At 37.9% G+C, this 115343-nt stretch carries 102 protein-coding genes and 2 pseudogenes (2 of these 104 cut by a window edge); 21 read left to right on the forward strand and 83 right to left on the reverse strand.

Features of this window, described 5'->3' with window-relative positions:
* The 12 genes from ACFSTA_RS07655 to ACFSTA_RS07710 all read right to left on the reverse strand — a co-directional run.
* On the reverse strand, nt 1-553 hold the 5' portion of the coding sequence (locus ACFSTA_RS07655) for a GNAT family N-acetyltransferase (protein ID WP_377556014.1). It extends 233 nt beyond the left edge of the window; the window shows 553 of its 786 coding nt (coding positions 1-553); it begins with the start codon at nt 551-553; the stop codon falls past the left edge of the window.
* Between the two features lie 17 nt (nt 554-570).
* A complete protein-coding gene (locus ACFSTA_RS07660) occupies nt 571-1698 on the reverse strand; it encodes a M20 peptidase aminoacylase family protein (protein WP_377556015.1) in 1128 nt (375 codons plus the stop codon).
* A 21-nt stretch (nt 1699-1719) separates the two neighbouring features.
* Nucleotides 1720-2556, reverse strand: a complete 837-nt coding sequence (locus ACFSTA_RS07665; protein ID WP_377556016.1) for a MurR/RpiR family transcriptional regulator — start codon at nt 2554-2556, stop codon at nt 1720-1722.
* A 287-nt stretch (nt 2557-2843) separates the two neighbouring features.
* Nucleotides 2844-3824, reverse strand: a complete 981-nt coding sequence (gene guaC, locus ACFSTA_RS07670) for a GMP reductase (RefSeq protein WP_377556017.1) — start codon at nt 3822-3824, stop codon at nt 2844-2846.
* A 237-nt stretch (nt 3825-4061) separates the two neighbouring features.
* Nucleotides 4062-4250: a hypothetical protein gene (locus tag ACFSTA_RS07675; protein WP_377556018.1), complete on the reverse strand. Its 189-nt coding sequence runs from the start codon at nt 4248-4250 to the stop codon at nt 4062-4064.
* A gap of 42 nt (nt 4251-4292) precedes the next feature.
* Nucleotides 4293-4880, reverse strand: coding sequence for a hypothetical protein (locus ACFSTA_RS07680; protein WP_377556019.1), 588 nt, complete (start codon nt 4878-4880; stop codon nt 4293-4295).
* A gap of 148 nt (nt 4881-5028) precedes the next feature.
* On the reverse strand, nt 5029-6570 hold the full coding sequence (locus ACFSTA_RS07685) for a methyl-accepting chemotaxis protein (RefSeq protein ID WP_377556020.1): 1542 nt from the start codon (nt 6568-6570) through the stop codon (nt 5029-5031).
* A 148-nt stretch (nt 6571-6718) separates the two neighbouring features.
* Nucleotides 6719-6880, reverse strand: a complete 162-nt coding sequence (locus ACFSTA_RS07690) for a hypothetical protein (protein WP_377556022.1) — start codon at nt 6878-6880, stop codon at nt 6719-6721.
* Entirely contained in the window at nt 6880-8061 is a 1182-nt protein-coding gene (locus ACFSTA_RS07695) for a Ger(x)C family spore germination protein (RefSeq protein WP_377556023.1), read from the reverse strand. Before ACFSTA_RS07695 ends, ACFSTA_RS07690 begins: the two co-directional genes overlap by 1 nt.
* Complete coding sequence (locus ACFSTA_RS07700) at nt 8051-9160, reverse strand: GerAB/ArcD/ProY family transporter (RefSeq protein WP_377556025.1); 1110 nt, start codon at nt 9158-9160, stop codon at nt 8051-8053. Before ACFSTA_RS07700 ends, ACFSTA_RS07695 begins: the two co-directional genes overlap by 11 nt.
* Nucleotides 9161-9175: 15 nt before the next feature.
* Nucleotides 9176-10729: a spore germination protein gene (locus tag ACFSTA_RS07705; RefSeq protein ID WP_377556026.1), complete on the reverse strand. Its 1554-nt coding sequence runs from the start codon at nt 10727-10729 to the stop codon at nt 9176-9178.
* Between the two features lie 114 nt (nt 10730-10843).
* Nucleotides 10844-11986: a glycosyltransferase family 4 protein gene (locus tag ACFSTA_RS07710; RefSeq protein ID WP_377556027.1), complete on the reverse strand. Its 1143-nt coding sequence runs from the start codon at nt 11984-11986 to the stop codon at nt 10844-10846.
* Between the two features lie 606 nt (nt 11987-12592).
* On the opposite strand from ACFSTA_RS07710, the gene ACFSTA_RS07715 reads away from it, so the two are divergent.
* Both ACFSTA_RS07715 and ACFSTA_RS07720 read left to right on the forward strand, forming a co-directional pair.
* On the forward strand, nt 12593-13033 hold the full coding sequence (locus ACFSTA_RS07715) for a DUF2663 family protein (protein WP_377556029.1): 441 nt from the start codon (nt 12593-12595) through the stop codon (nt 13031-13033).
* A 264-nt stretch (nt 13034-13297) separates the two neighbouring features.
* Complete coding sequence (locus ACFSTA_RS07720) at nt 13298-14953, forward strand: M4 family metallopeptidase (RefSeq protein ID WP_377556030.1); 1656 nt, start codon at nt 13298-13300, stop codon at nt 14951-14953.
* Between the two features lie 74 nt (nt 14954-15027).
* On the opposite strand, the gene ACFSTA_RS07725 is transcribed toward ACFSTA_RS07720, so the two are convergent.
* From ACFSTA_RS07725 to ACFSTA_RS07750, 6 genes are all read right to left on the reverse strand, one after another.
* On the reverse strand, nt 15028-15996 hold the full coding sequence (locus tag ACFSTA_RS07725) for an ABC transporter ATP-binding protein (protein ID WP_377556031.1): 969 nt from the start codon (nt 15994-15996) through the stop codon (nt 15028-15030).
* Entirely contained in the window at nt 15941-16969 is a 1029-nt protein-coding gene (locus tag ACFSTA_RS07730) for an ABC transporter ATP-binding protein (RefSeq protein WP_377556032.1), read from the reverse strand. Before ACFSTA_RS07730 ends, ACFSTA_RS07725 begins: the two co-directional genes overlap by 56 nt.
* Before the next feature lie 7 nt (nt 16970-16976).
* Nucleotides 16977-18512: a glutathione ABC transporter substrate-binding protein gene (locus ACFSTA_RS07735; RefSeq protein ID WP_377556033.1), complete on the reverse strand. Its 1536-nt coding sequence runs from the start codon at nt 18510-18512 to the stop codon at nt 16977-16979.
* A 19-nt stretch (nt 18513-18531) separates the two neighbouring features.
* Complete coding sequence (locus tag ACFSTA_RS07740) at nt 18532-19422, reverse strand: ABC transporter permease (protein WP_377556034.1); 891 nt, start codon at nt 19420-19422, stop codon at nt 18532-18534.
* Between the two features lie 22 nt (nt 19423-19444).
* Complete coding sequence (gene nikB, locus ACFSTA_RS07745) at nt 19445-20386, reverse strand: nickel ABC transporter permease (RefSeq protein WP_377556035.1); 942 nt, start codon at nt 20384-20386, stop codon at nt 19445-19447.
* Nucleotides 20387-20681: 295 nt separating this feature from the next.
* Nucleotides 20682-21131 (reverse strand): Lrp/AsnC family transcriptional regulator, encoded by a 450-nt coding sequence (locus ACFSTA_RS07750; protein ID WP_377556036.1) that lies wholly within the window; start codon nt 21129-21131, stop codon nt 20682-20684.
* Between the two features lie 248 nt (nt 21132-21379).
* Between ACFSTA_RS07750 and ACFSTA_RS07755 the strand changes: the two genes are divergently transcribed.
* The 3 genes from ACFSTA_RS07755 (at nt 21380) to ACFSTA_RS07765 (ending at nt 24196) form a co-directional block, all read left to right on the forward strand.
* A complete protein-coding gene (locus ACFSTA_RS07755) occupies nt 21380-22993 on the forward strand; it encodes a gamma-glutamyltransferase family protein (RefSeq protein WP_377556037.1) in 1614 nt (537 codons plus the stop codon).
* A 100-nt stretch (nt 22994-23093) separates the two neighbouring features.
* Entirely contained in the window at nt 23094-23669 is a 576-nt protein-coding gene (locus ACFSTA_RS07760; RefSeq protein ID WP_377556038.1) for a chromate transporter, read from the forward strand.
* Nucleotides 23666-24196: a chromate transporter gene (locus tag ACFSTA_RS07765; protein ID WP_377556039.1), complete on the forward strand. Its 531-nt coding sequence runs from the start codon at nt 23666-23668 to the stop codon at nt 24194-24196. Before ACFSTA_RS07760 ends, ACFSTA_RS07765 begins: the two co-directional genes overlap by 4 nt.
* Before the next feature lie 46 nt (nt 24197-24242).
* On the opposite strand, the gene ACFSTA_RS07770 is transcribed toward ACFSTA_RS07765, so the two are convergent.
* Nucleotides 24243-25499 (reverse strand): SulP family inorganic anion transporter, encoded by a 1257-nt coding sequence (locus ACFSTA_RS07770; RefSeq protein WP_377556040.1) that lies wholly within the window; start codon nt 25497-25499, stop codon nt 24243-24245.
* Between the two features lie 299 nt (nt 25500-25798).
* Between ACFSTA_RS07770 and ACFSTA_RS07775 the strand changes: the two genes are divergently transcribed.
* From ACFSTA_RS07775 to ACFSTA_RS07790, 4 genes are all read left to right on the forward strand, one after another.
* Entirely contained in the window at nt 25799-26764 is a 966-nt protein-coding gene (locus tag ACFSTA_RS07775; RefSeq protein ID WP_377556041.1) for a Bug family tripartite tricarboxylate transporter substrate binding protein, read from the forward strand.
* Nucleotides 26765-26835: 71 nt separating this feature from the next.
* Nucleotides 26836-27318 (forward strand): tripartite tricarboxylate transporter TctB family protein, encoded by a 483-nt coding sequence (locus ACFSTA_RS07780; RefSeq protein WP_377556042.1) that lies wholly within the window; start codon nt 26836-26838, stop codon nt 27316-27318.
* A gap of 22 nt (nt 27319-27340) precedes the next feature.
* Nucleotides 27341-28846, forward strand: coding sequence for a tripartite tricarboxylate transporter permease (locus ACFSTA_RS07785; RefSeq protein WP_377556043.1), 1506 nt, complete (start codon nt 27341-27343; stop codon nt 28844-28846).
* 166 nt (nt 28847-29012) lie between these two features.
* Entirely contained in the window at nt 29013-29402 is a 390-nt protein-coding gene (locus ACFSTA_RS07790; RefSeq protein ID WP_377556044.1) for an RNase H family protein, read from the forward strand.
* A 269-nt stretch (nt 29403-29671) separates the two neighbouring features.
* Here ACFSTA_RS07790 and ptsG read toward each other — a convergent pair.
* A pseudogene (gene ptsG / locus ACFSTA_RS07795) lies at nt 29672-31804 on the reverse strand (glucose-specific PTS transporter subunit IIBC).
* Between the two features lie 119 nt (nt 31805-31923).
* Nucleotides 31924-33249, reverse strand: a complete 1326-nt coding sequence (locus ACFSTA_RS07800; RefSeq protein WP_377556045.1) for a 6-phospho-alpha-glucosidase — start codon at nt 33247-33249, stop codon at nt 31924-31926.
* Between the two features lie 148 nt (nt 33250-33397).
* Here ACFSTA_RS07800 and ACFSTA_RS07805 point away from each other — a divergent pair, with 148 nt between their 5' ends.
* The 3 genes from ACFSTA_RS07805 to ACFSTA_RS07815 all read left to right on the forward strand — a co-directional run bounded on the left by ACFSTA_RS07805 (nt 33398) and on the right by ACFSTA_RS07815 (nt 36640).
* Nucleotides 33398-34192: a MurR/RpiR family transcriptional regulator gene (locus ACFSTA_RS07805; RefSeq protein ID WP_377556046.1), complete on the forward strand. Its 795-nt coding sequence runs from the start codon at nt 33398-33400 to the stop codon at nt 34190-34192.
* A gap of 15 nt (nt 34193-34207) precedes the next feature.
* Nucleotides 34208-35338: a glycerate kinase gene (locus ACFSTA_RS07810; RefSeq protein ID WP_377556047.1), complete on the forward strand. Its 1131-nt coding sequence runs from the start codon at nt 34208-34210 to the stop codon at nt 35336-35338.
* Nucleotides 35339-35809: 471 nt separating this feature from the next.
* Complete coding sequence (locus tag ACFSTA_RS07815; RefSeq protein ID WP_377556446.1) at nt 35810-36640, forward strand: N-acetylmuramoyl-L-alanine amidase; 831 nt, start codon at nt 35810-35812, stop codon at nt 36638-36640.
* A 58-nt stretch (nt 36641-36698) separates the two neighbouring features.
* Here ACFSTA_RS07815 and iadA read toward each other — a convergent pair whose 3' ends face one another.
* Together iadA and ACFSTA_RS07825 are read right to left on the reverse strand one after the other, a co-directional pair.
* Entirely contained in the window at nt 36699-37847 is a 1149-nt protein-coding gene (gene iadA / locus ACFSTA_RS07820) for a beta-aspartyl-peptidase (protein WP_377556048.1), read from the reverse strand.
* Between the two features lie 36 nt (nt 37848-37883).
* Entirely contained in the window at nt 37884-38603 is a 720-nt protein-coding gene (locus tag ACFSTA_RS07825) for a YecA family protein (protein ID WP_377556049.1), read from the reverse strand.
* 317 nt (nt 38604-38920) lie between these two features.
* Between ACFSTA_RS07825 and ACFSTA_RS07830 the strand changes: the two genes are divergently transcribed.
* The gene (locus ACFSTA_RS07830) at nt 38921-39895 is read left to right on the forward strand and encodes a proline dehydrogenase family protein (protein ID WP_377556447.1); all 975 of its coding nucleotides are present in this window, start codon (nt 38921-38923) and stop codon (nt 39893-39895) included.
* A 108-nt stretch (nt 39896-40003) separates the two neighbouring features.
* Here the strand turns inward: ACFSTA_RS07830 and ACFSTA_RS07835 are convergent, their stop codons facing one another.
* The 5 genes from ACFSTA_RS07835 to ACFSTA_RS07855 all read right to left on the reverse strand — a co-directional run bounded on the left by ACFSTA_RS07835 (nt 40004) and on the right by ACFSTA_RS07855 (nt 46659).
* Entirely contained in the window at nt 40004-41983 is a 1980-nt protein-coding gene (locus ACFSTA_RS07835) for an ABC transporter ATP-binding protein (RefSeq protein ID WP_377556050.1), read from the reverse strand.
* Nucleotides 41961-43022, reverse strand: coding sequence for an asparaginase (locus ACFSTA_RS07840; RefSeq protein ID WP_377556051.1), 1062 nt, complete (start codon nt 43020-43022; stop codon nt 41961-41963). The genes ACFSTA_RS07835 and ACFSTA_RS07840 overlap by 23 nt, the downstream gene beginning before the upstream one ends.
* 22 nt (nt 43023-43044) lie before the next feature.
* Entirely contained in the window at nt 43045-43941 is an 897-nt protein-coding gene (locus ACFSTA_RS07845) for an ABC transporter permease (protein ID WP_377556448.1), read from the reverse strand.
* 49 nt (nt 43942-43990) lie between these two features.
* On the reverse strand, nt 43991-44923 hold the full coding sequence (locus tag ACFSTA_RS07850) for an ABC transporter permease (RefSeq protein WP_377556052.1): 933 nt from the start codon (nt 44921-44923) through the stop codon (nt 43991-43993).
* A gap of 92 nt (nt 44924-45015) precedes the next feature.
* Nucleotides 45016-46659, reverse strand: coding sequence for a peptide ABC transporter substrate-binding protein (locus ACFSTA_RS07855; RefSeq protein WP_377556053.1), 1644 nt, complete (start codon nt 46657-46659; stop codon nt 45016-45018).
* 228 nt (nt 46660-46887) lie between these two features.
* Here ACFSTA_RS07855 and pepV point away from each other — a divergent pair, with 228 nt between their 5' ends.
* Nucleotides 46888-48282, forward strand: a complete 1395-nt coding sequence (gene pepV / locus ACFSTA_RS07860; RefSeq protein WP_377556055.1) for a dipeptidase PepV — start codon at nt 46888-46890, stop codon at nt 48280-48282.
* Nucleotides 48283-48314: 32 nt separating this feature from the next.
* Here pepV and ACFSTA_RS07865 read toward each other — a convergent pair whose 3' ends face one another.
* From ACFSTA_RS07865 to ACFSTA_RS07965, 21 genes and pseudogenes are all read right to left on the reverse strand, one after another.
* Entirely contained in the window at nt 48315-50396 is a 2082-nt protein-coding gene (locus ACFSTA_RS07865; protein ID WP_377556056.1) for a sigma-54 interaction domain-containing protein, read from the reverse strand.
* A 107-nt stretch (nt 50397-50503) separates the two neighbouring features.
* Nucleotides 50504-50719 (reverse strand): hypothetical protein, encoded by a 216-nt coding sequence (locus ACFSTA_RS07870; protein ID WP_377556057.1) that lies wholly within the window; start codon nt 50717-50719, stop codon nt 50504-50506.
* Between the two features lie 223 nt (nt 50720-50942).
* Entirely contained in the window at nt 50943-51266 is a 324-nt protein-coding gene (locus ACFSTA_RS07875) for a hypothetical protein (protein ID WP_377556058.1), read from the reverse strand.
* Between the two features lie 136 nt (nt 51267-51402).
* The gene (locus tag ACFSTA_RS07880; RefSeq protein WP_377556059.1) at nt 51403-51861 is read right to left on the reverse strand and encodes a hypothetical protein; all 459 of its coding nucleotides are present in this window, start codon (nt 51859-51861) and stop codon (nt 51403-51405) included.
* 66 nt (nt 51862-51927) lie between these two features.
* Nucleotides 51928-53631 (reverse strand): sodium:solute symporter family protein, encoded by a 1704-nt coding sequence (locus tag ACFSTA_RS07885; RefSeq protein ID WP_377556060.1) that lies wholly within the window; start codon nt 53629-53631, stop codon nt 51928-51930.
* A 16-nt stretch (nt 53632-53647) separates the two neighbouring features.
* Nucleotides 53648-53950, reverse strand: a complete 303-nt coding sequence (locus ACFSTA_RS07890; RefSeq protein ID WP_377556061.1) for a DUF4212 domain-containing protein — start codon at nt 53948-53950, stop codon at nt 53648-53650.
* Between the two features lie 352 nt (nt 53951-54302).
* Nucleotides 54303-55034, reverse strand: a complete 732-nt coding sequence (locus ACFSTA_RS07895) for a LytR/AlgR family response regulator transcription factor (protein WP_377556062.1) — start codon at nt 55032-55034, stop codon at nt 54303-54305.
* Nucleotides 55035-55102: 68 nt separating this feature from the next.
* Complete coding sequence (locus tag ACFSTA_RS07900) at nt 55103-56836, reverse strand: LytS/YhcK type 5TM receptor domain-containing protein (protein WP_377556063.1); 1734 nt, start codon at nt 56834-56836, stop codon at nt 55103-55105.
* A gap of 3 nt (nt 56837-56839) precedes the next feature.
* Entirely contained in the window at nt 56840-58336 is a 1497-nt protein-coding gene (locus ACFSTA_RS07905; RefSeq protein WP_377556065.1) for a solute symporter family protein, read from the reverse strand.
* Nucleotides 58337-59367: 1031 nt separating this feature from the next.
* Nucleotides 59368-62016 carry a DUF2309 domain-containing protein gene (locus ACFSTA_RS07910; RefSeq protein WP_377556066.1) on the reverse strand — a complete coding sequence of 883 codons (2649 nt, stop codon included), beginning with the start codon at nt 62014-62016 and terminating at the stop codon, nt 59368-59370.
* On the reverse strand, nt 62013-63527 hold the full coding sequence (locus ACFSTA_RS07915; RefSeq protein ID WP_377556067.1) for an NADH dehydrogenase subunit 5: 1515 nt from the start codon (nt 63525-63527) through the stop codon (nt 62013-62015). Before ACFSTA_RS07915 ends, ACFSTA_RS07910 begins: the two co-directional genes overlap by 4 nt.
* Before the next feature lie 152 nt (nt 63528-63679).
* Entirely contained in the window at nt 63680-64057 is a 378-nt protein-coding gene (locus ACFSTA_RS07920; protein ID WP_377556068.1) for a DUF2294 domain-containing protein, read from the reverse strand.
* A 277-nt stretch (nt 64058-64334) separates the two neighbouring features.
* Nucleotides 64335-65855: a polyamine aminopropyltransferase gene (locus ACFSTA_RS07925; protein WP_377556449.1), complete on the reverse strand. Its 1521-nt coding sequence runs from the start codon at nt 65853-65855 to the stop codon at nt 64335-64337.
* A gap of 92 nt (nt 65856-65947) precedes the next feature.
* Nucleotides 65948-66343 carry a DUF350 domain-containing protein gene (locus tag ACFSTA_RS07930; protein ID WP_377556069.1) on the reverse strand — a complete coding sequence of 132 codons (396 nt, stop codon included), beginning with the start codon at nt 66341-66343 and terminating at the stop codon, nt 65948-65950.
* A 15-nt stretch (nt 66344-66358) separates the two neighbouring features.
* The gene (locus ACFSTA_RS07935) at nt 66359-66976 is read right to left on the reverse strand and encodes a DUF4247 domain-containing protein (RefSeq protein WP_377556070.1); all 618 of its coding nucleotides are present in this window, start codon (nt 66974-66976) and stop codon (nt 66359-66361) included.
* Nucleotides 66977-67047: 71 nt separating this feature from the next.
* Complete coding sequence (locus ACFSTA_RS07940; protein WP_377556071.1) at nt 67048-67719, reverse strand: PspA/IM30 family protein; 672 nt, start codon at nt 67717-67719, stop codon at nt 67048-67050.
* Nucleotides 67720-67755: 36 nt separating this feature from the next.
* Nucleotides 67756-68268: a DUF4178 domain-containing protein gene (locus ACFSTA_RS07945; protein ID WP_377556072.1), complete on the reverse strand. Its 513-nt coding sequence runs from the start codon at nt 68266-68268 to the stop codon at nt 67756-67758.
* Nucleotides 68269-68436: 168 nt separating this feature from the next.
* Complete coding sequence (locus ACFSTA_RS07950) at nt 68437-69198, reverse strand: transposase (RefSeq protein ID WP_377556073.1); 762 nt, start codon at nt 69196-69198, stop codon at nt 68437-68439.
* A gap of 243 nt (nt 69199-69441) precedes the next feature.
* A complete protein-coding gene (locus ACFSTA_RS07955) occupies nt 69442-70338 on the reverse strand; it encodes a DMT family transporter (RefSeq protein ID WP_377556074.1) in 897 nt (298 codons plus the stop codon).
* 128 nt (nt 70339-70466) lie between these two features.
* Nucleotides 70467-70922, reverse strand: coding sequence for a GyrI-like domain-containing protein (locus ACFSTA_RS07960; protein WP_377556450.1), 456 nt, complete (start codon nt 70920-70922; stop codon nt 70467-70469).
* 42 nt (nt 70923-70964) lie between these two features.
* A pseudogene (locus ACFSTA_RS07965) lies at nt 70965-71156 on the reverse strand (helix-turn-helix transcriptional regulator); the annotation flags it as partial.
* A gap of 87 nt (nt 71157-71243) precedes the next feature.
* Between ACFSTA_RS07965 and ACFSTA_RS07970 the strand changes: the two are divergent.
* Nucleotides 71244-71738: a GyrI-like domain-containing protein gene (locus tag ACFSTA_RS07970; protein ID WP_377556075.1), complete on the forward strand. Its 495-nt coding sequence runs from the start codon at nt 71244-71246 to the stop codon at nt 71736-71738.
* Nucleotides 71739-71834: 96 nt separating this feature from the next.
* Here the strand turns inward: ACFSTA_RS07970 and ACFSTA_RS07975 are convergent, their stop codons facing one another.
* A complete protein-coding gene (locus ACFSTA_RS07975) occupies nt 71835-73187 on the reverse strand; it encodes a WD40/YVTN/BNR-like repeat-containing protein (protein WP_377556076.1) in 1353 nt (450 codons plus the stop codon).
* Between the two features lie 178 nt (nt 73188-73365).
* Between ACFSTA_RS07975 and ACFSTA_RS07980 the strand changes: the two genes are divergently transcribed.
* The gene (locus ACFSTA_RS07980) at nt 73366-74586 is read left to right on the forward strand and encodes a Bcr/CflA family efflux MFS transporter (protein WP_377556077.1); all 1221 of its coding nucleotides are present in this window, start codon (nt 73366-73368) and stop codon (nt 74584-74586) included.
* An 83-nt stretch (nt 74587-74669) separates the two neighbouring features.
* On the opposite strand, the gene ACFSTA_RS07985 is transcribed toward ACFSTA_RS07980, so the two are convergent.
* Complete coding sequence (locus tag ACFSTA_RS07985) at nt 74670-75512, reverse strand: aldo/keto reductase (RefSeq protein ID WP_377556078.1); 843 nt, start codon at nt 75510-75512, stop codon at nt 74670-74672.
* Between the two features lie 223 nt (nt 75513-75735).
* On the opposite strand from ACFSTA_RS07985, the gene ACFSTA_RS07990 reads away from it, so the two are divergent.
* Nucleotides 75736-76905 (forward strand): PQQ-dependent sugar dehydrogenase, encoded by a 1170-nt coding sequence (locus ACFSTA_RS07990; protein ID WP_377556079.1) that lies wholly within the window; start codon nt 75736-75738, stop codon nt 76903-76905.
* A 71-nt stretch (nt 76906-76976) separates the two neighbouring features.
* Here the strand turns inward: ACFSTA_RS07990 and ACFSTA_RS07995 are convergent, their stop codons facing one another.
* Nucleotides 76977-79250: an outer membrane protein assembly factor BamB family protein gene (locus ACFSTA_RS07995; protein WP_377556080.1), complete on the reverse strand. Its 2274-nt coding sequence runs from the start codon at nt 79248-79250 to the stop codon at nt 76977-76979.
* 207 nt (nt 79251-79457) lie between these two features.
* Here ACFSTA_RS07995 and ACFSTA_RS08000 point away from each other — a divergent pair, with 207 nt between their 5' ends.
* Nucleotides 79458-79931, forward strand: coding sequence for a YusW family protein (locus tag ACFSTA_RS08000; protein WP_377556081.1), 474 nt, complete (start codon nt 79458-79460; stop codon nt 79929-79931).
* A gap of 256 nt (nt 79932-80187) precedes the next feature.
* Nucleotides 80188-80724 (forward strand): ribonuclease H-like YkuK family protein, encoded by a 537-nt coding sequence (locus ACFSTA_RS08005; protein ID WP_377556451.1) that lies wholly within the window; start codon nt 80188-80190, stop codon nt 80722-80724.
* An 84-nt stretch (nt 80725-80808) separates the two neighbouring features.
* Here ACFSTA_RS08005 and sdaAA read toward each other — a convergent pair whose 3' ends face one another.
* The 19 genes from sdaAA to ACFSTA_RS08100 all read right to left on the reverse strand — a co-directional run bounded on the left by sdaAA (nt 80809) and on the right by ACFSTA_RS08100 (nt 102316).
* Nucleotides 80809-81681 carry an L-serine ammonia-lyase, iron-sulfur-dependent, subunit alpha gene (sdaAA, locus tag ACFSTA_RS08010; protein WP_377556082.1) on the reverse strand — a complete coding sequence of 291 codons (873 nt, stop codon included), beginning with the start codon at nt 81679-81681 and terminating at the stop codon, nt 80809-80811.
* A 20-nt stretch (nt 81682-81701) separates the two neighbouring features.
* Entirely contained in the window at nt 81702-82364 is a 663-nt protein-coding gene (sdaAB, locus tag ACFSTA_RS08015) for an L-serine ammonia-lyase, iron-sulfur-dependent subunit beta (protein ID WP_377556083.1), read from the reverse strand.
* Nucleotides 82365-82439: 75 nt separating this feature from the next.
* Nucleotides 82440-83471, reverse strand: coding sequence for a PTS sugar transporter subunit IIC (locus tag ACFSTA_RS08020; RefSeq protein ID WP_377556084.1), 1032 nt, complete (start codon nt 83469-83471; stop codon nt 82440-82442).
* A 58-nt stretch (nt 83472-83529) separates the two neighbouring features.
* Nucleotides 83530-84201 carry a helix-turn-helix transcriptional regulator gene (locus ACFSTA_RS08025; RefSeq protein ID WP_377556085.1) on the reverse strand — a complete coding sequence of 224 codons (672 nt, stop codon included), beginning with the start codon at nt 84199-84201 and terminating at the stop codon, nt 83530-83532.
* Between the two features lie 265 nt (nt 84202-84466).
* Complete coding sequence (gene dacB, locus ACFSTA_RS08030; protein ID WP_377556086.1) at nt 84467-85987, reverse strand: D-alanyl-D-alanine carboxypeptidase/D-alanyl-D-alanine endopeptidase; 1521 nt, start codon at nt 85985-85987, stop codon at nt 84467-84469.
* Between the two features lie 258 nt (nt 85988-86245).
* Nucleotides 86246-86950: a LutC/YkgG family protein gene (locus ACFSTA_RS08035; RefSeq protein ID WP_377556087.1), complete on the reverse strand. Its 705-nt coding sequence runs from the start codon at nt 86948-86950 to the stop codon at nt 86246-86248.
* The gene (locus tag ACFSTA_RS08040) at nt 86934-88373 is read right to left on the reverse strand and encodes a LutB/LldF family L-lactate oxidation iron-sulfur protein (protein WP_377556088.1); all 1440 of its coding nucleotides are present in this window, start codon (nt 88371-88373) and stop codon (nt 86934-86936) included. The genes ACFSTA_RS08035 and ACFSTA_RS08040 overlap by 17 nt, the downstream gene beginning before the upstream one ends.
* 15 nt (nt 88374-88388) lie before the next feature.
* Nucleotides 88389-89108: a (Fe-S)-binding protein gene (locus tag ACFSTA_RS08045; RefSeq protein ID WP_377556089.1), complete on the reverse strand. Its 720-nt coding sequence runs from the start codon at nt 89106-89108 to the stop codon at nt 88389-88391.
* 163 nt (nt 89109-89271) lie between these two features.
* Nucleotides 89272-90615 carry a GntP family permease gene (locus ACFSTA_RS08050; RefSeq protein ID WP_377556091.1) on the reverse strand — a complete coding sequence of 448 codons (1344 nt, stop codon included), beginning with the start codon at nt 90613-90615 and terminating at the stop codon, nt 89272-89274.
* Nucleotides 90616-90693: 78 nt separating this feature from the next.
* On the reverse strand, nt 90694-91881 hold the full coding sequence (gene rhmD / locus ACFSTA_RS08055; RefSeq protein ID WP_377556092.1) for an L-rhamnonate dehydratase: 1188 nt from the start codon (nt 91879-91881) through the stop codon (nt 90694-90696).
* 20 nt (nt 91882-91901) lie between these two features.
* Nucleotides 91902-92927: a zinc-dependent alcohol dehydrogenase gene (locus ACFSTA_RS08060; protein ID WP_377556093.1), complete on the reverse strand. Its 1026-nt coding sequence runs from the start codon at nt 92925-92927 to the stop codon at nt 91902-91904.
* A gap of 21 nt (nt 92928-92948) precedes the next feature.
* Nucleotides 92949-93854 carry a fumarylacetoacetate hydrolase family protein gene (locus tag ACFSTA_RS08065; protein WP_377556094.1) on the reverse strand — a complete coding sequence of 302 codons (906 nt, stop codon included), beginning with the start codon at nt 93852-93854 and terminating at the stop codon, nt 92949-92951.
* A 412-nt stretch (nt 93855-94266) separates the two neighbouring features.
* The gene (locus ACFSTA_RS08070) at nt 94267-95037 is read right to left on the reverse strand and encodes an IclR family transcriptional regulator (RefSeq protein WP_377556095.1); all 771 of its coding nucleotides are present in this window, start codon (nt 95035-95037) and stop codon (nt 94267-94269) included.
* Nucleotides 95038-95325: 288 nt separating this feature from the next.
* On the reverse strand, nt 95326-96390 hold the full coding sequence (locus ACFSTA_RS08075; protein ID WP_377556096.1) for an ABC transporter permease: 1065 nt from the start codon (nt 96388-96390) through the stop codon (nt 95326-95328).
* Nucleotides 96387-97910 (reverse strand): sugar ABC transporter ATP-binding protein, encoded by a 1524-nt coding sequence (locus ACFSTA_RS08080; protein WP_377556097.1) that lies wholly within the window; start codon nt 97908-97910, stop codon nt 96387-96389. Before ACFSTA_RS08080 ends, ACFSTA_RS08075 begins: the two co-directional genes overlap by 4 nt.
* A 94-nt stretch (nt 97911-98004) precedes the next feature.
* Nucleotides 98005-98967 carry an ABC transporter substrate-binding protein gene (locus ACFSTA_RS08085; protein ID WP_377556098.1) on the reverse strand — a complete coding sequence of 321 codons (963 nt, stop codon included), beginning with the start codon at nt 98965-98967 and terminating at the stop codon, nt 98005-98007.
* 113 nt (nt 98968-99080) lie between these two features.
* Nucleotides 99081-100073, reverse strand: coding sequence for a Gfo/Idh/MocA family protein (locus tag ACFSTA_RS08090; RefSeq protein WP_377556100.1), 993 nt, complete (start codon nt 100071-100073; stop codon nt 99081-99083).
* A gap of 168 nt (nt 100074-100241) precedes the next feature.
* The gene (locus ACFSTA_RS08095) at nt 100242-101252 is read right to left on the reverse strand and encodes a Gfo/Idh/MocA family protein (protein WP_377556101.1); all 1011 of its coding nucleotides are present in this window, start codon (nt 101250-101252) and stop codon (nt 100242-100244) included.
* Nucleotides 101253-101329: 77 nt separating this feature from the next.
* Complete coding sequence (locus tag ACFSTA_RS08100) at nt 101330-102316, reverse strand: LacI family DNA-binding transcriptional regulator (RefSeq protein WP_377556102.1); 987 nt, start codon at nt 102314-102316, stop codon at nt 101330-101332.
* 186 nt (nt 102317-102502) lie between these two features.
* On the opposite strand from ACFSTA_RS08100, the gene ACFSTA_RS08105 reads away from it, so the two are divergent.
* Together ACFSTA_RS08105 and ACFSTA_RS08110 are read left to right on the forward strand one after the other, a co-directional pair.
* Complete coding sequence (locus ACFSTA_RS08105; protein WP_377556103.1) at nt 102503-103471, forward strand: sugar phosphate isomerase/epimerase family protein; 969 nt, start codon at nt 102503-102505, stop codon at nt 103469-103471.
* Nucleotides 103472-103613: 142 nt separating this feature from the next.
* Nucleotides 103614-104576 carry a D-2-hydroxyacid dehydrogenase gene (locus ACFSTA_RS08110; RefSeq protein WP_377556104.1) on the forward strand — a complete coding sequence of 321 codons (963 nt, stop codon included), beginning with the start codon at nt 103614-103616 and terminating at the stop codon, nt 104574-104576.
* A 229-nt stretch (nt 104577-104805) separates the two neighbouring features.
* Here the strand turns inward: ACFSTA_RS08110 and ACFSTA_RS08115 are convergent, their stop codons facing one another.
* The 12 genes from ACFSTA_RS08115 to ACFSTA_RS08170 form a co-directional block, all read right to left on the reverse strand.
* Entirely contained in the window at nt 104806-105003 is a 198-nt protein-coding gene (locus tag ACFSTA_RS08115; RefSeq protein WP_377556105.1) for a hypothetical protein, read from the reverse strand.
* Between the two features lie 77 nt (nt 105004-105080).
* Nucleotides 105081-105242 carry a hypothetical protein gene (locus ACFSTA_RS08120; protein ID WP_377556107.1) on the reverse strand — a complete coding sequence of 54 codons (162 nt, stop codon included), beginning with the start codon at nt 105240-105242 and terminating at the stop codon, nt 105081-105083.
* Between the two features lies 1 nt (nt 105243).
* Nucleotides 105244-106245, reverse strand: coding sequence for a hypothetical protein (locus ACFSTA_RS08125; RefSeq protein WP_377556109.1), 1002 nt, complete (start codon nt 106243-106245; stop codon nt 105244-105246).
* Nucleotides 106246-106557: 312 nt separating this feature from the next.
* A complete protein-coding gene (locus ACFSTA_RS08130) occupies nt 106558-107817 on the reverse strand; it encodes a M20/M25/M40 family metallo-hydrolase (RefSeq protein ID WP_377556110.1) in 1260 nt (419 codons plus the stop codon).
* Nucleotides 107818-107878: 61 nt separating this feature from the next.
* Nucleotides 107879-108571 (reverse strand): copper homeostasis protein CutC, encoded by a 693-nt coding sequence (locus ACFSTA_RS08135; protein WP_377556111.1) that lies wholly within the window; start codon nt 108569-108571, stop codon nt 107879-107881.
* Nucleotides 108572-108828: 257 nt separating this feature from the next.
* Complete coding sequence (gene fba / locus ACFSTA_RS08140; protein ID WP_377556112.1) at nt 108829-109686, reverse strand: class II fructose-1,6-bisphosphate aldolase; 858 nt, start codon at nt 109684-109686, stop codon at nt 108829-108831.
* Between the two features lie 153 nt (nt 109687-109839).
* Nucleotides 109840-110349, reverse strand: a complete 510-nt coding sequence (locus ACFSTA_RS08145; RefSeq protein WP_377556113.1) for a type 1 glutamine amidotransferase domain-containing protein — start codon at nt 110347-110349, stop codon at nt 109840-109842.
* Nucleotides 110350-110428: 79 nt separating this feature from the next.
* Nucleotides 110429-111322 carry a 3-hydroxy-5-phosphonooxypentane-2,4-dione thiolase gene (lsrF, locus tag ACFSTA_RS08150; RefSeq protein WP_377556114.1) on the reverse strand — a complete coding sequence of 298 codons (894 nt, stop codon included), beginning with the start codon at nt 111320-111322 and terminating at the stop codon, nt 110429-110431.
* A 52-nt stretch (nt 111323-111374) separates the two neighbouring features.
* Nucleotides 111375-112433, reverse strand: coding sequence for an autoinducer 2 ABC transporter substrate-binding protein LsrB (gene lsrB / locus ACFSTA_RS08155; RefSeq protein ID WP_377556452.1), 1059 nt, complete (start codon nt 112431-112433; stop codon nt 111375-111377).
* Between the two features lie 17 nt (nt 112434-112450).
* Complete coding sequence (locus ACFSTA_RS08160) at nt 112451-113458, reverse strand: ABC transporter permease (protein ID WP_377556115.1); 1008 nt, start codon at nt 113456-113458, stop codon at nt 112451-112453.
* Entirely contained in the window at nt 113448-114458 is a 1011-nt protein-coding gene (locus ACFSTA_RS08165) for an ABC transporter permease (RefSeq protein WP_377556116.1), read from the reverse strand. The genes ACFSTA_RS08160 and ACFSTA_RS08165 overlap by 11 nt, the downstream gene beginning before the upstream one ends.
* Nucleotides 114445-115343, reverse strand: the 3' portion of a protein-coding gene (locus ACFSTA_RS08170) for a sugar ABC transporter ATP-binding protein (RefSeq protein ID WP_377556117.1). Its footprint extends 613 nt past the window's final position; the window shows 899 of its 1512 coding nt (coding positions 614-1512); its start codon lies off the right edge, out of view — the gene reads right to left on this strand; it ends in the stop codon at nt 114445-114447. Before ACFSTA_RS08170 ends, ACFSTA_RS08165 begins: the two co-directional genes overlap by 14 nt.

Here is a 115343-nt window from a genome sequence, read left to right on the forward strand (position 1 = left end):
TTTCATTCTTTTCAAGCAATACGTTGTTTAGATGGAATGACTCGGTACAGATCTTACTTTTCTTATTAAATCGCCATTCAATTTGGATCCGATCTGTTGGCAACCCTTTATTTAGCCCATCATCCATCATCCCATAATGATTCACTTTATATGATGCACCTACACTGCCAAGCTTGTGTAAATTCACATACGCATTCAAGCTTTCCAAAGGATCAAATGTCCACGTCATCATTTCATAGCCTAATTCTCGTGCAACTTCCGCCTGTTTGAATTTCATTTTTACACCCAATCCACCATTTCGATAAGCAGGCAAAATACCTAGCATATGTGAGCAGAGATAGGGATTTTCCCCATCAAATCCTGCAAAGCTATATTGGAACCCGATCATTTTTTCACCGATAAAAGCTCCCAGCATCAGCCCACCATTGTACGAAGCTGTATACGTTTGATGGACTGGAGTTGGTTCGGCTTGCCAAACAGCTGCCTCTACTTCCTGCATCTGGCGTAATTCTTCCATCGTTGTTAAGCGTCGGATTTCTACCGTTTCCTGCATGAAAAATCCTCCCTTTCCTAATAGTTATCAGCAGTTAGTACCAATACTTTCGCTAACACTTCAACAGCCTCGGGAATAACTTCATGCTTAAAAGTCATATTGGGATGATGTAGTCCCGGATGTAGATCACAGCCTATCGCAAGCATGGTAGCTTTTAAGTCTGGTCGTTTGATCGTATAAAAATGGAAATCATCTCCACCAGTTGTCGTTATCATTGATGCTAATTTATCCTGTCCTACTGATTGAACAATTGCTTCTTTCATATTCAAGCTCGCTTCCTCATTAATGACAGCTGCTGCAATATTAGCTCCAACTTCCAAGTCAATTTCAACTTCATGGTAATCAGAAAGCAATCTGATAACACGTTCAATTTTTCCGTGTAATGCATCCATCACTTCATTAGTTTGTGCACGGATATCAAGGGAAAGTGATGCATTTCCGGGAATAATATTCGAACTATCTCCACCAGCGTGGAATTTTGTCATTTTCACCGAATATGGAACCATTGGATCCAAATGAATATTATTTAAATGTTGGACAAGTTCACTACCAATCTGAATTGCATTGACATTTAAATGTGGCCTTGCTCCATGAGCATCCTCTCCACGGATTATTCCCTTTAAAAATCGTGCCGCTCCGTGCTGAATAGCTGGTGCATACTGTCCATACTGTAATTCTTGCATTGGTCGCAAATGCATCCCATATAAAAAGTCAACGTCATCTACTACACCTTTTTCTACGAATGCTAATGCACCAGTTCCCTTTTCTTCAGCAGGTTGAAAAATAAATCGAAACGTCCCCTGATTCGGAAGATCTTGATCAAGTAGTGTTAGTAATGTCCCTATTACAATTGTCATATGGGCATCATGACCACAAGAGTGATTTGCTTGGAATATACCGTCTACCTCCTGCCATAGCGCATCCATATCTGCTCGCAAGGCAACAACAGGTTTTCCCTGACCAATCTCAATAACGATACCTGGAGAATCCTCAAACGAAGTAATCCTACACTCCTCATAACCCTCAAAAATCCCCCTAATATAATCCGTTGTACCAAACTCATCCCAACTCACCTCCGGATTCGAATGTAAGTACTGAAATATGGTGCCTGTCACTCCCCGTATTTTGTCTAAATTTGTCGACATACAAATGCTCCTTTCTTTATTTTACTTAGCAAAAAAGTCTGTTGCTTCAATTGCGTCCAACATCTCCACTCGTTTTTGAAACGTTTCTGGATTTCTTAATGATATTGTAGAAACAATACTATTCATCAAAGAAAAAACAATTGGGGCTGCATCCAGCGTTGATTTCACATCTAAACGGATGGGCAATATGAGATCGGAAAAATCTGCAATAGGAGCAAATTTTGAATCAGAAATAGAAACCACAAAAGCACCTTGCTGTTTAGCTAGTTTAGCACTTTGAATAGTACTTACTGCATATCTATGAAAGGAAAAAGCAACAAATACACTGTTAGTTGTAACCTCACTAAGTCGCAATAAAACATCATCTATATTTGGTTGAAAAAAACGTGTCTTGCCAATCACTAAGTCAAGTGCAAAGGCAAACCAATTAGCTAATGCATGAGAAGACCGAACACCTGATACAAGAATACGATCTGCATTTGAGAGTTTGGTAACAACAGTATCTAAATCATCCTCCGATATTTGTTCAATTACCTTTTGGATATTATGTATATCATGTAACATTAGATTCTTAATAGAAGTTTTACCTTCGTCTTTATCCTCTACATAATCAGATAGACTACTTCTATTTAATAAACAACTCTGAACTTCTTGCTGAAGATCGCTATATCCTTTATAACCAAGTTTATGGCAAAACCGAATTATTGTCGTCTCACTAACCCCAACTTCTTTACTAGCCTGCATCGCAGAATTCAAAGCAAATACGTTCGGATTTCGATAAAAGTATGAAGCAACCTTCTGAAAGCTTTTGGAATAGGTAGAATGTTGCTCATCCATTCTATTGAAAATATGTTCCATTTAACCATTCCTTTATTCGAAGGGAATCCTTCATTAATTATAAATATAAAGTGAATCCTTCATAAGTTTACGAGTATATTAACAAACTTCATATGTTTTTTCAATATAAAATCTTAGGAATTTTTTAAAAATATCAAATAACTTCGTGAGCTTCGACAAAATTCGGGAGGTGACAGGCACTTGAAGTTTTAATGATTCATATATAATATTTAAAAAAGCTGCCAGTTAATGTGAGAAAATCACATCAATCTGACAGCTTTATGATCATAAATATAGTTATGCTCTCCTTAATTACGATCACCATTAAATATGGAGTTCTTCACTACAACATAATCCACTTCACGGATAGCATCTAATGTAGTGCCACCAGCATAAGATATAGAAGACTGGAGATCCTGCTCCATCTCCGTAAGTGTATCTTGTAATTGACCTTTATACTCCACAATCATTTTTTTACCTTCAACGTTCTTCTTTTCACCTTTTTGGAATTCAGATGCAGAACCAAAGTACTCTTTATACAGTACGCCATCCTTTTCAACCATTTCACCAGGTGACTCTTCATGTCCAGCAAACAATGATCCAACCATTACCATAGTCGCCCCAAATCGAATGGACTTGGCGATATCCCCGTTAGTTCGAATACCACCATCAGCAATAATCGGTTTGGTCGCTGCTTCAGCACAAGCTTTCACTGCTGCCAATTGCCAGCCTCCTGTACCGAATCCTGTTTTAATCTTCGTGATACATACTTTTCCTGGTCCAATTCCTACTTTTGTTGCATCCGCACCAGCCTCTTCTAAATCCTTCACTGCTTCAGGGGTTCCAACATTCCCAGCAATGACAAAAGTTTCAGGCAAGTGATTCTTTATATGTTGAATCATTTCGATCACCGCATCAGAATGACCATGTGCAATATCGATCGTAATATATTCTGGTACTAGCTGCTCTGCTACTAATTTTTCAACAAATTGATATTCTTCTGCTTTCACTCCTACACTGATCGAAGCGATCAAGTCACGTGATTTCATATCACGAATAAAATCTGCACGTTTCTCTGCTTCAAAACGATGCATGATATAAAAATACCCATTCTCAGCTAAAGTAATTGCAATTTTTTCATCAATAATAGTCTGCATGTTTGCAGGTACGACAGGTAACTTAAATGAATGCCCACCAAGTGTTGTTGTAGTATCACATTCAGATCTGCTATTCACCACGCATTTTCGTGGAATCAACTGGATATCTTCATAATCAAATATATTTTCCATCGTACACACTCCTAAATACGAATATTAATTATAAGTTGTTTTAAAACGTTCGCCTTTAGTAATGTAACTTATTTTCTGAAAGATGTCAAAGGTTTTTGAACAAATTCCAAGCCCTATCTCCCTAATGTCGAAATATGTAGGTGCCTGTCACTTGTCAAAAATTGACAAGTGACAGGCACCCCGATGGTTTATTTTTCTTCAAACTAAACTGTCTACTCTTACCTAAACGCTGCTTCCCTAGTTCAAAAAATTTAAAATGATTCCAATAAGGACGAATAACACAGAACCTCCTACCATAAAGTAGCCGATTAGCTTTATTGGTAGCGGAAGTCTTCCCTTTTTGCCTAAAGGAGTTCCTACTATATTTTGTTGATGTTCCATTGCATCGTTAAATGGTTTATGTGGTCCTTCGTTATAACTAGACATGATTTCCTCCTTTTTGGAAATGCCTGAACATAACTATTTGCTCTATTCCACTACTTTAAAATCAATTTGCGCTTCCATTCGGAAGTCCTTTTTACCTGCTGTATTTTCACTAGAATAAATAGTAAAATCTGCATATCCACTAACTACATAAAATCCACTCGGAAACCCATCGTTTTCCAGGAACCGTTTAATAAACGAGACATAATCATCTTCATCTATATCACTGTACCCAGCATTCTTGACATATACTTCTCGAAGAGGTTCTCCCTTTTTAAGCGTAGTACTAATCAACGGTTCATCCATTCCATAACCAATATCAAAACCTCGGACCTTTTCTTCTATTGGAAAATAAAACGGGGAAGCTGCATGATATATAGTAATTTCCTCGTTTTCACCAGTATACTCTAGTTCTGCATAGATTTTTACTGGTTGACCTACTTGATATTCTTCCTTTTCCACGACGAGACGATAAATAAATATTTCATCGTTCACCTCATCACTTGTTTGGGAAACATCATAATTATCTAACCCATCTAGTTTAAAACTTGCTTGGGTTGTCGAAGAGGAGTCACATCCTACAAGGCATATCATAAATAACCACAATCCACCGATCAAAACTATTTTTTTCATAACCCTCACCCCCAATTGGTAAACTTACGAAACTACACCCCAATATTAACATAATATTCTAACTCTATCGGTAAAAGTCTTAATAAAAAAATAACAGCTGAATCACACAACTGTTATCCTTTGGCACCTATAATACTACTTTCACTCACTAAACCTCGTTCCTTAACGTTCGAATAACTTCTTCCAACTCAGAGGTTAATTCATTTAATTTCTTCGAGACATCTACCGTTCCTTCAGTTAGTTCATGCTGCAGATCAGAAGAGCTCATTCCTTCTTTTGTTCCAGAAACTGATTGCTCTGCAGCTTCTGTGATCTGCTGCATTGAGGCATTCACTTTCTCAGAAGAAGAAGATAAGTTATCTGTCAATGAAGATACACTTTGTACTTGTAGAGCGATTTCATTTGTTTCTTTAGAAATATGATGAAATACTTTATTGGATTTTTCCGCCGTGTCTAGTCCTTCCGTTGTAGAAGCTTTTACGTTTTCCATCGACTTTACAGACTGATTGGTTTCTATTAATATTTGTTTAATAATCTTTGAAATATTTTGGGATGATTCTTGAGACTGTACTGCCAACTTTCTAACTTCATCCGCTACAACAGCAAATCCTTTTCCATACTCCCCTGCTCTTGCAGATTCAATAGATGCATTCAATGCTAAAAGGTTAGTTTGATCTGCGATATCAGAAATTACTTCCACGATCCCCTCAATGGATTGAGAACGGCGAAGCAGCTCTTTCACATTCGTATAAGACTCATCGACATCTACCGTTATTTCTTTCATTTGTAATAATAATTTTTCAATCAATTCACTTCCACGCTGTGCCTCTGTTGCTGAAGTAGTAGAATTCGCTGCAACTGTTTTGGCCGTTTGGTTAATACTTTTGATTCCTTCATCTATCTGTGTAATAACTTTCCTATTATCTTGGATTATTTCTAATTGTTGTTCGATACTAGCAGAAACCTCTTCCATTGATGCAGCTAGCTGCCCACTAGCTTGATATGATTCCTTCGTGTTACTTGAAAGTGTATCGGATACTGATAAAATCTGGCTAGATGTCGTAGACAAACGCTCAACGATGTCCTCAATAATAGTTTTTCTTTGTTCTTGCTGTTTTTCTTGATAATAGTTTTCTATTTTTTTGCCACTATACACTTGCCAACTAACTACCGATGAAGTAAGTACTAGGAAGATAGCATGCCATAAAAACATAGAAAACATATAATGTTCAACACCAAAGACGAGCTCTGGGAAAAATAATAACCCTACAATATGCTGTATCGCAAATAGAACTGTCATCATTAAAAGTAATTTGATCTTCTGATAATAACCGACAGCTGCAACTACCATAAATATACTAAAGTGAAATTCTACTCTTCCGCTTCCACCCGATATAATCGCAATACTAGCAAATGTTAATGCTAGTGTTAGTAGGTATGGAATATACCGATGATTGTTGTTCCTGCGATACAATAAAATACTTAATACAAAAAAGACAATTGGAAGAATGAACAAAACATGTTGTGCCATGCCAAACGAAGCTTCAATATCATACGATGTAACGAAGCTCCCACTACCATGGGAGAAATCGAATAGATGGAAATATCTCCCTAAAATATTCACTATGACCATCAGTAATATAACCGCACCAGCCATAAAGTGCATAAGTTTATTTCTTTCTTTTTTCAATATAATATCCCCCTAAATGCTAACTTTCTTGGTTTTTTCTGACAACTCCTATTTCTATTATCGACAGAAACCAAGTCAACTTTAACATTTAGGTGCCTGGCACCTGTTAAATATTGTAAACACATCTATCCTGTGGTCACTCTATCCATCACTCTTTCACACTACTTTTCTCCTCTCTCTTCCATGGCGGATCCGCTTCACGATGAAACTTCTGATTTACTTTATATATGACATATGGCACTAAAAAAGCCAATAACGTACAAAATATCCCTATCATCGAAGGTACTCTTTCCATAATCAACTGCCACATTATTCTTCTTCTCCTTTCTTCTTAACCCGAATGGAATTACCTGGCTCACGAACGGTAGTATTCACGTTAACTTTAATATCACTTTTAGAAAAGTAATTTTCTCCATAGTCCCAATCACCCTTTACTTCTTCCCATAGGCTATAATGATTCATTCGAAGATAGTTATCCAATCCTAATACATCAACTTGTAGTTCGTCTTTTACTTTTTCTACGGTTCCCTCAGTTAACGTTTTTATTTTTTCTTCCAATGCTTTTTCAAATTTCTCTTGATTATTCTTTTTGTAAAAATCCAATGTACCGAAATATTCGACAATACTTGCGGTAATATCCATATCCACTTCAAAAGACATATTCTCTTTATCACGATTTTTAAGCTTTATTTTACTACTACCATTCGAAATAATGTATGTAACCTGCTCCTCTTCAACATCTGCTGTTACACTACCTTCTTGACCATTACCTATAATGAAGTTCAATCCTTTTGCATCATCACCGTTTAGTGTATCAACCATCTGACTTGTATGCCCGTGAAAAACAGCAATTCCCTCGTAATTCACACTGTTTTTTGTAAAAGTAGCAACTTGCGGAATGATAAAACTTCTATTATTTAAAAGTGACTCCTGAATATCACCAATTCTTACAGGAATAATCGTCTCAGGAGTTTGTTTATTTTCAAGTAGTTCACTAATATATTGTCCAGGAATTTTTACATGCTCTGTCTCAACATGTAAAACATCCCCTGCTTTTCCATCCACAATCGCTATTAATATTCCTCTCCGCATAGTCTGTTGGCGAATAAACACATCCAAAACATCAGCAAATAACCCAGTTTTTTTTGCGACATTCTGTGAAACGACAACTATTTCAACATGGTCTGTATTTATTGTCCGGTTAGCTTGCTTGGAAATCCGAGCGTTTATTTCATACAGACTTTCTCCAGTTTGACTGAGATTTCGAAATGCCTTTCCCCCACCTGCTTCCGTTGCCGACCCAAGCCCTGCTGGAACAACAAACTGATTTGTTAGCTCAAATCGTAATTTTCCTCCTTGCTCTTCCGCTAAATCTACAGCAACCCCTGCAAGAAATGCTCGATCCTCTAATTCGATCCCATCCCAACATCCAGCAAGTAAAATAAAGAAGAGACTACTAATTAAAATTTGTACAAATATTTTAATTCCCACTTTTTCTCCTCCCTTTTACTTTGTAAAAAACCCATAGTAGGATCACGATACCCCCGGTTAACCCCCAGCTAGAATAACTCACATACTCTCCAAATCTTTCTATCTCGATTACATCCTTAGGCAACATAGAAATTAAAAATATTAACGGAGAAAGTAGAAAGACAATTTTCAACTTATTTACTTTGGGAAAAATAGTGCTTAATGCCATTAACGAAACATCAAAGGCTATCGCTGTTGTCGTAAAAATAGCCATAATCCATATGACAAAGAAGATGGATTCTAACCGTTCAAAAAAACCACCTGGAATTTCGATTGTTTTTGCTAATTCAATTAAAGGAAAACGAATATTTGCTGTTGTTACATCTCCAAAAACAGCAATTGTTGTTAAATAAATGAACAAGTAGATAAACACGACACCAGACATCCCGACAGCTGCCAATCGGGGTGCTTTTTTGGGGTTTTTCACCAATGATATGTAAAAAAATAGGATACCAATTCCTGAATAGGATAACGTGCTTTTAAATGTACCCTGTACGTACCCCTGCATATCCGTTTTAAATATTGGAAATAAATTTTTCCCTTCCATAAAGCCGATTGAAAAAAAGATTAATATGGCTGTAGTTAAATAGATAATTGGCAAAAACAAGGCATTTAACCTTAAAACTCCTGCTCGAGATCCAGATACAGCGTATACAACAACAAGTAAAAATGTTAAAGAAACTACCTCCATTGGTGTTCGATCAAACAAATATTGATGGGATATATCTGTGATTGATCTAACCTCTAACGCGGCTATCATGATTCCTTGGATCGCAAATAGAAAGGTTAGTACTACTGCCACCGGCCTTGAAACTAGAAATGAGGCATACGCTAAGAAGGATTGATTAGGGAAACTCGCAGCAATTTTTGCAACAGACCATGTTAGAACTATCGCTAAAATTCCCCCTAACACAATAGCAGCCCACCCATCAGAAGCCTTCGTTGACTCAGCAAGATGCCTCGGAAACGAAATAATACCTACTGCAATTAGCATAGAAGGAACAGCAATCATTATATCGCGACTTTTAATTTTTTCATCACCATACTTAAATGTACTCATGTGCTATTCCTTCCCTTATTCCGGTTTGATATCTTTTGATTTTTTATCCTTCGTTTTTAAATATAATGGGCGTCTCTTTAGCTCTGTAACAGGAGCACGGAAAACTAAATCTTTCCAGTCATTAACAAAAGACGGTGCAAAGGGAGTCGAATATGGGACCCCGATACTTTTCAAATTAACGATATGGATATTTATCATAATGTAAATTAGTACAATCCCATATAACCCTAAAAATGAGGCAGCAATCATAAAGGCAAATCGTAACATTCGGAAGGTGATTGCTACACTGTACGAAGGTACACCAAAGGACGATATCGCTGTTAGTGCTGTAACGATGACCATGATAGGACTCACGATCCCGGCACTAACTGCCGCTTCTCCAATAACTAACCCTCCAACAATACCTATCGTTTGACCAATAACCTTAGGTAGGCGAATACCTGCCTCATGTAAAATTTCAAACGTAATGGCCATGATTATTGATTCAATTGCTGCTGGGAAAGGAACCCCTTCTCGGGTAGCAGCAATCGAATACGCGAGCGTACTTGGAATCATCCCCGGATGATAAGAAACAAGTGCAATATAAAGGGAAGGTAAAAACAAAGCAAAAAAAGCAGAAAGATAACGTAATATTCTTAGCAAACTTGCCGGAAACCAACGTTGATTATAATCCTCCATAGAATGCAATGAATCTCCAATTGTAATTGGAGCTATTAATACAAACGGAGTACCATCCACTAAAATTGCTATTTTACCTTGCATTAAATCAGATGACACCTTATCTGGACGCTCTGTATCTAATAATTGGGGAAATGGCGATAAAAAACTATCCTCTATCCATTGCTCCACAAACGCAGAATCCGAAAGATAATCGATATCAATCGTTTCTAGTCTACGATTAACTTCATTAACAATATCTGGGTTTGCGATTCCTTCTACATAGCTAACAACTAACTTTTGCTTGGATCGCTTTCCTACTTCATGAGTCTTAAAACGCAGGTTTGGATCTTTAATATCTCGCCGAACAAGTGCCATGTTTGTCTGAATGTTTTCGACAAAACCATCTCTTGGTCCACGAATTAAGGTTTCAGAATCAGGCTGTTCAATAGCTCGGGATTCACCACCAGAAGTCCCCATTAACAAGACCGTTTCTCGCCCATCTAAATAAAATGCAGTACCACCATTTAGAATAGCAAAGGAAACCTCATCCATTGCTTCGGCCTTTTTTATGTCCGTCACCGCAATAACTTCTTGGTAAATCTTATCCAAAATATCTGATTCAAATTGCTTCATATTTAATTGAATCGTTTTTAAAATATTATTGTTAATTAAATTTTCATCGGTTAACCCACTTATGTAAATAAGTGCTGCTCGGGATTCAATCCCGCCAATAATTAACTCACGCACAACCAAATCACCAGGTTCACCTAGTAATTCCTTTACATTCTTTATATTTTCATCCAAATTCTTCGTAATTTTCGTTTTATCACGAACCTTATCAGGCTGCTTTTTATTCTTTTGATGCAATTTTCTCATCTTCAAACGCTTAACCAGAGAAGACCTCGCCATCTCATCCCCTCAATCAAATTAAAATAGTATCCCTCTTTTTTTTCCCAAAACAACCATTTTTATACAAAAGGTGCCTGTCACCGACAAAATTCGACGGGTGACAGGCACCTATATTTAAGCCATTCCTTCGAGGATGTTTCTTTTTAGGACTGCTTCATATTCTAATAATAAATCAGAGAATATGGCATTCCATGATTGGGTTATGGCATACCTTCTTCCCTGGACTCCCATTTCATCTCGTTTTTCCTTGTCATTCAGCAGGTTCGCAATAGTTCTTGCAAATTCAGTTGCATCTCCACCCTCACATAACATTCCCGTTACATTATTTTCGATTATGGTACGTACACCACCTGCATTTGCTCCAATAACAGGTGTTGCACTAGCTAAGGATTCGAGTACAACATTCCCAAAAGTTTCTGTAACTGAAGGGAATACAAATAAGTCTGCCGCTGCATACACATGTGCTAAGTCGGTCCCAGATAGAAATCCTGCTAATGTCAAATTGTTAGGACTCGCCATTTCTAGCTCTTTTTTCTGCGGTCCATCCCCAACAATAAGCCAATGTACATCCTTTCGAACCGATTCCGGAAGTAGTTCTGCAATCTGTGGCAGGACAAGGACATCCTTTTCTAGTGCAAGTCGTCCGACATAAAGTAGAATATATCTTTCATTTATATGGTATTTTTTTCGAATTACTTCAGGATCAAATTTCGGATGAAAATGTGAACAGTCAACACCTCGCGGCCAAATAGCTAAATTCATAAACCCATGTTTTTGTAGATGATCGAATGTGGCAATAGAAGGTACAAAAATTTTATGAAGAGGACGATGAAACCACCGCATATACTTCCAAAGAATTTTTTTCAATGAGGAGAAATCATAGTAATCTAAATATCTATCAAAGTCTGTATGATACGAACCAACGACTGGTATATCAAACTTTTTCGCATAATGCAGTCCACAAAGTCCCATATTAAACGGGGTTGCTACATGAATAATATCAGGTTGGAATTCTTGTATTTCCTCACGAACATGAATAATGTTAGGAAAAGCAATACGACATTCGGGATATAAGAAAAATGGTAAACTCGCAAAACGAAGGACATGACTAGTAAACAAATCCTCATTTGTACTTTTTGGTGCAAAAACTCGGTATTCGATAGCATGCTTTTCCAAATAATCCGTAAAACGTTTTAATGTTCTTGCTACTCCATTCACATCTGGGACAAACGTATCTGTAAAAATAGCAATTTTCATCATTAACCTCCAATCAGTCATATTAAGAATTTCATATGAAAGAAAAAATCCAGTTTAATCACCTACATATCCGAATATCCTGGCTCGGGCGATAATAGGAGAAAGCAAACGATAAAAGTAAAAGGAATAATCACTGAAAAAGATTGAAGTTGTATTGCTAGAAGAATAGAAAAGTGTTAGTGGGTTATCTGTTACGTGGCTATTATGATGAATGAAACAAGATCTATTGCGAAAAAAAGCTTTTTACTAGTATATACAGGATTATGCTAATGGTTAGTAAAAAATAACATTCCAGCACATACAAATAATCATTGCTGAAACACCGCTGGTGGAAACAACAACTAAACTAAATACAATACGGCAACAACAAGACAAACACAAATCTTAATCAAAAAGCGCATACACACACCTCCGATTAATATATCATCCAACCACTATCTCAATTATAAATCAACAATGTAAAGCCACCGCAAAACACACGTCAAATTAATGTAAATTGTAGTGGGATGAGGTGCCTGTCACCTGTCGAATTTTGTCGGTGCCAGGCACCTTAAAGTGGGTATTCTTTGGACAGACTATTCATATACATAATGCGAGGTGATAATCATGTCTTGGGAAGATCATGTAACGAATGACACTAGGAATAGGATAGATAAAGTCCGTAAGAAAAAAGAATATCTTGATAAATGGAAACGAAGGGAAAGTAATTATCTTTTACTTTTCGGGGTAACCTTAGTGTTATTTATTTATTACATTCTATATATGACTGAAATTACCGAGCAAAATATTTTTTATGCTATGGTTGACATAATTACCAACCTTGCATACGTACTCATTATCAGTGTCATATCATTATTTTATTACTTTTACTTAGAAGCCAGGAATAAAGTAAAGAAAGAAAAAGAGAAATATAAGGAAATGCGCGGGGAAATTATTAAGCATTTTCAAAAGGATTGGTATGTAAATGAGCATTCCTCCATTCGAGATGAGATTACAGAGATGATGGAGGATGAATATGATATCGATTTGCGATTGAAGAGCGATTAGCTAAAAAGTGCCTGTCACCTGTCGAATTTTGACGGTGCCAGGCACTTGTTATTTTATGGTAAATCTACTTACCCGTTTCAATAATGATATTTTCCTAATCCAATACCATATAGTCCAATGTTGCGAGTACAAAAGCACCACTTTACCCATTTACCTAAGTAAACTCTACTAATTTACATAATATTAATTCAGTTCAAAATAATCATGTAATTTTAACTCTATTAACGTATAATTAAAAACAATAAAATACTAGGAGGTATGATTATGAATAAGAAGAAAATTATTCCTGTCATTTTATCCTCAGCAATTGTGGCAGGTACGTTCTCAGTGGGTGAAGTGCTGGCTAAACCACACGACTCAGTAACCCCAATTAATGTACAAGCACAAAAAGAATGGAACGTAAATGTCAACGTACCTATCTTCATTAAGGAAAAACTATCGGAAAAATATGCATCTAGTAATACCAAAAATGCGATAGATTACTTGAAACGAAATGAAGCAAAAGTAGGAGTTAAGAATCCAGAGAAAAATTTAAAAGTAAAGGAAATACTAACAGATGAACTAGGAATGACACATATCCGCTTTCATCAAATGAACAATAATGTTCCCGTGGAAGGTGCAGAGATAGTCGTTCACTTTAATAGAGATAATGAAGTGGCTGGAGTAAATGGACACTTTAATCAAGAAGCTGACAACGATCAATTTCTGACACAAGCTTCCGTTCAGGCAGAAGATGCTCTTAAAGTAGCTAAATCATCTGTAAAAGCACCAGTTGAAATGGCTTACGATCCTTCATCCGAGCTAGTGGTTTATCCATTTGAAGGAAAAAATAGCCTAGCATATAAGATTAATCTAACCTTTTTAGGTGACGAGCCTGGAAATTGGTTTGTATTTGTCGATGCAAACACTGGTGATGTAATCGATAAGTATAATGCATTATTGCATACGGAAGATATGAAAAAGAAACACCATAAAGGAGTAGGAGAAGGTGTTCATGGCGATTTACGTCATATCCATACTACCCAAGAAGTGCGATCTGGTGAAGACACAGTGTTCAAATTATATGATGAATCTCATGAAAATTTAGAAGGTATTTACACGTTTGATCACAATACAGGAGAAATTTTCGAGAATGATAGTTCATCATGGAAGGACGAATATCAAAGCCCAGCCGTTGATGCACACTATAATTCAGAATCGGTTTATGAATATTATTTAGAAGAGCATGACCGTAATTCACTTGACGATAATGGAATGGCCATTATCTCTTATGTTCACTATGGTAACAACTACAATAACGCATTTTGGAATGGTCGTCACATGACATATGGGGATGGAGATGGCGAATTCATGGTACCACTTTCAGCGGGTCTGGATGTTGCTGCCCATGAGATGACACACGGTGTAATCTCTCATACAGCGAATTTACAATATCGTTTCCAATCTGGCGCACTTAACGAATCATTTGCCGATGTATTTGGTGCTCTTATCGATTCTGACGATTGGGAAATGGGAGAAGATATTATGGCCCCACCTTCTATTGAAGAAGGGCGAACAGCATTACGTAGCTTGAGTAACCCAAGTAAATTCCCGGTTTCCGAGGCACGAGCTCCATATGGTAATGGAATGTATCCTGAGCATATGGATGATTACTACGACATGCCAGGTTATGTTGATAATGGTGGTGTCCATGTTAACTCATCCATTACGAACCATGCCGCGTACCTAATCGGTGAACAAATCGGTAAAGAAAAACTTGGACAAATATACTATCGTGCACTAACTGTGTATTTAACTCCAACTTCTGATTTCAGCGATGCACGTAATGTAATTGTTCAATCAGCAGAAGACATATATGGTGAAGGTAGTGAAGAAGCACAAGCTGTAGCTGCTGGGTTTGATCAAGTAGGGATTTACTAAACAACAATAAGAAAGCTCCTGTAGTATTACCCAATACAGGAGCTTTCTATTATCCTTTATCGCTAACAAGTCCCCTACACTAGATGACAAGCTACAAAATGACCATCTTCCACTTCTCTCCAGATTGGTTTTTCACTTTTACACTGCTCTGTAGCAAGTGGACACCGAGTGTGGAAAGGGCAGCCAGATGGATAATTCGATGCACTAGGCAAGTCACCTTCTAGCTTAATTCTCTCTCTCCTTCTTCCTGGAACAGGACGTGGAATAGATGAGAGTAGTGCCTTCGTATAAGGATGCTGTGGGTTATTAAAGATTTGCTCTGTTGTACCTAATTCCACTGCTGTTCCAAGATACATGACTAAAACACGATCACTAATGTGACGCACTACTCCTAAATCATGGGATATAAATAGATAGGATAACTGATGTTTCGCTTGAAGCTCTTTTAATAGTTTAATAATTTGTGCCTGCACTGAAACGTCTAACGCCGAAACGGCCTCATCGCAGACAACTAATGAAGGATTTAACGCCATTGCTCTCGCTATCCCAATCCGCTGACGCTGACCTCCACTAAACTCATGTGGATGTCGATCATAGTGTTCCTTTTTTAATCCTACCTCCATTAATAGTTGAAGTACTCGCTCTTTTCGTTGTTCCCTTGACATATTCGTATGGATGACAAACACTTCTTCTAACGCCTTTCCTATTTTTTGCCTAGGATTCAACGACGCAAACGGATCTTGAAAAATCATTTGCATATCTTTTTTATACTTCTTTAAATTCCTTTCCGATAAAGTGCCAATATCTTCTCCCTTAAAGTAAATCGATCCATCAGTTTTAGATTCGAGGCCTAATATCGTTCGTCCTAAGGTTGACTTTCCACACCCAGATTCACCAACAACACTTAGTGTTTCTCCTTCGAAAACTTCCAAATTAACCTCATTTACTGCTTTAACATGTGATTTGGTTCGCTTAAAAATTCCACTCTTAATTGGATAATATGTTTTCAAATCCTCCACTTGAAGTAACGGTTGAACTGTCATCGGTGTCCACCTCCTGGAGCCAGCATCTTACTGCTGCATTTTCTGAACCACTACGAACTAATTGTGGTTTTTTTTCCTTACAAATATCCATCGCCATGGGACATCGCGGATGAAAACGACACCCAGGAATATCATCATCAACACTTGGCATGGACCCAGGAATAACTTTCATCTCCTGTGTTTCATCATCTACATTTGGAACCGCACCTAGTAATCCTTGTGTATAGGGGTGCTGAGGGTTTCTAAATAAACTCTCTACATCATTGACTTCCACAACTTCCCCGGCATACATAACCATAACTCGATCAGCAACTTCCGCAACGACTCCCATGTCATGCGTGACGAACACTACACCCATACCAAACTGTTCCTTTAAATCATCGATAATATCTAAAATTTGCGCTTGTATGGTAACATCCAATGCAGTTGTCGGCTCATCCGCAATCAATAGCGAAGGTTCACAAGCCAATGCCATAGCAATCATGACTCGTTGTCGCATTCCTCCACTCAATTCATGGGGGTACTGATTGATTTTTTCCTTAGGATTGGGAATTCCAACTTGTTCGAGTAAATCTATACTTTTTGTGATCGCCATTTGTTTAGACATTCCCTTATGGATCCGTAAGGGTTCTTGAATTTGATATCCGATTGTAAATACTGGATTGAGAGCAGTCATTGGCTCCTGAAAAATCATGGAGATTTTGTTACCTCGAATTTTTCGCAATTCCTCATCTGTTTTATTGACTAGTTCCTCTCCATTTAAACGGATCGAACCAGATGAAACTTCCCCATTATCTGGAAGAAGCCCCATTAAGGAGAGTGACGTAATACTTTTTCCTGATCCTGACTCACCAACAATACATAATATTTCTCCGTCATGTAGTGAAAACGAAACATCCCGAACAGCCGCGGAATTTCCTTTAGCTGTTCGAAAGTCAATCGTTAGATCTTTGACATCAAGTAACTTTTCCATATTCCCCCTACTCTCTTGTTACATTGTATAATGACCATTGCCCGGTTGGATCAACAGAAAGACCATTTACAGATTCATCGTAAGCTGCCGTTACGACTCCATGCTCCATTACAACCCATGGTACATCTTGAATTGCTAACACGTTTGCTTCATGAAGTTTTTCCTTACGTACGTCTTGATCTACTGTTATACGTGACTCTTCTACAAGCTTATTAAAATCTTCATTATTATAACGAGTATAGTTAGAACCACCAATATTATCTGTGTGTAGGTTTGGATATAATAATTCACTACCATCAGCAGTACTATTTGCCCAACCTAAGAAAGTCATTTCATACTCTCCAGCTCTTGCTGTATCTAAAAACGCTCCCCATTCCATTGTTTCAATTTGTACATTAAGTCCAACATCTGATAATTGAGCTTGTACGATTTCTGCCATTTTCATATAATTATCACGATTAGCTACTAGCATCGTAAACGTTTCGTCACCATAACCATTTGCTTCAATAATTTCAGCAGCTTTGTCTGGATCATAGTTATAACCAGTATCCTGTGCATCTTCATTGTAACCGAATACTTTCGGGCCGATGATACTCTCATTATATTCACCTAATCCGTTTAATTGATTAACATAAGACTCTTGATCTACCGCATAGGCAACTGCTTGTCTAAACTCTAAGTCATTAAAAGGTTCTTTTTCTACATTAAATGTTAAATAGGATACACGTGTACCTTCTTTTTTCTGTACTTCCACATTATTTAATGATTCCACACGAGAGATGTGGTCAGATGGAATGGCATCCAAGAATTGAACATCTCCAGTTTCTAACATAGAAATAGCTGTTGAAAATTCAGGAACAACTTTAAAAACTACTTTTTCTAATTGCGTAGGTTCCCTCCAGTAGTCTTCATTTTTTGTTAATACAACTTGATCCCCTTCTTCCCAATCTTCAAAGACAAATGGTCCAGTTCCTACTGGCTCTCTATTGATGTCTCCTTCTTGGTCTGCGGTTGGACTAACGATTGCTGCATTTGTGTGACTTAATGCTGCTAGCATCGGGCCATATGGTTCTTTTGTATTTAACACAACCGTATATTCATCTTCTACTTCGATTGATTCAATTGGTTCTAATAATGACGCTCTTGGTGCTGCACGCTCTGGGTCTTTCATTTGTTCAAATGAATATTTTACTGCCTCTGCATTAAATGGTGTGCCATCATGGAAAGTTATTCCTTCATTTAACTTAATAACCCATGTATTTTCATCTGGTGTTTCATAGGATTCCGCTAGTAACGGTTGAGGTTCCATTGTTTCAGGATCTAATGTAAATAATGTTTCATAGACTTGTACGATCACATTACTTGAAACAGAATCATTCGTATCAATGGGAGATAATCCTTTCGCATCGGAAGTTGAAGCATACGTTAATTCTTTTGGTACATCTTCTCCATCATTACCGCCGCTTGAACTTTCACTATCTCCACATGCGGCTATCATACATAGTAATAACAAAAACGCTGTTGCCATCCATAATTTTTTCATTTTCATTCCTCCTATTTATTTAAATATTCATATTTGGATCAAGAGCATCACGCAATCCATCCCCAACAACATTAAATGCAAATACGGTTAACATGATCGCTATTCCCGGGATAACAGCCATATGCGGTGCATCCCACATGAAATTTTGTCCTGCGGCAATCATGGCACCCCACTCTGGCATTGGAGGTTGCGCCCCTAGCCCTAAATAACTTAATGAAGCAGTTGATAAAATTGCTGTTGCCATTCGAGTAGTAGCAAACACAATGATAGGTGCGGTACAATTTGGCAAAATATGCATTAACAATATCCTTGTATTACCTGCACCTACAGATCGTAAAGCCATAATGTATTCTTGCTTCTTAACTGATAAAACACTACCACGTACAATTCGCGCACACCCTGGAATGGACCATATACTAATAGCAATCACCACATTCACGATACTTGTACCTAGCATTGCAATGATTAACATAGCAAGTAGTATGCCAGGAAAAGCAAATAACAAATCTACTATTCTCATAATAATCGAATCTAGTTTTTTAAAGTAACCTGCCAATAACCCTAAGGTGATTCCTCCTAGTAATCCTATTGCAACGGTAGAAACCCCAACAATAAGAGAAATTCTAGATCCATACACAATTCGGGACCACATATCTCTTCCGTAATTATCCGTTCCTAGAAAATGACCCTCCGATCCTACTCCTAAATAAGTCGCTGTTGAATCCTGTACATATGGCCCATAACTAACAAATAAAGGAGCGAATATGGCAAGGATTAGTTGGACAAAAATAATAACTAATCCAATTACAGCTAATTTGTTTTTCAGAAGTTTTTTCAAAGTCTCTAGGAAAAAGCCATCTTTTTTCTCTTCTTTTACTTTCTTCACATCGGTAACTAATTCTGCCGTCATATTCTCAACCTCCTCCCCACGATTATTCATAGCTGATTCTAGGGTCAACTTTCACATAAATAATATCGACGATTAAATTAATGATGACAAAAATAGCTGCCACTAATAGGACTGTTCCTTGAACCATTGGAAAATCTCTGGCAGAAATAGCATCGATCATTAATCTACCAATTCCATTAATCGCAAATACCTGCTCGGTTATGATCGTTCCTCCTAGTAAAGCACCAAAGTTAATACCAATAACCGTGATAACAGGAATTAACGCGTTTCGTAATGCATGGACCCAGATTACTGATTTTCGTTTTACCCCCTTTGCTTTAGCTGTACGAATGTAATCTGATTTAATTACTTCAAGCATTGACGAGCGAGACATCCTTGCAATTAACGCTGCAGAAGCAGTTCCCAACGTAATAGAAGGTAAAATCAATTGCTTTAAACCCTCTACCGAATAAAATGGTTCACTTAAACCATTTACTGGTAGCCATTGTAAATTAACTGCAAACAAGAGTATTAACATGGCACCTAGCCAAAAATTGGGTATCGAAACACCTACTAACGCAAAAGTTGTACTTGTTACATCAAGCCAGGAATTTTGTTTCATTGCGGAAATCATTCCTGCAATTAGCCCTATAATAACAGCAACGATCATACTCGCAACTGCTAATTTAATAGTATTCGGTAGTCGTGTAGCGATAGCTTCTCCTACCGGCTGACTATTTTGATAGGAATATCCGAAGTTTCCCTGCACTATTCCTTTCAGATAGTCAACATATTGAACTAGTAAAGGCTCATTCAGTCCCAAATCTTTCCTTATTGCCTCAAGGTCAGATTCTGTTGCAGTTGGTCCTCCAATTATAGTTGCTGGGTCTCCTGGTGCAATGTGCATACTCATGAAAACAATGAATGAAATTCCTAATAAAAGTAATAGTAATTGCCCTAACCTTCTAACTATAAAGCTGATCATGGCGCCCCTCCTTTATTCAGTTTTGGTGTAATTTTCTATATATTTAAAATAGACTATACTTCAATCATATGAAGGTGTCAATAGATTTAAGCAACAAAAATAAATCAAAATCAATAAATTCATTACATTAATCATACAAAATTACTACACGAACATCATTTTGTAATTTTTTATAACATAAGACCTACGCATAAATACAAGAATAAAATAATACTTATTCATCCTAAAAATAAAAAGATCCTTTCACTCTCTCTGAAGTGAAGGATCTTATCTAACTGCTATTTTTAAAATCAAGTTATAGTTTATACCCATTACGACTTTTAAATCGCTTTAAGATTACCGAGCTTTCAATACGATTAATTCCTTCAACTGAATAGAGCTCATCGTTAATGAAAGTTTCTAACATTTTCATATCCTCAACAAGAACATGCATGTGAAGTGTACTTGGACCAGTCATCTGATAAATGCTAGCAACATTTGGATTATCCGCCAAGTTTTGTGCTACTTGCTGCAATTGCATTGGATCAACTTCAACTTCAAAAAAAGCAGAAATTTGCTTCCCTGCCTTCTCTGAGTTTACTACTACTGTAAACTTTTCAATAATTCCTTTCTCCATTAAGTTATGAATTCTATCTTTTACTGCTACACGTGAAAGACCTACTTTCTCTGCTAAATTAACGTAGGATATTCTACCATCATCAGCTAGAATTTCAATTAATGCTTTATCTATTTTATCCAGTTTCACCCACAAAACTCCCTTAGAAATTAAAGATGTAGTTCAATTATAACTGATAGACTTATGAATAGAAAGAAGTTGTGTAAGTTTTCGAACAAAGATGCAATCTTCATATCGAAAGTTAAAATATATTATAGTCTATAAAAAGAAAGTTATAATTACGTTTTAGCTTATTTTTGATTAACTGTTATTGACAAATTTGCTTTCTTCTCATAATATGGCATTAATTCTAAAAATAATAATAAGGAGTGTGCTTCATGGATTTTTCTAAGTTTTCTAATGGATCAGATGCTATTTCTCGTAAGCCAGTCTACGCGAAAAACGGAATGGTAGCAACTTCACAACCACTTGCTGCACAAGCAGGACTTGATATATTAAAAAAAGGCGGAAATGCTATTGATGCAGCGATTGCAACTGCTGCAAGCTTAACCGTTGTTGAGCCAACTTCAAATGGGATTGGTGGAGATGCGTTTGCCTTAGTTTGGACAAAAGGAGAGCTTCATGGTTTAAACGGGAGTGGAAAATCTCCAAAGTCAATTTCCATAGATGCTTTAAAAGAAAGAAATTATACGGAAATTCCTACTCATGGTTGGGTTCCAGTAACAGTTCCAGGTATACCAGGAGCATGGGCTGAATTATCCAATCGATTTGGAAAGCTTTCATTAAAAGATACCTTAGAACCTGCTATTACATATGCTAGAGAAGGTTATCCGATCTCACCGACATTAGGTAAGTTTTGGGATAATGCGTATCGTAAATTTAAAACTAAGCTAACTGATAAAGAATTTGAAAATTGGTTCAAAACATTTGCACCAAATGGAAGAGCACCTAAAGTAGGAGAAATTTGGTCTTCAAAGGATCATGCAAATACGTTACAGGAAATAGCTGATACAAATGCAGAATCGTTCTACCGAGGAAGGTTAGCCGAAAAAATCGTCTCTTTCTCTAACGAAACAGAAGGGTTTTTAGCAGCAGATGATTTAGCAGAATATAAACCAGATTGGGTCGACCCTATCCGTGTTAATTATCGTGGATATGATGTTTGGGAAATCCCACCGAATGGCCAAGGAATTGTTGCATTGGAAGCACTAAATATACTCAAAGGATTTTCATTCCATACAAAAGAATCTGCTGATACGTATCACAAACAAATTGAAGCAATTAAGTTAGCTTTTGCTGATGCCCTCAAGCATGTAACGGAAGAAAAACATATGAAATATTCAAGTCATGACATTTTAAGTGATGCTTATACCGAAGAACGTCGATCATTAATTACAGATGAAGCATTAACACCAGATGCTGGTGAACCAAAAGCGGGCGGAACGGTATATTTAGCAACTGCCGATAATGAAGGAAATATGGTTTCCTTTATTCAAAGTAATTACATGGGATTCGGATCAGGAATTGTTGTACCAGGTACTGGTATTGCTTTACAAAATCGTGGGCATAATTTCTCCTTCGATCCGAATCACGTCAATGCATTAGAAGGTGGTAAACAGACATACCACACAATTATTCCAGGTTTCTTAACGAAAAATAATCAACCTGTTGGACCATTTGGAGTAATGGGCGGATTCATGCAACCACAGGGGCATGTACAAGTTGTTATGAATACCATTGACTTCGGTCTCCACCCTCAAGCAGCATTAGATGCCGCAAGATGGCAATGGATGAAGGATAAAACCGTAGAAGTAGAGGACCGCTTTTTCCATCATATTGCACAGGAATTAGCTGCTAAAGGTCATGATATTCGCATTCAGTTGGAGCCAAATAGCTTTGGAAGAGGCCAAATTATTTGGCGTGATCCTGAAACAGGTGTATTAGTAGGTGGATCCGAATCAAGAACGGACGGTAGTGTAGCATCCTGGTAAAGGAAGAGTTTAATTAATATAAAGGTAAACTAGAGGCTGTCAAATAGTAACATACACTATTTGAACAGCCTCATCAATATGCATAAAGGTATGTGACAATATGAAAACACATTGGGATCTTTTTATCGGATTTTTTCGAGTTGGAATGCTTGGATTCGGTGGTGGACCAGCATCTATACCGCTAATTCAAAAGGAAGTAGTTAACAAATATAAATGGCTAAATGATGACGAATTTGGTGACATACTTGCAATAGGAAACTCACTACCAGGACCCATTGCAACCAAATTAGCAGGGTACATAGGATACCGAGTATCCGGAGTCTTCGGAATGATTAATGCAATCCTAGCAAACATTATTCCAACGATTCTTCTTATGATTGCCCTACTTACCTCTTTATCATTTATAGAAGAGTTTAATTGGGTGCAGGGAATGACTGCAGGCGTAATTCCAGTCGTTGGAATGATGATGGCAACATTGACCTGGCAATTTATAAATAAATCAGGGAAAGGTTTTGGATGGAAAAAAGCTATCATAATTGTTGTTATATTGATTGTTCTTCTCCAAGTTATTCATATCCATCCAGGAATTATTATTGCCATTTTACTCGTTGTAGCTTTATCAATTAAAAATAAGGAGAACAACTCAGAGAAGAAAGAAGGGAAGCAAACAACATGATCTATTGGCAAATATTTTTAGCATTCTTCATCCCAGGAATACTTGGATATGGTGGAGGACCTGCTTCAATTCCACTTGTAGAGAATGAAGTAGTAAAACGCTATGAATGGATGACAGTCCAAGAATTCAGTGAAGTACTAGCACTAGGGAATTCCCTACCTGGACCAATTGCTACGAAAATGGCAGGGTATATCGGGTTTGAGGTTGGTGGTATGCCCGGCATGTTTATTGGTGTCTTTGCAACAGTAGCACCATCTCTTATACTCATGATTTTATTAGGTGGATTACTATTAAAATATAAAGATTCACCGAAGGTCAAACGATTAACATTATTCGTACAACCAGTAATCGCGATCCTTTTAGGTGTTATGACTTGGAACTTCTTTGCAGAATCTTATGTAGGGATTGGTTTATTACCGACAATATTGATCGCTGTCATTAGCTATTTGCTTATAGAACGACGAAAAGTTCATCCCGCATTCGTCGTAGCCGGAGCACTTCTATTTGGCGGATTCTTTCTAGGTTAATAAAAAATGCCTGTGACTTGTCGACATTCGATAAGTCACAGGCACTTCAAAAAACTCTTCTTACTACATTCACGCCTAACGTAAAAACTACTCCAACAACTAGTCCCATAAAAACATCTAGTACTAACGTAGCAATAAAAGTAATTAAAAAGATAATAGCTTCCATGATTTGGTTCGTTATAAAATACTTGAGTTTTTTTACATTAATTAGCTTCATTACAGCAAATATGATGATCGCAGCTAATGTTGTATTAGGAAGGTAATAAATGAACGGCGTCAAATAAGAAAATGCTAACAGCATTAATAATGCAGTAACGAACATGGACACATTTGTTTTTGCACCAGACTCATAATTGACTGCTGTTCGTGAGATAGCACCAGCAACCGGAATGGTTCCAACAAATGAACTTGTCATATTTGCAAAGCCTAATCCAACTAATTCTTGATTCGGATTCACTTGTTCATTTTCTTTGTCTCCCAAAGTTTTTGCCACTGAAAAAGACTCGAAAAATGATATAAATCCAATTATCATCGCGATCGGTAGTATAGATAATAGTAATTCTACAGTAGGAATCATAACGGAAACATCTGGCATGTCCTTTGGCAATTCCCCTACAACTTCTACTCCCTGTTTGTTCAGGTCATAATAATCGACGATCAAAATTGATATGATCATAAGAAGAAATGGACTGGATGAGATATGAAGCTTACTTTTTAAAAAGACTAATATAATGAAACTGGCTAATCCAATCATTACAGTTAATATGTTTACATTTGAAATGTTATACAAGATATCCATGATGTAAGTAAAAATGTTCTTATATTTCGGTAAACTAACACCCATGATAGAGCTCATTTGATTCAGTATGATAATGATTGCCAATGCAGAGGTAAATCCGTCAATGACAGCTGGTGAAATATATTTTAATAGAGACCCCATTTTTAACATCCCCATCAATAGTTGCACACCCCCCACTATCAGGGAAAGGAAAATTATTATCTCTAAAAACCTACTAGAATCAGGCTCCACAATGTTTGATACACCAGTAAAAGCCAATAAGGATACGACAGAAACTGGCCCAACAGATAAATAGTTGGAGCTACCAAACAAACAATAGATTAGTAAAGGAAATGTGCCTGCAAGTAATCCCATCGTTATTGGAACACCAGCTATTATGGCATAAGCCATACTTTGCGGAAACAACAAAAATGTCACTATTACTCCCGCTGTGATATCTCCCGAAAGATTTGATGTGTTGTAGGATACTAGTTTCCTTAATCCAGGAAATAGTTTATAGATCATAATTGGAAGTCCTCCCTAATCTGCTTGAAGTATACTTGTACTATATTAGGAGGCTGAATGGATTATTACATCAGAATATGGCTTTTGAACAATAAGAAAGGTAATACTTTCAATTTTATCAAAAAGAAACTAATTTTTATAAAATTGCATATTGACTGTAAGTAATAAATAAATTATAATATCATAAAATATTCAGATGATTTGTAATTGCTTTCATTTTGATTTAAGAAGCAGATTATTGGCTTAGGATTTCTCATTAACTATTTAGTGGAAACTATCACAAAAAGGAGATGAACTTTATGGCTAAATGGAAGGTAAGCACTCTTGTTGTATATCTTTTAACTATTTCCATTGCAATGGTCCTAGTAGCTTGTGGAAATGAAGGGGATTCGGCAGAAGATTATCCGAATCGTGAAATTGAAGTGGTGATTCCATGGGATCCAGGCGGTGGCAGTGATATTGAAGGTCGTGTGGTTGTTGACCATGCGGAAGAAGCATTGGATCAATCCTTGGTTGTTGTCAATATTCCTGGTGTCGGTGGTACAATCGGAGCTGAGGAATTACTAGAACAAGAACCAAACGGTTATCATATTGGACAAATTCATGAAGGACATCTTGTCGCTCATCATACTGGAGTTTCAGAAGTAAACTACGATGATTTTGAACCAATTGCATCAATGTCAGCTTCCAACCAAATTCTAGCTGTTTCAAGCGAAATGAATGTTGATTCGTTAGAAGAATTTGTTGAATACGGACAGGATAGCCAAATTAATTTTGGTGGAACCGTCAGTGGGATTCCACGAGTCTGGGTAGAACAAATTGGTAAGGAACTAGGTATTAACTATAATCTAGTCGGTTATGAAGGATTAGGAGAAGCAATTCAAGCACTTGCTGGTGCGCATGTAGATGCTGTTATTGTTGATTATCCATCAGCCATAGAGTTTGTAGAAGCAGGACATATGAACTTCATCGCTATTGGTACAGAAGAAAGAACTGACACACTGCCTGATGTACCAACATTTAAAGAATTAGGCTATGACATTACAATGGGAATTAACCGCGGTTATGTAGCACCCGGTGGTACAGATCCAGAAATTATTAAAATTTTAAGTGACAAGTTTGAAAAAGTTGCAAATAGTGAAGGATTCAAGGAAGACATAGAAAATCTAGGTGCTAATGTAAACTTCATGAACCATGAAGAGTATGCTGACTATTTAGAGAAACAGAACGTAATAATTGAAGAAATTATTGCAGATATTGAATAGAATCTATATTTATCAAGGGGGCGAGAAATCGTCCTCTACTTCATTAGAACTGAAATAGCAGGGAGGATATTATGGGGGAAATTGTAATAGGGATTCTACTAATCCTTTTAAGCGCCATCATCTTTTTTAATTCGGGAGATTTCCAACAGCTTAATGAAACCCACTTGGATCCTGGTTCCTATCCAAAATTAGTTGCCTTAATATTAGCTTTATTAGCATCATTCCTAGTAATTAAGAAAACAATCGAGCTAATGAAGACAAAGGCATCAAGCTTTGACGTAGGAATAAAGGAGTTTTCAAAAGAGCTATGGAAAGAACACAAATTAGTCATACTTATCTTGATTACACTCGGTTTGTATATCATGTTATTGGATGTGATCGGTTTTATCGTATCCAGTATTGCGTTTATCATCGCAACAGGTCTCATCATCGGACCTCGTAAGAAAAAAAATATGGTGACTATTAGTTTTATTTCATTAGTAGTAACGTTCGGGATGTATTACTTTTTTGAAAGTGTTCTATACGTCAGATTTCCAGATGGAATATTTTTTTAAACTATAAAAAGGAGGTGTGATAATGTTCGATTTATTATTGCTTGGAATAAGTGAAATTTTTCAATTACATATACTCTTTGTAATATTTTTAGGTGTTCTAGCTGGAATTCTAGCTGGACTAATTCCTGGTTTTACCGTCACAATGGCAATTGTATTAACATTACCGTTGACCTTTGGAATGGAGCCAGTCACAGGTGTAGCTGCAATGATTGGAGTTCTTGTTGGTGGTATGTCAGGTGGACTCATTACAGCCGCACTACTTGGGATTCCTGGTACCCCATCTGCTGTAGCAACCACATTTGATGCCTATCCAATGGCACGAAAAGGTCACCCCGGGAAAGCATTATCCATCGGAATCTGGGCATCCTTTCTAAGCTCAATCATCAGCTTTTTCATACTCGTTTCAATCGCACCCCAGGTTGCTAATTTGGCACTCATGTTTGGTCCATGGGAAATGTTTTCATTAATTGTAGCGGCATTAACTATCATAGCAAGTGTGACCGGAGAATCCATACTGAAAGGATTAATTGCTGGTTTGTTCGGTTTGTTAATTGCAACAGTTGGAGCAGATCCTATTGTCGGCATATCCCGCTTCTCCTTTGACATTCAAACTCTCAGAGCCGGTATACCATTCCTCGTTGTTTTAATTGGAATGTTTGCGATTTCGAGACTACTTAACTCCGTCGAACGTTCCGAGTTAGAAAGAGATCTTAAACAAAAACAGGAAGATAAAATTAAAGGAATCCAATTTGTATTGAAACCAAAAGAAACATTTATGAATGTTATTCGCAAACCAGTCAATCTCCTTCGTTCCTCCGCGATCGGAGCTATTATCGGTGCCATTCCTGGAGCAGGAGGAAGTATTGCTAATATCATAGCTTATGACCAAGCAAAAAAATGGTCCAAGGAATCGGATAAATTTGGTGATGGTCATGAAGAAGGCGTAGTAGCTTCAGAAGCTGGAAACAACTCAACAGTTGGTGGTGACCTCATCCCGACGATTGCCTTGGGGATTCCAGGATCAGCGGTAACCGCTGTGTTATTATCCGCTTTAATGGTTCACGGAATAAACCCTGGTCCATTGTTAATCACTAACGAACCAAACATTGTTGGTGGAATATTTCTTGCATTTTTAGTGGCTTCATTTTTCATGCTCATTACACAGTTTCTAGGAATTCGCTTTTTCGTACGTGTTACAGAGATTCCTACCCGGATTTTGGTTCCTGTGATTCTAATACTCTGTGTTATCGGTACATTTGTATTAAACAATCGTATAACTGATCTGTATTTACTGTTTATCATTGGAATAGTTGGGTACTTTTTTACTAAATACAAATTTGCGTTAGCTCCTATTATTATAGGTGTTATTCTTGGTCCAATTGCTGAAGTGAACTTACGAAGGGCATTCATGTCTAATCCTGACTGGACCTTATTCTTATCCCGCCCTATCTCATTAACTTTTTTGTTATTAGCCTTAATATCAATTGCGTTCACCGTCTGGCAAACGAGTAGAGCGAAAGTTAAATAATTAGATGGATATATAAAATGGTACGAGGATAGTCACTAGTTATCCTCGTTCATTATACTTTAGTTTAAATTGTATTTTCACAGGAAAATTAAACACTTGGCAAGTATTCTTTTTTATAAACTGCTATAATCTAATACTATACACAGTTAATAAAGGAGCAATAACCTTGATCGAAGTATACACAGACGGCTCATCAATAGGAAATCCTGGACCAAGCGCAGCTGGTATTTATATTAAAGCAGGTGAAGATAAATATGAATACTCCTTCCCATTAGGAGTACTATCCAATCATGAAGCAGAATTTCTAGCAGTAATTAAAGCACTAGAAGTTTGCAAGGAGAAATTTCCAAATGAAATACTATCCTTCCGATCGGATTCTCGTTTAGTTGTCGATACTATCGAAAAAGATTTCACGAAAAATCAAACCTTCCTACCCTTGCTCGAAAAAATAAGAGAGCGATCAAGCTCCTTTCCATATTTTTTCATCAAGTGGATACCCGAGAAAAGTAATGGAAATGCCGATAAGTTGGCTAGGAAGGCAATTCGAATACTGTAGAACAGTGGGGTTTGCCTCTTAATGGTGTAACCCCATTGCTTGTATAGAAGAGAATATATTCTAATATCGTTTCTCTCCCTCTATTTCCATACGTAATTGCTGGTTTATATTGGAAGCGTTCTACTGAAGTATTTTCTAGTAAAGCAAAGAATCACGAATTGATCAGACTTCCTCTTGGTATTTTTGTGTTGATATTGAGTTTTGAAGTTCCTAAAAAAGTGCCTGTCACCGACAAAATTCGACGGGTGACAGGCACCTTTTTAATTCTTTCAGTTATTATTCGTAATAGCTGTAAACACTTCTTCTGTTCCTGCTGTTACTTCTTTCCTAGTTTCATTTTGACTGATTTCAAACTGATCTTTATTCAATACAAGTATTGGTGTGATCGTGTTATATCCTTTTTCACCTAATAGGTTCAAATCCATTTTTGCTAGAAGGTCACCTTTTTTGATTTTATCTCCAGCAGATACATGGATCTCAAAGCCTTCCCCTTTTAGATTTACCGTTTCTAATCCCATATGGATAAGCATTTCTGCTCCTTCATTTGAACGGAATGTAATCGCATGTTTCGTCGGGAAGACATCAACGATTTCCCCTTCAACAGGAGATACAACCGTACCGTCAGATGGCTCAATCGCAATTCCGTCACCCATCATTTTTTGAGAGAAAACATCATCTGGTACTTCCTCCAATGGAACTACTTTTCCAGAAATAGGTGCTACAACCGAAGTAGTTGCTCCTACTTCAAATTCTCTCCCAGCTCCTACAGAATCTTCGCTAACATCCGCTTCTGTCACTTCTTTTGATGCTGCCTGATTAGGAGTAAATCCATTATTAATAATATCCAATATCTGATTTTTAATCGTGTCTGAAGTAGGACCAAATATTGCCTGTATGCCATTACCAACTTCTAACACACCTGCAGCTCCAAGCGCTTGTAACTGCACTTTATCTACATTGCCTTTATTATTCACGCCAACACGTAATCGAGTGATACATGCATCTAAATTGCTAATATTTTCTTTTCCACCAAGTGCTTGTAAAACATCATAGGCTTTTTGATTTGCTCCTTGAACACCGTTACCCTTAGATTTTTCTTCATAATCTTTCTTCGTATATAAACGGTTTGTATCTTCAGTACCTCGACCAGGTGTGAGGAGATTCCATTTTCCAATTGCCCAACGGAATACGAAGTAATAAATAACTGCCATTCCTAAACCAACGATAGGAACATACCACCATGGCTCACCTACACCAGGTAAAATACCGAATAAAGTGAAGTCAATAAATCCGGACCCACCTGCATACCCAACATTCACATCAAGAATGTACATCAGCATGAAGGAAACTCCAGCCATTAACGTATGGAATACATACAGTAATGGTGCTACGAATAAGAAGGTAAATTCAATTGGTTCTGTAATCCCAGTTAGGAAAGCAGTACCTGCAGCTGTTAATAATAAACCTGCAACTGCCTTCTTATTTTTTGGCTTAGCCATGTGGTACATCGCTAAAGCAACTGCTGGTAACCCGAATAAAACAAATGGGAATTTTCCAGCCATGAAACGTCCAGCTGTAATTTCAACTGCGTCATTAACTTGCTTATCTGCAAGCTGTGCCATATACATTGCTGTATCTCCTGACACAATGGAACCTGCTAATGTTGTATAAGTTCCTCCAACCTCAGAGAAACGGATTGGAATATAGAAAATGTGGTGTAAACCAAATGGAACTAATCCACGTTCAACTACCCCATATATAAACATATAGAACGGTGGTGTATTTTCACCAGATAATGCTGCCCCTAAATTGTAAATCCAGTCTTGAACCAATGGCCAGACAACTGTAAAAATAAGTGCGATGATAATCGAAAATCCGGCTGTAATAATTGGTACAAATCTTGCCCCACCAAAGAACGAAAGCATCTCTGGCATTTTGAAGTCATGATATTTTTCATATAGTACTGCTGCTACAAACCCCATGACGATACCGCCAAACACCCCAATTTGCAGTGATGGAATCCCTAGCTCTAGACCGTAACCTGCTTCCGAAATATTATCCATATTAATACCAAGTACAATACCAATTACGGTATGCATGACGAGATAACCAACTTAAGCAGATAATGCGGCAGCAGCTTTTCCACCAGTCCAGCTACCCGCAATCCCGACAGCAAATAAAACACCGAGATTACTGAAAATAGCACTACCGGCACCTTTCATCAAATCAGCTGTTGTCTGCCAAAAACTATTCTCCAAAAACGGTAAATACTCCATTAAATATGGTGACTGTAATGTTGTTCCGATTCCTAAAAGCAAACCTGCAGCCGGTAATAATGAAATAATAACCATAAACGTCTTACCAATACGCTGGAAAAAATCAAACGTAAAGACCTTCTTCATAACAATAAACCTCCCCGTAAACGTATACATTTTAAGTGCCATTTTAGGTGCCTGTCACTTGTCGAAACTTGTTGGTGCCTGTCACCTGTCGAATTGTGTCGGTGACAGGCACCCCAACCTTATCGTAGTTCTGGCCAGTAGCCTTTGTTTGCTTCGATTAGTGCGTCTAGTACTTCTCTTGCTTGTTTTGCGGATACTACGGTGCGATTTAATGTTAATGCTTGTAACGCTTTACCGTAGGATTTTTCTAAATATGCTTCTACTGTTAACTTTTCGTAAGCATATTGCCCTTCAATCATACCTTTATAAAATGTTGGGATCTCCCCTACTGCATATGGTCTTGGTCCATTAACCGTAATACTTGCAGCAACTTCCACCATTGCATCATCTGGTAAGTTACTCACTAAACCATTGTTTTTCAAGATAACAATAAAGTTATCGCCTTTATTATGAGCAATTGACTCCGCTACGATCAGAATAAATTCTCCATGTGCATCATTATGAACCACATTAGATTCTTTTGAAGTACCCATTTCCGCTACACGCGCACAATCTTCAAAGACGCGCTTCTCTCGACCTGCTTGTACTTCATTCGTACGTGTAAACTCTGGATTCAATTTATTCAACACTTTATCTGGGTATAGATAATATTGTAAATACGTGTTTGGTAAGTAATCCGGGAAATCACGAACCATTTGCTCTACCATGGCATACGTATCTAACCAGGATTGATCGCGTTGCTCTGCATCAGCAGGACGGAATCCTCCATTAAGAATATTTTCACGTAATTCCGGCAACAAATCTTTTCCTTCTTGATTATATAAATGTGTAAACCAACCAAAGTGATTTAAGCCGAAATATACCGGATCAAAATCACGCTCATTCATACCTAGCAACTTACCATACGAACGAAGCAAGTTTTCCGGTTGGTCACAAATGTTAAGAATGCGATTGTCCTCCGGGAAAATTTCCTGTAATGCAACCGCAACGATTGCAGCTGGGTTTGTATAGTTTAAAATCCATGCATCTTGTGATTTGGCACGTACATCTTTCACCAATTCAACCATATCGCGAATCGAACGCATACCGTAAGCAAAGCCACCTGGTCCACACGTTTCTTGACCAATTAAACCCATGCTCAATGGAATTTTCTCATCTTTTTCACGCATTGCATATCCACCAGTACGCATTTGGCAAAGTACGAAGTCAACATCTTCCGTAAATGCTTCATCTTTATCCGTTGTATAACTGAAATCTAGTTCTGGATATTCTTCATTAAATAAAACTTTCGCAAACTCTCCAATTGTTTGTTGACGTTCCGCATCGATATCATACATCACTAATCGATTAATCGGAAACGTATCTTTTCTCGTACACATCCCCTTTAATAATCCTGGGGTCCATGTGCTACCTCCACCAACAACTACAACATTGTACTTTTTCATATAGATCATCTCCTAGATGTAAATGTTTGTTTGTAACCGCTTCTAGGGACATCATAACGGATAAAAACGAAAACGCTCCAAAAATTTCATTTTATGAAACTTTTTATAAATTGTTCTATAATGGAACGTACAATGGAGGAGTGATTCCGTGTACAATTTCATGGCTAAATTATTGAATTTTATAGAGTCTTCCACAGACCATACAAAATCTGAAATAATCATCGCAGAATATATTTTAAGAAATGTAGATAAAATTCCCTCGATGACTATTTACGAGTTAGCAGAGGCATGTCATACATCACCAGCTACGATTACGCGATTTTGTCGGCGATTTGACAATATCACGTTTAAAGAACTGAAGGAATATGCACGCACGTTTATTGAGTTTAATGATTCCGAAGTAGAAATAGAAAAATTAGAAGAGAAATTCAATGTCGAACAACTTAGCCGTTATTTTGATGAGCTACAAACATCCTTAGAAGAAACAAAACACCTATTACAATCGAACGAAATTATAAAGGTAGTACATCAAATTCATCAATCCGTCAAAGTGTCCTTTTTCGGGGTGACATTTTCCCACCTACTCGCAAGAAATGCACAATTTAAGTTTATCCGGCTTGGGAAATATGCTACTGCATACAGTAATCACGAAAATCAAATAACAGAAGCAGAATCAATGACAACAAAAGATCTAGCAGTAATCGTCTCTTTCTCTGGGGAAACTAGATTCATTGTTCGACTCGTAAAAGTACTTAAAAATAAAGGAATTCCAATCATCGCAATTACCGGAAATGAACAAAGCTATCTTGCACAACATGCCAAACAAGTGATCAAGATTAGCGATCATAAGCTAGAGCATTTAAAATCACCTATTGTAGAAGAAATCAATTTATTAAGCGTGATTAATTCCATCTATCTTGCATATTCGATTATTTTCAAATAGAAGGAGAGAAACCACATGAATATCGTCGTTGCACCAGATTCATTTAAAGGAAGTCTTACATCATCACAGGCTTCCGCAATTATAAAAAAGGCTATTCAGTCACTTGGATTCGGTGATACTGTTACGACCAAGCCCATGGCAGACGGCGGCGAGGGAACCGTTGATGCATTAGTAACTGCTTCTAACGGAAAACGCATAGCCGTTACATGTACTGGACCACTTGGGGAAAAAATCAATACGTATTACGGCATGATAGATGAACAAACCGCTGTCATTGAAATTGCTAATATCGCTGGACTAGTACAAGTTCCAGTAGCGGACAGGGATCCTGATATAACAACCACCTATGGACTTGGTGAGGTAATAAAAGATGCACTGGATCGTAACTGCACATCATTCATTATTGGACTTGGTGGTAGTGCAACAAACGATGCTGGATTAGGTCTGTTATTAGCACTTGGTATGAAGGCTTGGGATCAAGATGGAAATGAGGTTGGTATTTACGGTCGTGATTTAACAAAAGTTACACGCATTAGCCTAAATGATGTGGATCCACGAATATATGATGTAACTGTACAGGTAGCATGTGATGTAGAAAACCCCCTTTTCGGTGAAAAAGGCGCTAGTGCAGTATATGGACCACAAAAAGGAGCTTCACAAAAACAGGTCATACAATATGATACTGCCATGAAACACTTTTCCGAACTTGTGGAGACTGACCAATTATTAAAGTTTAGTTCTATTGCGGGCGCAGGGGCCGCTGGTGGATTAGGGTTCGCTTTTCTTTTACTAGGAGCAAAGCTTTTGTCCGGTGCAAAACTTGTCGGAGAAGCATCATATATGGAAGAAACGATTAAACAAGCTGATCTTGTTATTACAGGAGAGGGACAAAGCGATGAACAGACCTTATATGGAAAAGCTCCTGGATACATTGCGGACCTTGCCAATAAATACGACGTTCCAGCAGTATTAATTTCAGGATCACTTGCTGGAAATATCGATCCACTACTAGAAAAATTCAGTGGCTGTTACTCGATAATCAACCAACCATTATCAATCGAAACATGCATAGCACAAGCAGAAGAACTACTCTACCAACAAACAAAACAAACAATCCACTTCATCCATAAAATAACCAGAAGCTAGGATGAATTGAGGAGAAGTGGTGCCTGTCACCGACAAATTTCGACAGGTGACAGGCACCTTACTAAGACTTTTTCCCCTCCCTCTAATCCTCTATAAGTCTATTGTTTCATTTTTCAAAATATTAAAGGGTTTCATCCTTTCCATGTAGAAATCTATTTATGATCCAAAATTTAATAGGAAAGGAGTCTTTGATGAAAACACATCATGTCTTTTCAAACTTAAGGAAAACATGATAAGGAGGATGAAAGAGATGATATAGTAATCTAGTAATGCGTTCATCTTGTTTCTCAAATGTTGTTCATCATAGTAAATGCTTCCCCTAATAGGATCAACGAAGAAGCCGCAGTAAAGTTAGTTAACTAAATAAAGATCATCATGTGATTCCATTAAATGATAATGTTGTCAATATCCCATCCTAGTAGTTTCAAAAAGGAAAATCTATTTTTATGAAATTTAAGGAGGAGATGTATGATGAAGCTTTACCTTGATCCTGGTCATGGCGGTACAGATAGCGGTGCCACCGGAAATGGTCTCTTGGAGAAAAACGTTAACTTAGATATTGCACTTCGAATTCGGTCAATTTTAGTAAATAATTACGAAAATGTAGATGTTCAAATGAGTCGAACAGGAGATACAACAAAAAGCCTGCAACAACGAACAAATGAAGCAAATGCATGGGGAGCAGATTATTTTCTTTCTATCCATTGCAATGCTTTCAACGGTTCTGCTCAAGGGTATGAAGATTATATTTACAGTGGATTGTCCGACTCTTCACCATCAGCTGGTTATCAAAATACCATTCATGCCGAGATTATAAAAGTTAACCAATTACAAAACCGCGGGAAGAAAAAGGGTAACCTACACGTATTACGCGAATCTAATATGCCTGCACTGTTAACCGAGAATGGTTTTATTGATAATGTGCATGACTCTAATTTAATGAAGCAATCGTCATGGTTACAAAATGTTGCCCAAGGGCATGTAAATGGGTTAGCTATTGCATTTAATCTCCAGCCTCAACAAGATGATTCCGACATCATTTACAAAGTAGTTGCTGGATCATTTAGATCTAGAGATAACGCGGAAGAGCGTGTTGCCTTTCTAAGTAGTAGAGGGATCGAATCCTTTGTTGCTACGGTAACCATTTCAGGAGAGATATGGTACCGAGCCCAAGCTGGAGCGTTTTCCACTAGAGCAAACGCAGAAACCCGCCTCAATGAAGTAAAGAATGCTGGTATTACAGACGCCTATATTATAAGCGAACAGCAAACAACCGTATTACAAAGCACCATAAACGAATAAACATTGGTGCCTGTCACCGACAAATTTCGACAGGTGACAGGCACCTACACAAATCGACTTATTCAAATGTTCCTTTTACAAGTACTTCCCCTTCTTTAACCATATGTCTTCCTTTAGCAAATACATGTTCCAATGCAAGAGATGACTTATTTAGTATCAATAAATCTGCATCTAAGCCTTCTTTTAAAGCACCTTTTGATTCAAAATTTAATGCCTTAGCAGGATTGCTCGTTACAAGTTCCAACACTTCATCGAGCGTCAGCCCATGCTCCTTAACAGCTGCAATCATTTGATCTAACAATGTTTTTTGACTAGCCACACCTAATCCAATTAGGTTACCCGCTTCATCAAACTTAGGCAAACTACCATTGCCATCTGAAGAAACGGTTAGTTGCTTCAGAACTCCACCATTTTCTTTATAGTACCTAATCCATTCACAAGTATCCTCACCAGCAGTTAGATCAACAAATGCACCTTTTTTAGATAAAGCAATTGCATCATCTACAAGTTCCCTACTTCTATTAATATGTGTTGCATAGATTTTAGAAGATGGAATCTCATAATCTTCCAATATTTGATGTAACATATTTAATCGCTCTTTTCCTGGACCGACATGAAAATGTGTCACACCAACTTTACCGCTCAACAGTCCACCAATCCGTGCTTCTGCAACTAGTTTTGCGATCTCACCAACTGTTGGCTGTGCTGATCTTGAATCTGCAATAGCAATTTCACCAGCTCCAATCACCTTATCAATTAAAATCACATCATTCTTCACAGAACCAGTGATCGTCGGTGTTGGAACATGATAATTTCCTGTATAGATATATGTAGTGACCCCTTCTTCTTCAAGTCCTCGTGCTTTAGCTAGCAATGAAGTCATGTGGCGGGTAGTCCCATCGGTTCCCAATAGACCTACCACAGTCGTAACCCCCGCTGATACGATCTCACTTAGTTGTAGTTCAGGCGTTCTCGTAGCAAAGCCGCCTTCACCTCCACCACCAATTAAGTGCACATGCGGATCAATAATACCAGGTGTTACAACATTGCCATTCGCGTCAAATATATCGACATCCATACCAAGTGACAACAACGCATCCTCATTAACACCACCAATTTTTGCAATTTTCCCTTCGATAAGTAACACATCTTGAATACCGATGTGCTTTGGTGTATAAATGTCACCATTTTTAATCAGTTTGATCATTTTAGTCCCCTCTTCCCCAATCTAAAATTACCTTATCTAAGCGTTCCCCATGCAACACTTTTTATATTTCTTTCCACTACCACAAATACAGGGAACATTTCTCCCCACTTTCTCTGTACGTTCCTTTTGATTCACTACAGAGGGAATAGGTCTTTTCATAGACTTCTCCATTAATCCTGATAATTCACGAGGTGTATAACCGTTATTTTCTGGAAGTCTCGTATTGTTAGCTAAATCCATTACTAGCTGAATCACTTTATTAATTTGCTTTTCATCTTTAAAATTGATTCCTCTGTCATTAAACTCATCCATAATTTGCTGGAGAGAAAACCCATATCGACACATTCCTTGAATATATTCACAAAGTATTTCAGCTTTATGATTATCACCACTATAAATATATTTCATTAAATAATCTAATAATGTGTTGTACTCTTCATTTACTTCAAAATAGCAATTTTTTTTATAATTTAGCAGTTCTTCTTGACCAGGAATATAAAATGGTTTTTGCAACCTCTTCCGTAACTCTTCTTCAAAATCACCAAATTGTAGAATGGAGTCCGTAACAAAATAGTCTCCATGAATCTCAGTAAAACCTTTCTTGAGATCCTCTTTAAATTCCATACTAATAGTATTGATTTTTTCCTTATCTATTTTTTCCTCATTCTGCAAGTTGTAAATCTCTACAACCTTGTCTCTATGAACCAGTCCATAAAGATTAGACAGAGAGATAATGTAATCTATGACGATATTCATAGCTTATCCTTCTTCCTTTTTCCGAATTATTAATTTCACTCTACCATTCCCCTTGCCTATCCGCAATTAGCATTACTTATCTAGGTGGGTCAGACCCTCCGTCCCAGTGACCACCCTTAAACCTACTGGGACGAGGGGTCTGACCCCTTTTTTTCCATCTATTCCCTAATGTCCTTTTCATCCTACTTCTGACCTAAAATTTATGATATCCGGATTTAAAATTTTGGTGTATAATTATATCAAAACTTGTACCTTAGAAATATTCGCAAGTTACTAACAATTATATTACAACAGTGTTGGAGGGAATGCAGTTGGGTATTACAAAAGATTTATTTATTAATCTATCAAAAAATAAAGTACTTAATAGTGGTGCGCAGCGTTGGGGGATGCAGCTGGGGGCAAAATCTGTTGTGGCAGGTACAAATATCGAAGAAATGATTGAGAGTGTAAAGGAAATAAATGCACAAGGGATATCATGTACCATTGATAACCTTGGTGAATTCGTTTATGAAAAAGAGGAAGCACGCCAAGCAAAAGAACAAATTCTAGCTGTTGTGGAAGCGATTAACTCGAATCAAGTTGATGCGCATCTTTCCATTAAGCCTACACAAATCGGTTTAGATATCGATTATGATTTCTGCTTAGACAACCTCACGGAAATCGTAGCTGCGGCAGATCGTTATGGCATTTTTGTCAATGTCGATATGGAAAATCACAGCCACCTACAACCATCATTTGATATCATTGATGAAATCTCTAAAACATATACCAATATTGGAACTGTAATCCAGGCTTATTTCTTCCGAGCCGAAGAGGATATTCAAAAATATAATGACTATCGCTTACGCATTGTAAAAGGCGCTTATAAAGAATCCGAAGAAGTTGCCTTTCAAGATAAAAAAGATATTGATCAAAACTATATCAGATTGATCGAGTATCACTTGCTTCATGGAAAGTTTACATCTATCGCAACCCATGACCATCATGTCATTAATCATGTGAAGCAATTTGTAAAAGAAAATAATATTCCTAATAACAAGTTTGAATTTCAAATGCTTTATGGATTTAGAAAAGAACTACAACAAGGACTCGCAAGGGAAGGATATAACTTCTGTACGTATATTCCCTTTGGAACAGATTGGTACGGTTATTTCATGCGTCGTCTAGCTGAACGCCCACAAAATATTAATCTAGTTGCCAAACAAGTATTTAATAAGAAAACCAACACACTAATCGGTGTTGGCGTAGGAGCATTCTTATTAGGGAGATTATCCAAACGAAAAGGGAAATAATTGAACAAGAGAATCAAACTTATCCAAAAGTACGAGTTACCCCCAACAAGGAGGAACTCGTATTTTTTAGTGGGTCGAGGGGTCTGTCCCCAAAACCCAAAAACCGTCTTATGCAAAGTGGCAGGCTACCCAATGATTGTTTTCTACTTCTCGCCACTCTGGTATGGTTGCACATTGTTCAGTTGCAAGTGGACATCTTGTTCGGAAACGGCAGCCTTGTGGCGGATCAACAGGACTTGGTATGCCACCTTCCAATATTATCCGCTCCCTTGTTTTCTCTATAGAAGGATCTGGTACTGGAACAGCTGATAAGAGCGCCTGTGTATAAGGATGTAATGGGTTTTCATACAGCTCATCCGAACCCGCTAGTTCCACCATCCCACCCAAATACATTACACCAATTCGATCACTAATATATTTAACCATCGATAAGTCATGCGCAATAAAGAGAAAAGTTAAATCTCTTTCCTCTTGAAGCTCTTTTAATAAATTCACAACCTGTGCCTGAATGGACACATCCAAAGCAGAAATTGGTTCATCCGCAATTATCAGTTCTGGTTCAACAGCAAGTGCACGTGCTATTCCAATTCGCTGCCTTTGCCCACCAGAAAATTCATGAGGAAACCGGAGTGCATGGTCTTTTTGTAGACCAACGATATCGAGCAATCGCTCTACCTTTTCCTTCCGCTCCTTCGCATTTTTAGAAAGACCGTGTATATCCAGCCCCTCCGCAATAATATCCTCGACTTTTTTCCTTGGATCGAGGGAGGCGTACGGATCTTGGAAGATCATTTGGACTTTTTGAGCAAATTCCTTCTTGTTTTTATTAATTAACGGCGTGTTATTATATAAAACCTCCCCATCAGTCGGTTCATATAATCCTAGAATCGTTCGACCTGTAGTAGATTTTCCACATCCTGATTCTCCAACAAGACCTAACGTTTCTCCTCTTTTTATTTCTAAATTAATTCCATCAACAGCCTTCAAAACTTGTTTGGATGGGAGTTTAAAATGTTTTTTAAGATTCGTTACTTTCAATATCGTTTCATTGTTATTTAAAGCAACGGAAGCCGCTTCTTCCAATCCATCGGAAACCCGATTGGTAAAATCAATCCTTGGTGCTTGTGGGTGCAACAGCCATGTTGACGCCTCATGCGTTTCACTAACCTGAAATGTCGGTGGCTCTTTTTCATAGTCAATAGCCAAGGCAAATTCATTACGAGAAGCAAATGCGTCTCCAGCTGGTGGATTCATCAAATCTGGTGGACTACCAGGAATAGAATATAATTTTCCTTTTGTATTCATATTCGGCATCGAACGAAGTAATCCCCAATTATACGGGTGTGTTGGCTGATAGAAAACCTCCTCTACTTTACCTTTTTCTACTATTTTCCCAGCGTACATAACAGCTACCGAATCTGCAACATTTGCTACAACTCCTAAATCATGCGTAATAAAAATTATAGCTGTACCCGTCTTCTTTTGAATATCTTTCAACAGATCCAAAATTTGAGCTTGTATCGTTACATCCAAAGCAGTTGTCGGTTCATCCGCAATAAGCAATTTTGGATCACATGCAAGAGCCATCGCTATGACTACTCGTTGACGCATGCCACCAGAAAATTCATGTGGATATTGATTTATTCGCGTTTTAGGATTAGGAATACCTACCAACTCAAATAATTCAATCGCTAATGCTTCCGCTGCCTTTCTACCTAAATTCCTATGCTTCAAGGCACCTTCGATAACCTGCTTACCCACTTTCATTGTTGGATTCAAAGCAGACATTGGATCTTGAAAAATCATCGCTATTTCCGACCCACGAACTTTTTGCATCTCTTTGTTATTAATGGATAGTAAATTCTTATCCTCAAACCATATTTCCCCTTGATCAATAGTGGCATTTTGTTTTGGCAGAAGACCCATAATTGCTTTAGAGGTTACCGATTTTCCAGAACCAGATTCACCAACAATTGCAAGTGTCTCTCCTTTATGTATGGACAAATCAATACCTCTTACAGCATAAACCGATCCAGAGTACGTTTGAAAAGATACATGCAAATCTTTAATGGACAGTAATGGCTTCATTTAAAATCCCTCTCTGTCTGACATTATTTAAAGTAAAGTGAGCACGAATTGCTCCAATTTTTTCTTTCCTTGCATTCAAAACAGGTGCATTATGATAATGATCTAATTGCTCCCAAATTGCTGAATTTCCTACTTTTAACTGTTTGAGAACTTCCATTGCAGCGACATTAGTTCCTCTAGCATTGCCATCATCGACTTTTATAGCTACACCAAGCCCTGTTTCTTTATCGCCAAAACAATGCACGCCTTCCGCTCCTCCTTTAGCGACAATTCTTCCGTCAAATACATTCATTAAATCTGAATCAAAGCGGTTAGTCCCTGCAACCATTTCAGGATACGTTGACATTGCCTTACGAATACGTTTTAGTGCGTTTCTTCGTTGTTTATCTCCCTCACTCCATTTATCAGGAGATGCCAGCCGACTAAATGCAAGTGCCATATGAAATAACGGAACACGGTGTACAGGAACTCCACAACCGTCAACAGATGTTTTAATTTCGTCACTTGCAAAACTACTTACATTGGCAATGACATCAATAATTTGCTGTTGATAAGGGTGAGTTAATTCCCTATATGTTTCAACATCCATCTGTTGCTGCACACATCCTGCCAACATCCCTGCATGTTTTCCGGAACAGTTACTATAAAACGGCGTTAATTCTCCTCCAGATCTGATTAACTGATTATAACTATCCATATCCCGTGGAACATGAGTACCACACTGGAGGTGACTTTCCTCTAGATGGAGCTTTTGTAAGACAGCTGCTACTGATTCCCGATGAATGGGTTCTCCACTGTGACTAGCACAAAATAAGGATAACTCGCGTTCAGTAAAATCAAATGCTTCCATTGCTCCTGATTCTACAACTGGCACTGCTTGAAATGGTTTCATAGATGATCTAGCAAACGTTAATCTATTTGTATCCCCGTAATAGGAAACAAGTTCTCCATTTGGTTTAACTATCGCAATATGAACATCATGTGTACTTTCTACATAATCCCCTCTATAAACTTGAATTGGTTTCGTTGAATGATTCATGTCTATCTACCCTTTCTGTCTTTTATTTCCTCATTCTTGGATCAAATGCATCCCTCAATCCGTCACCTAGCATATTAAAGCAAACCATTAGTGCAACAATGATAATAGATGGGTATGCTAATAGGTAGAATTGGTTCCGCATGGACTGAAATCCGTCATTAATAAGAACACCTAGTGAAGCTAGTGGTTCCTGAAGACCTAATCCGATAAAGCTTAAAAACGCCTCCATAAAAATAGCACTAGGTATTGTAAACATCATATTGATGATAATGATTCCTAATGTGTTCGGGAGCATATGACCTAAAATAATACGTTTGTTACTGGCTCCTAATGCCCTTGCAGCGAGAATAAACTCCTGTGTTTTTAGTTTAAATACTTGTCCTCTTACAAGTCTGGCCATATTAACCCATCCTGTGATAACCATGGCTAGCATAATAGTCATAATTCCAGGTTTCATTAACATAATCAGTAGAATAATAATAATTAAGTTTGGTATTCCAACTAGAATTTCTATAACCCGCTGCATAATGTTATCTATTTTTCCACCTCGCCATCCAGAAATGGCTCCATAAGTGATTCCAATCATGATATCTAAAAGTGCCGCTAAAACCGCAATATATAATGAGATACGTGTTCCTTCCCATAATCGCGTCCATTGATCACGACCAAATTTATCCGTACCTAACCAATAATCACTACTAGGTTCTGTATAAACACTGTCATAATTTGTTTGCTGATAACTATATTCATTTAAGTAGGGACCAATAATTGACAACAACACAATGACTAGAATGATGAATAAACTTACCATTGCTGCTTTATTTTGTTTCAGACGCAGCCAACCATCTTGCCAATTAGAGCGAACAGGTTTACTTATTTTTTCACTCTGTTCCTCTTTCCTACCAACAACTTCGAACATTTTATCTGGATAAGTCTCCTGCTTTTCTTGTGTTGTTTTCACGAAGCAATCACTCCTTTCTATTAACCCTTATCCGCGGATCAATGATTCCATACAAAACATCCACAATTAGTATAGTTAGTATAAAAAATGCACTGTAAAAGAGCGTTAATCCCATAATAGTTGTATAGTCATTCATTTTAATAGAATCGACAAATAAACTACCTATACCAGGAATACTAAAGATATTTTCAATAACTAACGAACCAGTTAGTAAACTCACAAAAACAGGTCCTAAGATCGTCACAACTGGAATTAAGGCATTTCGTATCGCATGCTTCACAAGAACTGCCAAGTCTCCTAATCCTTTGGCCTGTGCTGTAACAATATAATCTTGTTGTAGTACTTCCAACATTTCATTTCTCGTAAATCTAGCAATTAACGCAACCACTGTAACTGCTAAAGCTATTGTTGGCAAAATCGAGTTGTCATAACTTTCCCAATAAGCAACTGGGAAAAGCCCCCACTTTAAACCAACATAAAACTGTAAAAATGCTGCCAATACAAAGTTGGGAATCGATACGCCTAACACAGCTACAATCATCGTAATATAATCCCAAATTGTATTATGTCTAAAAGCTGCTACCATCCCTAAAATAATTCCAATAGACAGACCAAGAACAACAGCTTGAAAACCTAATAAAGCAGAAGGTCCTACACGCTTTATAATGAGTGAACTGACTGGTTGCTCTTTATAGTAGTAAGATACTCCCAGATCACCTTGTAGCAAATTGCTCATATATTTTATATACTGAACATGGACAGGTTCATCAAGTCCATATCTTGCATAAAATTCCATCCGTGCTTCTTCCGTTAAATCTGCTAGTTTTTCTTCATCGAATGGTGATCCAGGTAACATTTTCATTAGAAAAAATGTGAGTGTAGCAATGATAAAAAGTGTAATCATAATATTTATTAGTCGTACAAGAATAAACTTTTTCATCGTTAGTTTCCTCCCTCCTTGGAGAATAAGGGTTGGGTTTCATATGTAGAAATAAGGATGCCTCTCCATAAAAGAGGCATCACTAAAATTAATTAGTTTACCGTTACATCCTTAAGCTCTAGACGTGCTCCATATGGATGATTCACTAAATTTTCGACATTTGATTTTTGTAAGAAGGCAGATCCTTCATAATAAAGTGGTCCCAATACAGCATCCTCTTCTAGTAGGATTCTTTCAGCTTCTAATAATAGATCCATACGTGTAGCTTCGTCTTTTTCTTCCTTTGCCTTATATACTAGATCCATATATTCAGGGTTGTGATAGTGTCCTCTAAATGCACTAGGTGGGTCTCCTACCCATAAATCAAGGTAAGTTGTAGCATCATTGTAATCTGCACCCCATTTGGAAATAACAAACTGGTAATCATCCTCACGCATTGCATCTAATCGACCACTATATGGTTTCGTTACGATCGAAATATCCACATCCAAGTTTTCTTTTACCTGACTTTGAATAAACGTAGCAGCATCTTTTGCAACGGTATCATCTGCGGTTAAAATCTCAACTTCTGGTAATTCGCCACCAATTTCAGCTAAACCTTTTTCCAAATATTCCTTAGCTTTTTTAAAATCTGGTTCAATAATTTTTCCATTAAGGTCACGGAATGATTGATCTTCAAGCCCTTGCATTTTTGGAGCAATTAATGAATATGCAGGCTCGGATCCATTATTTAATATTGTAGAAGTTAACACTTCTGGTTCATATGCCAATTGAAAGGCTTTACGAATATTTTCATTATCAAATGGTTCCTTGCTCAAATTAAATTGAATGTACCATGAAGTAAACTCTGTCTCCGTACCAAATTCGTCACTATCTTTAAATTCATCGACATCATTGGAAGATAATGTAACTCGATCCAACTCTCCAGCTTCATATAAATTCAACTGGGTACTCTTTTCTTTAATTACTTTCAAGCTAACCTGATCTAAATCTACATTATCCTGATCCCAATATTGATCATTTTTTTCAAGTTCTACTCCAGCCGCTTGATCATACTCAGTTATTACAAATGGACCATTATATAGAATAGCGTCATGGCTTAATGCAAATTGATCTCCTTGCTCTTCTACAAAGTCTTTATTTAATGGAAAATAAGTCGCAAAAGCCGTTAATCCTAAGAAATATGGTGTCGGTTCATTCAACTCCACTATTAATGTACTTTCGTCTTCTACCGTAATAGCTACTTCGTCTTCAGTAGCCTCACCACTCGCAAAAGCGTCTCCGCCTTTTATATAATCTGCTAGAATAAACGAATACGAACCAGATGTATCCGGATGCATCGCACGTAACCAAGAATATTTAAAATCATTTGCGGTCACATCTTCTCCATTGCTCCATTTAATGCCTTCTCGCAAATGGAAGGTATAAGTTAGTGCATCATCTGACACATCAACGCTCTCGGCCATCGCAGGCTCTGGATTGTTCTCCGCATCTAAACGATAAAGTCCTTCCATAACATTGTTCAAGATATCAAAAGAAATACCATCGGTTGTTTCTACCTGGTTTAAATCAGGAATATCATTTTCCAAACTTAAACGTAGAACCTTTTCTTCGCCTCCACCCTCTTCAGAATTTTGTTCCGAGCTGGCTCCTTCATCTCCAGAGAAGTTACAAGCAGAGAGAAGCATAATAGCTAACAGAAGCATCCCCCAGATCTTCCATAAATTTTTCTTCATTTTTCAAATTCCCCCTTTTAATTTATTAATTATATATTTGCAAAAACCATGCCAAGTCTGAAACCTACTAATTTTCAATTTATTAAATCAAACAGGTTAATTAAAAGGCTATTTGGTTGTTTTATTCAACCTAAAAAACACCCCATAAAATAACGTAGTGTAGATTGAAGACTGTTTTAAAGTTGGCATGTAATTTGCTATGTTATATAAAAAGAAAGGGGAACAAATATGAAAACATGGGAGAATTTATTCGAGGAATCAGATTTTATTCAAGATTTATCTGACTTACTAGCCATACCTAGCATCAAACAATCCAATCCCAAGGAAGGAATGACTTTTGGGGAAGATATCCAAAAAGCACTATCGTTTATGTTAGCAAAAGGAGAAGAAGAAGGGTTATTAACCTATCAACATGATGGATTGTATGGTTATATCGAATTTGGACCAAAAGAAGCAAAAGATTATATTGCGGTTTTATGTCATGTTGATGTGGTTCCAGCATCAGGTAAATGGACAAATCCACCATTTGAACCGTATGTAGAAAATAACCGAATATATGCGAGAGGAGCAATCGATGATAAAGGTCCTACAATGGCAGCATGGTATGCTCTAAAACTATTAATAAAATCAGAGTACCCCATTAAACACCGAATTCGTCTCATTATTGGTACGAACGAGGAAAGTGGTATGAATTGCATGAAATCCTATGTTGCCAATGAGCCAGAAGCCCTATTTGGTTTTGCACCCGATGCTCAGTTTCCAATTATTCATGCGGAAAAAGGGCAAATAAATCTAGAGTTATCATGTAAGCCAAAATATGCTAAGGACACGATTAATCTCGAATCGTTTCAAGCTGGAACAAGAGGAAATATGGTTCCAGACATAGCTAGTGCGGTAATAAAAGGAAAGTTTACGCAAGAACAATTACAGCGTATTAATCAATTAGAACAAATTCATGAGGATGTTTCCATGGAACAAACTGATGAACATTCGTTCACAATCCGAACTGTAGGTGTCTCTGCACATGGAATGGAACCATTTAAAGGTCAAAATGCTGCTTTTTCACTTGCGAGTATTTTACTTTCATTGGAAGAACTACAATTCCATCCATACTTAACTTTTATCCAAACGTATCTAAAGAATGACTTTTATGGGCAAAATCTTGGCATAGATTTCGAGGATAATATAGCAGGAAAACTTACCGTAAATGCAGGAATTCTTCATTATGATTTAGAAAAAGGTGGAACTATTCAACTAAATATCCGGTGTCCAATTGAAACACCATATGAGAAGACTATCGACCAACTAAAAGCATTAGCAGATCAAAAAGGATGGTTTATATCGAATCAACGATCAACACAGCCACATTATGTTCATGCAGAACATGATGGAATAAAAGCACTACAAGTAGCATATGAAAAGGTAACGAATAATAAAGCTACTCTCCTGTCAACCGGCGGGGCAACCTATGCTAGATTTTTAACAAATGGTGTCGCTTTTGGAGCCGTTTTTCCTGGTAAAACCAATACTGCACATCAGGTAGATGAATACGCTGAGTTGGATGATCTAAAAAAAGCCACACTTATATACGCAGAAGCACTTTATCGATTAGCAAATATTTAATTTTGAAGTAGAAAAAGAAGTGTGTATGTAGCTTACACACTTCTTTTCTCTGGTTGTTCCAAATATGACAAGAACCGTTCTCCATTCGAATTAATAAATGAACCTTTCCTTCCTTGTCCGACCTCAATGAGGTTCATCTCAGAAAGTAATTCCATTCGATAACGTAGCATCTGCTCTGTTATTGTTGGATTCTTATTTGCTAGCAATTTAAGTAAGTTTTTACGTCCAATTCCTTTACAACCTAATTGAACAAGAACCGTTAGTATCAGTTGGCAATCTTGTAAAAACCCTTTTTCAGTCAAAGTATAATAGATCATATCTTCTTGTTCGAAGTATTGTTTTAATGGCACTTGTTGTTCTTTAATATAAGAAGGCAAAACATCTACTGTAACTTCACCTTCACTAATATGGCTAATATATTCGATCGTATTTCTAATTTCGCGAACATTACCTGGCCATTCGTAATTCAACAACTCATCTATCACTCTTTTGGAAAAAACGATAGGTTCCCGCTGTAATTTTTCTTCAAATTCCTTCGCAAACAATTCGCATAATAGTAATATATCTTCTTTTCGATTACGAATTGGGAGTAATGGAATTGGTAGTATATTCAGCCGATAAAATAAATCTTCCCTGAACTTTCCTTCATTAATAAGTTGTTTTAGGTCCTTATTTGTAGCTGTTATCACGCGAACATCTATTGGTATCGGTTGTCCTCCTCCAACTCGCTGAATTTCTCTTTCTTGGAGAACCCGAAGTAATCTATTTTGAATGGTTGGTGATGCATCTCCAATTTCATCTAAAAAAATGGTTCCTTGATGAGCTCTTTCAAATAATCCCATACTACCCGTTTGACTTGCACCTGTAAAAGCACCTTTTTCATACCCAAATAGTTCACTTTCTACTAAAGATTCAGGGACGGCAGCTAGATTTACAGCAACAAATGGGCCATCACTCCTATTGGAAGCTGAATGAATTGCTTGTGCCATCACTTCTTTCCCTGTACCGGTTTCTCCATAAATAAAAATAGTCGAGTCACTTCTCGCCATTTTCTTTGCCTTTTCAATAATGGAAAGCATAGTTGCAGAGTTCGTTCTGATATCGGAAAAAGTATGCTTTGCTACAAGTCCCTTTTTCTGAGTCTTTATTCGGTAATTTGTTTCAATACTTTTAATCCGATTCATTTTTTGAAACAGAATAATCGTCGCAAATACCTTCGAACCGACTAATATTCTTTTTTTTCTTATGTAAAAAGTTGTGTTCTCAATTTCAATAAAATTTTCTTTCTCCATTTCCACTTGCATGAATGGATTATAAAAAACAGTAGGGATACTCGATAGATCTTCACTTATCAAATCCATATAGGTTTTGCCTAATAATTCTGATGCTTGCGAGTTGATCGAAATAATTTGGTTAAATTGGTCGTATACAATTAATCCCTCTTCAATTTGATCAACGATTCCTTCTAAACTTTTTTGCAATCCTTGTGATTGATTAATCTCCATATTTAATTCTTTCACTAAGGAAACAGTGGAATGAATATACCTTGCAGTTAACTGGTTATTACTCGCAAAAGTAGAAATTCCAAAATACTCATACACTTCGTATAACGTAGACATATCAAGTAATCGATTCCCAATATCGATCATGGTTTTTATCGTGTTAGGAACCAGATCTACCTCACCTGGAGTAACGGCAACAGTTATGGAAGGATCTGGAGTCTCTTGTCCATAATAAGGAACATAAGTATGATTAATTCCTACTTCCAATAATGTATTAATTGCTTCCTCTGCTGCATCTTTCATATTGTTAACGAGATATACCCGTGATCCCTTGGGTAACGAAAGCAATTGTTTTATCCTCGCAAAGTTAATCGAACGTCTGGCAATAATATACGGAGTATCTTTTTGAATACACTTTTTCCCCATTTGATATACAACCTCACTAGTTGCCAATGTTAAATCAGGTGTATATATAGTCTCCATTTGGTCAACCAGTATCCCTCTGACATTACAATGCTGTGTAAAACCAACATCATGTAATTGATTAATAATTGCATGCAACGAAGTATTACGATAAGCAACAACCAAAAGTTCCAATCTATTCTTCCCCATGTATCATCACCCTTTTCTTACTAGCATTCTACCATAGGGACAGACCCCTCGTCCCACAAAAATGGGTTGTGAGCGTGGGAGCTGTTCCTTACTATCACTAATAGCAATTACTTATCAACGACAACTCCAAACTTATTTCCGTCTATATCATAGAAATCAAAACCAAATATGGCACCATGATCAATTATTTTGGTAACCTCGACTCCCCTTTGTTGTAGCTCTTGATGAGTGTCTTTAATATTGACAGTAGTAAAATTATAGTATGTTTTATCAAAATTACTAAAGTCTGGAAACGTTGTTGGAGGTTTTTCATTCACTTTCACAAGCGTAAAATATTGCTTCTCATTTCAAAGGTAAAAATCAGCCCCTGTATTATCCGGCCACGTTCCTACATGATTCAATTTCATTTTTTCCTTATAACACTTAATTGATCTTTCAAATCCTTTACTGGTACAAAAACCGCACCTATCTTTAACATCTTTCATTCCTCCTTTATACTTTTCAACTTAAGAAACGTATTATTATGCAAATTCCTTACATCAAAGTTTAAAAATTCATATTCTGTTCAACAACACACCATAAAGACGTTCCCATCTTATATACACTAATCTCAGTATCTCGTAACATACCAGCAGTTTCTTTTGCAGTAAAATTAAAAACTTCCATAAACAAGACAACAACAATTTGCTTAACTGACAAATACTCCGCTAATTGCTCTAATATTTCCCGAACTTGAAATGGGTTCATAATGTCTTTCAAATTATGTATGTGTTCCTCATTTTCTTCCAATGATTGACTATCTAAGGATTTTTTCCTTTTTTCATCAATCCATGTGTTCTTCGTAATAGTGGGACGAGGGGACAGGTCCACTGTCCCAGTTATAAGGAGAAGGAAGAGGTTTTAAACTTCTCTCCTCTCAACGCAATCAAAAACAGGACTGCATTGAATGCAATCCTGTTTTTGTATTCCTTGTACTGATATGGAGTTGGGACGAGGGGTCTGACCCCTACTGTACCTTAGGAGCGTGGGACGAGGGGTCTGTCCCCACTAATTCCCTACGTACAAAGTGCCCTGATCCTAACCATGCTGCACATGCGAATATCAGATAAATAGCCTGTGTTGCTTGGGCGCCTTGTAATAGTACTTGAAGTCCCATTCCAAACCCTAAGGCTGGGATGACTAATAAAAATGTACGGAAAATGCGTTCAAAACCTTTATGAGGTGGTAGTGGCCAAAGGCGTGAGAAGAAAACACCTAAGGCTACCCCCATCCCAGAAACGACAAACAATTGCGCAAGAACGATTGGTGTCGGAAATGGCCAACTCATCACATAATGTCCAACCAGATAGAATACCTCTAGAAACAGCGTAATTCCAATTACTTTTTGAAAAGTTTTCAAATTCATCCACGGATGTAGGAAGTAAAATACGCCAATACACACTGCTATAATTATGGTCCAATTCATGCTTCCTGCCTCCTTTCCGACATCAAACCATCGATATGGCCTGTATCATATATGTCTATTAAATTCTTATTCTTCTTTTCCAGCAGCTATTTCACTATCTTCATCAACTTCCGGTGCTCTTACATTCTCAATTAACTGCTGAATTTCTAGCGGTGGAGCTGCCGTATTACGAGAGACAATGAAACTTACAATGAAGTTCAGTACCATACCAATTACGCCAACACCTTGCGCATTAATACCGAAAAAGCTTTCTAGAATTGGCTGATCTGTACCGAAAATAGATTGCGATAGAATCATACCAATCATCGCAAGAGTAAAGATCAAACCTGTTAAAATACCAGCAACTGCCCCTTCTTTATTCATCTGTTTATCAAAAATACCGAGTAAAATAACAGGGAAAAGACTCGCCGCTCCTAGACCAAATGCTAGTGCAACCACTTCACCAGCAAACCCTGGTGGATTGATCCCAACATATGCAGCAATTAATAAGGCAACCAACAACGTAAGACGACCAACCCGTAGCCGTTGTTTTTCTGATGCCTGCTTATTAAAAATACGATAATATATATCATGCGAAACGGCACTTGTCATCGTAATTAATAAACCAGAAGCTGTCGATAGTGCTGCTGCCAGACCACCTGCGGCAACTAAGGCAATAATAAATGGTGCAAGATTTGCCACTTCCGGGGTGGAGAGAACGATAATATCTCCATCAATAACAACCTCGTTATCGTCACCACCAGTAAAATCAACGATTCCATCGCCATTCAAATCATTAAATTGTAATAATCCTGTTGTTTCCCATTTTTCCACCCACTCAATATTCTGTATGTCTTCTAATGGTTCGCCGGCGATCGTGTCTATTAAATTATACTTTGCAAACGCCCCGACTGCTGGAGCAGTTAAATATAGCAATGCAATAAAAATGATCGCCCAAACTGCCGACCATCTAGCAGAACGAACACTTTTAACCGTATAGAAACGGACGATCACATGTGGTAAACCTGCCGTTCCTGCCATTAATGCCAGAGTTATCATAAAAACATTTAATAGCGATAAATCCGTAAATGGAGACATATATTCCGTCATGCCAAGATCTACTTGAATTTGCCCGAGTCGATCGACTATGTCACTTCCAGTAAGTGCTAACTGTGGAATGGGATTTCCCGTTAATTGAAAGGAAATAGCAGCTGCAGGAATAATGAAAGCAATAATAATGACAAAGTATTGAATAGCTTGTGTCCATGTTACACCCTTCATTCCTCCAAGTAGAGCAAAGAAACCTACAATAGCCATTCCGATTAGTACACCAACAATAATGTCAACTTGCAAATAACGACTAAAGACAATTCCAACCCCACGCATTTGGCCAGAGATATAGGTTAGTGAAATAAATATGGTGGCAATCGCTGCAACAGCACGGGCATTACTGGAATAGAAACGATCTCCGATAAAATCAGGTACAGTGAACTTTCCAAATTTTCGTAAATATGGTGCTAGTAATAACGCCAAAAGAACATATCCACCAGTCCAACCCATTAAATAAATTGTTCCATCAAAGCCTAAAAAGGCAACCAAGCCGGCCATCGATATAAACGAGGCTGCAGACATCCAGTCAGCTGCGATTGCCGCACCATTAGCTACAGTTGGTACATTTTGTCCTGCAACATAGAAATTAGATGTATCACGAACCCTTGACCACCAACCAATTCCTGTATATATTGCAAAGGTTATTATAACTAACGTAATCGTAATAAATTCTACACTCAAAAGCTATCCCTCCCTCTTATCCTATTTTTTTCTGCTCTTTCTTTAATTCCTCTAAATATTCCTTATCCAATTTATCCATCCGTATTGCATAGGACAAAATCAAACAAATAAACACTAAAATAGCACCTTGTTGAGCAATCCAATAGGAGAGTGATACACCAAAAAATTGAACTTTATTTAATGGTTCTGCAAACAGAATTCCTCCCCCAAATCCAACAATAGCCCAAATAGTTAGTAGGATACTTATTAACTTCACATTTTTCTTCCAGTATCGTGTTTGCTTATCATCAAGCGTTTTATAAGCATCTGATTTTTCCAACCTAAAGACCTCCTTATAAAAGTAAACTTAAATCAACAAAGGTAAATACTCCCCCCTTGATAGAAAAAATACGCAATACCTCTTAAACTACTACCACCTCCATAAAGAAAACGCTTACATTAAAACCACAAAAAAATACTGGATATCTTCTGTATATTCAGTATATAAAATTCAAACTATTCAATTTTTATTATCATCCCAAATGTCGCTAAGCCTGTTTCAAATGTATAAATTCATATCTAAACGACATTGTTGATTAGGGGTCAGGTCCCTCGTCCCACTTTAGGAGACGTACCTGATGGGACGAGGGGTCTGACCCTCCGTCCCATCAACCCCCATCCCCTCCATCTCTTCACCTTTGCAGGACGTCAAAGAGGCCTTTGGCTGCTGTTCGGCTTAAGGGGATTTCGGATTTGTTTGTATCTTTTATCACTAGGTTATATGCCCCGTTAAACCATGGGCTGATTTCCTTAATTGCATCTATGTTAACTAAGTAGCTACGATGGGGCCGATAAAATGGATAGCCTATTAATTTATCCTCCAATTCATTCAAGTTCATTCTTGTTTCCATAATATCGTTTTTTAACGTATGTATTTTTAGCACTCGCCCTTCTCGAACGGCAAAACCAATTTGTTTCGGATCGATAACGACCATTTTTTCATCGACAGTTAATACTATTTTATCTACTTTCGGTTTAACAACTTCTTTTGGATGGAGTGCTGCACGTATCCGCTTCATGGCAACCTGAAATCTATCATGGTCAAATGGTTTGAGAAGATAGTCTGTTGCCTGAAGATCGAATGCTTGTACACCATAAGAATCATAGGCGGTCGTAAAAACGATTAGCGGACCACCATTTTTTTGTTCGGTCCGAAGAGTTTCAGCCACCTCTATACCTGTCAAACCTGGCATATGAATATCAAGAAAAATCACATCTGGGTGGTAATCCTGGTAGAACGATAATAATTGCTCTCCATTCTCTGCACTTGGACATAATATTACTTCCTCTTCCTGCTGCAAGAGATACGCTAACTCTTCTCTTGCTAACCGTTCATCCTCTGCTATCATTACGTTTATTCTCATATTTAAACACCTCTTCTAGAGAATCTATTGAGTTTCGTTGACTTATATGTATTCCATCCCTATTTCATTCATGAGTGTAAAGGTAGAGAGAATGAAACTTTACTTCCCTCATTCAAATTTTCAAAATGCAGTGCACTTTGATTTCCCATTAATCCTTTTAGCCTTTGATTGATATTAAAAAGTGCAGTTCCATTACCATTTTCAAGGTGAAAAGGTTCCTTACCAAGTACAGATATCATCTCATCCGGAAACCCATGGCCATTATCCGTTACTTCAAAATAAACGGTCTCGTTCCTTCTCATAGCTTTTATCTCTATTTCCCCATTCTCCATCTTCTTTAGACCATGTTGTACACAGTTCTCCACTAATGGTTGTAATGTCGCTGGAGGAATATACACATCCTGCAATCCGTTTTCAATGTTCATGTTTATCCTAATCTGATCGGGAAATCTTGCTCTAACTATTTCTAAGTAAGCATACAAATGCTCCAAATCATGTTGCAAAGGGATCAGCGACTCACTGGCAATTTTCAAATTAGCACGCATGTATTGACTTAATTGTACAAGAATGTGTCGGGCTTGTTCTGGATTAACCCGTAACAACGAGTGAATTAAATTAAACGTGTTAAATAGAAAATGTGGGTTGATTTGAGCTTGCAAGTTACGTAATTCCGCCTCTTTTAGCAACTTCTTCATACGTTCTGCCTCAAATCCATTAATTTGATTGGTAATAATGGTACCTAAACCTTTTGCCAATGCAATCTCAACTTGACGTATCTGTTGGGAATGCTGGAAATATAAATTTATTAATCCAATGACATCTCCTGAACGATAAATAGGAACCATAATTGCTGTTTGAAGTGGACATGTATCCAATCTACAATGAATATCTTTTTTCTCATAAGCGATTTGAATTTCTCCTTCTTCTACTGCTTTACGAGAAAGCCGCATTTTTAACGGCTCACCGATTCGATGATGATCACCGCCAAGGCCAACATGAGAAAGAACTCTACCTCTGTCCGTAATCGAAATTGCCGCTACTTCCAATTCATCATATAGTAATTGGGCTAGTTTACAGGCATTGTCCGACAATGGTGCTTCCCTTAACAATGGTAATGCCTTTTCTGCAATCGATAAGGCTCGATTTGTTTCCAATGCTGCTTCTCTTTCTGTTTCATTTAAAGCAACTCGAATCATCATCGTAAAAATGGCTAATGCGACCGAAATCGTAATAACTAGCGGAATTCCAATCGTATTCACAATCTCAACACCCGATTCGGGGTTTGGTAAAAAGATTAACAGCAAGCCCATATATAATACTGGTGGAAAAATTCCAATGAATAATGCTTTATTAGGTGCAATGACTCTTTCCTCGGAAAAAAACTGCCCTGTCCAACCAGTAATCAATCCTGCAAGTGGATTAATCAAACTATTCGCTAGCCAACCATCACCACCTAATAATGCTACATAAAGACCCGACACCATTCCTGCTCCTAGTCCAACAAATGGTCCACCTAAAAGACCAGCGATCATCACAACAACAAAACTAAATTCAATGAGCACGACATCATCTTGAACCTCTAGAACTAATGCCTGCATCATTAAATCATCACCTTGCATCATGACACCTACATGAGCACCGATAGCTCCCATTAAACCAAAAACCAACGCATAGTAGATAACCGTTTTTACCGTAATATCTCGATCTAGTAACGAACGGAAACGAGGAATTCGAGTTAACATAAAAGCAATGAGTAATAACAGACCAATTCGTTGAAGTAAGATTATCGTTAGCTCAATCATGAATTAACGACCCCCATTTCCAGTGTGTATTCGTACTGTTATTTCCTCAAAATGTTCATCATGTTGCTTTTTCGTTAAAAATGTTCCAGCTACCGCACCTATGAATCCACACGGAATTGCAATAATACCTGGATTATAGAGAGAAAATACAGAAAATCCCTCAGGTCCTAATCCGACCAATACGATAGAAACGAAAAAGCCAGTAACCAATCCTGTATATGCCCCGGATGAATTAAAACGCTTCCAATAAAATGTGAATAATAACAATGGGAAAATCGTAGCTGCTGCAACGGAAAATGTTAAGGAAACTAAGAAGGCAACATTACTTTCCTCCATTCCAAGTGAAAGAAAAATCGATAAAAACCCAACCACTACTGCCGTTATCCTCGCAACGAAAAGCTGTTCCTTTTCATCAGCCTGTTTATTTTTAAAAATGTGGAAGTAAATATCATGAGCAAAAGATGATGTCGCTGCAAATATAAGACCTGTTACAACAGCAATAATGGTTGCAAACGCAACTGCCATCACAAATGCAACGAGAAAATCACCGCCCAATACCCCCGCCAAGAGTAACGCCGTTAAATTACCGCTTGCGTCAGCCTGCATCAGACTATCCCAGCCAACCAGAGCAATGGCACCAATACCTAAAACCAGTGTCATCAAATAAAAAAGTCCAATTATCCATGTTGCTGACATAACCGAAATACGTGCTCCAGAGGCATTTTTCACCGTTAAGAATCGAATTAAAATATGAGGCAAACCAGAAGTTCCTAAAATTAAGGATAATGTTAGAGAAAGAGTTTCTAATGGATGATCAAATAAATTTCCAGGATGAAAAAATTGTTCTCCGAGTGGACTTTTATCTGTAGCTTGGTTCCATAATACGGGTATATCCCACTTAATCCACGATAATAGGATAAAAACTAACAACAACGTACCTGACATTAGGAGTACCGTTTTTATAATCTGCACCCAGGAAGTTGCAACCATGCCACCAAAGACAACATACACGGTCATTAATATTCCAATAATCCAGACCGACGCTGAATAATCCACACCAAGTAAGAGGCGGATTAAAAGACCAGATGCGACCAGCTGTGGAATCATATATAAAATGGAAATCAATATTCCAATTACTGCAACCATAAACCGTATTCGACGACCAGGAAAACGTGCTGCGATTACGTCCCCAACTGTATAATTACCTAAACGATGCACCGGCTCAGCAATTAAAAAGAGTAAGATAATATAGGATACTAGAAAACCAGTTGCATATAAAAATCCATCATAGCCATAGAAAGCTACTAATCCAGCAATCCCTAAAAAGGAGGCTGCACTAATAAAATCACCAGCAATCGCCATGCCATTTTGAAACCCTGTCAAGCTTCCGGATGCAACATAAAATTGATGTGTCGTTTTACTCCGTTCTGCAGCCCAGTGTGTAATAATAAGTGTCCCAACAACAATGGCAAGGAAAAAAATAAAATACGTCATATTCATAGAGATACCCCGCTATTTATCTTTCTTTTTTAGTAGCTCTTGTATTTTCCGTTCGAACACGCTGGCATGTCTCCAATATATGTATCCCAATAACCAAGTTAGGATAAACAACGAAAATAAAAAAATCCATGAAAATATAATAAAATCTTTTTTAAATAGAATGGGCAATAGCAATGGAGTGAATAAATAAAAGACTAATAGACTTGAAGATATGACTAAACGAAAAAAATTCTTCCGCCTTATTAATTGCCGAAACGCTTGATCATGATTAATAGAAGAACTACTATCCAACTTTCATACCTCCCATTCATTTAGGGGTCAGTCCCCCCGTCCCAAATCCCAACTTGGAACCAATTATAGAACAATAGAATTAATAATGTCAATTTTCTAAATTATAAAGAGGGGTCTAAAGAGGGGTCTAAAGAGGGGTCTAAAGAGGGGTCTAAAGAGGGGTCTAAAGAGGGGTCTAAAGAGGGGTCTAAAGAGGGGTCTAAAGAGGGGTCTAAAGAGGGGTCTAAAGAGGGGTCTAAAGAGGGGTCTAAAGAGGGGTCTAAAGAGGGGTCTAAAGAGGGGTCTAAAGAGGGGTCTAAAGAGGGGTCTAAAGAGGGGTCTAAAGAGGGGTCTAAAGANATGATCAAGGATAATTTTTACACTCTTTTGTATTCTTTGTACAATAGTATCGCTATTATCTGTATTACTTGTATTTTCATTTATAAATTGCTCTATTTTCTTACTAAATCCTTGGTTCTCATGTTGTTTTGCTAGTAAAAGTTTCATAGCCTCAAGCTTTTCTTGGTTACTCTTGGTGTCAACAATAACAATTTCCTTCACTTCTTCCTGATGGACTGCAAATATGATATCACGCATCAAATCACAGGAAGTATTTGTAATTGTTGGTTCGAACCTTTTTAAAACTAACATATCTTTTGGATGAAGATTGAAATCTTTCCTAAATAATTGTTCCACCTTATTTTCCATTCCAGTAACAATTAATATTTTCTTATCACTCATAACATAGCCTCCACACATTTTTAGATTTCTTGGTTAGACCAGCTTTGCCAGTTTCCTTCTGAATCAACATTTGCAAGTCGAAGCCATCCATTCTTCACTTTTCGGTAAAATATTGGATCATTCTCTAGCAAACGTTTTACGTACTGACGTGGTGCTTCAATTACCACCAACAACCGTAATGGTGAATGATATAACTCATCATCCGACTGCATGACAGATTGCCAAGGAAGTCCTGTCAGCAAGTCACTAGCGTTCCCTTGCATAATGCCGATACCAGAAGTAACTGTTTGAGTTGCTTTGTTCCCACTACCGTAGTAATAAGGAGCAACAGTGGATGAATAATATTGTAAGTTAATCCATTGAGTAACCGTTCCTGGTCCAGCAATGATATTAGCGAGAATAGAACCATCTTCATCCTTTGTCCAATCATAATCATGTAGAAACGCTCTTCCCTCCAAATCACACCCCTTGGTAATTGTTCGTCGTCCTATGACGAACGATGCATTACGTGCTAACCCCCATTCTGGTCGTACTTGACTCCAATCTTCAGCAAAGCGTTCTGCCTCATTTTTGGGATTTCTAAGACCAGAACCAAGATTAGGTAATTTCGATAATCGCTCGGCATTCGCATGGTGAACAACCTTTGGTAATGCTTCATTGACACAAAGAAATGCTTCATTAGCTTTACTTGAAAGCTCCGGAACATAATGCCATCGTAATTCATCAATTGTAGTTATATGCTCAGCAGCTACGAAAACCGTATCTTCAGGTATCCATATGCCTTCATCCCCTAGGATCTTCCTTACTTTTGGGAGATTACATAATGTTGCTAAGACTCTAGCATTAAATTCTCCAGACGCTCCTCCACACGCACCACAGTCAAGCGCAGAAGCATAAGGGTTATTCGTACTATGACTTCCATGCCCACAAATAACCACTAATGGAGAAAAATCAGATGTAAGTCCTATCGTTTTTAAAGCTTGCCGTACGTAGTTTACTTTTTCTTCATCAGAAAAACCAACCGTTAACTCTGTTTCAGATGCCTCTTCCTGATCAATGGTGAGTTCTGTTTGAGGCTTATGCAACCATGCATTCTTTAACCTTCTCGTTGTTTTACCTATACCCCGGGGCGCAAAACTACGACCAATCATCTTTAAACTTAACCATGGTCCACTTACCTCAGGTAGTAATAAGCTTGCAAAAAGGTTTTGTTTCATTGTTTTATAGGCATAATTTATAGATTTCCCTATCTGCAAACGCTGTTGGTAGGATTTGTTTGACCCTAATGAAGATTCTTTGACTCTATGTTGTGGCTTTAGTATTACCGGTAATGATGGATGGGCTTCTTGACTACCGAGATTACTTGTCTCAATGGGTAATCCAAAAAATCCAGCCATTCCATATGTCTCAAAAGGACCTGTTTTTTCCAATTGACGACGAAATGGCTCTGAACGTACATCAATACAAAAAATAAATTGTGCCAATGGAGGGGTGGATACATCGGTACCAATCTTTTTGGATTTCATTTTTTTACTTAATTGATTCTCATACGTTTTTTCCCAGGCTTCCCACCAAATTCTTCTGCGAACACTTTCATTAAACCGATTGGCTAGCAACAATCGCGCATTTTGTTCAGAAGAAGACAACTTTGACCATGCTTCGACTGATATATTTCCCCAGTGAATCCAAGCGGCAATAAGCTGTTTTTTATTCACCATTTTTTCTGTGCTTTCAAAAGGTAACGGTAGTGGAAGATAAGACTTCATTAAGACCCATTCCATAGTTAATCGAACAGCTAAATATTCTGTCAAAAGTGAACTTTCTTTTGTTGATTGTTGTGATCGCCACAGCATCATTCCAGCCCACCCAGGCAAAGCAAGTAAATGAGCCTTAAGGTATTCCTCGACCTCAGAATAAGGTATATCTAGTGCCACCAATGCTTCTTTTAAAGCAGATTCAGGTTCTAAATGACATTCTTTTAATAGGTTGCGTTGCGTACGACTTAATCCGGGATCATATTCAACAATACTTCGCCATGCATAATAGAAACCCTTTTCGCGATTTGGAAGTCCCCATGCTACCTCGGATTCATCCAAGTACAACTTACACCACTTTATTAATTGATAATCAAGAGTGTGGGCAATTTTTTCACCACCCTGTTGTTCCAAATAGTAACTTAATGGTTTAAGTGTGTATTTTTTATTTTTTTTCTGATTAAAGTTACTTGCTTTTTCCGCTAGGCTCTTTATTTCAGGTGATGACAACAAGTTATCTGGTAGTTCGTCTAACTGAAGTGAAGATCTACAAAACTCTTCTGCCACTTCACGTGGGATATTTAAAGATTGACTATCAATCCACTGTTGTAAACCTAAATCTATGAAGTTATGATTAATCTCACCTCGTTGTTTTGCAGCATGTAACATAGACGAACTAGGATAAATATCCACATGACGAGTTTCTTTAAGCCAAGTTGCGACCTCATCAAACGGTTGATTCTCCAACCCCATCCATGGATTACGAGCTGCAAATGTAGAAATTGGCCAAAGTGGTGCGATTACATGACTAGCTGACTTTACCAACACACTAATGTTAAGCTCTGAAATAGTCGAAGGTAATCGGTCCTTTTGCAAATTAACCGATTCTTTCGGTATGGCAGATGTTACATTCATCCTTTATTACCCCCTTGAGATAAAAGTTGTGCAAGATATGTTGGATGACTTTCAACTAAATCAGGTTTAGGCTCACCCAATTTTATAAGCCAAAGATAGATAATCATGAAAGTAACTGAAGATCGATTACGGGCTATCCAAGCTACCAAAAGGCATGTAAACAATAACAAACATATAATTGGTACAACCACAATCAGAGGTGGTTGGATTCCATAGGAAATTGTTTCATACATCAATTCATAGAAGAAGGAATGAACCGTAATATATACCATTAGCATTGCTCCTAATAGGATAAATCCTGTCATTCGACCAATCCACCCATCTCCAAAGGCTACAAGATGTGTCCAGGATAATGAAAATGAAGTTCCTAGTATGAGCGCACTTATTAATTGATAACCATCCCCAGGAGCATATAACCAAAATACTAAACCTACTAAAATCCCCATAATACTACTAGTAAACGACCACCGTGTTATACCCTTTGGGCTAGACGCATGTGGTACTGCAGAACCAGCCTGTAAAAATAGGGCACCTTTGAACAATCCGTGCATGATAAGGTGAATAATCGCTGCCAAATAGGCACCTAGTGCACATTGAATGAGCATAAATCCCATTTGGGAAATTGTCGAAGCCACTAATTGCCTTTTATAGTCCACCTGAACCAAAATCATTCCTGTACCTAGTAAAACTGAAATACTAGCTAGAATGAGTAATAATATTTGAGCTATACCTCCATCAAAAAGAGGGGCAAATCGGGTCAGTAGAATACCTCCTGCGTTTACTAATCCTGCATGCATAACAGCAGAAACAGGTGTCGGAGCAACCATGGATTCAATCAACCATCGATGGAAGGGCCACTGAGCTGCGGGAATCATCACTGACAATACCAACAACAGGATTATTCCTGTCCCCTCCCAAGAATTAACTTTATCTAGATTACTATTGCTAAGGGCATGTGATAGTTGCCATTGTCCCGTAATTTGTGATAGCCAGAGCACTGCTACTAACAAGGCTATCCAACTGATTGCAAATAATCGACCAGATCGATCAGATGCAATTTTCGTAAGCTGCCATTTTTTGTTTACCCTTATAAGTAAGGTTAGCCCAAAAAGTGTCACACCCCAACAAAGCACTAGCAAACGTACATCATTACTTAACCAAGAAACTGCTGCTGCTCCGGTTGTCAATGTGAAAAGTGAAAAATACTTTCGATAAGCCCTATCTCCTAGCAAATAGCGTACTGAGTAGCGCTGTATGATGAAACCGATTGTTAAAACAAACAGTGTCATCAGCCATGCTAGGGAGTCAAGATACCAAGGTCCAAAATCTCCTCCATTAGATATAACAATATTTAAGAGAGCAATTATTGGAGGTATAGCACAAATCATAATATGAATACGCACAAAACCTATCGGTACCCGTGGATGCAGAAATAACAACGAACTTAGTAGAGAAATAATAAGAGAAAAAAAGAATGCTATTTCCATATTTAAGTTCATCAAATTTATCATATCCGTATTCCCTTTCTGTTCTATTTTTCCCATTTAGATTTTTTCGAACAAAAAACCGGTACCCTCAAAGGACAATGATATCGTACATTGCCTTTGAAAATACCGGTTTACCTTCAACTCATGTTCCATGTTTTGAAGGTCTCCCATTTCTATTAAGATTGTAATTCTTTTTGTATATTACTGGATAATCTAAAAATCATTACCCTTTCACCAGCCCGGGTACTTATATCAGTGTGGAAACTTGTAACTTTTTCTCCAGTAATTTCTTCTATCAATTGGTCTAATTGATCTCGACCAGTTTCTACTAGATCACACCTTATTCTCTTTAAAGATAATATTCCTTCCTTCGTGTCACAAAGCTTATATTCCGCAGGTGTCAATATGCCTTTTAAAACGACAATAATCATATCCCTAAGAATATCTGTTTTTACTGAGACAGAACCTCGTCCCAAGTATTCTTTTTCCCATTGGGTTAAAGCTCTGCTAAGTTCGGCTTCCATCGAACCTTTCGTCTGTTTCGTTTCTCGCATAAACCATCCCTCCAAAAAAAGAAGACAGCATATTTCCTTTCTCAATTATAATCAGAGAAATGAAATATGCCGTCTTATTATGATCTTAATCCTCAACTACAATTACTTTTTCATTCAATCAATAATAATTAATTGTCTGCTAAAGTAAATGAATATGAGACTGTATTCAATAATCTTACGGACATTTTATAAATTGAATTATAGCCCCTATATTTTAACTTGTCAAGAGGTTTAGGGGGTCAGGTCCCTCGTCCCAATGGGACAAGGGACCTGACCCCTAATAATTTTCCCAAGCTTTCTCATATATTTGAATCAAATGTGGGTCGATTAATGAATTCGGTTTTAATTCTATGTTTAGATTTTCCTGATCTTCATCCTTGCCAAATGCGGTTAAGGATGGAACCATGCCCGTTGTTATAAATTTAGTCGGAACCGAAATTTCCAGCTCATCTAGATCAATCGCTTCTCGGCTTGCCATGACAAATCCCCAATTCCCAAAGCTCGGCACATCCACATGTAAATTTTCAATAAATAATCCCGTTGCTGCAACGGTTTCCGATATCGTCCAATACACTTCTGTCGCAAAGACCGGACTTGTTGCTTGAATCATTGCTGCTCCACCTGGGGCTAAATGATTCCGCATCAATGAATAAAATTCCGTCGTATACAGCTTGTTCAAGCTCTCATTATTAGGATCCGGTAAATCGACAATAATGACATCAAACCACTCCGAGGATTCCTCTAAAAACTGAAAAGCATCTCTATTTTCGACATGCACTTTTTCAGATTGTAATGCGCCTTCATTGACCTCTAATAAATGCCGGTTCGAATTTGCTAACTCCACAACAGCAGGATCCAAATCCACAAGAGTAATATTCTTTACTTCTTCATATTTAAGAATTTCCTTGGCAGCAACACCATCTCCACCACCAAGTATTAATACATTTTCCGGATTTTGCGCATATGCCATCGTTGGATGAACAAGCACTTCATGATAACGATACTCATCGATGGAACTGAATTGCAAAGCCCCGTCTAAATAGAGTCGTACGTCCGCTTGGTCTTGGGTTAACGTGATTTTTTGATAACTGGAATCTTCCATATGAATGATAGGGTCCTTATAAAGCTTTTGTTCAAATCGAAACGCCATCTCTTCCCCAAAAAACAACCCTAAAAATAATAAAACCCCAATACATAATCCGAAAACAGCATGTACTGCAAAACGGCGGATCTCTTTTCGGAATAACCATAGAACGATTAATGCGACGATTAAATTAATACATCCGACCAAAAATGCTGTTTTTACCATACCGAAATAAGGTCGGAACAAGAAGACGAACAATAATCCGCCAATTAATCCACCAGCATAATCCGAAAATAGAACTCGTGCCGTACTTTTATTTAATGTAACACCTATTTCATTTGCCTTCCGGATCAAGATTGGCAGTTCAACCCCTGTTAATCCGCCGACTAATAACGTAATAAAATATAAGTAAAAAGCATCGGTTCCAGCTGGTGCAAAGGCTGTGATCCCGAACATGGTAAAACTAGAAAACCCACCGATGATAGCAACACCAAACTCAATCCACACAAACGTAATGATTAAATTTTTCATAAATCTTTCACTTAAACTAGCACCAATTCCCATACCAGTCAGGAAAAGAGATATCGTCAGCGTATATTGCTTAACGCCATCACCTAATATGTAAGACCCTAAAGCACCGAATAATACTTCAAATATAATCCCGCAAATTGATACAATTCCCGATGACCAATAAATAATCTTACTTTGTCTCATTGCTGCTTCCTTCAAATTTCATCCACTCCACCATCAACCTAAGCGTATAATAATAGACGGCCAAGCAATTGCCTGGCCGTTGGTTGTAAATATTACGTAATAGATGCGCCGATAACTAGCGCCAACCCAATCGATACACCCATCGATATAATTCCAACTGCAACATTATTATTTTTCAGCTGCTCTTCGACGGAAAAGTTTCTAGTAAATAAATCGAATATCCAATATGCGATCATTTGTAAAACCACTCCATAAACACCCCAAATGATCGTTTCATAAATCACATTGCTATTATAGATCGCAAACGATAGGATAATACAGATTCCAATAATCTTCCCAACGATGGATAACGCAACAGCATGATTCCCCTTTTTCACTTCTTCCATATCCTTATATTTTCGAGTAATAATCTCAAAAATGAATAAACCAATTAAAACAATTACTACAGATATGAGAAAATAAACTAACGTTGATACAAATGGTTCCATTTTATCACCTTCCCTTTATTTACCTGTTCCGGGGCCGCCCCCTCTAAATGTCGTGTTTCCACGGCCAGGAGTATCACCCATACCGCCTACACCTGTGTATCCACCTGAAGAGCGACCTCCCCAATTATTTACACCTAACATACTTTCTAATAGTCGAATGGAAAAATATGTACTTAAAAAATTCGACGAATAATTGCGTTCGACAAACTCGTCACTTGCAACCTCGATCAATAGTACATCTTGATCCGCATCACTTTCCCTCAAAGTAAGGAAATGATCTGGATAAATTAATATTTGCTGATTATCCTTAACATCACTGACTTCCTCCGGCTTAATTGCTGTAGAAAGTACAGAACTAAGCTCTGAAAGCCCAAACTGCTGTGTGGCATAGACTTCCGCGTTACTGGAATCCCCCTCCACCGTTACCATTCTTGGAAAATTAGCCTCAATCACATCATCAATTTCATAGTTTTTAGAGTTATTAATTGTATCTGTGATTTCATCTTTTTGAGGTTCTTCCGGAATATCTTCTGCCGTAATGGATCCACCTTGATCCATTCCTCGTGAAGAACACGCAGCTAATAGAATAAGCAGGAATAAAAGCCCTATAAGTAACATCTGTTTTTTACACAAATCAATCCCCCTCTCTTAACAGAAGGAGCAGTACTCCAAAATTTTTAATACTGCTCCATTTCTACCTGCCTTTATTTTTTATTCATTTTTTCTTTCAATGCTGCTAATTCATCATCGACACCACTGTTCTTGTTCATATCTTCAAACTCATCATCAAGTGTACGACTTTGCTGTGACAGGTCCTCACTTGTTTCTGCTTCCGCTTCAAATCGCATCACTTTTTCTTCCATGCGTTCGAAACCTTGTGCAGACTCGTCACCACCAATAGATGACATCGTACGGTTGATTTTAGTACGAGTTTTTGCAGATTCTGCACGTGCTTTTAAGGAATCCTTTTTCAGCTTCATTTCTTGATATTCTTTTTTCATTTCATCTAATTTGGTTCTTAGCATATCAGAATCATTTTTAGCTCGTTCCCACGACTCATTTAAAGAAACAGCCGTTGATTCATGGTCTTTTTTATCCTGTAGTGCGCGACGTGCTAAATCATCATTACCTGCCTCAATCGCTTGTTCCGCTTGTTTCTGTCTTTTTTCCACCATGGCGTTGGCATCATCAGCTTTTCGCTTAAGCATTTTCTCATTCGCAATTTGTTTTGCAACAGCTGCTTCCACCTCACGAATATCCTCAGCCATGTCACGCATAAACTGATCCAGCATTTTAACTGGATCTTCTGCTTTGTCCAGCATTGAATTCAACTCTGAGCTTACTACCGTTTTTACTCGTTTAAAAAATTTAAACATGTTATGTTCCTCCTTATATATAATAGATTCTGGATCTTAAACCGATCCTGCCATAATTTTGATTTCATATGGATCAATTGGGTATCCGTAGCTTGCTTCCACCTCGGTTCCCCATGATTCCAAACTAATATAATTTGTTTCATCCTCATTGGTATATTCGGCGTATTCTGTAACTGTTCCACTGAGATTCGAACTTCTTCCTTCTCCAGTTACTCTAGCTGAACCTGATTCTTCCAAATAATAGGTTTTGTTTTCATACATGAGTTCCTTTGGATAAGGTTTGGAAACTGGCAACTGAATTTTCTTGTAAATGCCTAATTCTAGCTCATCATCCATTTCAGCTGATAACCAAATTATATCATTTCCTTCCAGTAACTGATACCCATACCATTCATAATTTCCATCTCGGTAAGTGATCTTCCCCACCACTTCATAGTCCACTAGATCATAAGTAACGATGTCACCAACCTTGATGGATAAAACAGTTCGTTCCTTCGGTGCAGTCTCACTTTGTTTATTCTTAGAAAAGAGCTTTGAAAATAACCCCATAGCATCACCTCACAAATATATGCTTTAATAAGCTTTTTATGTAATACGCACACCCATTAAAAAAAGTTTCACTTTTTTTTGGGGGGTCTTTTGGGGTCAGACCCCTCGTCCCATTTTTTTGAGGGTTTTTGGGGACAGACCCCTCGTCCCACTTGTCTCAAACCCTCGTCATCGTACCCTAACTATCACACTTTTGGATATACCGGTAATTCTTGATAGTTGTCCAGCTGATACTCCATTTATTCTTTTCAGCTCGCTTATAATCGCATTTCGTTTATCTCTATCCAGTTTTTGCAATACACTACTGCTTGGAATTCCTAACGCAGCAAGCTGGTCCTTTACTTGCGTATCTGGAACTTTCACTTCTATATGATCATCTAAACATTGGTCATCATTTGTTGCTTGCATATATTCTGTATAATAATGGATCGCTTGCTTTCTGTCTAAGGATAATTGATTGAGGAGGAACTCAGTATCTATGAAGGTATTTGGAGTAAAATAATCGTTTGCGCTTGTCCATTTACTTGCAAGAACGTCCTTTGCTAAACCTGCCTTTACAGGATTTTGATGAATGTACCTAATTACTGTTAGAAAGTAAGTGAGCGAATCAACAGGTTCACTCTTGAACCTTCCTTCAAATAAATGCCCACTGCGTTCATACTTATTATTGTACCAATAGACATAGCTTGTACTCATTCTTTGAATAATTTTAGATACGGATTCTTCATTTTCTTTCATTAATAAGTGGACGTGATTATTCATTAAACAATAACTAAAAATGTTAAAATTACATCTACCTTTATACCTTTTAATCGTTTCAATAAATCGAAACCTATCTCGATCATCCTCAAAAATATTTTGTCTATTAACCCCTCTCATCATAACATGATAAATCCCACTACCACTTTTTTCTCTCAGCTTTCTCGGCATGTACCAATCACCTCATTTTTAGGGACAGTCCCCTCGTCCCACGATTTCGTTTCTATAAAGATAATTCATTTCAAAGTCCCAGTCAAAAACACCTAGACTATTAAAATACATATTTTATACGAAATCTAAGAGGAAAAATTAATTACCCACCGACTAATTTTAGTAATATTAAAAAACGCTATTGTAGAGTTGAGTTAAAAAATAAAATTAAGAAATCTAAAAATGGGACGAGGGGTCTGTCCCCTAAAGTCGCTTCCTCCCAAACCAGTACCCAACTGCACCTGATCCAATCAACACACCGATCACAATTAATACTAAGCCAATTATATGCTGATATAGAATATTTTCTCCTAAAAATAAGGCTGAACCTAGTAATGCGGATAACGTAATGAAATTAATAAAAATGGCAGAATCAGCTGGTCCGACTTGTTTTACCGCAAAATTGTAAAGCATATGTCCAACTGCTGTTGCAAGTACTGCGCTAATTAGAAAGACCAATCCTAAATCCCAGCTCCACAATTTTGTTAATTGGGTTATTTGAGACCCTTCAAAAAAGCTAACGATAAAAATGAAGATTGAACCGAACACAAGCATGTACCCCGTTAATAATCTTGGATCGAAAGTTGGATTTAACTTACCTATTAGAATAAAGGAATAGGCTTGAGCAATTATTGAAATAAGTACATAAATATCCCCAATGGAAATAGAAGCAAGCCCTCCGTCTCCAGCAATGGAAGTAATAGCTACACCAATAAATCCTAATAAAAATCCAGAGATCCGAAACAGAGTCACACGGTTTCCTAAAAATATGATTGAAAGCATCATCGTAAATAGTGGTGTAGTCCCGGCAATTAAGCCAGCATTTACACCGGATGTTTTCGATAAACCGACACTTATGAATATATGATGTAAGACGACATTGAATAAAGAGATTAACATAATAATAAAAATTTCCCGTTTTGTCGGCAAGCGAAGAATCTTTAAGAATGCTGAAATGACTAGCACGGAAATTCCTGCAATAAAGATACGAAAAGCAGTTAATAATATAGGATCAATGTTGGCAACCAACACTTTAACTGCTGACACATTAAATCCCCATACCATCATAATAAGGAATAAAGCGATGTGTATTTTTTTCACAGCTGTTTTCACCAGATTTCTTTTTAATAATTGTTTCCAATTATACAAGTAGTTGAGGGTTATTCAAAGCATTCGAGCTGGGACGAGGGGTCTGACCCCTCTCAAATCCGCCACGCCACACCTCTGCTCTACTCATCACGCAAGGGTATACACACCGTAAATTTATTCGTTCGTAAGTCCGCATGTACCTCCATACTATATGCATCTGGATCATGATCAAGTCCTTGGCTTCTTAATTTATCAAGGACGTAAAAGTAGGTTTGATCGGTATTTTCTCTAGTTCCTCCTCCTTCATGTGTGTAGGAAGCATATTCTCTTGCAGGTAGCGTAATACCAACCATCCTTTCTGGTATTTGGACAGGTTTAGTAACTTCAATTCCTGCAATGTAATGGTAAATTCGATTTTTACTCAATGCCACACCGATAAAAGATGCTTGTTTTCGTTGATGTTTAATCTCGTGAGAGCGCTTGGAAATTTCCTCCCATAGACGTGGTTTAATAGTATCTGACATATATACTGCGGTAAATGGTGCCTTCACTTCAACACCTACAACATGGATGTCAGGTTTGATTATTCGAGTTATAGCTTTTTGAGACTTGTTAACATAGGATTGTTGCGCATTCGTATTTAGAACACTGTAGCCTCCATTTTTACCCATAGTAGAATATAGCGGAACTCCAAGTCCACTCAATTCCTGTAAATATCGAAGCATCGTACGATATGAAACTCCGAATTCTAAAGCAAGCTCATTCACCGTAAAATGCTGTTTCTCATACACCCGCATCATTAATTCAATCATCCGTTGCGTTTTTGGCATTTTTTTCACCTTTTTATAAAATTATGACAATAACTGTCACACTTATATATTATAATGAAACTAAATTTATGAAAAGGAGTAATGATTATGACAGTTGAACAAAAGAATGAAGCTACTCTTGTTTCAAAGGAAGCCTTCCATGCAATCGGTTTAAAATGGGAAGGAACCTTTGCCGAAGCAGGGGCCGGTAGCATAAAGGCAGTCCATCAAGAATTTCAGGAGAGGCTTAAGGAAATCCCACACGTCATACATCCCGAAACAATGCTCGGATTATCCTACCATGCCGTTTCTGGAAGTGAAGGGTTTACGCACTATGCCGTAGTTGAGGTCGAAAAGGTAGAGGTAGTACCACCTGGAATGGAATCTGTGTCTGTACCTACATTAACCTATGCTGCATGCGAGCATCATACACATCAAAGCATTGATCAATCGTATAATAATATTTATAGATGGATCAAAGAACAAGGCTATAAAGACTATGCGCCTAGTAACTTAACCCATTTTGAAAAATACCCGATGAGTCAGGATCCATATACAGAGAATCCGGAATTTGTGATTATGATTCCTGTTGAGAATAAGTAAATACAAAAAATGCCTCTCTTTTCGCCATAATAAATGAGAGGCATTTTTTGTTGATTCGAGTTATTGAGGGGGAAACCTCATTAGCTTAATTAAATATCATTGTAATAGAACATGATCCGGATCTACCAAACTAGAAAAATCCCAAGTCTTCCCGTTATCACTAGAAATGAATTTTGCCACGACATTACCACCCAGATAATCCCCTTCTGGACCTTGATTAACTAGCAATGTCCCATGAGTTCCATGAAATATTGGCATTTCTGCTACAGTAAAAATCCCTTTAAATTCTTCGGGAATGGGTATTTCTACTTCTTCCCAACTATTCGCTCCATCATCCGTACGATAAAGCATTGGTCTCGGGGGTTCATCCACGGTTTTATGCGAACCGAATGACAAGAAACCTAATTCGTCATTCACAAAACCACCATCAGTCAGTAATGACATTTCCTCAGCACTCGTTGCTTGCGTCCATGTTTTACCTCCATCCGTTGTTTTAAAAATCAGATTACCTTCACTTGACATCGTACGTCCAGCAGTTACAACTACGTATCCAACAAGATCTGACGTAAAATCTAGGATCCGCATCCGAACGCCTACTACCTGATCAGCTACGGTTGCTTCTTCCCAAGTCTGTCCTTGATCCTCGGAATACGTTATCCTCAAATCCTGATTCCCTCCTATAATAAATGCTGTTCTTTCCGGATGAATCATGTAACTACCATCTATCAGGTTACTTTTAGACCCTTGATATTCTCCTTCAAATAACGTATTGATCTCAACAGGGGTATCCGTCCAATCTCTACCATTGTTATACGTGACTCGTAACATATCATCAACAATTTCATACCGATTGTTTTCATCTACAACAATCCCGGCTTCCTCCTGATATTCCTCCATACTTTGAATTGGAGGAAGACCAATATATTTATCTGCTGATGGCTCAATACTTTTCAACGTATATGTACTTTCGCTTTCCTTAGATATAGTTAGCTTCCAAACAATATCATCTACAATTCTCTCTTCTTGTGCCTCGGACTGGTCACTGTCTGAAGTGTCCTGCCCTTCTAGAAAATGAACCTGAAAATCCACAACTGCGATAAACTCCGCTTCGTTCCCTTCCAACACACTATACCTCGTGAAAAACGCATCAGAAATCTGTCCACTTTCTTCCATCGCTCCCATAAGATCAAACCATAATCGATAGGCAATGGTTGTTAATTCGGTATCATGTTCAAATATCTCAAACGTTAAAGGCAAATAATTGGTAACAGCATCTTCATGAAGGATTTCTTTCTTTTCTTCATCTGTAATAGATTCATCATTAGCCGATTTTTCAGATGGAAAATCAGTAGTTTGTTCCGTACTATCAGAATCATCTATTTCTTGAGTGCCACAAGCGGTTGTGAAAAGAATAAGTAATACAAGCACAATCCATACATTTTTCTTCAATATAATCACCTTCTTTTCATAGACAAATTCTATAATAAGGTTACCATAATTACGATGAAAAAAATGGGACAGGGTACCTGACCCTCCGTCCCAGTTTCGATTATTGGACAGGGATTTTTTTCTGGATTATACTTACTGTATTTATTTTAGTAGATAGATAGAAAGGTGCTCATACAAAATGTTACATAATCCATCAGGAAAAGAGCGTTTAGGACTGGCTTTCCTCCTCAGTATGCTCGGCATATTAGGTCCACTTAATATAGATATGTATTTACCTAGTTTTCCAGAAATAGCCGATGATTTAGGTGCTCGTGCTTCCCTTGTGCAGCTTAGTTTAACAGCTTGTTTAATTGGACTTGCATCGGGTCAATTGATTATCGGTCCGATTAGTGATGCCCATGGTAGAAGAAAACCATTACTAATATCCATTTCGTTCTTTGCCTTATCATCCCTTATTTGCTCCCTTGCACCAAATATAACAACATTAGTCATAGCACGGTTTCTACAAGGATTTTCTGCATCTGCAGGTATTGTTCTATCTCGTGCGGTGGTGCGAGACGTGTTCAGTGGTAGAGAACTGACGAAATTCTTCGCTTTATTAATGGTGATCAACGCAACAGCACCAATGATTGCTCCAATGGCTGGTGGAGCAATCTTATTGTTACCATTCGCAAGTTGGCATACTATTTTTCATTTTTTAAGCATTATTGGAGTAGTCATTGTGTTAACTATCACAGTAAAATTAAAAGAAACACTACCACCTGAAAAACGTATACCAAGCTCGGTTGGACATTCCATTCGTACAATGGGAAATTTGATAAAAGACCGCTCCTTTATTGGGTATGCGTTAGTAGTCGGATTCATTCACGGAGGTAGCTTTGCTTACGTGTCAGGAACACCCTTCGTGTATCAAGGAATTTATGAGGTATCGCCCCAAGCATTTAGCGTGTTATTTGGAATCAATGGCCTTGCCATTATCACCGGTAGTTTTATCATTGGGCGATTAGGAGGAATTATTCACGAAAGAAGCCTGCTTCGAGTTGCAGTTATTATTGCAGTCAGTGCAACTTCCATACTGCTTATCATGACCATTATAGAAGGTCCGCTACCAATGATTGTAATCCCAATATTTATTTATATGACTTCCATGGGGATGATTCTAACAAGCTCATTCACTTTAGCAATGGAAAAACAAGGACATCGCGCAGGAAGTGCAAGCGCAGTATTAGGCATGCTACCACTGCTACTCGGTTCACTAGTTTCTCCACTAGTCGGAATCAATGAAGAAACAGCCATACCAATGGGAACAATAATGTTCAGCACCTCACTAATAGGAAGCATCGCATTTTTCACATTAACCAAAAAAACAACCAAGGGGTCAGTCCCCTCGTCCCAATAACCGGGGGTGCTGAGGAGGAGGTGCTGAGGGGTCAGACCCCTCGTCCCACATGGTGGGACGAGGGACCTGACCCCCAAAACCCACTAAAATTCTTCATATACTGCTGGATCTTGGTCATTTATTCTTCCATCAGGTCGTGTTAATCCTGCAATAGTACTCATTTCTTCTTCACTTAGTGAAAAATCAAAAATGGATATATTTTCACGTTGCCGATTTGGAGATGCGGATTTTGGAATGGAAATGGCGCCAAGCTGATAATGCCAACGCAAAATAACCTGTGATATTGTTTTATCATGAATGTGAGCGATTTTTTTTATCGTTTCATTTTCTAATACTTCATTCGCTCGAGCTAATGGACTCCAAGACTCTGTTGTAATGTTATTCGCTTCATGCCATTTTCGTTGTGTTTCCTGATTAAAGAACGGATGTAATTCAATTTGATTGATACTTGGCTTTACACCTGTTTCCTTCTCTAGACGTTCTAAATGCTCCGGTAAAAAATTACAAACACCAATAGATCGAATCAGCCCCCATTTTTTAGCATCAATCAATGCTTGCCACGCTTCCACATAATGATCTTGTTTTGGATTTGGCCAATGAATAAGATACAGATCATAGTATTCTAGATTTGCACGATAAAGAGATTCTTGAATGGTAGATACAGCTTTATCATACGTTTGGTAACGGCCAGGTAATTTGGAGGTGATCTTCAATTCTTGTCTTGGAACAGAACTTCGTCTAACTGCTTCCCCGATCGTTCCTTCGTTTTCATAATTATACGCAGAATCAATTAAGCGATAGCCGATATCCATTGCACTTGTTATGGCATTCACTCCTTCACTGCCTTTAAGTCTAAATGTTCCAAGACCGATAGCAGGAATAGCAAAACCATCATTTAGTGTCACTTCTGGAATTGATTTACTCATGAAATTACCCCTTTCTTTTCTATTTTAAGAATATCACTATCAGGAAATAAATATCCAATATTGGACTTAAGAACAATGAACTGTTCCACAAAAAATACCCATCTCTTTATTTTAAACGCTATTTAACAACTTTTTTCAACCACCCTTCACCCGTCCACATGTTTATATTTTATAGATTATGGTTATCCTATTGATGTAAATTTATGGATTAGAGGTGGTTTGTTTGAAAAAGTCTATGTATCTGTATTTTGGTTTACTAGGACTAATACTTGTAGTAGGGCTTGTATTTCTATTAAATACAGGTTCAGATAATACATCAGATGATAACAATGAATCTACGAATACAGACGAAGATTTATATGGACAGGATGCTGTCGAAGCATTAAGAGAATCGATTGAAGTAGTAGCTACAGAGGATGGGGATGTCAATGTGAATAATTTGTTTATTCCATGGACAATCAACAAAAATGGGAATACCTTTTTCCTTAGTCAACGAGATGGAACGGTCATTCAGATTGATGGTGATTTCGGTCTTGTGGACGTACAAGGAGTAGAAGTGACTAAGGATATTCTTCATGAAGGGGAAGGTGGTTTCCTTGGATTTACCTTAGCACCCGATTTTGAGACAACAAGTAAAGCACTTGCCTACCATACGTACGAACAAGATGACAAAACGTTAAATCGTATCATTTCCTTAACGTTAGATGGAAACACATGGAAGGAAGAAGACGTTCTTTTAGAGGAAATTCCCGGTGGGGAAATTAACAATGGTGGTCGTATCCAAGTTGGTTCAGATGGAATGCTTTACGCAACTACTGGTGATACTGGACAAGCTGATTACGCCCAGGATTTGGATAGTCTAGCTGGAAAAATTCTACGTATGGGGTTAGATGGTACGATCCCAGAAGATAATCCATTTGAAGATTCCTACGTATTTTCCTATGGGCACCGAAACCCCCAAGGATTTGCTTGGGATAGTGAAGGGAATCTTTATAGCTCCGAACACGGCGAAGATGGCCATGATGAGCTCAATTTAATAAAAGCAGGACAAAATTATGGTTGGCCAGTTATTCAGGGCGATGAAGAAGCCGCAAACATGGTCACACCAATTCACCATTCTGGTAATGATACGTGGGCACCTTCTGGAATGGCTTACAATGATGGTCAACTTTATATTGCATCCTTAGCAGGTCAAAAAATATTTACCTATTCTCTGGAAAGTGGCGAAATCAATGATTTCTTCGATAATGTAGGTAGATTAAGGGATGTTATGATTGAAGATGAATCACTATTTACTATTACGAATAACCATGATAATCGTGGAAACCCAGAACAAAAAGATGACAGACTAATTAATGTACCATTAACAGAAAAAGCAAATAAAACCGAATAAAATTCGACAGGTGACAGGCACCTGTAAAAATAGGTAATCGTTCATATTCGAACGATTACCTTTTTTATTTGCTAATCCTCTTTATTTCCTAAACTTTTCAGGTATTCCATGACTGCGTTAATTTCGTCTTCTTCTAAGGTATTTTCAAAACCAGGCATAGCGCCACTACCTTTTCTAATTTGTTCCAATAATTGTTCATCATCATCAAGCATCGGACTATTTTCTAAGTTAGGTCCATTATGGCCTCCAACTCCTTCTGCTCCATGGCAGGCTAGGCAATTGTTTTCATATACTTTTAGACCATTTTGCACCACATCACCTTGACCATGCTGCTGTTCTTCCACCTCTTCGGATTCATCACTCTTAATTGGTGAAGTGTTCACTGCATCTTCTGGTATGTCCTCGAGTGATCCATATTCCCCTTCTAGAGAGAACGTATAGATTTTATCTCCGTGCTGGGTTCCTGCTAAAGAGTTACCCGCAGAGAAGATCGAGATATATTGCTTACCGTCCACTTCATATGTGATCGGCGGTGCGTTGGCTCCAGCATCGGTCATAAACTCCCAAACATCTTCCCCGGTAGTGGCATCATAAGCAATAATCCGTCCGTCATTATGTCCGACAAATACTAAGTTTCCCTTCGTTGTTACGATTCCACTATAGGCAATGGTATCCCATTCCTTTTGCCACACGATTCGATTCGTTTTAATATCTAAAGCAGTAACCGTACCACCAAAAGGCGCATCTTGTACAGGCTGCCAAATACTCCCAATCCATTCCTTACCTTCTTCAAATTTATTTGCTTCATCTTCTGCATAATGCGCATAAGCAAAATAGTTATCATTACCTAACACATAAAACAATTCAGTATCCGGATTATATGCAGATGGCGGCCAGTTTCCACCACCCTGTGGTGAAGGTTTTAATACGACTGGGTCATCCCAAAATGGTGTAAAAATACTCCCTATCTGACCATCGAAATCCTCTGGAAGATCCCGTTCAACATCCTCCTCTGTGATTTCTTGGGGTACAAATGAATCCCCAATTGGAAATGGCTGTGTAGGTGATGTTTTTTGATTTTCATTTTGTGGAACTTCTTTTTCCTCAATTCCAATTAACGGCTCACCATTCGTTCGATCCAACATATAAACCCACCCCGTTTTACCAGCTTGAGCAATACCTTTTCGCATTTCTCCATCAATTTCAGCATCATATAAAACAACCGGATTTGCAGGATCCAAATCCCATATATCATGATGTACTTGTTGAAAATGCCATTGATATTCCCCTGTATCTGCATCGAGAGCTAACATGGAATCAGCGTATAAATTATCCCCTTCACGGTTACTACCATCAAGGTCAGGCGATGCATTACCCGTTGAAAAATAAATCATATTTAACTCTGGGTCTACAGCAGGTGTTTGCCATACAGGTGCACCACCTTTGATCCAAGCATCATTATCCTGTGGCCAAGTGTCATGCCCTGGTTCACCGGGAGCTGGAATGGTATAGGTTCTCCAAATTTGTCTCCCTAACTCTGCATCATAGGCAGCCAAGTATCCACGAATTCCATATTCACCACCAGCAATCCCTGTATAAACTTTCCCATCATAGAAAAGTGGTGCACTTGTAATGGTATATCCTTTTTCCCATTCATCTACTTGCGTTTCCCAAACTACGTCACCCGTTTTTTGATCAAGCGCTACTAGTCTCGCATCTAAAAGGGAAACATATACTTTTCCGTCACCTAAAGCAACACCGCGAGTAGCCCATCCACAGCAAAGTGTGTCTAACGTATCTGGAAGCTTCGGACGGAATTCCCAAATGATTTCCCCAGTCGTTGCATCCAGTGCAGATACATTATTAGCACCTGTAATAGTGAACATAACACCATCATAAACGAGTGGAGTCGCCTCTCCTGAATATTTGAATTCATACCCTGAACCGAGACTAGTGACCCAATCCGCCTTTAAATCAGTTGCATTGGATGTATCAATTTTGTTTAACGGAGAGTATCTTCCATTATAAATATTTCCACCGAATGTAATCCAATTACCAGAAGGAGGTTCTTGAAGATCTTCTGCCGAAAAGTCGGGAGCTACTTCCCCCGGATACTCCATATGTTGCCAAGACTGATGTTGGTTAGGTTCTCTTCCCTCCACCTCTTGATCTTCATCGTCTTCCTCTTGAGGTTCACCCTCATTACCTTCTTCTTGATCCGTATTTTCTTCAGGAGTCTCAGCATGTTCATCTTGAGTGACACTTTGAAAAATAAAATAACCACCGATGGCAATAATTGCGACTACAGCGACAGCAATCCACATTGATTTTTCCAATCGATCCATTCACCCAGTAGCTCCTTTCATATGAAATGTAAAAAAATATTCACAAGTAATTTGCCCTAAAAAGATAAAAATAACCAACACAAGAAATTGATGATTTTATGTAAAAAATCTGTGAAAATAGTAGTTTATCTATGAAAACAAGTGAATAGCCAGTAAAAAATTGGGAGATAATAATAACTATATAGAAAAAAATGGAGGTATTTTGTAATGAAAAAATTATTGATTTCAACTGTCGTTTTGACATCTGTTTTGACAATGGCTGCATGTGCAGCTGATGATGAAGGCAATTCAAGCGAAGATCAACACAATCAGGATGTAGAAAGTCAACCCGTGATTAGCCAAACGGATATGGGAGATAAGATGAGTGAGCTTAGTTATACTGTCTATGATTTCGATGTCTTATATGAAGAGTCTGAATTCGAAGGTGAAATTGAAAACGATGAAGGTTTAATAGAAGCAGAGTTTTATAACCCATTTAGCGATATCACAGCACGTGGTTCCGATGCTTTTGAAGCAATATTTCCTGTACTTCAAGAACTAGAACTTAACCCTGATATGGACGATGAAGAAGCCATAACAGAATCTCTCGCAGCATTTGATCTACCAGATAATTACCTAAAAGCACAACTAGAAGTAGTATTCTCCGACGGAACAGAAAAAACATACGAAATAAAAAAATAAACCAGAAATGGGACGTGAGGGGTCAGACCCCCCCGTCCCATTTTTTTAATAGAACCAAGGGACGGAGGGACTGTCCCTCCGTCCCACGTATAACCAAATAAACACCATATGAATAGCATATATATAAGCTTTTATATCACATTATAAAGAAATTATTACATTAGATTTGGTATCAGAAGTTCTTTCAATCATAATAATAATAAAGAATATACAATTCAGTTCCAAGCCCAAATGGAAAGGAAATGTTACGTATATGATGAATAATGATGGATTGAATGCTACATTCCAAAATCTAAGTCAAAAAGAAATGTCGTTTGAACAAGTGTTTCATTATATTGTTCAATATATGAAGAAGGATGTAAAGGGAAATTACCGGTTAATATTCGGGACAGACTCTCAAGTTCATGCCAATCATACTATTTTTATCACAGGCATTGTGATCCAACGTGAAAGAAAAGGAGCTTGGGCATGTATACGGAAAGTGACCATTCCCCGAAAGATGATGAACCTTCATGAGCGAATTTCCTATGAAACTACATTAACAGAAGAAGTCTTATCCCTGTTTACAGAAGAAAGAAAAAATCAACTTATAAACATCGTGCTGCCACACATTTATAAGGGTGCATCTTTTACCATAGAAGGTCACATCGATATCGGATCTGGAAGTAGAAATAAAACCCGCATTTTTGTGAACGAAATGGTAGCGAGGATGGAATCATTAGGTTTAGAACCTAAAATTAAACCGGATGCATTTGTGGCAAGTAGCTATGCGAATCGGTATACGAAGAAGTGAAGAGTTCATAGAAAAAGGGACAGTGGACCCGTCCCCTCAAACTAGGTGCCTGTCACCTGTCGAATTTTGTCGGTGCCAGGCACCCTAAAATGCACCGAATATTTTTTCTTTTAAGAGTCGCCCTGTTGGGGTGTCTGCTAGGCCACCTTCACCCGTTTCTCTTAAGGTGGATGGCATGGCTTTTCCAATACGGTACATCGCACCAATTACTTCATCACACGGGATTCGGCTTGTAACACCCGCTAAAGCCATATCAGCTGAAACAATTGCCAAGGAAGATCCAGCTGCATTTCTTTTGACACATGGAACCTCAACAAGTCCTGCAACCGGGTCACAAACAAGTCCGAGCATGTTTTTTAACGTCATTGCGAAAGCTTCTGCGGATTGCTGTGGAGTTCCTCCAGCCATTTCCACAATCGCAGCCGCTGCCATTGCGCCGGCCGAGCCAACTTCAGCTTGACATCCACCAGCCGCACCCGAGATGAAGGCATTGTTAGCGACCACAAAACCAAAGGCACCCGCTGTAAATAAATAGCGAATCATCTGTTCACGAGTTGGATTAAGCTGATCCTTTACGGCAAATAATGTACCTGGAACAACTCCTGCACTACCTGCTGTTGGGGTTGCACAAATCGTTCCCATAGCCGCATTTACTTCATTTGTTCCCATTGCTTTACTCACTGCATCTAAAAGTAAAATTCCAGATAGAGGTGTCTTGTTTTTCATGTAATCTTGAATTAATACAGCATCTCCACCCGTCAAACCAGTTACAGATTGGACACCCTGGAAGCTGTCTTCAATTGCTTTTTCCATCACTTCTAAGTTTCTTTCCATTTCAGCGTATATGACTTCTCTCGTTTTATCGTTAACTTCCATTTCTTGACGAATCATTACTTCAGAAATCAATATGTTTTCTTTTTCTGCTATTTCTACTAATTCTGCTGCTGTACGAAACATATGAAATCTCCTTTCGTTGACTAACTAACAATCGCCGATATTTGTGTAATATGTTTGGCTAGTGCTAGTTCATTCATCACTTTTTCTCCTAGATTTTGGTCTGTTTCAATGATCATTAATGCTTCTTTACCGACATCTTTCCGGTTTACTTCCATATGTCCGATGTTTATTTCATGTTTTGCCAAAATACTTGTGATAGAGGCGATTGCACCGAATCGATCATTGTGTATGACAAGAATGGCTGGATGATTACCAGACAATCTAAGTTTAAAACCATTTAATTCGGTGATTTCCACTTTTCCACCACCAATGGAGATACCCACTAATTCAAGCTGTTCACTATCATTACCAATTACTAACCGTGCTGTGTTTGGATGACTTACCGCACTTGTGTCCTCAATAAATTCAATTGTTAAATCACATTCTTTAGCTATTTCTAGTGCCTTACTCATTCTTGTGTCATCTGTTTCAAACCCTAATAAACCTCCAGCTAAAGCAAAATCAGTTCCATGCCCTTTATATGTTTTAGCAAAGGACTCATATAAATAGATTTTGGCCCATTTCGGTTGTTTTCCTAATAGATTTCTTGCAGCTTTTCCAATTTTAGCTGCTCCTGCTGTATGCGAACTTGATGGTCCAATCATGACCGGACCGATAATATCAAAAACGGATTGATATTTCATACATATCACCACCTAATCATTTCTCGTCTCTGAGTGGATTGAGGGGTCTGACCCCTCAACCCACCCTCAACCCACTTATGCTGTTTGTTTTGTTGGTTCTGTTAGTTCATGAACTCGACGTATTTTAAAGTTTTTAAACATATATGATCCAACAAATCCCCAAAATGCGCTAACTAAGGCACAGGAAAGAGCTACAATGGTAACTTTCATTGGATCATTAAAACCATACATGACGGCAAAACCAGCAATTGGAGTTGCTGTACCAGATGCTCCATTTATTAGTCCGGATAAGGCAATGATAATACCAGATGATGCCCCACCAAGAAAGTTCGTAACATATACTGGAACCGGATTAGCAGATATTATATCTACTTGTGACAACGGCTCGATTGCAACGGATATGGTCGTTTTTCGATCACCAAACTTCATCCGGTGGAAGAATACAAAATTCATAAACGAAGATCCGAATACTGCCAAAGCACCGATTGCCATTGGTATGCCAGTTAATCCCAACATAGCGGTTAATGCCATGGAACTCAACGGAGCAGTAGCTACAACTGTGATAACACCGCCTAAGATTATACCCATCATGATCGGACTTGCATCCGTTGTTTGTGTAATAATGCCCCCAATGTTAAGTAGTGTAGCGTCTACTATAGGGTCTGCATAAACTGCTATTAGACGAACTAGTGGAGCTGCGATAACGATTGCAACAATTAAATCGAGTCCATCTGGTACTTTGGATTCTATTTTTTTCACTACAAACGATATAAGATACCCTGCAATAAAACCTGGTAATAGGCCTAGACCCGCACAGGAAACACCTAACATTAAGGCATAAACAGGTGACACTCCCATTGCTAGCGCTACTAGAGCTGCGGCTGCAACACCACCCATACTACCAGCAGAATCACCAACTACACCTAAAAATTCAATATTTAGTAGATCTCCCCCGACATACTTTTGAAATGCCTCGACTAAGAATGTAGCAATGGCAGCACTTGCCAACGCCCCCATTGCTTTCATACCTCTTGGCGCTTTATAGCTAAAAAGTGTAAAACATCCTAATACAATAAGTAATAATAGCGTCCCTTTAATAATTTCCATTATGCTATCTCCTCTCGCTGTCTTCGTATGAAACTATTAATAATGCTAAAGTCTATGTTTATTCATTAGCGTCTTTTTCCATCTGATATTCATTTATCGAACGAATTTTGTTCAAATAATTATAAATGGTGAATTTAGAAACACCTAAGATATGCGCAACATATTCTGTGGAACCTTTGATCAAAAATGTTCCTTTTTTATCTAATTCACTAACGCAATCTACCTTTTCATCCATCGACATTTGGGAAGGTGCTTTTTTAAATCGTTGGAGAACTTGATCCACTAGATTGTGTGTCACATCTTGAACAGAGGTATAAAAAGTTTCAGAGGGGTTTTTATCCTGCTGAAAATTTATAAAACTATCAATTTCCCCACTGAATTCCATTAGTAAGCTAATATCGTAATTCGTGCAAAGAGCTCCAATAATTTTATTATCTTCATCTCTTAAAAAAACCGTGGTAGATTTCAAAACATGTCCATCTTTCGTTTGCGTGCGGTAACTAGGAATATCTTTTATATCTTCCTTGTCTTTCCTCAACTCATTTAAAACAAGATCCGTAATAGGTGATCCAATTTCTCTGGAAGTAACATTTCCAGCAATATGGATTAATGACCTTTGTAAATCAGAAAAGTCATGTACAGCTACTTCACATTTTGGACCAAACATACTTACTATCATATCCGCAGTTCTAATCGCATGATCGAATATCAATTTATTCTTATCTCCCATACTATTAACCCTCTCGTGTAATCGTTTTCACCAAAATAACCTACATAACTATAACACATATCAACCAAAAATTAAAACAAAATTTTAACGCTTACAAAAAAATTGCAAGTACCTTTTAGGTGCCTGTCACCGGTCGGTTTATGTCGATTATTGTCGTCAGTTCTATTACCCCAACTTTCTCCGTTTACACAACAAAAAAACTGTGAATCCATTACGATTCACAGTTCTTATAAACGGTTCTCAACTCAAATTCAAGAGAAACTTATCATTCAAATTCATGCTCTGCTAACACTGTTGCAATGGCATCTTGAACTGGTGTCATGGACCCACTAATATAATTATTCATCATAATAGAGAAGATTAATTTTTCTCCATCTGTAGATGTGACATACCCAGAAAGTGTATTAACCCCCGTCAGCGAACCTGTTTTTGCCTTCACATTTCCTTTTGTGGACTCTCCAGTCATCCGGTTTCGTAATGTTCCACCTACAAGTCGGTCCGGTTCACCTGCCACTGGTAAGGCATTTTCAAACACGGGATACCAACTCGCATCCTGAACCTCATAAAGTAATTTCGTAATTTGATCTGCTGGGATTAGGTTTTTATGACTCATGCCTGCACCATCTCGCAGGAGAATCGAATCCATGTTTAAGTCATGCTGTGATAATTCTTCCCTCATTACTTCTAGCCCCTTGCTCCAGCTACCTTCTCCATGAACGAATTGACCCATTTCTTTTACTAATACTTCCCCATGTCCATTATTGCTAAGTTTCATAAATGGAATGAAAAGGTCCTCAATAGTCATGGATTGTTTGGACGTAAGAACCGTTGCCTCTTCTGGAGTAATGCCTACTGTAACGTTTGAGTTTCCAATTAACTCTATCCCCTGTTCTTCCAGTGACTTTTTAAAAACATCAAGAGCATAGCCTGTCGGTTCCCATACAGTACGCCAAGCTCTGGATCGGGACCCATCAACTGGAATTTCACCCTCAATAATTATATTATTTGTTCCATGCTCACGATCAATAGATATATTTTTGGCTTCACCTTTTCCTACGGTTTCCGCTTTATTAACGATTGTAAGGTAGTCCGTTTTAGGTGTCAGATTCACGACAGGACTGTCACCTGCTTTTTCACCAGGATAAACTTCGACAATTACGGTCCCAGCATCATAATCTTCATTTGGTGAAATGGTCAATGCTGAGATTTGAGCTCCCGTATAGTTCCACTCATCATCCCAGTTCAAGTCAGTCGATAAACGTACATCATCATACCAGCTGTCATCGCCAACTAAATTCCCTTTGATTTTATGAATTCCCTGTTGCTTTAGCTCTTTTGCAAATTGATCAAAATCTTCCTTTAGCAGTGTTGGATCCCCTTTTCCTTTGACATATAAATTGCCTTGGAGTACTTTTCCTTTCAATTCTCCATCTGTTAAAACTTCTGTTGAAAAGCGATAATCCGGTCCAAGCGTTTCCAATGCTGAAATAGCCGTTAGCATTTTCTGATTGGAAGCAGGGTGTACTTGTATATCACCATCATGCGAATAAAGAAGTTCTCCATCACTCGCCTTGCGAATGCTTACAGCAGTAATTGCTCCATCAAGCCGTTCGTCTTCAAGCAATTGATCAATTTTATAATCTAAGGATCCGTTTGATGGTACATCTGTCAGCTCATCAGATGCTACTACGAAAAGAGCCTTCTCTCCGTTAGAAAATGGCATACATGCTACTGCCACGATAAAGAACAGTATAAAGACTTTTTTCAAATTAACTTTATCGTTCATCAAATCCTCCACACATCCTTTTATAAGATTTCACCAGTTTAGTTAGTAAAATATATCGATAAAATGATAAAAATAGAACATTAGTAGAATGGAATGAACCCAATTACCTATATTATCTTCCATACTCTCTTATCCATAACATGTAAAACTACATTAATATTTCAATTCTATTAAAAAGATGAAGGTGTTCTTTGCAATTTGTACCATAAACAACCAAAAAAAGATGTAGGTGCAAAAAAACACCCACATCTTATATCTTTATTCAACTACAATATAAGTTACCTTAATCGGTCCATGCACCCCAACAATTAATTTCATTTCAATATCCGCACTATTACTTGGCCCAGTGATAAAGCTGACACAGGACGGAATATCACTGCCCTCTTGATTCGCTTCATGAATTTGTTTCGCTGCTTGCGTCATTCTTGGGACAATCGTGCTTTTTGGGATAATAGCAATGTATGTCTTCGGTAATAAACTAATCGATCTTCCATTGCCAGTATTATTAAAAAGTGTCACCGTGCCTGATTCCGCTAATGTAATATCACTAAAGGTAATCCCTACATCCGCACGTTCTGCAAAGACTCGATTCTCATCTCCAAAATTCGGATCCCAAACATGAACTTCTTTATCGTCTTGTTTAAAAGTTTCCAATAATCTCGTCACCCCATATGATTCATTACGCACATCATTTGAAGTAACAATCGACTTTCCACTATAGCCTTCAATCGTTTCTGACAAAATAACAGGTAACTCCTCTTTACTCGTACGCTTAAAATCAGTATGAATCACTTTACACTGCTGTTCTAATACATCCACAAGCTCATCTTGAGATAAATCGCGATAGACATCCCATTGTGGGCTGACACTCCAGTTGGGACGCTCGACACCTTCCGTCCTACGTCCACGTCCAAGGTTTTGAACCAAATTCTCTAAAAATGCTTCTCTATTTTGGATTGCCATTGCGATTTCCCTCCTTTTCTCGTTCCTTATACCAAGATCGAAAGGATTGCTTACTAGGGGCAGGGAAATCACGGGAATCAGTCCATCCCTTTAAAGGACCCGGTCCATTCGAGATCGACTCTTCTTTCGTCCAAAGCTTTAATGCTGGACGAGTGACTTTTGTACTCAACTTATATGCTGCTGGACTGGATGCCCATTTTGCATAACCCTTCATCATCATTTTCTCCGTTTTCGGTGTCTTATTCTCCCGTTCCACAATAATTTGACGATGTCGAATTAACATTTCATGCAACGGAATTTTCACCGGACATGCTTCCGTACAGGCCGCACATAAAGATGAAGCATAAGGAAGTTCCTTATGATCATCATAGCCATCTAATAATGGTGTAAGAACAGCACCGATTGGTCCCGGATAAATCGAACCATAAGCATGACCACCAACATGACGATAGACTGGACAAACATTGATACAAGCCGCACAACGGATACAATGTAATGCAGCCTGAAACTCCGTACCAAGAATCTTTGAGCGCCCATTATCCAAAATAACTAAATGGAACTCCTCCGGTCCATCTACCTCATCTTCTAATCGAGTACCTGTCAGTGCTGTGACATAGCTCGTTAATTTTTGGCCAACCGCAGCTCTTGTTAATAAGCTAACCATGACTTCCAAGTCTTCCCATGTAGGTACAAGCCTTTCCATACCCATCACCGATATCTGTGTATCTGGTAATGCTGTGGCAAGTCTAGCATTTCCTTCATTCGTAACTAAGGTTATGGCACCAGATTCCGCTACTGCAAAATTGCAACCCGTAATCCCAATATCTGCTTGTAAAAATTCTTGCCGCAATTGTTCCCGTGCAAATAATGCAAGCTCCTCTGGACTGTCTGATTTTTCATAACCTTTTTTCTCCGCAAAGGTCTCTCGAATCTGTCCTTTATCCTTGTGCAGTGCAGGTGTTACGATATGAGATGGTGGATCTTCATCCAGCTGGAGAATCCATTCCCCTAAATCCGTTTCAATCACTTCACTACCAGCTTCTTCAAGCGCATGATTAAGCCCAATTTCTTCCGTCACCATTGATTTAGACTTTACAATTTTCTTCGCTTCTTTTTTCTTTACAACGTCTTTAATATACTCATTTGCCTCCTCGGCAGTTTGTGCGAAAAATACATTCCCGCCACGCTTGGAGACCTCATCACTTAGTTGTTGTAGGTAAAAGTCAATATTTTCTAATGTATGACTGCGAATTTCTTCCCCTAATGTACGCCAATCTTCCCAATTACCTAATTCTTCTGCCGCCCCCAGTCGACCATTTCGAAAACGACCTTGCGCGGAGGATACAGCTTTTCGCATAAAATCATTATTAATTCCATCTTGCACACGGCTTTCAAATGGAGAATTTCCGATCTTTACACTCATTTCTTATCCCTCCACTTATTGTTGGTAATTTAATATTTCCGTGATATGCATGACCTCGACCTTCTTGCATTCACGAGCCATCCTACCACCAATATTTAGTAAACAACCCATGTCGCCACCAACTAAATAATCTGCATGTGTTTCAGTTACATGTTGTGATTTTTCACTCACCATTTGCTCGGAAATGGCAGCATTTTTCACCGCAAATGTCCCACCAAAACCACAGCAGTCCTCAGCTATCGGCAATTCCACTAACTCGACATCTTTAATTTGTTGAAGCAGTGTTTTCGGTGCATCCTTAACCCCTAAAATTCTAGTCATATGGCAGGATGGATGATAGGTTACTTTTCCTTTAAATGTCGACCCAACATCAATGACACCTAAAACATCAACCAAAAACTGCGTTATTTCATATGATTTAGCAGCCAATTCCTTGGCGAAATCCGCCCATTCTGGGTCATCTTCAAAAATTTCCGCATACTCCTTTAGCATTCCAACACAAGATCCAGATGGACCAACGACATATTCAGAGTCCTTAAATGCACGAATCATTTGTTTCATTGCTTTTTTTGACTCTTTGACATATCCACTATTGTAAGCCGGTTGCCCACAACAAGTTTGTAGCTCTGGAAAATCTACTTCACAGCCAACACGCTCTAATAATTCTACCGTATCTTTACCAACATCGGTTGAGATAATATCACACAGACACGTAATGAACAACGACACTTTCATTCCCGTTCACCTTCTTGTTTTTTATTGTAGAATAGGACGAGGTGGGACGAGGGGACAGACCCCTCGTCCCCCTCGTCCCATCGCAAAAACACCATTTCCCTTGATAGAAAAGGGGTAAACCTGATTCCATCAAGGGAAAACCTATAAGTCTATTATACTTAAGTTAGAAGATATGCGCTCCAATAATCGTGATGATAATAACAACAAAACCTGCAATTGCCTCACTTATGGTATAAGTTTTAAACCCACCTTTTACACTCAATCCAGCAATTTTCGTTGTAATCCAGAAGCCACTGTCATTTACATGACCAAGCATCAAGCCACCAGACAAGGAAGCCATGGCTACCCAAACTGGATGTACATCAACACCAGCAGAGACACCTGCCATAATTGTCATCGTAGTAATACCAGCAACTGTTCCTGATCCAGTAATGGTTCTAAATAATACCCCCATAAAGAAGGCAACTAGTAGCACACTAAGTGTCGAATGTGCATCACTTACAAAAATATTCAATATCGCTTGGTCGATTCCAGTACTTTTAATAATTGTACCAAAGGAACCACCAGCACCTGTAATTAATAATACGATACCCGCAGCTTGCATCGCTTCAGAGGACGATAAATCACGTTTACTCTTACTTAACGCTTTAGCAGCTACAAAGTAAGCCACTATTGTTCCCGTTAATAACGCTACAATACGGTCACTTAGAAATGTTATAATAGCAGGATTCTCATCCAAGAAAACGTTACCAAAAGAACCAATTAAAATCATAATACTTGGTAATACGATTGGAATGATGGATAAAAGCGCAGAAGGTCGATTTTCAGGGATATCCATCGTACCGTAAGGATTTTCCATCGTTGCATCTTCATCTGATTCTTTTTTCCAAAATCCTTTATCCAATATCATAAAGTAAATTTTTACTGTAACTAAAGTTGCGATTAATCCTACAACCACACCAACACCAATCATAATACCTAAGTCAAAATCTAATATCCCAGCAGCTGCTAAAGGGTTTGGAGTTGGAGGTACTAAGGTGTGAGATATCGCTGCCCCAATAATGATAGCTCCTACGGCATATGGCAATGGCTTTTTAATTTTATTCCCTAATTGAATTGCCAGCGGAACTAAAATTAAAAACGCTACATCAAAGAATACCGGTATGGCAAGAACGAATGAAGCAATCCCCAAGGAATATAATGCCCATTTTTCATTCGTACGTTTTAAAATAGCTTCTGCGATCGAATAAGCTCCCCCTGAATCTGAGATCAGCTTACCTAAAATAACCCCTAAACCAATTGGAATACCTAGACTTGTCATTAAGCCCCCGAACCCCTCAGAAATTCCGTCTAATGTACCAAGTAACCCCAGCCCTGACGCAAGTCCCATAAATAAACTTGCAATGACAAGAGATATGGCTACATTTATCTTGAATTTTACTACAAGCCCTAGCATGATGACGAGGGATATTGCTAGATAAATAAGTAATAATACATCTTGACTCATAACTTTTCCTCTCCCCTTTAAATCTATTTATATGGCAGATCGAGTGTTATTCCCAATCTGCCATGATATTAACCCCGTTTACTTATCCTTAAAAACCTGTGTTAAATTAGCATCCTTAGATAAGGTAACTCCAAATCCAGGGCGATCATCTAATTTTACTTTTCCATTTTCCGGAATAATCTCCCCTTCAAGAAGTGGGTAGTATTGTGGTACCACTTTGTCTGCATTTGGACTCATAACTAAATATTCGGCAAACGGACTATTTGTTTTGGTAATAACGTAATGGTAGCTATAAACCCCACTGCCATGAGGAATAACATATTTTCCATAGCTTTCAGCCAAATTACCAATCTTGATTAGTTCCGTCAAACCACCACACCAACCAACATCTGGTTGAATAATATCAAGATCACTAAATTCCATTAACATGCGAAAACCGTAACGAGTTGCCTCATGCTCGCCACCAGTAACCATCATATTATTTGGTGCACGTTTCTTTAGATCGCGATATGCCCAGTAATCATCTGGATTAAAGCATTCTTCGATCCATCTAAAACCTAGCTCAGATGATTTTTCCATCAGCTTCTGCGCGTACGGTAAGTCAAGTGCCATCCAACAATCCCACATTAGCCAGAAATCATCGCCAACTCTTTCGCGCATTTCAGCTGCTTGCTCGATATTTTTACGTAATCCTTCTTCCCCGTCAGCCGGACCATATACCAATGGAAGCTTCCCACCAATAAAGCCCATTTCCTTAGCTAAATCAGGACGTGGCCCCGTTGCATAACAAGAGATTTCATCACGAACTCTTCCACCTATCATTGCATATACAGGCTCCTGTCTTACCTTACCAAGTAAATCCCATAATGCTAAATCAACTGCAGATATCGCATTCATCACAACACCTTTTCGGCCATAGTACATGGTCGAACGATACATTTGATCCCACATTTTCTCTACATTTTCAACAGGCTGTTCCACAATAAAGCGATCCAAATGATTCATTACAATCCATGCTGCCGGATATCCACCTGTTGAAATACCAACACCAATCTCACCACTATCGGATTCTACTTCTACCACTAATGTTTTTAACGCATTAATCCCAAAGCTAGTTCGTGTTTGCTTATACTCTGGATAAATACTCATTGGCGTTGCGATCTGATTTACAATCCAATGCTCTTGTTCTTGGTCGTGATAGTCCCCACCGCCACCACCAACTACATAGGCACGGATAGCCTTTATTTTACGTCCAGTTACACCCATCTTGCATTCCTCCTAAACTATTACTTTGCCACGTTAAGAAAAATTTTACTGTTTTTCACTTTACCTTCAATTAAATCCATAAATGATTGCTGTCCTTCTTCTAACGGACGAACCTCAGTCCATCCATTTGGAGTAACCCTAGACGCAACAAGTAGCTGTACAGCATCACGGAAATCTTGCCTTGAATAACAGAATGAGCCTAAAACGGTAATCTCACTACGAATGAAGTGGTTTATTGGAACAGGAGTCTCATCGATACCCAACCCAATATTCATGATCACCCCACCTGGATTTACTAGTTTAGCAGATTGTGATCTAGTTGGTAGGAATCCAACAGCATCGATGACTACATCAATCCCTTTATTTCCAACAATAGCTGCTAGTTTTTCTTCAAAATCATCCTGGCCATTGTTTAATGCATGGTCAATTCCAATTTCTTTTAGCGTTTGTAAACGATCTTCATTAATATCTGCAACGATAATTTGATTCGCCCCAAGTTCTTTAGCAACAAATGAGCTTAATAAACCAATGGCACCTGCTCCGTAAATTAATATATTTGGAACCGTATGCTGTGCCAACGCTCTCCTTACTGCCCGAAAACAACATGCTAATGGTTCAGCTAAAGAAGCAGCGTATGAATCTAGACTCTCTGGCACCTCTACGATAGCGCTCTCCGGGACGGAAACATATTCTGCAAAGCCACCTGAACGGTGAATACCGATAATTTGTCTATTTTCACATAAAGGTTCATTCCCGCGAACACATTGTTTGCATTCCCCACATGTTAACAGAGGGTTAACAACAACTTTTGCTCCCTTTTTCACCCGGTTTGCTTCCTCACCAATTGCTTCAATATATCCACTAAACTCATGCCCCATAACAAGTGGTGGTACGCGTAAGCTATTATGTCCTAAAAACCCTTCGATTTCAGAACCACAAATACCAACAACATCTACTTTTACTAATACTTCGTCTTTCTTTAATTTTGGTACAGGTCTTTCCTCAACATCTATTTGTTTTGGTCCATTCCAAGATAATACTTTCATCTACTTCTCCCCCAATGATGTTTACTTAACTTTATTTTCTAATACACCAATTTTTTCAATTTCAATTTTGCACGTGTCACCAGATTTCAAAAATACCTGTGGATCGCGGAAAACGCCTACCCCATGTGGTGTACCGGTTGCAATAATGTCACCTGGTTCAAATGTAAATCCTTTTGATAAATAAGAAATAATATGTGGGATATTAAAGATTAAATGCTTCGTATTCGAATCCTGCAATGCCTCTCCGTTCACTTCTAATTTAATGTCTAATTTATGCGGATCATCAATCTCGTCCTTCGTTACAATGACAGGACCGAGTGGTGAAAAGGTGTCATAGGATTTTCCTCGAACCCATTGCACATCTTCAAATTGTACATCCCTAGCACTTACATCGTTCATAATCGTGTAACCGAATACATAATCAAGCGCATCTTCTTCGGTAATATTTTTTCCTTTCTTTCCGATGACAACAACCAATTCTGCCTCATAATCGACCTGTTCGGAATCCTGAGGTAATTCAATCGCTTCACCTGGACCAACAATACAAGAAGCCCATTTAGAAAAGATCATCGGCTTTTTAGGTGGTTCCACGTTTTGTTCGATGCAATGGTCCATATAGTTGTTTCCAACACAAACTACTTTTCCTGGAGTTGAAACGGGAGCTTGAATAGTTATTTCATCAAGCGAATATGTAGCCTCAGCAACTTCTTTCTCATTTTCCTTTGCCCATTCATATATATCACGTATGACAGGCATTACCTCTTCGTTTAAATGGACTAAGCTATCCAAGTTTGTTATATACGGAACATCCTTATTAGTTGCTTGTTGAAATAATTCAGTGAGTTTTGGTAAATCAAGTACTTTTTCCTGATAAAAAATGCCAACTTTACTTGATTCATTTTTTAATTGAAAAGTAAGAAATTTCATTATGCCACTCCTTTTAACTTAGTAAGCAAACGATACATATAGAAGTTATCCTTTAGATTCCTGTCAACGCTTACAAATTAGATGTATTTCTCCCACACCTCTTTGTATCCGCTTACTTTTTCATTTAAAATATTTTCCTAACTTCCGATCGAATGCGGTAATAATCTTAATTAGTTTATTATAGAGAACTAAGTTTTTATTAATAAACTAATAATAGTTTAACATATGACTCTTAATTGTCAAATATTTATCAGAATTTAATTAACACTGAGATTTATTAAAAATAAAAAATCACATGTCTATTTAATTAAAGACATGTGATCATTCTTCTGTATTTCTTATTTCAGGCAAATCAAGATTTGCCACATAGTTCGTAAGCGTTAACATTTTGAACTATTATAAATAAATATGATTATGAATGCCCAATATACCCATTACTCACAGAAAGTATATTTGCTAATTTTGTAATTTGAATTTTAGCGTTCTCCCTTTTTTTAACCCAGCTTGTTTCAGTCATGGTAAAACTAACTCCATAAGCAACTTTATTATCGTGATCATAGACAGGTGCTGCTACACAATAAAAACCTTCTGCACCCTCTTGTTCTTCTACAACATAACCATCTTCTTTCGCCTGTTGTACTTGTTCCCAAAGTTGGTCTACATTTTCCACAGTCTGCTCTGTTTTTTTCTCAAAATTATAGTTTGGAAACATTTCTTTTAATTCATCGTAATTATAATTGATTAACTGAATTTTTCCGATTGCTGATGCGTACGAAGGATATCTCATCCCTGGGTCTGTCACCAAACGAACAGGAGAACTTCCTTGCTCTCTTCCAATATAAAATACTTCATTTCCAATTAATTTTCCTAATTGTATATGTTCGTCCACTACTTCAATAGCCTTTCTAGCTTCTCTTGAAAATGCTTCTAAAATATTAAATTGATTTAAATAAGTAGAACCTATGAAGCCTAAAACCGACCCCAACGAATACGTTTCACTTTTCTCTTTATGGATCCATCCAAGTGACTCTAACGTATTTAGAAGAGAATACATAGAGCTTTTATTAATTTCTAACTTCTTAGATAAATCAATTAACCTTAGTTCTTTTGGGTGTTTAGCGATTTGTTCCAGTATTAAATTGGCTCGCTCTAATGCTGGCACCCAATACTTTTGTTTACTCAAACTTACTCACCTCTGCCTGTTTAAGATATCAAACTAAGTTTAAATTAGTAAACTTTTTTAAGTTTAACAGGATACAAAAAATTGTCAAACACAAAAGAATTTTAGCTAAGTACATTCAAAACTTAATCCACTCACGAAAAAAGAAGAACGAAACCAATTCGTTCTCCTTCCATTTATAACATAAAACCTATGCCAAGAAACACTTAAAATATTGTCACTATTTCCCGGGAAATGTAGAATTCTAGAAATTAAGTACTCTATTCAAAGCTTACCAGTGACATACATCAGCTATGCACTCTTCTCCTTCCTCTGCAACAACACCGCCACAATTACAATAACCCCTTTAAAGGCATCTCGTAAAAATGGTGGTACACCAAACAAGTTTAATAGGTTATTCATCACAGCTATAATCAGCATTCCGTATACGGTACCGAGAATATATCCTCGTCCACCTAACATATTCGTTCCACCAACAACAGCTGCTGCAATGGCATCCATTTCCATTCCTCTTCCAGCGTTAGAGAAATCCATGGAGCCGATGCGAGAAACCTGAATAATAGCTGCAATCGAAACAAGAAGTCCCATTAATGCATAGACACGAAGCTTCACCTTGTTGACATTCACCCCAGAAAGCTTTGCAGCCCGTTCATTCGAACCTACCGCAATAATTTGCCTTCCAAAAGTCGTTCGCTTCGACACATAGTACAGAATAAAAGCGATGATAGCCCAATATATAATAGGCATAATCATTAAATTTCCGATTCTTAAACTCGATATCTGTAAAAATTCCATTGGAACGGTTGTATTGTATCCTTGAGCAAAATGCTGTGTTACACTTCGGAAGATCATCATTGCCCCTAATGTTGCGATAAATGGCGGAACCTTCCCCTTAGTAACAGACACACCGATCAAGGAACCTAGTAGATATCCAAATACCATGACTAAAATGACAGTAAGAATAATAGCTGGAACTCCCGTAACACCGATCGCACCTAGGATTCCTTCACTTCCCGTATCCAAGAGATACATCGTAAAAGCACCAGTAATAACCAATGTGGAACCAACAGCTAGATCAATTCCCCCTGTCATTATGACAAACGTCATCCCTAAGGCAACAATTCCTATACCTGCATTATTACGTAAAATATTTATCCAGTTATTAATCCAAGCCTGGAACCATTCCCCGACAGAATCATAATCAAACCCCAACGTTAATGTTTGTAAAATAACCATAATAATTAGGGCAATCGCTATACTAAACAGTGGGTCATTCGACCATTTAAATTTGAACCATTCCAAAAATGTTTTTTTCTGTTTTACAGCTTCTGGGCTGTTTTGCAATTCTGGCTTCATAGTTGATGTTCTCTCCTTTCGGCGTCAAGCTCCCCACCAGTAGCTAGACTCATTATCGCATGTTCGGTCATCATTTCATCATGGACCTCACCCTGAATCACACCGTGATACATGACTAATGCTCGGTCACATACACGGATAATTTCTTGTGCTTCACTGGATAATACAACAATCGCAATATTCTCCTCCGCAAGCTTTAAAATAATATCATATATATCTTCTTTTGCTCCCACATCAACACCCTGTGTCGGATTATCTAAAATTAGTACCCTTGGATTCGCCGCTAACCACTTGGACAGGACCACTTTTTGCTGGTTTCCACCGGAAAGACTCGTAATGCTATCCGTTAGCTCACCCATCTTTAATCGTAAAACACCTCGTTGCTCCTCAAATTTCTGGCGGTGCTTAAATGTGTTAATAACTCCCCGCTTAGAAAACATCGGCCACGTGACAACCGAGGCATTTTCAAAAATATCCATGTCCTTAAGAATGCCATTTTCTTTTCGGTTACGAGGAAGGTATGCAATTCCTTCTTTAATGGCCTGATACGTATGATTTATGTTTACTTTCCTACCATCTAAAAAAATGTTTCCGGATAAAAATTTATCTGCACCAAAGATCGCTTGAAATAGCTCACTACGACCATCACCAAGTAGGCCTGTTACACCAACAATTTCTCCCGCCTTTATAGAAAAGTTAATATCACGGAAATAGTGTTCATCGGTGAGTCCTTCCACTCGTAACACTTCTTCTCCAATTTCATCCTCATCTTCTTTCACTCTACGTAATGATTCCGTTCTCACATCATAGCCAACCATGTCACTGGCAAGCTCCTTTGTCGTTACGTCACTCACATTTCCTTCAGCAACTAGATTCCCATCTCGAAGTACAAGGTATCTGTTACAGACCTGCATAACTTCATTTAATTTATGAGAGATAAAAATAATGCCAACATCATGTTCCTTCATCGTACTCATCATCTGAAATACTCGTTCAATCTCGGAATCGGTTAACGATGTCGTTGGCTCATCCATAATGATGATCGATGCATTGGTCATCATCGCACGGCAAATTTCAACGATCTGTTTATAGGATGCATCCAGGTCACGAACCATTTTCCCAGGATCTAAATCCACATTCATTCGTTCAAAGATCTCCGCTGTTTGATCATACATTTGTTTCAGATCTAAGCTTCCTCGCTTCGTTTTTATTTCACGACCTAAAAACATATTTTCATAGATAGGTAGATCATTAATTAAATTCAGTTCCTGATGAATAAAAGCAATTCCTGCTTCTAGTGATTCAGCAGGTGTATCAAATTGAACTTCCTTCCCATCTACTATAATCGATCCTTGATCCATTTGATAAACCCCACCGAGTATATTCATTAATGTGGATTTACCCGCCCCATTTTCTCCGAGCAATGCACAGATCTCACCTCCCTGAACAGAAAAAGACACATCCTTGATGACATCATTACTCCCAAAAGACTTACGAATATTACTCATCTCGATCTTCATACAATCACATCCATAAATGATAATTGGGGTCGATAATTGGGGTCAGTCCCCCCGTCCCACCTGGGTAGGGGGGACTGACCCCGCGTCCCACGGTTTAGTAAGGGGAGCCTTCGTCTAGGAAGTCTTCGTAATTGTCTCGGTCTACTACGGTTGTCGGGATAATAGTTTCATCGTCAACCTCTTCCCCTTTTAGTAAGTCAAGCGCAACGTCAACGGCATCTTTCACCATCGCTGGGCTGTATAATGCAGATTGAATCCAAATATCTTCGTTTTCTGGCATCATTTCGAAGTACTCTTGCATACCACCACCGCCAGTTACAACTTGAATATCGTCTCTTCCTGCTTCATTGATTGCTTGGAGAACACCGATCGATGTTTCATCATCCAAGGAATATACTGCATCAATGTGATCTAAGCTCGTTAAAATATCAGCAAAATCCTTTAACCCATCTTCTCTGGTGAATTTTGTTGCATACGTATGAAGATTTAAGTCTGGTGCAATCTCTTCAATAGTTTCCACAAATCCAGCTGTTCTTAATTCAGAAACAGAACCTGATGTTGGTACTTCTAAAATAACAACTTCACCTTCTGTACCAACTTTATCTACAACATAATTAGCACCTTGAACACCCATATCGTAGTTGTCCCCCGCAACACGGTAAACCCCATCTACATCAATAACGATATCAAAGTTTACTACTTCAATTCCTTCATCTAAAGCACGTTGGATCGGAACCTCCATTCCTTCCCATTGCGGAAATGCTACAATCGCTTCTGCTCCCCAGGTGATTAAGTCATCTAACTGTGAAGTCATTTCAGAAGCATCACTACTTGTATGAATTTGGTATTCAATTTCATCAGATAATTCTTCCGCACGAGATTCCGCATGATAGGCAACCGCAGCAACCCAACCATGTGTAACAGCTGGCGCAAGAATACCTACTTTGTACTTTTCTCCAGAGTCACCATCCCCTGAAGCACCATCTGAACCACATGCAGTCAGCACTGGAACCATGACCAATACAAGTAAAACTAACAACCTTACTACTTTTTTCAATGAAAAAACCCCCTTAAAATTTTAAATTCTATGATTAATAGAATTGTGAAACCATTAGTAAAGACTTGCTAACCACTACATAAAAGCGCTTTCAAATTCATATATAGTTTCCATTACGGAACCTGTATTTCACGCCCTGTTTCTAACGATTTTTTAATGACTTGGAGTAGTTTAGTTATGTATAATACGTCATCTAATGGAATAATGTGGTTCACTTGATCGTGTTCAATGCAATTTATAAAATAAGCTAATTCTTCTTGAAAAGCATCTGCTTGAACGACATCCACCTCGGACATCTGATCGCCTTCGTAATATACAAATTGACGATCGCCCACATGCTCAATGTTTTCTCCTGCTTTCAGTTGAAATTCCAATGCACGATTTGATTCCTGTGCGCGAAATGACATCGTAAACGGATACCCTACCGGCATGTCTTGGGATGCCTCAACAAATGCTCTTGCCTGATTTTTAAAGATAAGCGTTGTCATTATATGCTTCCATGCCCCGTACTCATTTTGACTTCCTACCGCATAGACACGATCCACTTCACCTAGCAAATAATAGACGAAATCAATATCGTGAATATGGAGATCAAATAAGGCTCCTCCGCTTTTTTCTGGATGCTGAAACCATTCACCCCACGTAGGTAGCTGACCTAACCTTTCCGCATGAATCATTTCTATATGTTTCAATTTGTCGGTCTCGCTATACGCCTTAAACGTTTGATACTCTGGCCAGAATCGAAGCACATGCCCGACAAACAGCCTCACACCAGACTTCTTGACCAATTGTAAAATTCGTTTAGTAGCCTCCAAGGTTAATGTCAGTGGTTTTTCACAGATAATATGCTTTCCAGCCTTAACTGCTTTTGTAATATACTCCTCATGTAAAAATGTCGGCACACAAATATCAACAACATCAATATCCTCACGGTCTAGCAGGTCATCATAATCAGAAACAAAGGACCCATCGAATAAACTTGCTATTTCATCGTTCCTTCCACTTCTCGTACAAATCGCTGTCACCTTCGCATTTGGAATATGGCGATATGCCTCTAGATGCATTTTCCCGATAAAACCTAACCCAACTAATGCTACCCTTTCCATAATGGCCTCCTTTCAACTTTCTCCAGCTAGATCGGTTGAAAGATTATCTCACCAATTCATTTACTTTTGCAGCTGGATCACATTTCATGTAATCCGTTACAAACATCTTAAAAGAAAAATATTATTAAGTCAAATTATTTCGAAAATTTTTACTAAATCATTTCTAATTTAATCAGTGCCCAGTATTTTTTCAACCACTTTTAGAGATGCAATGGCCTCATGACTCGTTACAGGAGGATTCTCATCGTTTACAATACAACTAATAAACGCATCGATAACACCTGTTGATGTTTGATTATCATTGGTTTGGATTTGTTCTAATTCGTATTTAATTACTGATCCATCATTCATTTCGATTATGAGCTGAGCATCTGGGTCATGATAAATCTTCATAATACCCTTTTGACAGTAGATTGTCGTGGAGTTATCCTCTGCCCCATAATAGGTCCAAGAGAAAGATGCTGTACCCAATCGACCCTTTTTCGTTTGTAGTGCACAAACGACATTATCACAAACTTCAATCGGTTTTCCATGCTCATCTACTTTATCCAAAGCTCCGTGGAATGCATGCACATCCGCGATTTCATCATCCAGTAGGTAATGGATTAAATCAATTTTATGAATACCTAAATCACCAGCAACACCAGAATGTGAGCGCTCCTTCTTAAAAAACCAGGTTGCATTGGATTTCGTGACTCCCCAGCTTTCCGGTCCCTCATGGCCAAAGGTAGTCTTAAAAGTAAGCACTTCACCTAGCTCGTTCATTTGAATGATTTCCTTTGCTTTTTGATGAACCTTTGTAAAACGTTGATTGTGGTCGATCATTAATTTTTTCCCCGATTTACGTTCTGCCTCGACTATGTTCTCTGCATACTCCACACTAACCGCTATTGGTTTTTCACATAAAACGTGCTTTCCACTTAATAAAGCTTTTGGTGTATGGATATGATGAGCCTCATTAGAGGAGCAATCACTTATAGCAACAATGGTCGGATCCAATAATAAGTCATCCAGCTTTTCAGCTACACGTCCACCAAATTCTTCTGCTAGACGTTTTGCCCTCTCGATATTCCGATCATAGAAGACAATTTCCTCTACGTGTGGATTAGCTTTGTACTCGGGTGCATGACGGAATCGAGTAATCGACCCACATCCGATAATACCTACATTAAATCCCATAACCAAAACCTCCTTCTAGAAAAAACTCGGCAATCACTATGCCTTATGGTAAATATTTCTTTGTATCTGTTTTCTCCCTACCCCATGGTGGACTCACGAATAATCAATTCATGATCTAACACAATGCTTTCTACCTTTTCTCCCTTCATATTACTCATTAGCATGTCAGCTGCAAGACATCCCATTTTATACATCGGCTGTGAGATAGTCGTTAAGGTAGGGTTCGTCATATTAGAAAAGCTTATATTGTCAAAACCCACAACCGCAATAGGGTTTGGTGTTTCTCCACCACCATTTAAGGCTTTTAGTGTACCTATTGCTAATGTATCTGAAACGGCAAAAACCGCTGTAGGTTTCTCTTCTAGTTGAAGCAGCATTCTCATGGCCTGAACGCCATTTTGAAATTCCAATTCCTTAGTATGATAAATCCATTCATCACGGATCGGAAGCTGGAACTCCTTTAACGCACGTTCATAACCAGCCCGACGATGTCTCGCATAGAGGAACTTTTCGTCTGAATTAATTAAGGCAATTTTTTCATTCCCTAGTTTAATTAAATGCTTCACCGCATGGTAGGCAGCTAATTCATGATCAATGGTCACGTATGGAATACTTCCATCTTTTTCATACTCACTACAAAGAATGACCGGGTGATTTTCGGCTATTTCGTTTAGCTTCTGCATATTAACAGTCGGATCCATCGAGATAACTCCGTCCGCTAACTTGTTTTTAACCATGTTGAAATAAATATTTTCTCGTTCTGGATTGGAGTCTGTCTCGCAAAGAAGGATGTTGTAGTTATTCGCAATCGCGGTGTTTTGAATCCCATTAATAATTTCCGTGTAAAAAGGATTCGAAATGCTAGGTAATAACACGAGCATCAGACGACTTTCTGAGTTTCGTAGATTTCGCCCAAGCATACTAGGTTGATAGTTTAGCTCTTTAATCGCAATTTTGACCTTGTGTCTTGTCTCCGGGGTTACAGAAGTAGCATTATTTAACACCCTAGAAACCGTTGCAACGGAAACACCTGCTTGTTTCGCAATCTGTTGAATGTTTGCCATGATGATTCCTACTTTCAAAATGAATTCTCAAATGTAATCGATTACATTTAGATTGTAAAACGCCCATAGTTGTTTGTCAATACAAAATTGTATGTTAATTTAAAATATAATGATTTTTTGTATTGATTTTGGTATAATTTATGTATAATAGATGTAACGGATTACATTGTATAAGGAGGACTTTTCATGAAATTAGGGGTTTTTACTGTATTATTTTCAGACAAAAATCTAGAGGAAATGCTTGATCATGTAGCTGCTAAAGGAATTGAGGCGGTTGAATTAGGTACAGGGGGATACCCAGGTGGTGCCCATTGTAAGGTGAATGAATTGCTACAAGATGAACAAAAGCAAAAGGATTTTATGGAGAAAATAGAAAGTCGCGGATTAATTGTAAGCGCTTTAAGTTGTCATGGTAACCCGCTTCATCCACAAAAGAAAATAGCTGAAGAAGCAGATGCCATATTCGACAAAACAGTTCAGTTAGCTAGTAAGCTCGGTATACCAGTTGTGAATACTTTCTCTGGCTGCCCAGGAGACCATGAGCATGCAAAATATCCAAACTGGCCAGTTGCTCCTTGGCCAAATGAATTTCAGGAAATCTTAAATTGGCAATGGGAAGAGAAAATCATTCCATACTGGAAGGAAAAAGCTGCATTCGCCCAACAGCATAACGTAAAAATCGGACTGGAGCTCCATGGAGGATTTTCGGTACATACACCTGCAACACTTTTACGATTAAGAGAAACATGTGGTCCAGCTATCGGCGCTAACCTAGATCCGAGCCATATGTGGTGGCAAGGCATCGATCCTGTTGAATCAATAAAAATATTGGGCCGTGAAAATGCGATTCATCACTTCCATGCGAAGGATACCATTATGGATCAACCGAATATGAATCGAAACGGTCTAACAGATATGACGTCTTATTCCGATATGCAAAATCGAGCATGGTATTTCCGCACGGTAGGATTTGGCCATGATTCCAAAGTATGGGCAGATATGATTAGCACACTCAGACTCTATGGATACGATTATGTCGTAAGCATCGAACACGAAGACGGCCTCATGTCCATAGACGAAGGATTCACCAAAGCAATTAACACACTAAAACCAGTTATGGTAAAAGAATCCATCGGTGATATGTGGTGGACTTAGTGGGATAGGGGGTCAGTCCCTTCGTCTCACTTGGTGGGTTAAGTGGGTTAAGGGGACAGTCCCCGAAAAACATGAACAATCATGCTATACTTAACTTGTGGGACGGGGGGTCTGTCCCCAAAATACAGAAAGAGGGGTACCTATGTCAAAGAGAACCTTGGTGGTCAATCTTGATATTAGTGAAAATTATCTTAATGAAATGAAAGCAATAGCTCCTGACTGGCGAATTGTATTTGGAAAGAATCATGAAGACATCACGAACGAATTGAAAGAGGCGGAAATTATCCTTCATTGGAAAAAAGCAATCGAACCAATTATCCTTGAGGAAAATAAGAACTTAAGATGGGTACAAACATGGAGTGCTGGAGTTAACGGTCTTCCACTAGAGGCATTACAAAAGCGAAATGTGTCCATTACAAGTGCCAATGGTGTCCATGCCTATCCGATTTCCGAAACCATTTTTGCATTAATGCTCGGATTAACTCGCAAGATTCATTCATATGTCCGTCAGCAGATGGATAAAACATGGGACAACGCCAACCTTAAGCTTGAAATCCATGAGAAGACAATTGGTATCATTGGCGTTGGCGCAATTGGGCAAGAAACCGCAAAAATAGCAAAAGCATTCGGAATGAAGGTGCTTGGCGTACGTCATTCCGGGAAAGAGACAGATTACGTGGATCAGATGTACACACCTGATCAGTTGGCAAAGATACTTCCACAATGTGATATTGTTGTCATCACTCTTCCTTTGACGGAGGATACTACACATTTATTTGGCGCTGAGCAGTTCAGACAAATGAAAGACAGTGGCATCCTAATTAATATTGGACGTGGCCCGATTGTGGTAGAGGAAGACTTGATCAATGCATTACAAAACAAGGAAATCGCCGGGGCTGGTCTTGATGTGTTTGCCACGGAACCTTTACCAGAGGACAGTCCACTTTGGGAAATGGAGAATGTAATAGTGACGCCACATACCGCAGGAGCAACCGAACATTATACGGAGCGCGTCATAAAGGATATTTTTATTCCGAATTTAAAACGTTACCTAGAGGATGAAAAGCTAGACATCAACCTCGTCGATTATGAAAAAGGTTACTAAAATAAACGGAATCTGTATGTAGCTGATCAAGAAAATATTAACTTAGAAAAAGTAACCTATCCTATGCTTTTTATCGTTCGCAGGAGGTTACTTTTTCTTATGAAGAATATTTAATATATGGGGCGTTAAGGAGAAAAAATACAACAAGAGTATATTAGCGAGGGAATTACCTGTAGATAGACAATTAAAATAAGTTTATTCCATCTCCTACATTTCGGTATCTCATTTGTTATTTCACCCTATAAAAATCATACCAATTTGGAATATTAACTTTTAGGATCTTTCTATGGTCACCAACTATCCCAGAATACACTCCATGCCGAGGTATTTTTTTATCGGTAGATAATTGAATTCCGACCATTTCTAAACGTTGGATGATTTTTTGTTGCTTTTGTTGAAAAGTCTTGTTAGTTTCCTTATTATACACTGTTAGAACACCTCTTTTTATCTTATTCCCAATGTATAATTATGTTATTCAACAAAAAAAAAGACCGAAACGGCCTATTATATATTTAATACTCTTTCTTCTCTTTTACTACCGATTATTCCAGAATACCTACCGTTCTTAGGTGATTTCTTCCCTTGTAACACTTTCATACCAGCACTCTGTAAACGCCCCATAACCTCGGTACGATCACTACGCTTATTAGCATCCTTAGTTGCCACATTAATCACCCACCCTCTCTATACTTCTATTATAAAGGTTTTCAAGATTAATTAAAAGTTTTTCAAAATCTTCACCAATATTATTTATAATATTATCGTAATCTTCATCTTCCAAAACACTTGCATCTAACGCAATCAAGAACAGAGTCTGTTCATCACGAACTCTAACCAATCGAGTTAAATACTGTCTATTCAATTTCTCATTTTCCCTAGTATGTGTGAATGTATAAAATGCATCATTCATTAATGCCCCTCTTAAAAGTCCCGTACGATAATCATCTAAAAGTGAACGAATTTTTTCGTCACTGTTGCCTAGCGATTCAATTCCCAACTGGTAATCCTTTTCAAGAATTTCAAGGCCTAAAAACATCAAAGAACATAAACAAGCATCTTCCTCATTCATTGATGATGAAGATTTTTTGTTCAAGATACTATACGTATCCAGTACGAAATCTAAAAGTTTATTTGGATCATCCTCTTCTATCAATAATTTCCTTGCCTTTCTAAAATCACTTACATATTTACTTTTGGATATATAATAAAGCTGATGAATTGCATTTATATTAACATCCTCAACCACTGTTCCATCGATAAAATTTATTTTGAAAGTAGTATTTCGGTTCATGTTTTGCTCTTGAAAATGATAAATTTGAACCGCGATGACATATGGATGTTTCTGAATGAACTGATCTAACAAAATGGATAGATTATCTTGTAGTCGGTATTTACTTAAATCCGTATTAGCATGCACTAAAATTTCCATTTCTGACTCTAATTTCTTCTTTAACTCATCTATTTCCTCATCCTTTTTATCATTCCAATACTTAAATACGATAACAAAGACTACAACTGGCAACAACAGAACAACAATAGGTATTCGACTATCATCTAATATAGGCTTTACCCAGTTTTTATAGAAAAGTTTAGCTGCCTCTGAGTTTTCAATCCATAAGTCAAAAATCAAGACAAAAATCAAACTTAGTAAAACATAAACATATCTCATACCCATCACCTAATACCTAACTACTAAATTAGGAAATTTTTTTTGAAAAATTCTAATTTAAATACATTCTACATATCATGCAAAATACCCTTTTAAATTCAATAAATTTCCTAAAAATACCTCTCCACCTAAAAACCCCTTCCAATACTACAATCGAATAAAAACGATAAAAGGTGGCAGAAATAATAACTATTTCTATGCCACCTTTGATTATTTTCTAACGATATTATTACTGAAAGGATAATTAATGGTCGGTTATTTACAATATGACATGATAGGAGTAGCTCCGATGGAATAAATCTATTAAACCAACTACCTCTTCCGCTTCCGCAAAACTGGTTCACACACACCTTCCACTCCAACTAACCCAAGTAATGTAAGAAAATTCTTTTGCACACCAACATAGGCACCCGCCGGATCATACCATTCATTCTGTGTATGTGCAGCTCCAGCTTTACCACCTAAACCTAAAGTAACGGAAGGAATTCCTAAACTCATCGGATAATTCGCATCTGTACTAACAGCACCAGCTAATGATGGCTGTCCAACAATTTGTTCAATAGCTCCATAAGCAGCTTCGACAATTGGTGCATCAGATGGTTGACTTGCCGGTGGACGATTGCCAAACTTCTCGATTTCCACCTTGATCGCATCACTGCCCCATCTAGAGTTCTCTGCCGTAACTGCTTCATCAACTAAGTGTAAAAAATTTTCCTCTAATTGATCTAATTCCGCCTGATCATTGGATCTCAAATCAACTGTCATTCCTGCTTCTTGAGCAATGGCATTGACAGAGGTTCCACCCCATACCTCTCCAACGGTAAATGTTGTTTTCGGTTCCGCTTTTGTTTGCATATCAGAAATAGCAGAGATGGCTCTTCCTAACGCGTGAGTTGCACTTGGAATCCCAAAGTCACCAAAACTATGACCTCCATCCCCCTTAAACGTAATCGTGTAACGATAACTTCCCGCTCCTAAGTAAACAATATTATCGGCACCCGGACCATCGATGGAAATAAAGCCATCAATATCTTTATGCTCATGAAAAAATGCTTTTACCCCACGTAAATCTCCTGCTCCTTCTTCCCCAACAGTTCCACCGAAAATGATATCGCCAACAGTTGGTAAGTTTGCATGTTTAACTGCCCTGATCACTGCGAGCAATTCTGCCAATCCCCTCGTATCATCACTAATTCCCGGAGCGTATAAAATGCCATCCTTTTCCGATACCCTCACATCAGTTCCTTCTGGAAAAACCGTATCTAAATGTGCCGATATGAAAATCCTGGGACCGTTTCCTGTCCCATATCGAATCCCATATACATTTCCTTCTTCATCCATATAAACATCCGAAAGACCTAAAGCTTCCAATCGTTCCTTGAAATCTTTAGCACGCGTTTCCTCTTTGAAAGGCGGAGCTGCAATTTCAGTAATCGAAATTTGTTCGTCAACAGTTTGTTGATGGTCTGATTCAATAAATGCTAATGTGTCTTGAATAGATTGGTTAGCCATTAATTTTTCGTATGAACTATTAATACTTGGTGAAATATACTTTTGTGATTTGTTAGTCATTGAAGGTCCCCCTTTTAAATTAATTAAACCATACCTAAGGACGTAGCTCCATCTAGGTTAACTAACTCCCCCCTATTTTCTTTACCATATTAAAACTCTGTTCATCAAAACCATTTGCAAATGAGTACCCTTTTCGTAATGCTTTTCCAAAATGATATTGATCTGCTCCAACAGTTTGATGAATCGTTTTTATATTATCTCCATTTAAACCAGCACCTGGTAATATCTTAGGACCGTTGTATTTTTTAGACAACTTCACTAATTGATTTAGATTATGTTTTCCAAACTCACAATTTTCTTCCCCTCCAGAAGTTAAAATACGTCTTACATTTGGTTTGAATTCCAGTAACGTATGATAAGCTTCTTCTTGAGAAGGCACTTCATCAAATGCACGATGAAACGTTATATCTAATGTAGATGATATACTAATGATGTCTCTCAGAACTTCTTTATTAATCGTCTTATCCTTATGAAGTGCACCAAAAACGATACCACTCCCTCCAAGTTCAATGACATTTTTGATATCCTCATAAATCGTATCTAAATCACTTCTCGTATATTCAAAATGATAACTATGAGGACGAATCATTATTTGAACCGGAATGGAAACACTACCTAACACCTGTTTAATCGTTCCGTAACTAGGGGTCAGTCCCCCCTCTGCAATAGCTGACACTAACTCAAGTCTATCCGCCCCTAGCCTTTGAGCCTCAATTGCTTCTTCTTTATTTTGCACAATTACTTCAATAATCATATTTTTTACCTCCTTTTAGAGACGTGGGGTCTGTCCCTCCGTCCCACACTTTTACGAAGAGACGAGGGGTCTGTCCCCCCCCCTAACACCTAATCATTATCATTTAACGAAAGAAGGGGTATTGTCAAGGAATTGAAAAAATTATAAGTTAGTTTTGAAGTCAAGAAACCAATATAAATATAGAAAATGGAGAGTAGATCGCACTAGATCTACTCTCCACCTCTAACTTTATAACCACAAATAGTAACAGACTTCAATTACGCTCTCCCTGAGCATCCGAACAATTGCATTTTTCCTTTAACCGTTTCTTTGACGGATTCCTTAGCTCTTGAAATATAATCGGATGCTTCATATGATTCCGGCTCCCGATTCAAGATTTCACGTACCGTCTTGGTAAATGCTAGATGATTATCTGCATTAACGTTGATTTTTGCAGTACCTAAAGATATTGCTTTTTTGATTTGTTCAGCAGGAAGACCTGAACCTCCGTGTAATACTAACGGGATTCGAACTGTGCTACTAATCTGTTTCATCTCTTTGAATCCTAATTTAGGTTCACCTTTATATGGTCCATGTGCTGATCCTAACGCAGGAGCAAGACAGTCAATCCTAGTACGTTTAACTAAATCTTCACATTCTATTACGTCTCCATAAATTGGATCACTTGAAACAACATTACCTTCTTGACCTCCAATGTTTCCTAGCTCAGCCTCAACAGTCACACCTCGTTCATGAGCATAATCTACAACCTGCTTCGTCACATCTACGTTATCTTCAAACGGATGATGTGATGCATCAATCATAACCGAAGTAAACCCTGCTTCAATAGCAGCTTTACAATTTTCAAAACTAGAACCATGATCCAAATGTAGTGCCACTGGAACATTAATTTCCATTTCATTTATCAATGATTTTGCCAATTCTACAACAACAGAAAAACCTCCAAAATACTCTACCGCATCTTCAGTCACTCCAAGAATTACTGGTGCTTTTTCTATTTTAGCTGCTTCTAAAACTGCTTGTGTCCATTCCAGGTTGTGTATATCAAAATGACCCACTGCATAACCTTCATTTAAAGCTTTGGTTAACATGTCTTTCACTGTAACTAATTCCACAATTGATCGTCCTTCCAAAAAGTTATTATCTTCACCAAAAGATCGCCATAACTACTGATGTTACTACAAACTTATTATGATGGGGAATTTAATTAAATTTATGGTATATAACACGAACTAATTCACTTCTTCTACTATACCGAAAGATTTCATTTAGTTAAGCTTCGCTAAAATCTCTCGAATAAATGCTGGTTCATCCTTTGGTGTTCTAGAAGTGATGATATTCTTATTTACAACAACTTCTTCATCACGGAAAATTCCACCACTATTAATCACATCATCACGAATTCCGATATAACAAGTAAGCTCTTTTCCACGAAGAATGTCAGCACTTATCATGACTTGCGGACCATGACAAATCCCTGCTATCACCTTTGATTTTTTGTTTAATCCCTTTACGAAATCAACCGTACCTTGGTTAACACGCAATATCTCAGGAGCACCACCGCCAGGTATAATAACAGCATCGAATTCATTTGGATCTACATCCTCCGCTTTTTCTTCCGTTTTATAAGTGACAGTTTTCTTTTTCCCTTCACAAACTACTCCTTTTTCATTACCTAAAACAACTGTCTCATGACCCGCCGCTTTAATTGCTTCATATGGATTTTTCATCTCAGAATCTTCAAATCCTGATGCTAGTAAGAATGCAACTCTCGCCATATAATTTCCCTCCCAAATTTATTCTTAAATTAGGAAAGCCCCTACCAATGTAGAAGCTTCCTTAACGTTTAATTTACCTTTATACTTCTGTACTAACATTTGAACGATCTAAGAAAAAATCATATGCTTCTAAATCTGTATACCCTTCGTGCACAACTTTTCTAACAGCTTGGATCATTTCTTTTGGATGTTCAGATTGGAAAATATTTCGTCCCATATCAACCCCTGCAGCGCCGCCTTGGATTGATCTATATGCCAAAGTAAGAGCATCTTTCTCATGTATTTTCTTACCACCTGCAACAACTAGTGGCACAGGGCAAGCAGAGGCAACTTTTTCAAAGTCATCACAATAATATGTTTTTACAATTTGTACGCCAAATTCAGCTAACATCCTAGTTGCTAGTAAAAAGAACTGAGTGGTTCTCTCCATTTCTTTACCCACTGCAACTACACCCATAGTAGGAATGGAGTATCTTGATCCAAGATTAACCGCTTTATTTACCGCTTCAATTGTTTCTTTTTGTCCATCAGCACCAATAAAGGTTTGAATGGCCATTGCACTTGCATTCATTTTAATCGCGTCTTCAATATCGACAACCATTGACTCATGGCTTAGGTCATTTTCTAAAATACTTGAACCAGAAGAAGCTCTTAATGCAACTGCTTTATTATAAGTCGCAGGAATACTACTACGAATTGCCCCTCTAGTTCCCATCAAGCAATCAGCATAATCTGCAAGTTTAGGAATTAATAGATCTAAACGTTCTAACCCTGAAGTCGGCCCCATAAAGTATCCATGATCAAACGCCAGCATTACCGTTTTACCAGTATTAGGGTTAAAGATTCTAGATAATCTATCTTTCATTCCCCAATCTAGGTTAGCAGCTCCCTTTACATGAAAATCTCCATTATTAGCAAATGGAACTTCTTCCGAGAATATTTTCGCACCCTTATTTCCTACATTATCGGCCATTATAATTTAACTCCTTCCATATTTATACATTCATCCACATTAAAGAGATATCTTAGAAGTCAAAATCATTTGTGTTGTCTTTTGTAAATACAATTCTTTCAGGTAATACGATAATACCTGAATCATCCGCCTCATAATCGTAACCTTGAACAGAGTTTGGCTCCACTTCAACTTCACCAATAGTTGGTACATCTACCGTATCGCCAACTTTTAGCTCGTTACCTTGAGCTAAGTAGTAAGCAATATAGACAGCAAGCGCACCCTGATCAGTAACATCCCAAAGTCCGTGGTTTACAATTGTCCCATTTTCAATGAATGTTCTCATTGAATTTGGAGAAGCAAATCCTGTAATTATTAAGTCTTCTGCATTCAAACCTTTGTTTTCAGCAGCTTGAGCCATAGCAGGAAGCGCTGTTGAGTCAGGTGCAATTACTGCATCAAGTTCTGGATATGAATCGATGATACTTTCTCCAATTTGTAGAGATAATTGTTCATCGCCTTCACCAAACTGTTTCGTTACAATTTCCCAACTAGGAAATTCCTCCGCAATGTAAGTTTCAGCATAATCTACCCATGAATTTTGGTCAGGTACTGTTGGACTAGAGTAAAACCAAGCAACTTGTTGTTCTGCACTTGGATCATCCATCTGCTCTGCAGCCATATCAACTAGCATCTTACCTAAAATTTCTGGTGTTCCTTGGTTGATGTAAACCGATCTGTATTCAGGATCTACGTCAGAATCCCATGTAACAACCTTAACACCTGCATCAATAGCATTTTGCAAAGCTTGGTTTAAACCATCTGACGTAACAGATGAAATAGCAATTGCATCTGCACCACTACTTACTGCACTGTTGATAATTTGTACTTGGTTAGCAACTGTACCTTCAGGTGTCCCATCATATTTAACATTAAACCCTACTTCTTCAGCCATCGCTTGTGCACCGTTATTACCAGATTCAAAGAATGCGTTACCAGTCATTTTCGGAATGAAAACAACTTCAATATCACTGGCATTTGATTCTCCATCGTCCGAATCACCAGATGCCCCTTCATCACCACATGCAGCCAATAAGCCTACAACAAGTACTAAACCAAATAATAACTTCATCAATTTAGATTTTTCCATTATACTTTACCCCCTGATATTTTATTAGGTATTAACCTTCTAACATTAGCTTTAAATTCCTCAGAAGATATCCCTAAGAATGCTACTGATATAATAAGGAGTAATCCTGTTGCTAAACCAATATATTGAGTTGATAACCCCCCCATTTGCAAACCAACCTGGAGAAATCCTACAATAATACTTGCTAGAGCAGTCCCGACAACACCCCCTTTACCACCCGTGATTAATGTCCCACCTAAAACAACAACAGTTAAAATTGGCATCAGATACTCTCCACCAAAATCCGCTCTTGCACTTCCTAAATAGGAGGTTAACATTACACCTGCAACTCCAGCACTTAATCCAGATAAAACATACGTACTAGTAATAATTTTTCTAGTGTCGATACCGGAATACTCTGCTGTATTTTGATTAATTCCTGTTAAATATATAAATCTACCGTATCTAGTCCAATGTAGAAGTATATAAGCAATAACAAACATCACAATAAATAAAACTACTGAATTTGGGATTACGCCGAATAGTTTCCCATAGGCAATTTGACTAAATTTCAGTGAAAACCCACCAATCCCTTCATAGGTACTTACTCCCGATAGACCTACCAGAACTACGGCAATACCTGCATAAAGCATCATTCCTCCTAACGTAATCACCATCGCTTGAACGCGTCCATAAGCAATTAAAATACCATTTAACAATCCACACAAACCACCAACCAAAATTGCAAGAATAACAGAAACCCAAATATTTAACCCAACAACCTGTGATAATATGCCAGTAGTAACAGAAGTCAATCCAATAATCGATCCACCAGATATATCTATTCCACCAGTAATGACGACAAATGTGACAAAGAAACCAATGATAGCTATTCCAATAAAGTCATTAAAACTAGTTAAAAGAATATTTATGTTCCAAAATCTCGAATTCATTAAACCAAAGATGATGATCTCAACAATTAGTACGACGATTAAAGTCAGGTTCCATTTCGATATCTTATTTAACACTTACCTCAACCCCTTCCTGAAGTACTCTTGCATTCAGCCGTTCTTTCTTTGCCTCCTTGCTAGCTTTTCTCGTTAGCAGTACATCAGCTACAACGATTGTAATTAATAGAGATCCGGAGATAGCGTCATTCCAAAAAGCAGGAACCTTCATATAAACAAGCGCAGAATTAATGGAAGTCATAATTACAGCTCCAATAGTTACACCGATCACCGTTCCTACACCACCACTTAGAGAAACACCACCAAGAACAGCAGCTGCAATAACGGTCATTTCAATCCCTAAGCCGGCAGTAGTTGAAATAAATCCAATTTGACTTGCAAAGATCAATCCTGCTAAAGATGCACATACACTAGAAATAATAAAGGAATAGGTAACATATCTTTTAACTGGTATCCCTAGTAGCACTGCACCACCTTCGTTATCCCCTATTGCTGAGAAATATCTACCTTTATTACTTTTCGTTAAATACAAGTGCACTAGTATTACTCCTGCAATAACAATAATTGATAGCATATTTATCCCGAAAATACTCATTTGAGAAATTTGTTTAAATCCAGCCGGTAAATTCTCAATCCATTGACCATCCGTATAAATCACTTGTACTACCCTAGTTATTTCAAGCATCCCCAAGGTCATAATAAAGGATGATATTTTTAGCTTAGTAACTCCTAACCCATTAATTAGTCCTATAACAGCCCCAATCAAAATGGCTATCAAAACAGCTACAATAATACTCCCACCATCCCGAAGAATCATTCCACTAACAGCAGCACTTAGACCCAATACCCCACCTACAGATATATCAATATTTCCTGTTAATAGTACAAATGTTATCCCCACAGCCAATACGATATATAGCAAACTACTTTTCAATGAGTTATGTATGTTACCTGTAGATAAAAAATCTGAGTTTACTAGACCTACAATAATGAAAATCACTACCAAGAAAAGAAAGGTTCTAAACTCACGTTGTTTTGTTATATTCTTAAACCTTGACATGAGGGTCACTTCCTTCGTATGTGCCAAATGCAGCTTTCATCACATTGGTTGCATTAATATTTTTTAATCCAAGACAAACCTTACAAGTACCGCGATAAATAGCATAGATCCTATCACTAATTCTCTCAATCTCTTCTAAATCAGATGAGATTAACAAGATGGAATATCCTTGTTCCTTTAATTCAGTAATAATTGAATAAATATCACTCCTCGCAGCTGCATCAATCCCTCTAGTAGGCTCATCCATAATAATTAGTTTTGGATTTGTTGATAGTATTCTCGCAATAACTGCTTTTTGTTGATTACCACCAGATAAAGATTGGATTTCATCATCTTGACTGCTAAGCTTAATACTTAATCGATTAATATACTCACTTGTAATCTGTTCTTCGAATTTTCTCTTTGTAAAAATACCCTGCCTCTTAATAATCTGAGCAGTTATGTTATGTCTTACTGAAGTGATGGAGAATATTCCATGTAAAAAACGATCTTCAGGAATATATGCCAATCCACTATTTACTGTTTCAGTAATCGAAAGTTTTGTAATATCCTTCCCGCTTAAAGTAATCTTTCCACTCTTTACATGGTTAATTCCGTATATGGCTTCTGCAATCTCTGTTCTACCTGCCCCAACAAGTCCAGCAAGTCCAACCACTTCACCTTTATAAACTTCAAAGCTTATGCCCCTGAAACCATCACCACTAATGTTTTCAACTTTAAGAATAGGCTCTTCATTTTCGTGATTAGCTTCTTTTTTTTCAAATATGTCAGTATACTTATTTTCATTACCCTCTGGTAATAATCCATTAATCAGTATGTCTTTCGTAAATAGATCAATTTTTCCTTTTAGAGTTACTTTTCCATCACGGAGAATTACAGCATGGG

The sequence above is a fragment of the Ornithinibacillus salinisoli genome, from assembly GCF_042684965.1.
Taxonomy (GTDB): domain Bacteria; phylum Bacillota; class Bacilli; order Bacillales; family Amphibacillaceae; genus Ornithinibacillus; species Ornithinibacillus salinisoli.

Bases quoted from the DNA above. Each gene is read 5' to 3' on its own strand.
- ACFSTA_RS08045 (WP_377556089.1), bottom strand. From the start codon at position 89,108: ATGAAAGTGTCGTTGTTCATTACGTGTCTGTGTGATATTATCTCAACC.
- ACFSTA_RS08135 (WP_377556111.1), bottom strand. From the start codon at position 108,571: ATGATTATTGAAGTAATTGTGCAAAATAAAGAAGAAGCAATTGAGGCT.
- ACFSTA_RS07995 (WP_377556080.1), bottom strand. From the start codon at position 79,250: ATGGATCGATTGGAAAAATCAATGTGGATTGCTGTCGCTGTAGTCGCA.
- ACFSTA_RS07855 (WP_377556053.1), bottom strand. From the start codon at position 46,659: ATGAAGAAAAATTTATGGAAGATCTGGGGGATGCTTCTGTTAGCTATT.
- ACFSTA_RS08050 (WP_377556091.1), bottom strand. From the start codon at position 90,615: ATGAGTCAAGATGTATTATTACTTATTTATCTAGCAATATCCCTCGTC.
- ACFSTA_RS07835 (WP_377556050.1), bottom strand. From the start codon at position 41,983: ATGAAGCCATTACTGTCCATTAAAGATTTGCATGTATCTTTTCAAACG.
- ACFSTA_RS08025 (WP_377556085.1), bottom strand. From the start codon at position 84,201: ATGGGAGATAAGAATAAATTGATATTCGATCATGCGATTAGAACTGCG.
- ACFSTA_RS07740 (WP_377556034.1), bottom strand. From the start codon at position 19,422: ATGACGGCAGAATTAGTTACCGATGTGAAGAAAGTAAAAGAAGAGAAA.
- ACFSTA_RS08100 (WP_377556102.1), bottom strand. From the start codon at position 102,316: ATGGCAAACATTCAACAGATTGCGAAACAAGCAGGTGTTTCCGTTGCA.
- ACFSTA_RS07940 (WP_377556071.1), bottom strand. From the start codon at position 67,719: ATGTTTAAATTTTTTAAACGAGTAAAAACGGTAGTAAGCTCAGAGTTG.
- ACFSTA_RS07680 (WP_377556019.1), bottom strand. From the start codon at position 4,880: ATGAAAAAAATAGTTTTGATCGGTGGATTGTGGTTATTTATGATATGC.
- ACFSTA_RS07880 (WP_377556059.1), bottom strand. From the start codon at position 51,861: ATGAATTGGACCATAATTATAGCAGTGTGTATTGGCGTATTTTACTTC.
- ACFSTA_RS08105 (WP_377556103.1), top strand. From the start codon at position 102,503: ATGAAATTAGGGGTTTTTACTGTATTATTTTCAGACAAAAATCTAGAG.
- ACFSTA_RS08145 (WP_377556113.1), bottom strand. From the start codon at position 110,349: ATGGCGAGAGTTGCATTCTTACTAGCATCAGGATTTGAAGATTCTGAG.
- ACFSTA_RS07915 (WP_377556067.1), bottom strand. From the start codon at position 63,527: ATGATAAATTTGATGAACTTAAATATGGAAATAGCATTCTTTTTTTCT.
- ACFSTA_RS07905 (WP_377556065.1), bottom strand. From the start codon at position 58,336: ATGAATATGACGTATTTTATTTTTTTCCTTGCCATTGTTGTTGGGACA.
- ACFSTA_RS07675 (WP_377556018.1), bottom strand. From the start codon at position 4,250: ATGTCTAGTTATAACGAAGGACCACATAAACCATTTAACGATGCAATG.
- ACFSTA_RS07715 (WP_377556029.1), top strand. From the start codon at position 12,593: ATGTCTTGGGAAGATCATGTAACGAATGACACTAGGAATAGGATAGAT.
- ACFSTA_RS08035 (WP_377556087.1), bottom strand. From the start codon at position 86,950: ATGGCAATCCAAAATAGAGAAGCATTTTTAGAGAATTTGGTTCAAAAC.
- ACFSTA_RS08060 (WP_377556093.1), bottom strand. From the start codon at position 92,927: ATGAAAGTATTATCTTGGAATGGACCAAAACAAATAGATGTTGAGGAA.
- ACFSTA_RS07840 (WP_377556051.1), bottom strand. From the start codon at position 43,022: ATGAATCATTCAACGAAACCAATTCAAGTTTATAGAGGGGATTATGTA.
- rhmD (WP_377556092.1), bottom strand. From the start codon at position 91,881: ATGGGTGTAACTGGACGTAAAATAAAGGCTATCCGTGCCTATGTAGTT.
- ACFSTA_RS07800 (WP_377556045.1), bottom strand. From the start codon at position 33,249: ATGAAAAAGTACAATGTTGTAGTTGTTGGTGGAGGTAGCACATGGACC.
- dacB (WP_377556086.1), bottom strand. From the start codon at position 85,987: ATGAACGATAAAGTTAATTTGAAAAAAGTCTTTATACTGTTCTTTATC.
- ACFSTA_RS07700 (WP_377556025.1), bottom strand. From the start codon at position 9,160: ATGAGTACATTTAAGTATGGTGATGAAAAAATTAAAAGTCGCGATATA.
- ACFSTA_RS08040 (WP_377556088.1), bottom strand. From the start codon at position 88,373: ATGAGTGTAAAGATCGGAAATTCTCCATTTGAAAGCCGTGTGCAAGAT.
- ACFSTA_RS07920 (WP_377556068.1), bottom strand. From the start codon at position 64,057: ATGCGAGAAACGAAACAGACGAAAGGTTCGATGGAAGCCGAACTTAGC.
- ACFSTA_RS07770 (WP_377556040.1), bottom strand. From the start codon at position 25,499: ATGATCTATAAACTATTTCCTGGATTAAGGAAACTAGTATCCTACAAC.
- ACFSTA_RS07970 (WP_377556075.1), top strand. From the start codon at position 71,244: ATGACAGTTGAACAAAAGAATGAAGCTACTCTTGTTTCAAAGGAAGCC.
- ACFSTA_RS08080 (WP_377556097.1), bottom strand. From the start codon at position 97,910: ATGAAGATCGAGATGAGTAATATTCGTAAGTCTTTTGGGAGTAATGAT.
- ACFSTA_RS07660 (WP_377556015.1), bottom strand. From the start codon at position 1,698: ATGTCGACAAATTTAGACAAAATACGGGGAGTGACAGGCACCATATTT.
- ACFSTA_RS07725 (WP_377556031.1), bottom strand. From the start codon at position 15,996: ATGACAGTTCAACCGTTACTTCAAGTGGAGGATTTGAAAACATATTAT.
- ACFSTA_RS07760 (WP_377556038.1), top strand. From the start codon at position 23,094: ATGAAAACACATTGGGATCTTTTTATCGGATTTTTTCGAGTTGGAATG.
- lsrF (WP_377556114.1), bottom strand. From the start codon at position 111,322: ATGGCCGATAATGTAGGAAATAAGGGTGCGAAAATATTCTCGGAAGAA.
- ACFSTA_RS07980 (WP_377556077.1), top strand. From the start codon at position 73,366: ATGTTACATAATCCATCAGGAAAAGAGCGTTTAGGACTGGCTTTCCTC.
- ACFSTA_RS08130 (WP_377556110.1), bottom strand. From the start codon at position 107,817: ATGACTAACAAATCACAAAAGTATATTTCACCAAGTATTAATAGTTCA.
- ACFSTA_RS08110 (WP_377556104.1), top strand. From the start codon at position 103,614: ATGTCAAAGAGAACCTTGGTGGTCAATCTTGATATTAGTGAAAATTAT.
- ACFSTA_RS07925 (WP_377556449.1), bottom strand. From the start codon at position 65,855: ATGAGACAAAGTAAGATTATTTATTGGTCATCGGGAATTGTATCAATT.
- ACFSTA_RS07985 (WP_377556078.1), bottom strand. From the start codon at position 75,512: ATGAGTAAATCAATTCCAGAAGTGACACTAAATGATGGTTTTGCTATT.
- lsrB (WP_377556452.1), bottom strand. From the start codon at position 112,433: ATGAAGTTATTATTTGGTTTAGTACTTGTTGTAGGCTTATTGGCTGCA.
- pepV (WP_377556055.1), top strand. From the start codon at position 46,888: ATGAAAACATGGGAGAATTTATTCGAGGAATCAGATTTTATTCAAGAT.
- ACFSTA_RS07815 (WP_377556446.1), top strand. From the start codon at position 35,810: ATGAAGCTTTACCTTGATCCTGGTCATGGCGGTACAGATAGCGGTGCC.
- ACFSTA_RS07810 (WP_377556047.1), top strand. From the start codon at position 34,208: ATGAATATCGTCGTTGCACCAGATTCATTTAAAGGAAGTCTTACATCA.
- sdaAB (WP_377556083.1), bottom strand. From the start codon at position 82,364: ATGAAATATCAATCCGTTTTTGATATTATCGGTCCGGTCATGATTGGA.
- ACFSTA_RS07780 (WP_377556042.1), top strand. From the start codon at position 26,836: ATGGGGGAAATTGTAATAGGGATTCTACTAATCCTTTTAAGCGCCATC.
- iadA (WP_377556048.1), bottom strand. From the start codon at position 37,847: ATGATCAAACTGATTAAAAATGGTGACATTTATACACCAAAGCACATC.
- ACFSTA_RS08005 (WP_377556451.1), top strand. From the start codon at position 80,188: ATGAATAATGATGGATTGAATGCTACATTCCAAAATCTAAGTCAAAAA.
- ACFSTA_RS07765 (WP_377556039.1), top strand. From the start codon at position 23,666: ATGATCTATTGGCAAATATTTTTAGCATTCTTCATCCCAGGAATACTT.
- ACFSTA_RS08065 (WP_377556094.1), bottom strand. From the start codon at position 93,854: ATGAAATTTCTTACTTTTCAATTAAAAAATGAATCAAGTAAAGTTGGC.
- ACFSTA_RS08075 (WP_377556096.1), bottom strand. From the start codon at position 96,390: ATGAAGCCAGAATTGCAAAACAGCCCAGAAGCTGTAAAACAGAAAAAA.
- ACFSTA_RS07720 (WP_377556030.1), top strand. From the start codon at position 13,298: ATGAATAAGAAGAAAATTATTCCTGTCATTTTATCCTCAGCAATTGTG.
- ACFSTA_RS07945 (WP_377556072.1), bottom strand. From the start codon at position 68,268: ATGGGGTTATTTTCAAAGCTCTTTTCTAAGAATAAACAAAGTGAGACT.
- ACFSTA_RS08020 (WP_377556084.1), bottom strand. From the start codon at position 83,471: ATGGAAATTATTAAAGGGACGCTATTATTACTTATTGTATTAGGATGT.
- ACFSTA_RS08090 (WP_377556100.1), bottom strand. From the start codon at position 100,073: ATGGAAAGGGTAGCATTAGTTGGGTTAGGTTTTATCGGGAAAATGCAT.
- ACFSTA_RS08095 (WP_377556101.1), bottom strand. From the start codon at position 101,252: ATGGGATTTAATGTAGGTATTATCGGATGTGGGTCGATTACTCGATTC.
- ACFSTA_RS07735 (WP_377556033.1), bottom strand. From the start codon at position 18,512: ATGAAAAAATTATGGATGGCAACAGCGTTTTTGTTATTACTATGTATG.
- ACFSTA_RS07755 (WP_377556037.1), top strand. From the start codon at position 21,380: ATGGATTTTTCTAAGTTTTCTAATGGATCAGATGCTATTTCTCGTAAG.
- ACFSTA_RS07895 (WP_377556062.1), bottom strand. From the start codon at position 55,034: ATGAGAATAAACGTAATGATAGCAGAGGATGAACGGTTAGCAAGAGAA.
- ACFSTA_RS08165 (WP_377556116.1), bottom strand. From the start codon at position 114,458: ATGTCAAGGTTTAAGAATATAACAAAACAACGTGAGTTTAGAACCTTT.
- ACFSTA_RS07710 (WP_377556027.1), bottom strand. From the start codon at position 11,986: ATGAAAATTGCTATTTTTACAGATACGTTTGTCCCAGATGTGAATGGA.
- ACFSTA_RS07900 (WP_377556063.1), bottom strand. From the start codon at position 56,836: ATGATTGAGCTAACGATAATCTTACTTCAACGAATTGGTCTGTTATTA.
- ACFSTA_RS07825 (WP_377556049.1), bottom strand. From the start codon at position 38,603: ATGAATATCGTCATAGATTACATTATCTCTCTGTCTAATCTTTATGGA.
- ACFSTA_RS08000 (WP_377556081.1), top strand. From the start codon at position 79,458: ATGAAAAAATTATTGATTTCAACTGTCGTTTTGACATCTGTTTTGACA.
- ACFSTA_RS07690 (WP_377556022.1), bottom strand. From the start codon at position 6,880: ATGTGGCAGTTGATTATGGAAAGAGTACCTTCGATGATAGGGATATTT.
- ACFSTA_RS07785 (WP_377556043.1), top strand. From the start codon at position 27,341: ATGTTCGATTTATTATTGCTTGGAATAAGTGAAATTTTTCAATTACAT.
- guaC (WP_377556017.1), bottom strand. From the start codon at position 3,824: ATGGAAAATATATTTGATTATGAAGATATCCAGTTGATTCCACGAAAA.
- ACFSTA_RS07930 (WP_377556069.1), bottom strand. From the start codon at position 66,343: ATGGAACCATTTGTATCAACGTTAGTTTATTTTCTCATATCTGTAGTA.
- ACFSTA_RS07850 (WP_377556052.1), bottom strand. From the start codon at position 44,923: ATGAAAAAGTTTATTCTTGTACGACTAATAAATATTATGATTACACTT.
- ACFSTA_RS07950 (WP_377556073.1), bottom strand. From the start codon at position 69,198: ATGCCGAGAAAGCTGAGAGAAAAAAGTGGTAGTGGGATTTATCATGTT.
- ACFSTA_RS07845 (WP_377556448.1), bottom strand. From the start codon at position 43,941: ATGTTCGAAGTTGTTGGTAGGAAAGAGGAACAGAGTGAAAAAATAAGT.
- ACFSTA_RS07665 (WP_377556016.1), bottom strand. From the start codon at position 2,556: ATGGAACATATTTTCAATAGAATGGATGAGCAACATTCTACCTATTCC.
- ACFSTA_RS07775 (WP_377556041.1), top strand. From the start codon at position 25,799: ATGGCTAAATGGAAGGTAAGCACTCTTGTTGTATATCTTTTAACTATT.
- ACFSTA_RS07865 (WP_377556056.1), bottom strand. From the start codon at position 50,396: ATGGGGAAGAATAGATTGGAACTTTTGGTTGTTGCTTATCGTAATACT.
- ACFSTA_RS07730 (WP_377556032.1), bottom strand. From the start codon at position 16,969: ATGGAAAAGTTACTTGATGTCAAAGATCTAACGATTGACTTTCGAACA.
- nikB (WP_377556035.1), bottom strand. From the start codon at position 20,386: ATGATCAGCTTTATAGTTAGAAGGTTAGGGCAATTACTATTACTTTTA.
- ACFSTA_RS07705 (WP_377556026.1), bottom strand. From the start codon at position 10,729: ATGGCGAGGTCTTCTCTGGTTAAGCGTTTGAAGATGAGAAAATTGCAT.
- ACFSTA_RS07910 (WP_377556066.1), bottom strand. From the start codon at position 62,016: ATGAATGTAACATCTGCCATACCGAAAGAATCGGTTAATTTGCAAAAG.
- sdaAA (WP_377556082.1), bottom strand. From the start codon at position 81,681: ATGTTTCGTACAGCAGCAGAATTAGTAGAAATAGCAGAAAAAGAAAAC.
- ACFSTA_RS08125 (WP_377556109.1), bottom strand. From the start codon at position 106,245: ATGAGATATGTTTATGTTTTACTAAGTTTGATTTTTGTCTTGATTTTT.